This window comes from Arthrobacter sp. 9AX, from assembly GCF_902506095.1.
Taxonomy (GTDB): Bacteria; Actinomycetota; Actinomycetes; order Actinomycetales; family Micrococcaceae; genus Arthrobacter.
Genome location: NZ_LR733293.1, coordinates 3,656,264 through 3,770,673, shown reverse-complemented (window position 1 = coordinate 3,770,673; position 114,410 = coordinate 3,656,264). Strand labels below are relative to the sequence as shown.

The 114,410-nt window shown below is 66.2% G+C and carries 101 protein-coding genes and 1 pseudogene; 69 read left to right on the top strand and 33 right to left on the bottom strand.

The features are described from left to right. Positions 1-146 precede the first annotated feature (146 nt). Complete coding sequence (locus BACI348_RS17460) at positions 147-1,331, top strand: MarP family serine protease (RefSeq protein WP_159828414.1); 1,185 nt, start codon at positions 147-149, stop codon at positions 1,329-1,331. Positions 1,332-1,338: 7 nt separating this feature from the next. Here the strand turns inward: BACI348_RS17460 and aroQ are convergent, their stop codons facing one another. The 5 genes from aroQ to BACI348_RS17435 all read right to left on the bottom strand — a co-directional run bounded on the left by aroQ (position 1,339) and on the right by BACI348_RS17435 (position 7,532). Beyond that, complete coding sequence (gene aroQ, locus BACI348_RS17455) at positions 1,339-1,797, bottom strand: type II 3-dehydroquinate dehydratase (RefSeq protein ID WP_159828411.1); 459 nt, start codon at positions 1,795-1,797, stop codon at positions 1,339-1,341. Between the two features lie 144 nt (positions 1,798-1,941). Further along, entirely contained in the window at positions 1,942-4,122 is a 2,181-nt protein-coding gene (locus tag BACI348_RS17450; protein ID WP_159828408.1) for an alpha-galactosidase, read from the bottom strand. A gap of 149 nt (positions 4,123-4,271) precedes the next feature. After that, complete coding sequence (locus tag BACI348_RS17445; RefSeq protein WP_159828405.1) at positions 4,272-5,612, bottom strand: ABC transporter substrate-binding protein; 1,341 nt, start codon at positions 5,610-5,612, stop codon at positions 4,272-4,274. Positions 5,613-5,654: 42 nt separating this feature from the next. Further along, a complete protein-coding gene (locus BACI348_RS17440) occupies positions 5,655-6,581 on the bottom strand; it encodes a carbohydrate ABC transporter permease (RefSeq protein WP_159828402.1) in 927 nt (308 codons plus the stop codon). A 9-nt stretch (positions 6,582-6,590) separates the two neighbouring features. Further along, positions 6,591-7,532 (bottom strand): carbohydrate ABC transporter permease, encoded by a 942-nt coding sequence (locus BACI348_RS17435; protein WP_159828399.1) that lies wholly within the window; start codon positions 7,530-7,532, stop codon positions 6,591-6,593. Positions 7,533-7,742: 210 nt separating this feature from the next. Here BACI348_RS17435 and BACI348_RS17430 point away from each other — a divergent pair, with 210 nt between their 5' ends. Further along, a complete protein-coding gene (locus BACI348_RS17430; RefSeq protein ID WP_159828396.1) occupies positions 7,743-8,945 on the top strand; it encodes a Gfo/Idh/MocA family protein in 1,203 nt (400 codons plus the stop codon). 5 nt (positions 8,946-8,950) lie between these two features. Then, positions 8,951-9,979 (top strand): LacI family DNA-binding transcriptional regulator, encoded by a 1,029-nt coding sequence (locus BACI348_RS17425; protein ID WP_442858510.1) that lies wholly within the window; start codon positions 8,951-8,953, stop codon positions 9,977-9,979. 41 nt (positions 9,980-10,020) lie between these two features. On the opposite strand, the gene BACI348_RS17420 is transcribed toward BACI348_RS17425, so the two are convergent. The 5 genes from BACI348_RS17420 to acs all read right to left on the bottom strand — a co-directional run bounded on the left by BACI348_RS17420 (position 10,021) and on the right by acs (position 16,423). Next, positions 10,021-10,809, bottom strand: coding sequence for a DeoR/GlpR family DNA-binding transcription regulator (locus BACI348_RS17420; RefSeq protein ID WP_159828390.1), 789 nt, complete (start codon positions 10,807-10,809; stop codon positions 10,021-10,023). A gap of 59 nt (positions 10,810-10,868) precedes the next feature. Then, positions 10,869-11,783: a carbohydrate ABC transporter permease gene (locus BACI348_RS17415; protein WP_159828387.1), complete on the bottom strand. Its 915-nt coding sequence runs from the start codon at positions 11,781-11,783 to the stop codon at positions 10,869-10,871. After that, complete coding sequence (locus BACI348_RS17410) at positions 11,780-12,751, bottom strand: carbohydrate ABC transporter permease (protein WP_159828384.1); 972 nt, start codon at positions 12,749-12,751, stop codon at positions 11,780-11,782. Before BACI348_RS17410 ends, BACI348_RS17415 begins: the two co-directional genes overlap by 4 nt. 132 nt (positions 12,752-12,883) lie before the next feature. Further along, complete coding sequence (locus BACI348_RS17405; RefSeq protein WP_236557615.1) at positions 12,884-14,194, bottom strand: ABC transporter substrate-binding protein; 1,311 nt, start codon at positions 14,192-14,194, stop codon at positions 12,884-12,886. A 210-nt stretch (positions 14,195-14,404) separates the two neighbouring features. Continuing rightward, a complete protein-coding gene (acs, locus tag BACI348_RS17400) occupies positions 14,405-16,423 on the bottom strand; it encodes an acetate--CoA ligase (protein WP_159830278.1) in 2,019 nt (672 codons plus the stop codon). A gap of 407 nt (positions 16,424-16,830) precedes the next feature. Here acs and BACI348_RS17395 point away from each other — a divergent pair, with 407 nt between their 5' ends. From BACI348_RS17395 to BACI348_RS17385, 3 genes are all read left to right on the top strand, one after another. Further along, positions 16,831-18,255 (top strand): hypothetical protein, encoded by a 1,425-nt coding sequence (locus BACI348_RS17395; protein WP_159828378.1) that lies wholly within the window; start codon positions 16,831-16,833, stop codon positions 18,253-18,255. Positions 18,256-18,351: 96 nt separating this feature from the next. Then, positions 18,352-19,146 carry an endonuclease III gene (nth, locus tag BACI348_RS17390; protein WP_159830276.1) on the top strand — a complete coding sequence of 265 codons (795 nt, stop codon included), beginning with the start codon at positions 18,352-18,354 and terminating at the stop codon, positions 19,144-19,146. Then, positions 19,143-19,820 carry an NUDIX hydrolase gene (locus BACI348_RS17385; RefSeq protein WP_201298445.1) on the top strand — a complete coding sequence of 226 codons (678 nt, stop codon included), beginning with the start codon at positions 19,143-19,145 and terminating at the stop codon, positions 19,818-19,820. Before nth ends, BACI348_RS17385 begins: the two co-directional genes overlap by 4 nt. A gap of 3 nt (positions 19,821-19,823) precedes the next feature. Here BACI348_RS17385 and BACI348_RS17380 read toward each other — a convergent pair whose 3' ends face one another. Beyond that, entirely contained in the window at positions 19,824-20,015 is a 192-nt protein-coding gene (locus BACI348_RS17380; protein ID WP_159828375.1) for a YegP family protein, read from the bottom strand. 171 nt (positions 20,016-20,186) lie between these two features. Beyond that, the gene (locus BACI348_RS17375; RefSeq protein WP_159828372.1) at positions 20,187-21,863 is read right to left on the bottom strand and encodes a bifunctional 3'-5' exonuclease/DNA polymerase; all 1,677 of its coding nucleotides are present in this window, start codon (positions 21,861-21,863) and stop codon (positions 20,187-20,189) included. A 134-nt stretch (positions 21,864-21,997) separates the two neighbouring features. On the opposite strand from BACI348_RS17375, the gene ssd reads away from it, so the two are divergent. Genes ssd through BACI348_RS17355 form a run of 4 tightly spaced genes read left to right on the top strand, consistent with a single transcriptional unit; the run spans position 21,998 to position 25,975 of the window. Beyond that, positions 21,998-23,197, top strand: coding sequence for a septum site-determining protein Ssd (gene ssd, locus BACI348_RS17370; protein ID WP_159828369.1), 1,200 nt, complete (start codon positions 21,998-22,000; stop codon positions 23,195-23,197). Further along, positions 23,194-24,513, top strand: a complete 1,320-nt coding sequence (locus tag BACI348_RS17365; RefSeq protein ID WP_236557614.1) for a TadA family conjugal transfer-associated ATPase — start codon at positions 23,194-23,196, stop codon at positions 24,511-24,513. The genes ssd and BACI348_RS17365 overlap by 4 nt, the downstream gene beginning before the upstream one ends. Beyond that, positions 24,510-25,346, top strand: a complete 837-nt coding sequence (locus BACI348_RS17360) for a type II secretion system F family protein (protein ID WP_159828367.1) — start codon at positions 24,510-24,512, stop codon at positions 25,344-25,346. Before BACI348_RS17365 ends, BACI348_RS17360 begins: the two co-directional genes overlap by 4 nt. Further along, positions 25,343-25,975 carry a type II secretion system F family protein gene (locus BACI348_RS17355; protein WP_159828364.1) on the top strand — a complete coding sequence of 211 codons (633 nt, stop codon included), beginning with the start codon at positions 25,343-25,345 and terminating at the stop codon, positions 25,973-25,975. The genes BACI348_RS17360 and BACI348_RS17355 overlap by 4 nt, the downstream gene beginning before the upstream one ends. A 410-nt stretch (positions 25,976-26,385) precedes the next feature. On the opposite strand, the gene BACI348_RS17350 is transcribed toward BACI348_RS17355, so the two are convergent. Then, entirely contained in the window at positions 26,386-27,015 is a 630-nt protein-coding gene (locus BACI348_RS17350) for a hypothetical protein (protein ID WP_159828362.1), read from the bottom strand. A 318-nt stretch (positions 27,016-27,333) separates the two neighbouring features. Between BACI348_RS17350 and BACI348_RS17345 the strand changes: the two genes are divergently transcribed. From BACI348_RS17345 to BACI348_RS17295, 12 genes and pseudogenes are all read left to right on the top strand, one after another. After that, the gene (locus tag BACI348_RS17345; protein ID WP_159828359.1) at positions 27,334-28,464 is read left to right on the top strand and encodes a phage major capsid protein; all 1,131 of its coding nucleotides are present in this window, start codon (positions 27,334-27,336) and stop codon (positions 28,462-28,464) included. An 884-nt stretch (positions 28,465-29,348) separates the two neighbouring features. Then, entirely contained in the window at positions 29,349-29,483 is a 135-nt protein-coding gene (locus BACI348_RS20925) for a hypothetical protein (protein WP_268892363.1), read from the top strand. An 816-nt stretch (positions 29,484-30,299) separates the two neighbouring features. Continuing rightward, positions 30,300-30,515, top strand: a complete 216-nt coding sequence (locus BACI348_RS17340) for a hypothetical protein (RefSeq protein WP_159828357.1) — start codon at positions 30,300-30,302, stop codon at positions 30,513-30,515. Beyond that, a complete protein-coding gene (locus BACI348_RS17335; protein WP_159828355.1) occupies positions 30,508-32,385 on the top strand; it encodes a bifunctional DNA primase/polymerase in 1,878 nt (625 codons plus the stop codon). Before BACI348_RS17340 ends, BACI348_RS17335 begins: the two co-directional genes overlap by 8 nt. A gap of 325 nt (positions 32,386-32,710) precedes the next feature. After that, positions 32,711-32,971 carry a hypothetical protein gene (locus BACI348_RS17330; RefSeq protein WP_159828352.1) on the top strand — a complete coding sequence of 87 codons (261 nt, stop codon included), beginning with the start codon at positions 32,711-32,713 and terminating at the stop codon, positions 32,969-32,971. Next, positions 32,968-33,246, top strand: coding sequence for a hypothetical protein (locus BACI348_RS17325; RefSeq protein WP_159828349.1), 279 nt, complete (start codon positions 32,968-32,970; stop codon positions 33,244-33,246). The genes BACI348_RS17330 and BACI348_RS17325 overlap by 4 nt, the downstream gene beginning before the upstream one ends. A 117-nt stretch (positions 33,247-33,363) precedes the next feature. Continuing rightward, the gene (locus tag BACI348_RS17320; RefSeq protein ID WP_159828346.1) at positions 33,364-33,513 is read left to right on the top strand and encodes a hypothetical protein; all 150 of its coding nucleotides are present in this window, start codon (positions 33,364-33,366) and stop codon (positions 33,511-33,513) included. Between the two features lie 29 nt (positions 33,514-33,542). Beyond that, on the top strand, positions 33,543-33,950 hold the full coding sequence (locus tag BACI348_RS17315) for a hypothetical protein (protein ID WP_159828343.1): 408 nt from the start codon (positions 33,543-33,545) through the stop codon (positions 33,948-33,950). A 54-nt stretch (positions 33,951-34,004) separates the two neighbouring features. Next, positions 34,005-35,558, top strand: coding sequence for a recombinase family protein (locus BACI348_RS17310; protein WP_159828340.1), 1,554 nt, complete (start codon positions 34,005-34,007; stop codon positions 35,556-35,558). A gap of 16 nt (positions 35,559-35,574) precedes the next feature. Beyond that, positions 35,575-35,685 (top strand): annotated as a pseudogene (locus BACI348_RS17305) (DUF4244 domain-containing protein); the annotation flags it as partial. Positions 35,686-35,753: 68 nt separating this feature from the next. Further along, positions 35,754-36,167 (top strand): TadE family type IV pilus minor pilin, encoded by a 414-nt coding sequence (locus BACI348_RS17300; RefSeq protein WP_236557613.1) that lies wholly within the window; start codon positions 35,754-35,756, stop codon positions 36,165-36,167. Further along, positions 36,164-36,529 (top strand): Rv3654c family TadE-like protein, encoded by a 366-nt coding sequence (locus BACI348_RS17295; protein WP_159828334.1) that lies wholly within the window; start codon positions 36,164-36,166, stop codon positions 36,527-36,529. The genes BACI348_RS17300 and BACI348_RS17295 overlap by 4 nt, the downstream gene beginning before the upstream one ends. 19 nt (positions 36,530-36,548) lie before the next feature. Here BACI348_RS17295 and BACI348_RS17290 read toward each other — a convergent pair whose 3' ends face one another. Together BACI348_RS17290 and BACI348_RS17285 are read right to left on the bottom strand one after the other, a co-directional pair. Continuing rightward, positions 36,549-38,924: a DEAD/DEAH box helicase gene (locus BACI348_RS17290; protein ID WP_159828331.1), complete on the bottom strand. Its 2,376-nt coding sequence runs from the start codon at positions 38,922-38,924 to the stop codon at positions 36,549-36,551. Between the two features lie 111 nt (positions 38,925-39,035). Beyond that, positions 39,036-39,728: a GNAT family N-acetyltransferase gene (locus tag BACI348_RS17285; RefSeq protein ID WP_159828328.1), complete on the bottom strand. Its 693-nt coding sequence runs from the start codon at positions 39,726-39,728 to the stop codon at positions 39,036-39,038. 151 nt (positions 39,729-39,879) lie between these two features. Between BACI348_RS17285 and trhO the strand changes: the two genes are divergently transcribed. Next, positions 39,880-40,785, top strand: a complete 906-nt coding sequence (gene trhO / locus BACI348_RS17280) for an oxygen-dependent tRNA uridine(34) hydroxylase TrhO (protein WP_159828325.1) — start codon at positions 39,880-39,882, stop codon at positions 40,783-40,785. 23 nt (positions 40,786-40,808) lie between these two features. Here trhO and BACI348_RS17275 read toward each other — a convergent pair whose 3' ends face one another. Continuing rightward, positions 40,809-41,378: a DUF6023 family protein gene (locus tag BACI348_RS17275; RefSeq protein ID WP_159828322.1), complete on the bottom strand. Its 570-nt coding sequence runs from the start codon at positions 41,376-41,378 to the stop codon at positions 40,809-40,811. 38 nt (positions 41,379-41,416) lie between these two features. After that, the gene (locus tag BACI348_RS17270) at positions 41,417-41,893 is read right to left on the bottom strand and encodes a DUF6023 family protein (protein ID WP_159828319.1); all 477 of its coding nucleotides are present in this window, start codon (positions 41,891-41,893) and stop codon (positions 41,417-41,419) included. Positions 41,894-41,967: 74 nt separating this feature from the next. Here BACI348_RS17270 and BACI348_RS17265 point away from each other — a divergent pair, with 74 nt between their 5' ends. From BACI348_RS17265 to proC, 5 genes are all read left to right on the top strand, one after another. Beyond that, positions 41,968-43,602: a DUF7059 domain-containing protein gene (locus tag BACI348_RS17265; RefSeq protein WP_159828316.1), complete on the top strand. Its 1,635-nt coding sequence runs from the start codon at positions 41,968-41,970 to the stop codon at positions 43,600-43,602. A gap of 136 nt (positions 43,603-43,738) precedes the next feature. Continuing rightward, the gene (gene topA, locus BACI348_RS17260; RefSeq protein ID WP_159828313.1) at positions 43,739-46,465 is read left to right on the top strand and encodes a type I DNA topoisomerase; all 2,727 of its coding nucleotides are present in this window, start codon (positions 43,739-43,741) and stop codon (positions 46,463-46,465) included. Positions 46,466-46,504: 39 nt separating this feature from the next. After that, on the top strand, positions 46,505-46,924 hold the full coding sequence (locus tag BACI348_RS17255; protein WP_159828310.1) for an SseB family protein: 420 nt from the start codon (positions 46,505-46,507) through the stop codon (positions 46,922-46,924). 7 nt (positions 46,925-46,931) lie between these two features. Beyond that, on the top strand, positions 46,932-47,918 hold the full coding sequence (locus tag BACI348_RS17250; RefSeq protein ID WP_159828307.1) for a Ppx/GppA phosphatase family protein: 987 nt from the start codon (positions 46,932-46,934) through the stop codon (positions 47,916-47,918). A gap of 247 nt (positions 47,919-48,165) precedes the next feature. Beyond that, positions 48,166-48,999, top strand: coding sequence for a pyrroline-5-carboxylate reductase (proC, locus tag BACI348_RS17245; protein ID WP_159828304.1), 834 nt, complete (start codon positions 48,166-48,168; stop codon positions 48,997-48,999). A gap of 7 nt (positions 49,000-49,006) precedes the next feature. Here the strand turns inward: proC and BACI348_RS17240 are convergent, their stop codons facing one another. Both BACI348_RS17240 and BACI348_RS17235 read right to left on the bottom strand, forming a co-directional pair. Beyond that, positions 49,007-49,645 (bottom strand): potassium channel family protein, encoded by a 639-nt coding sequence (locus BACI348_RS17240; RefSeq protein ID WP_201298444.1) that lies wholly within the window; start codon positions 49,643-49,645, stop codon positions 49,007-49,009. Positions 49,646-49,685: 40 nt separating this feature from the next. Continuing rightward, positions 49,686-51,119 carry a TrkH family potassium uptake protein gene (locus BACI348_RS17235; protein WP_159828298.1) on the bottom strand — a complete coding sequence of 478 codons (1,434 nt, stop codon included), beginning with the start codon at positions 51,117-51,119 and terminating at the stop codon, positions 49,686-49,688. A gap of 104 nt (positions 51,120-51,223) precedes the next feature. Here BACI348_RS17235 and BACI348_RS17230 point away from each other — a divergent pair, with 104 nt between their 5' ends. Both BACI348_RS17230 and BACI348_RS17225 read left to right on the top strand, forming a co-directional pair. Then, positions 51,224-52,435, top strand: a complete 1,212-nt coding sequence (locus tag BACI348_RS17230) for an acetoin utilization protein AcuC (protein ID WP_159828295.1) — start codon at positions 51,224-51,226, stop codon at positions 52,433-52,435. A gap of 78 nt (positions 52,436-52,513) precedes the next feature. Beyond that, the gene (locus tag BACI348_RS17225) at positions 52,514-53,131 is read left to right on the top strand and encodes an ArsR/SmtB family transcription factor (protein ID WP_159828292.1); all 618 of its coding nucleotides are present in this window, start codon (positions 52,514-52,516) and stop codon (positions 53,129-53,131) included. Between the two features lie 75 nt (positions 53,132-53,206). Here BACI348_RS17225 and BACI348_RS17220 read toward each other — a convergent pair whose 3' ends face one another. Further along, positions 53,207-54,547 carry an alpha-hydroxy acid oxidase gene (locus BACI348_RS17220; RefSeq protein WP_328699982.1) on the bottom strand — a complete coding sequence of 447 codons (1,341 nt, stop codon included), beginning with the start codon at positions 54,545-54,547 and terminating at the stop codon, positions 53,207-53,209. Between the two features lie 104 nt (positions 54,548-54,651). Here BACI348_RS17220 and BACI348_RS17215 point away from each other — a divergent pair, with 104 nt between their 5' ends. Continuing rightward, positions 54,652-55,347, top strand: a complete 696-nt coding sequence (locus tag BACI348_RS17215; protein WP_159828289.1) for a FadR/GntR family transcriptional regulator — start codon at positions 54,652-54,654, stop codon at positions 55,345-55,347. 94 nt (positions 55,348-55,441) lie between these two features. Here the strand turns inward: BACI348_RS17215 and BACI348_RS17210 are convergent, their stop codons facing one another. Beyond that, the gene (locus BACI348_RS17210; protein WP_159828286.1) at positions 55,442-56,476 is read right to left on the bottom strand and encodes a LacI family DNA-binding transcriptional regulator; all 1,035 of its coding nucleotides are present in this window, start codon (positions 56,474-56,476) and stop codon (positions 55,442-55,444) included. Positions 56,477-56,853: 377 nt separating this feature from the next. Here BACI348_RS17210 and BACI348_RS17205 point away from each other — a divergent pair, with 377 nt between their 5' ends. From BACI348_RS17205 to BACI348_RS17185, 5 genes are all read left to right on the top strand, one after another. After that, positions 56,854-58,299 carry a Gfo/Idh/MocA family protein gene (locus BACI348_RS17205; protein ID WP_159828283.1) on the top strand — a complete coding sequence of 482 codons (1,446 nt, stop codon included), beginning with the start codon at positions 56,854-56,856 and terminating at the stop codon, positions 58,297-58,299. A 27-nt stretch (positions 58,300-58,326) separates the two neighbouring features. Continuing rightward, positions 58,327-59,292, top strand: a complete 966-nt coding sequence (locus tag BACI348_RS17200) for an NAD-dependent epimerase/dehydratase family protein (RefSeq protein ID WP_159828280.1) — start codon at positions 58,327-58,329, stop codon at positions 59,290-59,292. Next, positions 59,289-60,194: a 5-dehydro-4-deoxyglucarate dehydratase gene (locus BACI348_RS17195; RefSeq protein WP_159828277.1), complete on the top strand. Its 906-nt coding sequence runs from the start codon at positions 59,289-59,291 to the stop codon at positions 60,192-60,194. The genes BACI348_RS17200 and BACI348_RS17195 overlap by 4 nt, the downstream gene beginning before the upstream one ends. Further along, complete coding sequence (locus BACI348_RS17190) at positions 60,194-61,297, top strand: mandelate racemase/muconate lactonizing enzyme family protein (RefSeq protein WP_159828274.1); 1,104 nt, start codon at positions 60,194-60,196, stop codon at positions 61,295-61,297. Before BACI348_RS17195 ends, BACI348_RS17190 begins: the two co-directional genes overlap by 1 nt. Positions 61,298-61,402: 105 nt before the next feature. After that, on the top strand, positions 61,403-62,854 hold the full coding sequence (locus BACI348_RS17185) for an aldehyde dehydrogenase (NADP(+)) (RefSeq protein ID WP_159828272.1): 1,452 nt from the start codon (positions 61,403-61,405) through the stop codon (positions 62,852-62,854). A 123-nt stretch (positions 62,855-62,977) separates the two neighbouring features. Here the strand turns inward: BACI348_RS17185 and BACI348_RS17180 are convergent, their stop codons facing one another. From BACI348_RS17180 to BACI348_RS17170, 3 genes are read right to left on the bottom strand one after another with little or no spacing between them, the layout of a single operon-like run. Next, positions 62,978-64,126, bottom strand: coding sequence for a M24 family metallopeptidase (locus tag BACI348_RS17180; RefSeq protein ID WP_159828269.1), 1,149 nt, complete (start codon positions 64,124-64,126; stop codon positions 62,978-62,980). Continuing rightward, positions 64,123-66,279 (bottom strand): DUF6807 family protein, encoded by a 2,157-nt coding sequence (locus BACI348_RS17175; protein WP_159828266.1) that lies wholly within the window; start codon positions 66,277-66,279, stop codon positions 64,123-64,125. Before BACI348_RS17175 ends, BACI348_RS17180 begins: the two co-directional genes overlap by 4 nt. Further along, positions 66,276-67,523: an acetylxylan esterase gene (locus BACI348_RS17170; RefSeq protein WP_159830267.1), complete on the bottom strand. Its 1,248-nt coding sequence runs from the start codon at positions 67,521-67,523 to the stop codon at positions 66,276-66,278. The genes BACI348_RS17175 and BACI348_RS17170 overlap by 4 nt, the downstream gene beginning before the upstream one ends. A gap of 495 nt (positions 67,524-68,018) precedes the next feature. Here BACI348_RS17170 and BACI348_RS17165 point away from each other — a divergent pair, with 495 nt between their 5' ends. From BACI348_RS17165 to BACI348_RS17155, 3 genes are all read left to right on the top strand, one after another. Next, the gene (locus BACI348_RS17165) at positions 68,019-68,963 is read left to right on the top strand and encodes a carbohydrate ABC transporter permease (RefSeq protein WP_159828263.1); all 945 of its coding nucleotides are present in this window, start codon (positions 68,019-68,021) and stop codon (positions 68,961-68,963) included. Then, a complete protein-coding gene (locus BACI348_RS17160) occupies positions 68,953-69,897 on the top strand; it encodes a carbohydrate ABC transporter permease (RefSeq protein ID WP_159828261.1) in 945 nt (314 codons plus the stop codon). Before BACI348_RS17165 ends, BACI348_RS17160 begins: the two co-directional genes overlap by 11 nt. Before the next feature lie 230 nt (positions 69,898-70,127). Beyond that, complete coding sequence (locus BACI348_RS17155) at positions 70,128-71,495, top strand: ABC transporter substrate-binding protein (RefSeq protein ID WP_159828258.1); 1,368 nt, start codon at positions 70,128-70,130, stop codon at positions 71,493-71,495. 216 nt (positions 71,496-71,711) lie between these two features. On the opposite strand, the gene BACI348_RS17150 is transcribed toward BACI348_RS17155, so the two are convergent. Next, positions 71,712-73,727, bottom strand: a complete 2,016-nt coding sequence (locus BACI348_RS17150; RefSeq protein ID WP_159828255.1) for a beta-galactosidase — start codon at positions 73,725-73,727, stop codon at positions 71,712-71,714. Between the two features lie 177 nt (positions 73,728-73,904). On the opposite strand from BACI348_RS17150, the gene BACI348_RS17145 reads away from it, so the two are divergent. The 6 genes from BACI348_RS17145 (at position 73,905) to BACI348_RS17120 (ending at position 80,170) form a co-directional block, all read left to right on the top strand. Continuing rightward, a complete protein-coding gene (locus BACI348_RS17145; protein ID WP_159828252.1) occupies positions 73,905-75,194 on the top strand; it encodes an ABC transporter substrate-binding protein in 1,290 nt (429 codons plus the stop codon). Positions 75,195-75,240: 46 nt separating this feature from the next. Then, a complete protein-coding gene (locus tag BACI348_RS17140) occupies positions 75,241-76,194 on the top strand; it encodes a carbohydrate ABC transporter permease (protein ID WP_159828249.1) in 954 nt (317 codons plus the stop codon). Then, positions 76,191-77,108, top strand: a complete 918-nt coding sequence (locus tag BACI348_RS17135; protein WP_159828246.1) for a carbohydrate ABC transporter permease — start codon at positions 76,191-76,193, stop codon at positions 77,106-77,108. The genes BACI348_RS17140 and BACI348_RS17135 overlap by 4 nt, the downstream gene beginning before the upstream one ends. A gap of 19 nt (positions 77,109-77,127) precedes the next feature. Next, positions 77,128-77,793, top strand: a complete 666-nt coding sequence (locus tag BACI348_RS17130; RefSeq protein ID WP_159828243.1) for a Poxvirus protein I5 — start codon at positions 77,128-77,130, stop codon at positions 77,791-77,793. 92 nt (positions 77,794-77,885) lie between these two features. Next, on the top strand, positions 77,886-79,157 hold the full coding sequence (locus BACI348_RS17125; protein WP_159828240.1) for an MFS transporter: 1,272 nt from the start codon (positions 77,886-77,888) through the stop codon (positions 79,155-79,157). An 80-nt stretch (positions 79,158-79,237) separates the two neighbouring features. Continuing rightward, a complete protein-coding gene (locus tag BACI348_RS17120) occupies positions 79,238-80,170 on the top strand; it encodes an ABC transporter substrate-binding protein (protein WP_159828237.1) in 933 nt (310 codons plus the stop codon). 87 nt (positions 80,171-80,257) lie between these two features. On the opposite strand, the gene BACI348_RS17115 is transcribed toward BACI348_RS17120, so the two are convergent. Further along, entirely contained in the window at positions 80,258-83,623 is a 3,366-nt protein-coding gene (locus BACI348_RS17115) for a family 78 glycoside hydrolase catalytic domain (RefSeq protein ID WP_159828234.1), read from the bottom strand. Then, entirely contained in the window at positions 83,624-84,853 is a 1,230-nt protein-coding gene (locus BACI348_RS17110) for a Gfo/Idh/MocA family protein (protein WP_159828231.1), read from the bottom strand. Between the two features lie 238 nt (positions 84,854-85,091). Here BACI348_RS17110 and BACI348_RS17105 point away from each other — a divergent pair, with 238 nt between their 5' ends. The 6 genes from BACI348_RS17105 (at position 85,092) to BACI348_RS17080 (ending at position 90,703) form a co-directional block, all read left to right on the top strand. After that, positions 85,092-85,772: a YesL family protein gene (locus tag BACI348_RS17105; RefSeq protein ID WP_159828228.1), complete on the top strand. Its 681-nt coding sequence runs from the start codon at positions 85,092-85,094 to the stop codon at positions 85,770-85,772. Between the two features lie 112 nt (positions 85,773-85,884). Beyond that, the gene (locus BACI348_RS17100; RefSeq protein ID WP_159828225.1) at positions 85,885-87,414 is read left to right on the top strand and encodes an extracellular solute-binding protein; all 1,530 of its coding nucleotides are present in this window, start codon (positions 85,885-85,887) and stop codon (positions 87,412-87,414) included. Next, the gene (locus tag BACI348_RS17095) at positions 87,415-88,389 is read left to right on the top strand and encodes an ABC transporter permease (RefSeq protein WP_159828222.1); all 975 of its coding nucleotides are present in this window, start codon (positions 87,415-87,417) and stop codon (positions 88,387-88,389) included. A 2-nt stretch (positions 88,390-88,391) separates the two neighbouring features. Further along, positions 88,392-89,264, top strand: a complete 873-nt coding sequence (locus BACI348_RS17090) for a carbohydrate ABC transporter permease (RefSeq protein ID WP_159828219.1) — start codon at positions 88,392-88,394, stop codon at positions 89,262-89,264. A gap of 20 nt (positions 89,265-89,284) precedes the next feature. Beyond that, on the top strand, positions 89,285-90,031 hold the full coding sequence (locus tag BACI348_RS17085) for a rhamnogalacturonan acetylesterase (RefSeq protein ID WP_159828216.1): 747 nt from the start codon (positions 89,285-89,287) through the stop codon (positions 90,029-90,031). Then, positions 90,032-90,703, top strand: a complete 672-nt coding sequence (locus BACI348_RS17080) for a DUF1961 family protein (RefSeq protein ID WP_159828213.1) — start codon at positions 90,032-90,034, stop codon at positions 90,701-90,703. An 8-nt stretch (positions 90,704-90,711) separates the two neighbouring features. Here BACI348_RS17080 and BACI348_RS17075 read toward each other — a convergent pair whose 3' ends face one another. Further along, positions 90,712-91,356: a nucleoside/nucleotide kinase family protein gene (locus BACI348_RS17075; RefSeq protein ID WP_159828210.1), complete on the bottom strand. Its 645-nt coding sequence runs from the start codon at positions 91,354-91,356 to the stop codon at positions 90,712-90,714. Between the two features lie 146 nt (positions 91,357-91,502). Between BACI348_RS17075 and BACI348_RS17070 the strand changes: the two genes are divergently transcribed. Next, positions 91,503-91,877 carry a DUF7793 family protein gene (locus tag BACI348_RS17070; RefSeq protein WP_159828207.1) on the top strand — a complete coding sequence of 125 codons (375 nt, stop codon included), beginning with the start codon at positions 91,503-91,505 and terminating at the stop codon, positions 91,875-91,877. Between the two features lie 12 nt (positions 91,878-91,889). Here the strand turns inward: BACI348_RS17070 and BACI348_RS17065 are convergent, their stop codons facing one another. Further along, positions 91,890-92,912 carry a LacI family DNA-binding transcriptional regulator gene (locus BACI348_RS17065; protein ID WP_159828204.1) on the bottom strand — a complete coding sequence of 341 codons (1,023 nt, stop codon included), beginning with the start codon at positions 92,910-92,912 and terminating at the stop codon, positions 91,890-91,892. A 150-nt stretch (positions 92,913-93,062) separates the two neighbouring features. Here BACI348_RS17065 and BACI348_RS17060 point away from each other — a divergent pair, with 150 nt between their 5' ends. The 9 genes from BACI348_RS17060 (at position 93,063) to BACI348_RS17020 (ending at position 102,840) form a co-directional block, all read left to right on the top strand. After that, positions 93,063-93,410, top strand: a complete 348-nt coding sequence (locus BACI348_RS17060; RefSeq protein ID WP_159828201.1) for an L-rhamnose mutarotase — start codon at positions 93,063-93,065, stop codon at positions 93,408-93,410. 95 nt (positions 93,411-93,505) lie between these two features. Further along, the gene (rhaI, locus tag BACI348_RS17055) at positions 93,506-94,684 is read left to right on the top strand and encodes an L-rhamnose isomerase (protein ID WP_159828198.1); all 1,179 of its coding nucleotides are present in this window, start codon (positions 93,506-93,508) and stop codon (positions 94,682-94,684) included. A gap of 6 nt (positions 94,685-94,690) precedes the next feature. Further along, on the top strand, positions 94,691-96,727 hold the full coding sequence (locus BACI348_RS17050; RefSeq protein ID WP_159828195.1) for a bifunctional aldolase/short-chain dehydrogenase: 2,037 nt from the start codon (positions 94,691-94,693) through the stop codon (positions 96,725-96,727). Then, complete coding sequence (locus BACI348_RS17045; RefSeq protein ID WP_159828193.1) at positions 96,724-98,292, top strand: rhamnulokinase; 1,569 nt, start codon at positions 96,724-96,726, stop codon at positions 98,290-98,292. The genes BACI348_RS17050 and BACI348_RS17045 overlap by 4 nt, the downstream gene beginning before the upstream one ends. Before the next feature lie 135 nt (positions 98,293-98,427). After that, positions 98,428-99,447, top strand: coding sequence for an acetylxylan esterase (locus BACI348_RS17040; RefSeq protein WP_159828191.1), 1,020 nt, complete (start codon positions 98,428-98,430; stop codon positions 99,445-99,447). Between the two features lie 54 nt (positions 99,448-99,501). Beyond that, complete coding sequence (locus BACI348_RS17035; RefSeq protein WP_159828189.1) at positions 99,502-100,830, top strand: glycoside-pentoside-hexuronide (GPH):cation symporter; 1,329 nt, start codon at positions 99,502-99,504, stop codon at positions 100,828-100,830. 214 nt (positions 100,831-101,044) lie between these two features. Continuing rightward, positions 101,045-102,178, top strand: coding sequence for a 3-deoxy-7-phosphoheptulonate synthase (locus tag BACI348_RS17030; RefSeq protein ID WP_159828187.1), 1,134 nt, complete (start codon positions 101,045-101,047; stop codon positions 102,176-102,178). A gap of 159 nt (positions 102,179-102,337) precedes the next feature. Then, on the top strand, positions 102,338-102,550 hold the full coding sequence (locus BACI348_RS17025; RefSeq protein ID WP_159828184.1) for a helix-turn-helix domain-containing protein: 213 nt from the start codon (positions 102,338-102,340) through the stop codon (positions 102,548-102,550). Between the two features lie 191 nt (positions 102,551-102,741). After that, complete coding sequence (locus tag BACI348_RS17020) at positions 102,742-102,840, top strand: 30S ribosomal protein bS22 (RefSeq protein ID WP_003792170.1); 99 nt, start codon at positions 102,742-102,744, stop codon at positions 102,838-102,840. Between the two features lie 122 nt (positions 102,841-102,962). Here the strand turns inward: BACI348_RS17020 and BACI348_RS17015 are convergent, their stop codons facing one another. Then, entirely contained in the window at positions 102,963-103,781 is an 819-nt protein-coding gene (locus BACI348_RS17015; RefSeq protein ID WP_159828182.1) for an HAD family hydrolase, read from the bottom strand. Between the two features lie 77 nt (positions 103,782-103,858). On the opposite strand from BACI348_RS17015, the gene BACI348_RS17010 reads away from it, so the two are divergent. After that, positions 103,859-104,113 (top strand): glutaredoxin family protein, encoded by a 255-nt coding sequence (locus BACI348_RS17010; RefSeq protein WP_159828180.1) that lies wholly within the window; start codon positions 103,859-103,861, stop codon positions 104,111-104,113. Between the two features lie 105 nt (positions 104,114-104,218). Beyond that, complete coding sequence (locus tag BACI348_RS17005) at positions 104,219-104,923, top strand: redox-sensing transcriptional repressor Rex (protein ID WP_159828177.1); 705 nt, start codon at positions 104,219-104,221, stop codon at positions 104,921-104,923. 50 nt (positions 104,924-104,973) lie between these two features. Here BACI348_RS17005 and BACI348_RS17000 read toward each other — a convergent pair whose 3' ends face one another. The 3 genes from BACI348_RS17000 to BACI348_RS16990 all read right to left on the bottom strand — a co-directional run bounded on the left by BACI348_RS17000 (position 104,974) and on the right by BACI348_RS16990 (position 107,169). Further along, entirely contained in the window at positions 104,974-105,747 is a 774-nt protein-coding gene (locus BACI348_RS17000) for a heme-copper oxidase family protein (RefSeq protein WP_159828174.1), read from the bottom strand. A gap of 184 nt (positions 105,748-105,931) precedes the next feature. Beyond that, entirely contained in the window at positions 105,932-106,417 is a 486-nt protein-coding gene (locus tag BACI348_RS16995) for a hypothetical protein (RefSeq protein ID WP_159828171.1), read from the bottom strand. Positions 106,418-106,620: 203 nt separating this feature from the next. Then, a complete protein-coding gene (locus BACI348_RS16990) occupies positions 106,621-107,169 on the bottom strand; it encodes a YceI family protein (RefSeq protein WP_159828168.1) in 549 nt (182 codons plus the stop codon). Positions 107,170-107,367: 198 nt separating this feature from the next. On the opposite strand from BACI348_RS16990, the gene BACI348_RS16985 reads away from it, so the two are divergent. From BACI348_RS16985 to BACI348_RS16960, 6 genes are all read left to right on the top strand, one after another. Next, positions 107,368-108,048 carry a histidine phosphatase family protein gene (locus tag BACI348_RS16985; protein WP_159828165.1) on the top strand — a complete coding sequence of 227 codons (681 nt, stop codon included), beginning with the start codon at positions 107,368-107,370 and terminating at the stop codon, positions 108,046-108,048. 2 nt (positions 108,049-108,050) lie between these two features. Beyond that, entirely contained in the window at positions 108,051-108,677 is a 627-nt protein-coding gene (locus BACI348_RS16980; protein ID WP_159828162.1) for a TlpA family protein disulfide reductase, read from the top strand. 2 nt (positions 108,678-108,679) lie between these two features. Further along, positions 108,680-109,435 carry a cytochrome c biogenesis CcdA family protein gene (locus BACI348_RS16975; RefSeq protein WP_159828159.1) on the top strand — a complete coding sequence of 252 codons (756 nt, stop codon included), beginning with the start codon at positions 108,680-108,682 and terminating at the stop codon, positions 109,433-109,435. Continuing rightward, positions 109,435-111,219: a cytochrome c biogenesis protein ResB gene (resB, locus tag BACI348_RS16970; protein WP_159828156.1), complete on the top strand. Its 1,785-nt coding sequence runs from the start codon at positions 109,435-109,437 to the stop codon at positions 111,217-111,219. Before BACI348_RS16975 ends, resB begins: the two co-directional genes overlap by 1 nt. Beyond that, positions 111,219-112,304: a c-type cytochrome biogenesis protein CcsB gene (gene ccsB, locus BACI348_RS16965; protein WP_159828153.1), complete on the top strand. Its 1,086-nt coding sequence runs from the start codon at positions 111,219-111,221 to the stop codon at positions 112,302-112,304. The genes resB and ccsB overlap by 1 nt, the downstream gene beginning before the upstream one ends. A gap of 156 nt (positions 112,305-112,460) precedes the next feature. Next, positions 112,461-114,410 (top strand): Hsp70 family protein (locus BACI348_RS16960; protein ID WP_236557612.1); only part of this gene is annotated, 1,950 nt, incomplete at its 3' end.

The following is a 114,410-nucleotide window of genomic DNA, read 5'->3' as shown; positions in this document are numbered from 1 at the left end:
GCCATTGTTTCAGAATTTTCAAGGTTCTGTGACGAACTTGGCAGCCAAAACGCCCAAACGGCGGGGAGCAGGGGCGGCAGGGACCCTCAGAAGATTGTCAGCCTGCGCCACTAGAATGAGCCTACAACTGCTTATAAGGAGCCTTAGTGGTCGGCTTGACTGTCCTGGACTTCGTCCTGATCCTGGCGCTGCTGTCCTACCTGGTCTACGGCCTGCGCAACGGCTTCCTCGTCACGGTGGGCGGCATCGCCGGGTTCGCCGCCGGCGCCATCGCCGCCTTCTTCGCGGTCCCTTTGGTGAGCGGCTTCGTCACCGACTCCGGCTGGCGGCTGACCGCCATCGTGGCCGCCGCCGTCGCCCTGGTGGTCCTGGGCCATGGCGCGGGAACCATGATCGGCCGGCAAATCCGCGGCGCCATGCGGATCCGGCCCCTGCGGGCCGTGGACCGACTGGTGGGCGGGGCGGTGAACCTGGTGGTCTCCGCCCTCGTGATGTCCATGCTGGCCTTCAGCATCGGCTCCTTGGGCGTCCCGTTTGTTTCCCAGCAACTGGCCGAGTCCAAGGTCATCCGCTTCATCGACGGCATGACTCCGGACCCCGTGAAGGCCACCCTGGCCCAGCTGCGTTCGGAGGTGATCGGGAACGGCATCCCCACCCTGATCGAAGGCCTGGACCAGGGCCAGGCAGTGGCGGTGCCAAACGCCAGCACCAACACCCCGGCGCTCAACCGGGCGGCCGAATCGGTCCTGAAAATCGCCGGCACGGCATACCAGTGCGGCCAGAACCAGACCGGTACCGGCTTCGTTGTTTCGGAGGACCGCGTCGTAACGAATGCGCATGTTGTGGCGGGCGTGTCGGAGCCGGTGGTGGAGATGCCCGACGGCGGCGCGATGCCAGGCCGCGTGGTGTACTTCGACACCAAGCATGACCTCGCCGTCCTGGCGGTGGATGACCTCCCGGTCCAGCCGCTGCCGCTCAGCCCGGACCTGCCCAACGGCAGCCCGGCTGCGTTTGCCGGCTACCCGCACGGCGGCCCCTTCCAGTCCCGGCCCGCCACCATCCAGGACATCACCACCGTGCTGGTGCCGGATATCTACGGCAAGAACCCATCACCGGAGGAGATCTACCGGCTGGCAGGAAACGTCCAGCCCGGCAATTCCGGCGGCCCGCTGTTGACCACGGACGGCCAGGTGGCCGGCGTGATCTTCGCCAAGGCCACCTCCGACGCCGAGATGGGCTTCGCCCTCACCATGGACGACCTCAACCCGGTGGCCTCACAGGCCCCGTCACTGGGCGCACCGGTTTCCTCCGGCCAATGCATCCAGAAATGAGCGCGCCTTAGAGGACTTCCGCCAGGTAGTCGATGGCCAGCTTGTAGCCGAACACCCCTGCCCCCACGATCACAGCCGAGCACACCGGCGACAGGAACGAATGGTGCCGGAATTCCTCACGCTGGTGCACATTGGTGATGTGGACTTCGACGGCGGGCAGCTGCACGGCCGCGAGGGCATCACGGAGCGCCACAGATGTGTGCGTGAAGGCACCGGCGTTCAGGACAATGCCGACGGCGGACTCCCGGGCGCCGTGGATGGCGTCGAGCAGCACGCCCTCGTGGTTCGACTGGACACACTCCGCCGCAAAGCCATGTGCCTGCGCGGTGCGGGCGGCAAGGTCCTCCACATCGGACAGGGTGGAGGTGCCGTACTTTTCCGGTTCACGGGTGCCCAGCAGGTTCAGGTTGGGTCCGTTGATTACCAGGATGGTGCCGCGGCTCGCTGCGGTGGTGGCTTCAGTCATGGTTGCAAATCTAGCGCCTGCCATGGCAAGCCGCGCATTTCTTACGGCACCTGCCGTTCCCCCTTACAAACAGCAACGCGGGGTCACTTTGGGCCCCATCCGGGGTCCCGGATGGGCGTAAAGTAACCCCGCGTTGCTTCGTGCCTAGAGAGCCGTGAACCGCAGGAGCAGCGCGTGCTCAGGGTTCAGGATGGGCATGGGCAGGCCAACCTCTGCAAAGAAACGGCCATTCGCCACAGCTCCGTCAGCAAGCCAGGCCGGCGGCTGGACCTGCGTGAAACTTTGGCCGTAGTCTGCGTCGCCCGGGGCCGGGAAGATGGCTTCCACCCGGTAGTCGCGGTCCTGCTCAAGGCCCGGGATGGCTATCCTGCCCGGCTGCTCGGCGAAGGCGGTGCGCGTGCTGACCAATGCGAACAGGGCCGCGGTCGTCCCAGCCTCAGGTGCAGACGCAGCTACGGTGCCGTGCAGCATCAGTGATTCGTCCGCAAGGTCTGCGCGGACCATCCGTCCGCTGTGGATCAGGTCCCGGTGCTCCTTGTACAGGCCGATGAACCGTTTGAGTTCCTCACGCTCGGCACCGGTGGCCTGCCGGACGTCCCACTCCATGCCGAAGTGCCCGAACAGCGCGGTGATGGCGCGGAAGGACAGATCGTGTGTACGGGCCGTGGTGTGCGAGGTGGTGGGCCCGATGTGCCCACCCACCAGCTCCGGCGGAACCACCAGCCCGGTCCAGCGCTGGATATTCTGCCGCTCCAGGGCGTCGTTGCAGTCCGAGGCCCAGATCCGGTCCGTCCGCTCCAGAATCCCCAGGTCCACGCGGCCGCCGCCCGAGGAGCAGCTTTCGATTTCGACGCCGGGATGCGCCTTCTTGAGCTCGTCGAACAGGCGGTACGCGGCGAGGGTCTGTTCGTGGACAGAGGGTCGCCCGGCGTGGCCGTGCTCCAGCAGGTCCCGGTTCTGGTCCCACTTCAGGTAGCTGATGTTGTTCCCCCGCAGCAGGGCGTCGATGCGGTCGAAAATGTACTGCCAGGCGTCGGGGTTGACCAGGTCGATGACGTGCTGGTTCCGCCATTCCAGCGGCAGGCGCCCGCCGTCCTTGTGGGACAGGGCAGCCGGGCCCACGATCCACTCCGGGTGCGCGCGGGCTATATCGGAGTTGAGGTTGACCATTTCCGGTTCCACCCACAGACCGAATTCCATGCCACGGGAGGTGACGGCGTCGACCAGGGGCGTCAGCCCCTGCGGCCACAGGGTTTCGTCCACATACCAGTCACCGAGCCCGGCGTGGTCGTCGCGGCGTCCGCGGAACCAGCCGTCGTCGAGCACAAAGCGTTCCACGCCGAGCTCCGCTGCGGAGTCCGCGAGTTCGATCAGGGTGGGGAGGTTGTGGTCGAAGTAGACGGCTTCCCAGGTGTTCAGCACCACGGGGCGGGGTTTCCCGCCGCCGGCGGCGGTAAGCACGTGATGCGGGCGGGCCCGGAACCAGCTGTAGAACGCTTCGCTGATGCCGTCCAGTCCGCGGTCCGAGTACGCGGCGAACAGCGCAGGGGTGGTGTAGCTGCCCTGCGGTTCGAGGACGACCTCGGCCGGTCCCAGGAGTTCGGAGCCGCCGATCATGGTGCGGCCGTCGCCGATAGTGTCGGTGAACTGTTCGTGGTTGCCGCTCCACGCCAGGTGGGTGGCCCAGACCTTGCCGTGCCGGTTGCCGAAACCGGGGGTGCCGGCGGCGAGCAGCAGGGAGGAGTCGTGCCCGGTGCGGCCGTGCCGGCCGGTCCGCACCCAGGTGCCCTGCTGGATGGCGCGGCGCTGCGGGTGGTTTTCCCGGCACCAGCGGCCGGTCAGGTCAAGGAGTTCGACGGCGTCCGGCGCCACCGGGAGGATGGTCGCCAGTTCGTCCAGCTGGTAAGGGGTGGTGCCGTCATTGGTGAGCGTGTGCCGTAGTTCCAGCAGGCCGCCGTCGTGCAGTGAAAGGGTGGACTCGACGCTGAGGCCCGCCTCCGCGTCAGCCTGGGTGATCACTGCGGTGGTGCCCTCGACGCGTGCTGCCACGGTGCGCAGGCGCGGGGAGAAGTCGAGTCCGGAGACGCCGTCGGCAATGCGGTGCCCGCGCAGGCCCGGGCGGCCGCGCCAGCTGGAGGAGGCCTGGGGCAGGAGGCCGGCGGGAACGGTGGCGTCGATGGCGGAGTGGGGGACAGGCTCGCCCAGGATGGCGAGGTCCGGAAGGGTGCTGCCAAGGTCCGCACCCCAATGGATGATCTCGGCCTCCCCGTGGCTGGTGCTGATCACCAGGCTGGTGCCGGCGGAACGGAGGTGGAGGGGGTCCATAGGATCTCTTTCAGTGTTCAAGGGGCGCGTCTTAAGTTACGCACGGGAGGGAAGGCAAGGGAAGGGGTGGCTGGATGCCGCCGCGCGAGAACGAAACGGCGGCATCCAGCCACGGTGGCTGCGACCACATACGCAGCCACGAATGGGGCCTACTTGAAGAGGGCGTTGACCTGTTCGTTGGCCTGGGTGAGGGAACTTGCGGGCGCCTTGCCGGAGACCACGGCGTCCATGGCAGGTTCCATGATGCCCTTGACCTTCGCGGTGTTGTCTGTGATGGGGTACAGGAAGGTGGTCTTGTTCTTGACGTGCTCGGTGAAGGCGCTGACGTCCACGCCCTTCGCGGCGAATGCTTCGGCAGCCTTGTCCGAGGATGCCTTGAGCGCCGGGAAGACCACTGCCTTGGAGGCTACAACGTCCTGGCAGTCAGCCGAGGCGAGGTATTCCACCCACTTGATGGAGGCGTCCTTCTTTTTGGTGCCGGCCCAGACGGAGTCCGCCAGTCCGTTGAACATTGAGGCGCGCTCACCCTCGGGACCGACGGGAGTGGGGGCGATGCCCACTTCGATGCCCTTGTAACCGGTGTACTGCCCGATCATCCACGAGCCGTGGGCGTTGATGGCAGACTTGCCTGCCGCGAAGGTGTCAGCCATGGCTGCGCCTACGGTGGTTTCGAGCTTGGGCATGTAACCCTTCTCGGCGAGGCCTGCGAACCAGGTCATGCTTTCCTGGAACTTGGGGTCGTCGTAGTTGTAGTGGGTGCCCCAAGGGTTCTTGTCCGTGTGGGACCAGCCGGTGGTGTTGGTGAGGTAGCTCCACTCGGTCTGGCCCGAGGAGTCGCCGCCGCCGTTGAGCCCCAGGCCGTAGACCTGGACGTTGTTCTTGTCGAAGCCGGGCTCGTCGCCGCGCTTGCCGCTCTTGTCCACGGTGAGGTGCGCGATGACCTTTTCGTAGCTGCCGCCGTCTTCGGGGTTCCAGGTGAGGTTCTTCATCTGGTCCTCGGTGACGCCGGCGCCGGCCAGCATGGCCTTGTTGTAGAAGAGGCCGATGGTGTCCCAGTCCTTGGGCAGGCCGTAGCGCTTGCCGTCCTGGCCCACCCAGAGATCGGCGAGGCCCTCGTTGTAGCCGCTGAGGTCGATGTTGTCCTTCTTGACGGCGTCGTCGATGGCCAGCAGCTGCTTGTTTTCGGCCAGTTCGCCGTAGCGTCCCAGGTGGTTGGTGAACACGTCCGGAGCGGTACCGCCCACGAACCCGTTGGTGAGGGTGGACCAGTAGTCGTCCCAGCCGCGCTGGGTGATCTTGACCTTGATGTCCGGGTTGGCCTTGGTGAAGTCGTCAGCGCACTGTTGGTAGGCGGGGAGCTGGTTGGCGTCCCAGAGCCAGTAGCTGATCTCGCCCTTGGCGGATTCTGCGGAGGAGGAGGATCCGCTGCAGGCGGACAGGGACAGTGCCACAGCGGCAGCAACGGCGACGGCGCCGAGGGTTTTCTTCATGGTTCTACTTTCCGTTTCGGGTGGGAAGGGATGGCGGGGTGGTTACTTGATGCCGGAGAAGCCGATGGAGTTGACGATCTTCTTGCCGAAGGCGGCGAAGAGGATCAGCACCGGCAGGGCCGAGATGAGGGTCGCGGCCATCAGGCCGGACCAGTCCGGGGCGCCCTGCGGGGACTGGGACTTGAAGACGCCCAGGCCCACCTGTAGCACGCGGACGTCGTCCTGGGAGCCCACCAGCAGGGGCCAGAAGTATTCGTTCCACTGGCCGATGAAGGTGAGCAGGGCCAGCGTGGCGATGGGGGCTGCGGCGTTGGGCAGGATGATCTGGAAGAAGATCCGCAGGTGCTTGGCGCCGTCGAGCATCGCTGCCTCTTCCACCTCGCGGGACATGTTCAGGAAGAACTGCCGCAGGAAGAAGATGGCGAAGGGGGTCATAAAGAGGTAAGGCAGGACCATGCCGAGCATCGTGTTGAGCAGGTCCAGGTTCTTGATGAGCAGGAAGTTGGGCAGTGCGGTGAAGATCGGTGGGACCAGCATGGTGCCGAGGAAAAGGCTGAAGACGGCGTTCCGGCCCTTCCAGCGCAGCCGGGCGAACGCGTAGGCGGCCATGGCGCTGAAGAAGACGGCGCCCGCGGTGGTGACGGAGGAGAAGATGAGCGAGTTCCGCAGGTAGAGCCAGAAGTCGATCTGTGCCCCGGACCCTCCTTCTGCCACGGCCTCCGCCGCTGACTGGAGCCCGAAGACCCGTTTGAAGGCGCCGAAGCTGAACTCCGCCGGCAGCAGGCTGGTGGCGTTGGTGGCCAGCGCGTTGTTGGTGGACAGTGCTGTGCGGAGTACCCAGAGGAAGGGCAGGACCGAGACGGCGATAGCGAGGACCAGGAGTGCCCAGGCGCCGGCGCGGCGTGGGTTGAACGGACGACGGCGGCTGGCCGGCTTGGTGAGCGGGGCGCGGCTTGCGGTGGTGGTCATGGGAATTCCTTAGTCCAGGTCCGACTCGTTGCCCTTGAGGAACTTCATTTGGATGAAGGCCACCAGGGCGAGGATGAGGAAGAGAATGACGGCGATGGCGGATCCGTAGCCGAAGTCCGACTCGGTGAAGGCGCGCTGGTAGATGTAGTACTGGATGACGCGGGTGGCGTTGACAGGTCCGCCTCCGGAGGTAACGGCGACGGTGTCGAAGACCTGGAAGGAGCCGATCACCGTCACCACCAGGACCAGTACCAGGACGGGACGCAGCAGGGGAATGGTGATCTTCCGGAAGGTTTGGAAAGCTGAGGCGCCGTCCAGTTTCGCCACCTCGTACACGTGGCCGGGGATGGCCTGGAGGCCGGCGAAGATCAGCAGCGCCGTGTAGCCCATGTGCCGCCAGGTGTTGATCAGGGCCTGGGTGGGGATGGCCCACGCTTCACTGCCGAAGAACGCCACGCGGGGAAGGCCTGCCCATTCGATGAACTGGTTCACCACGCCGATCTGGTAGTCGAGCATCCAGAACCACAGCAGCGCGGCGATGACGTTGGACATCAGGTACGGCAGCAGCAGGGTGCCGCGGATGATGGTGGATTTGGCCACATTGTGCATCAGGAGGGCCAGTCCCAGGGCCAGTGCGGTCTGGAGGACGATGTTGAGGAAAACGTACTGTCCGGTGACCGCCAGCGAGTTCCAGAAGAGCGGGTCCTTGGCGATGGCGGCGTAGTTCTCCACGCCGATCCATTCCGGGTCTCCCAGGATGTTGTATTCGGTGAAGCTCAGGTACACGCCGCGGATGGTGGGAACCACGTAGAAGACGATGAACCCGATCATGGCCGGGGCGATGAAAAGCAGTGCGATCTTCAGGTCGCCGAGCTGGCGGAGGCCGCCGTTCCGCTGGGGTTTGTCTGCGGCAGGCGAAACAGATCTTGAGTGTTTGGCAAGGGTGGTCATCTTCGACCCTTTCCTGACTGTGACGGTGGTAACAACTTGAAGAGCAATCTACACGAGTAGATTAGGGGTGGCAAGAGTTACTTTTCATCTTTTATTTGCCCGAATAATTCCCGTTTCCCGGTAGTTGACTCGAGTAGAAGCCGGTGCAACACTGGGCTGACTGACGGAGAGCGCTTACCCTTTCGCTCCCGCAACGCAGGAAGGCAGACAATGACGTTTTCGATCGGCGTACTCGGCGCAGGCCAGTTCGGCGGACAGTTCGCACACCTCTTCAACCTCCACCCGGGCGTCAGCAACGTCTATGTGGTGGACGAGCGGCCCGAGCGCGCCGCCGAAGCCGTGGAGCGGTACCACCTCGCCGGATCCAAGGAGAGCTTTGAGGAACTGCTCGCGTCCGATATCGACGCGGTGGCGATCTTTACCCAGCGCTGGACCCACGGCCCGCTGGTGGAGAAGGCGCTCCGGGCGGGCAAGCATGTGTACTCGGCGGTCCCCATGGCCATTTCGGAAGAGGAGATCGCGCGGATCATCGACGCCGTGCGCGAAACCCGGCTGGTGTACATGATGGGGGAGACCAGCTACTACAACCCCGCTACGGTGTACGCCCGGGGGCAGCAGGCTGCCGGCCGGTTCGGCCGGATCTTCTACTCCGAGGGCGACTACGTCCACGACATGGACCTGGGCTTCTATGACGCCTACCAGTACAGCGGCGGTGAGCGCTGGAAGGAGACCGCCAGCTACCCGCCGATGCTCTACCCCACGCACGCCATCGGGGGAGTGCTGGGTGCCGTCCCGGCGCATGCCGTGAGCGTCAGCTGCGTAGGGGTGCGGGACGACCGCAACGACGGCGTGTTCGACAAGGACGTCAGTATGTTCGGCAACGACTTTTCCAACGCCACGGCACTCTTTGAACTGAACGACGGCGGCGTGATGCGCACCAACGAGATGCGCCGCGTGGGCTATCCGTCCCACATCCGCGAGTCCCGGTTCCGGTTCTTCGGCACCGAGGCAAGCTTCGAGCAGCTCGCAAAGGTCACCGTCTGGCAGGACAAGGTCAACGTCCACGACATTTCGGAGCAGCTCGAAACGCGGCCCAGCATGTCCCTGGAGGACCCCTCCCTGGCCAACGTCGCCCCCGAGCTCCGCGACGCGTTTGTCTCCGGGCTTTCTCCCGTCCATGACGTGGAACGGCTGCCGGAGGAGTTCCGCGGTGCGCCCAACGGCCATGAGGGCAGCCACCATTTCCTGGTGGACGACTTCGTCACTGCGGTCAACGCGGGCACCCTGCCCCCGGTGAACGCCTGGGTAGCGGCACGTTTCACCCTGCCCGGAATCGTGGCCCACCAGTCGGCCCAGCAGAATGGCGCGCGGCTGCCCATCCGCGACTTTGGCGACGCCCCGGGCAACTGGTAGCTAGCATGTACTCCATGACCACTTCGGCTGTGCCGGCGCCGCGCGGGCCGGTGACGCGCAAGGATGTTGCCCGCTTCGCGGGCGTCAGCACCGCCGTCGTGAGTTATGTGGTCAACGGCGGGCCGAAGAAGGTGGCCCCCGCCACCGAAGCGAAAGTCCAGGATGCGATCCGCAGGCTGGGCTACCGGCCCAACGCTGCAGCGCGGGCCCTGAAATTGGGATCCAGCGAAACCATCGGGCTGGTCATCCCGGACAACAGCAACCCCTTCTTCTCACTCCTGGCCCACGCCGTGGAAGACGCCGCCGCGGAACTGGGCTACGCCCTGGTGCTGACCAACTCGGACGGAAACCTGGCCAAGGAACTCCGGAACGTCCGCAACCTTGCGGCGCGCCAAGTGGACGGGGTAATCCTTTCCAGCGTGCTGATGGAGCCTGGCCTGGCAGACCTCGAATCGGCGGAAATCCCCGTTGTCCTTCTGAACCACAGTGCCGATGCCCCCGGCTACAACAGCGTGGGCGTGGACCTGGTGGCCGGAGCGAAAGCGGCCGTTGAGCACCTGATCGGCCACGGACACACCAACATCGCCCTGGCCATGGGTACCAACACCGGAAACTTCTACGACGGCCGTGAAGAGGGGTGGCTGCAGGCCCTGGCCGACGCCGGCCTGCCCGAGGGCCCCATTGTCCGCACCCCCTTCACCCGCGAAGGCGGCTATGCCGCAGGCAAACGCCTCCTGGCCGCCGCCAACCGTCCGACGGCGATCTTTTCCACCTCGGACCTGCAGGCGGTGGGGATCCTCCGGGCCCTCCACGAGGCGGGACTGTCGATTCCCCGGGACATCGCCCTGGCGTCCTTCGACGGTTCGGCTGAGGCGGAGTACAGCTGGCCGCCGCTCACTACGGTGAAGCAACCGGCAAAGGCCATGGCCGAGGCCGCCGTCAGTGCCCTGATCGGCGCCCACCGTGGCAAGGAATCCGAACACCTGATCTTCCCGGCCGAGTTGCAGGTCCGGCAGTCCTGCGGCTGCCCCTGACAAGGGTTGCAGTGGCCTGGCCGGCCTTGATCGCCCAGCCCCTAGGCGGCAGCGAGCCGCAGCCTCCCCACCTTCTCCTGCAGTACACGTTGCGCCTCGGCGCCCAGCCCGGGGTCGCTGATCACCTCGTCCACTTCCTCCAGCGACGCGATGGAACTGATGCCCAGCACCCCCCACTTGGTGTGGTCCGCGAGCACCACGGTTTTCCGTGCTGCCGCCACAAAGGCCCGGTTCGTTTCGGCTTCCAGGAGGTTGGGGGTGGTGAAGCCGGCCACGGCGTCCATGCCGTGGACACCCAGGAACAGCAGGTCCAGGTGCAGCTGCTTCAACGCGCTGGTGGCGATGGGGCCCACCAAGGCGTCCGACGGCGTGCGCTGGCCGCCGATCAGGATCACCGTGGAGCTGTAGCGGGCAGCGCCAGTTGACGCCGCGTGGTGGAACAGGTCGGCGATCCGGACCGAGTTGGTCACCACCGTGATCTGCGGACCGTTCACCAGTTCTTGGGCGAGGGCCCACGTGGTGGTCCCTGCACTCAAACCAACGGCCATTCCTTCCTGGACCAGCGCGGCCGCTTCAACGGCGATGGCCCGCTTCTCCGAGGTCAGCTGGGTGGATTTCAGCTCGAAGCCGGGCTCGTGGGTGCTGGCGTCGCCGGGAAGCTTGGCGCCGCCGTGGATCCGCTCCAGCTTCCCGACTTCCTCCAGGAGCTCGATATCCCGGCGGACAGTCATCAGCGAAACGCCCAGTTGCTGGGCGAGGTCCGAGACGCGGACAACCCGTTCGCGCTGGACGACGTCCACGATTGCCTGGTGGCGTGCTGCGGGGAGCATGGAGTTCCTTTCGTGCTGCTGAGGCCGGAGGGTTATGTTCCGTTGTGTTCCATGATGGTCTACCCCTTGCTGGAACCGAGAGTCAGGCCCGCAACAAACTGCCGTTGCAGGAGCAGGTAGATCACCAGCGTGGGGATGACGGTGATGACGGCGCCCGCCGCCAGCAGGTTGTAGTTGCTCAGGAACTCCCCCTGGAGGTTGTTGATGGCCGTGGTGATGGGAAGCCGGTTGCCGCTTTGGATAAAGATCAGGGGCCAGAAGTAGTCGTTGTAGATGAAGATGACCTGGAGGGTGCCGAGCGCTGCGAACGCGGGCCGGCACAGCGGCATGATGATTTCCCGGTACTGCCGCCAGATGCCGGCCCCGTCCACCAGCGCGGCTTCGGTGAGGTCCGCGGAGAGTGCCTTCATGTAGTTGGACAGCACAAAGGTGCAGAAACCCATCTGGAACGCCGTGTTGACAGCGATCACCACAATGTAGGTATTCAGCATGTTTCCGGAGTCGCTGAACGAGTACGGCACCTGGAAGTGCTTCGCCATCTCGAACAGCGGGGCGGCCAGGACCTGCGGCGGAAGCAGGTTGCCGGCGGTGAACATGATCAGCAGCGTGATGTTGAATCTCCAGCTCACCCGGCTCACGGCGAAAGCCATCAGGGAGGCGAGGAACAGGGTCAGCAGGACGGCCGGGACGGTGATGATGACCGAGTTCCAGAAGTACGTGGCAAACCCGCCCTGGGTCCAGGCCTGGGCAAAATTGTCGAAATTGAAGCTGCCCGCAAAGCTGAAATAGCCATACTGGTTCGTCGATGCCACGGGACGGAGCGCGGTGTACAGCGACCAGCCCAGCGGAATCAGCCACATCACTGCCATAACAGCCAGGAAGATGTGGGTCCCGTAGTGGCGTTTGGTTTTGCTGCCGGAGCGCAGTGCAGCTGCAGCGGAGGTGCGGCCGGCGCGGGCTGTGGCGGTGCTCATGCTCTGTTCTCCTTGCCGAAGGTGCGGCTGAGGTAGAAGACGATCGGGACCAGGGAGATGACCAGCAGCACCACTGCCAGCGCCGAGCCGACGCCTATCACCTGCCCTTCGCCCACGAGGTTCTGGATCACCAGGGCGCTGAGCATTTCCAGGCCGTTGGTGCCGCGGTTAATGACGTAGACCACGTCAAAGGCGCGCAGCGATTCGATGATGGTGATCACCACGATGACGATGTTGATGGGACGCATGGCCGGGAACACCACCCGGAAGAAGGTCTGCACGGAGTTGGCGCCGTCGATGGCCGCGGCCTCCTTCAGGCTGGGGTCCACGCCCTTCAGCCCGGCAAGGTACAGGAGCATGACGTACCCGGCATGCCGCCAGGTCGCGGCGATCATCGCAGCCCAGATGTTCACGGAGGAATCCCCGAACCAGTCCACCGCCCGCGGTGTCCCGGCGGTGCCGAGGAGGAAGTTCAGGAGCCCGTTGTCGCGCTGGTAGAAGAGCTGCCAGATGATGCCGATGAGGGCGAGGGAGAGCATTACCGGTGCGAAGAAGATGCTCTGGTAGATCTTGCTGCCGCGGATGTTCTGGTCCAGCAGCACGGCGAGCAGCAGGCCCAGCGGCGTGGCAATCAGTGCCAGGAACAGCAGCCACAGCAGGTTGTGCTGCACCGCCGGCCAGAAGGGCGGGTAGTCCTGGGTGATGTATTGGTAGTTGTCCGTGCCGGCAGGGCGGATGTCGGCCAGGTCCAGCCCGTTCCACCTGCTGAAGCTGAGCCCCACGGACATCAGCGTGGGCAGCCAGACCAGGCACAGTTCGATCAGGGTGGGGATTCCCACCATCAGCGACAGGACCACTTTGTCCCGTCCGGTCAGGCGGCGGACCCGCCCGCCTTTGCTCCGGCGGATCCGGCCGCCGCCCGGTTCCCGCGCTTCCGGCGGGATCAGTTCTTGTGCGGTGCTGCTCATGGAAGTCTTCCCTTTGTTGGTGCGGACGCTGGAAGGGGACGACGACGGCGGGAGCCTGTGCCGCCGTCCTCGTTCCCTTCCCTGCGGGTCGCCGTTGAAACGGCGCGGAAGGGCTGGAAGTGCTGCCTGGACCTACTGCGCGGCGTACAGCGTCTTGGCCTGCGCCTCAAGGTTTTTGACGTCCATCTTGCCGTCCTTGATGAAGCTTTGCAGGGCCGGGATCATCACGTTGTTGGCCATCGCGGGCAGGGCGTCACGGTCGAAGAACTGGCTGATGAACTTCGCGTCGGCGATGGTCTCGGCGCACTTCTTGTTGAGCGGGCTGAACTTGGAAGTGTCCGTTCCCTTGGCGGTGGCGATGTTGGACGGGTCGACGGCGGAGTAGGTGTCCTGGGCCTCGGGGGTGCCGAGGTACGCCATGAAGTCGCGGGCCGTTTTGTTCTCGCCGCCCTTCTTGGACAGCAGGAGGCCGTCGATGGGGGCTTCGACGGCGTCGCGGCCTTCCACGGCAATCTCAGGAAATGCGAAGAAATCGATGTCCGCCAGGACTGCCGGGTCGGTGAACTGCTGGGTGACGAAGGAACCGAGCAGGTACATGCCGGTCTTTTTGGCTTCGAGCGCCTTGGCGGCGTCCTGCCAGGTCTGGCCAAGTGCTGCCGGATCCTGGAAGGGGAGGAGCGCCGACCAGGTGTCAAAGACCGCGCTGACCTTTTGCTGGTCCCAGGATTCCTTATGCGCGCACAGGTCCACGTGGAACTGGTAGCCGTTGAGCCTCATGTTGATGTAGTCGAAGGTTCCCATGGCCGGCCAGCCGTCCTTGTCGGCGAAGCCGATCGGAATGATGCCGTCCGCCTGCATTTTCGCGGCGAGGGTTTTGAGGGCGTCGAAGGTTTCCGGCACCTCGTACCCCTTTTCGGCCCAGAGGCTCTTCCGGTAGAAGAAGCCCCACGGGTAGTTGTAGTTGGGGACGAAGTACATCTTGCCGTCCGGGCCCGTGGAGGCTTTCTTGAGGGCATCGGAGTAGTTGCCGCCGATGGTTTCCCAGACGTCGTCGATGGGCGCCAGGAGTCCCTTGCCTGCGTAGTACTGCATGCGGTAGCCGGCGAACCAGGTGAAGGTATCGTCCGGGGAGCCCTGCAGGTAGGAGTTGATCTTGTTCTGGAAGTCATTGTGGGGGACCACGTTGGTGGTGACTTTTTTGCCGGTCTTGGCTGTGAAGGCGTCGGTGACAGCCTGGTAGGCCCGCTTGGGGACGTCGTCGGAAGAGCCGGAACCAAAGGTCAGGCCAGGGGAGTCCGATCCGGTGGCGGTAGGGCCGCTTCCGCCAGTACAAGCTGCGAGGAACGGGCTGCCGGCCAGGCCTGCCGCGCCTACGCCGACGGTTTTAAGGATGGTCCGCCTGCTCGGGAAGGCAGTCGCCGACGCATCAAACTGTGAAGCCATGTTCTCTCCCTTGAAAAATAGCCGCATGTGAGACACCTCACATTGAGTCTGACTATAACCGTGCAAAACAGAACATGGAAGAACGGGAAATAACATTTTGAACGGCCGATTCTTTTGAATCGTCACAAACGGGGAGTGGCCCCGCTTTTCCCGTGAAATCGGGGGAAAGCGGGGCCACTCGGCAGCGTAGGAGCTGATAATCAGCCACTGTTACTTTCTGAGCGACTGCGCAATCTGCTGCATGATCGTGGGGTCCGACAGCGTGGTGGCGTCGCCGGGGTCGCGGCCTTCGGCGACGTCCTTGAGGAGGCGGCGCATGATCTTGCCGGAGCGGGTCTTGGGCAGTTCCGGAACCACGAGGATGTTCTTCGGCTTGGCGATGGGGCCGATTTCCTTGCCCACGTGGGTGCGGAGTTCCTGGACGGTGTCGTCGCCGTTGTTGGCGGCGTCACCACGGAGGATGACGAACGCGACGACGGCCTGGCCGGTGGTCTCGTCCGCGGCGCCCACCACGGCTGCTTCGGCCACGGCCGGGTGGGACACCAGGGCGGATTCGATCTCGGTGGTGGAGAGCCGGTGCCCGGAGACGTTCATGACATCGTCCACCCGGCCCAGGAGCCAGATGTCGCCGTCTTCGTCCTTTTTGGCGCCGTCGCCGGCGAAATACATCGCGTCGAACCGGGACCAGTAGGTGTCCTTGAAGCGTTCGGGGTCGCCCCAGATGCCGCGGAGCATCGCCGGCCACGGTTCGCGGATGACCAGGAAGCCGCCGTGCCCGTCGGGGACGGATTCGCCGAGTTCGTCCACCACGTCCACGGCGATGCCGGGCAGCGGGACCTGGGCGGAGCCGGGCTTGGTTGCGGTGACGCCGGGAAGAGGGGCGATCATCTGTGCCCCGGTTTCCGTCTGCCACCAGGTGTCCACGATGGGGGCCTTGTCCCCGCCGATCACCTTGCGGTACCACATCCACGCTTCCGGGTTGATGGGCTCGCCTACGGAGCCCAGCACCCGGATGGAGGACAGATCGTACTTGTCCGGGATCTCCCGGCCCCACTTCATGAACGTCCGGATCGCGGTGGGGGCGGTGTACAGGATGGAGACCTTGTACTTCTCCACAATCTCCCACCAGCGGCCCTGGTGCGGGGAATCCGGGGTGCCTTCGTACAGGACCTGGGTGGCGCCGTTGATGAGCGGGGCATAGGTGACGTAGGAGTGACCGGTGACCCAGCCGACGTCGGCCGTGCACCAGTACACGTCCGTTTCCGGGTGCAGGTCGAACACTGCCTTGTGCGTGTAGGCGGTCTGGGTGAGGTACCCGCCGGTGGTGTGCAGGATGCCCTTAGGCCGTCCGGTGGTGCCGGAGGTGTACAGGATGAACAAAGGGTGCTCGGAATCATGTCCCACGGCGGTGTGCTCGGCGGAGGCGGCCTCCACGGTATCGGCCCACCAGTGGTCCCGGCCCTCGCTCCAGTCCACGTCCTGGCCGTTGCGCTTGACCACCACCACGTTCTGCACGGTGTGGCCATCGTTGGCCAGCGCCTCGTCCACAGCGCTCTTCAGGGCACTGGGCTTGCCGCGGCGGTACGTGCCGTCAGCGGTGACCACCAGTTTGGCCTCGGCGTCCTCGATCCTGGACCGCAGGGCATCCGCGGAGAAGCCGCCGAACACCACCGAATGCACCGCGCCGATCCGGGCGCAGGCCAGGAGCGTGATCACAGCTTCCGGAATCATGGGCAGGTACACCGCCACGCGGTCGCCCTTAGCGACGCCGAGGGATTCGAACGCGTTGGCGGCCTTCTTCACCTCTTCGGTGAGCTGGGCATAAGTGTAGGTCCGGGTATCGCCCGGTTCGCCCTCGAAATAGATGGCCACCCGGTCGCCGCGCCCGGCCTCCACATGCCGGTCCAGGGCGTTGTACGCGGCATTGACTTCCCCACCCACGAACCACTTGGCGAAGGGCGGGTTGGACCAGTCCAGCGGCTGGTCAAAGTCCTTGCTCCAGGTCAGCAGTTCGCGGGCCTGCTTTGCCCAGAACGCCGGCCGGTCAGCCGCGGCCTCGTCATATTCGCCTGCCTTGATCACTGCGTCAGCGGCGAACTCCGGAGTAGGCGGAAACGTCCGGGTCTCGTGCAGCAGGTTTTCGAAGGCATCGCCCTGCTGGCCGGCCTGTGCGCCCTGTCCGGAGCCGGCGGGAGCGGTGGCCGTGGAGCTTGAAGTGTCCTGGGACATGTGAACCTCATCATTCATCGATCTTTGCTGCGCGGGCATCCGCCGCCGGCCGGGCTCCGCCGCCTGCACGACGCCGGGCACCGGCTGATCACGGACTTTCCGCAAAGAGCTGTTCCGGAATCAAGACTAATGCTTGCCCGGCGGCGCATGTGTGCGCTGTCACAGACGGGCCCGCGAGCGGCATTTATTAAGCGGTGAATGGTGGAACCTGCGGTAACAGCCAGCCCTCCGGGGCCGCGTCCAGCTAGTGATCAGTCAGGCTGTTGACTAGGCTGAGATGGAATTGTGACTTCACTTCGGCCCCTCCCTTCCCGGGTGCGCAAGCGCCCGGGAAGGGAGGGAACCGCTGTACGACGGCACGGTTTCGGGGCCACCAGCCCCGGTGCCGCCACGCTAAGGAGAACAGAATGAACCAGCAGAGCTTCGGCCAGAAAACAGGCCCTGACACCGTTGCGGGTTCCGGCAGCACCACCGCGCCGGCCGACGGGGCAGGCCAGCCGGCACCGTCCGGAGGCAAGGGCGCCAATGCCCACCAGGCAGTGCTCGGTCCGTTCACCATCCGGGACCTGGCAGTCTTTGCTGCCACCCTCATTTTGTTCGTTGCGTCCCTGCTGCCCATCTTCGGTGGCCGGTACAACCTCTGGAACCTGAACAATCTCTTTTTCCTGGGCCTGGGCATCATCCTGCCCCTGATTGTGAGTGCTTTGTTCGCCGCACGCCGGCTGGCGCCCGGCACCAAAATCCGGATCGGGTCGCTCTCGATCGACCAGTTCGCTTCCGTGGCGGCTTCCTTCGCCGTGGCGTTCTTTTTCCTTTCCATTGCCGGCGCGTATGTTCCCAGCCTGCTGGTTGGCCTGATCGGGTCCCTGGTTCTGTTCGCCGCCACGGTCCTGGGACGCTTCCTCCCGTACGTCTCGCCCGACTTCCAGGGACGCGCGGAAGCCCCGGCGCACGTGGTGGCGCGGGAAGCTGCCGTTCCCTTCCAGAAGCCGCGCGCTCCCAAGAAGCCCAAGGCCGAATCTGCTTCCAAGCCCCTCTTCTCCAAGGGCGGCCTGTTCAGCGGCGCCGGTGCCGGCTCTTCCGCAGTCCAGACCGGTGCCACGCACGCGCCCGCCACCAACAATGAGCCGGCAACCAACCATGCGCCGGCCACAGCCGCAGTTGCCACGGCTGCCGGTGCTCCCGCCGCTGCGGCGGCCGGGGCGCCTGCCGCGGCTCCGGCGCCTGTCTCCACCGGCCCCGCACCCGTTTCCACGGCGCCCGAAGCCTCCGATTTCGGCGCCAAAGCTGACTCGGGGCCTGCAACCCAGGCGTCCGACGTCGTCCGTCCTGCTGCCGCCCCCGCCGCGGAAGAGACGCAACTGGCAGATATCCCGTCCTCGGGCGCTGCGGCTGCCGGTGCGGGCGTTGCTTCAGGCGCCGCCTCAGGAGCGGGCGCTTCCGCAGTTGCGGCCCCGTCTGCCGGGCAGGGAACTGCAGGCAACCACGATGGCGGCACTCCCGCCGCTGCTGCATCCGCTGCGCAGGGCTCGTGGCAGCCGCCGGCCGCAACGGCCGTCCACCCGCAGGTCCGCGCCGACGTTCCCATCGGGGCGACCGTGGACCCGGCCAGCCGCCCGGAGGAGGACGAGCAGCCCATCCACGAGGCCTTCTGGTTCGCCGTGGCCCAGCACCGCACCGCTTTCGACCCCCGCACCGGCGCCCCGGCGTTCGTGATCGAGCCCGGCGGCTGGGTGTTGGCGCTCGAGGACCGCGGGCACGAGTTCCTGGTCCAGCACACCGATGGTCGCCTGGGCGTGCTGCGCGACCTCAGCAATATCGAGCGCGGCTAGGAAATGGCCTCTCCCCGGGCCGCCAAAGCTCCACTGGCCGGCAGCACCGCACCGGCGGCTGGGGCCGGCGGTGTGCCGCCCGCCCAGGCCGCGGGAATGCCGGTGGTCTCGTCGGAGTCCCTGCTCGGGCTGAAGAGGCGGGCACGCCGGATCAACAGGGCCCTGGCCGAGAAATACCCCTACGCGCACGCGGAACTCGATTTCCGCAACCCGTTCGAACTGCTGGTGGCCACCGTCCTGTCGGCACAGACCACCGACGTCACAGTCAACCAGGTCACTCCGCTGCTGTTCGCGCGCTACCCCGACCCGCGGGCGATGGCGGAAGCGGATCCCGCCGCAATCGAAGAGATCATCAAAGCCACCGGTTTCTTCCGCGCCAAAACGCGAAGCCTGGTGGCGTTGTGCACCCGCCTGGTAGACGAGTACAACGGCGTTGTCCCCGGCAGGCTGGAGGACCTGGTCACGCTCCCCGGGGTGGGCCGGAAGACCGCCAACGTGGTGCTGGGCAACGCCTTCGGGGTCCCGGGAATCACGGTGGACACCCACTTTGGCCGCCTGGCCCGCCGGTTCGGCTGGACGCAGTCCGAGGACCCGGTCCAGATCGAATACGACGTCGCCGAGCTCTTCGAGAAACGGGACTGGACCATGCTCTCCCACCGGGTGGTGTTCCACGGGCGGCGGGTGTGCCATTCCCGCAGGCCCGCCTGCGGTGCGTGCCCGGTGGCCAACTGGTGCCCCAGCTACGGGCTGGGCGAAACAGACTCGGCCAAGGCGGCCAAGCTGCTGAAGTATGAACTCGCTCCGGGCAATGAAGCCCTGCTGGCCCAATTGCAGGCCGAGACCCACCGGGCAGCCGAAATCAGGATGGAATCCCAAAAGAGGATCCAGTGAGCGCCCGCGAAGACCTGATCAACCTGGCGCGGAAGGCAGAGTCGGGATCGGCATCCGCCCCGGACCCCCTCTGGGCGGCCCTGACCGTCGATGCCCGCCGGGCGCGCAGGGCTGCGGTCCTGATGCTGTTCGGTGCGCTTGATAACGTCCCGGCCGCGTCGGACAAACCTCTGGCCCCGGCGGACCTGGACGTGCTCCTGCTGGAACGCGCGCACACCCTGGACTCGCACCCGGGGCAGGTGGCGTTTCCCGGCGGCTCCATTGACGCCAGGGAAACGCCGGTACAGGCGGCACTGCGGGAGGCCGTGGAAGAAACGGGACTCGACGTGGACGGCGTCGAAGTCCTGGGCAGGCTGCAGGAGCTGGGCCTGGCCCACAGCAACTTCCTGGTCACCCCTGTCCTCGGGTGGTGGCGTTCGCCGTCACCGGTCCGTGTGGTGGACTATGCCGAGTCCGCGCAGGTGTTCCGGGTTCCTGTCCGTGACCTGCTGGATCCGGACAACCGGGTCATGGCCACGGCCCACCGGGCCGGGCGGACTTTCGATAGTCCGGCCTTCACCGTCAACGGCGTGGTGGTCTGGGGGTTTACCGGCATTGTCCTCAACGGACTCTTTGAACAGCTTGGCTGGGCCGTCCCGTGGGATCGGAGCCGGGTCCACCCGATAGGTGTCTAGGTGTTACGCCTGCTGCTGGCGCAAATCCACCACAATGCCGGTGGCTGCATTTTCACGCATGGCCTTGATGCCCTCCAGCAGCGTACTGAGGGACTTGAAGTTTGGTGAGACGGCCACGATGTTGCCTTCTGCGTCCGTGAGCCGAAGCCGGTACGACTCGTCCCCTACCCGATGAATTTCAAACCTGCCCGCCATGTGCCGGATCTCCCCTTGGTATGCGTCGTTGCACCAAAATGGACTGCTTCTTCAGTCGCCTTCAAGACTGTAACCCGCGTCACGCTGCCGCGGCGAGCTACTGCCGGGTAGGTTACTTTTCTCGACAAACGTCGCGTAAGAGGGCTCGAAGGCGTGCCGAGGGATGCGCTTTCACTTGGCGTTGTTGTAGGAATCCACCACGGCAACGCTCACCGGAAACTCCACCGGGATGCGCCCGAACAACAGTTCCTTGGCGGCGCCCGCGGCGTCCTCTATCGCGGTGATACAAGCATCCACCTGGTGGACAGGTGCGTGGACCATCACCTCGTCGTGGAGGAAGAACACGAGCTCCGCCCTGGCGGTACCTTCCGTGCGCAAGGTGCGCAGCCGCCGTCGTAATTCCGCCAGCCAGCACGCCGCCCAGTCCGCGGCCGAGCCCTGGACCACGAAGTTCCGCGTGAAACGCCCCCTGGAACGGGCGATCGATTCGGCGCGCCGCTGCTCCTCGGCCGACGCCGGACGCTGGCTTTGGAACCACCGCTCCGAGGGGGGAGGGCTGCTGCGGCCCAGCCGGGTGGTGACGGCCGCGCCGGCCTCGCCGGCGCGGGCAGCCTGCTCCACGAAACCCACTGCCCGCGGATAAGTCCTGGTCAGCTGCGGCATGAGGCGGCCGGCCTCGCCCGAGGTGGCGCCGTACATGGCGCCCAGCAGTGCCACTTTCGCCTTGGCGCGGTCGCCGCCGAACCCCTTCGCGGCGATGCCCGCGTAGAGGTCCTGGTCCCGGGCGGCCTCGGCCATGACTGAATCCTGCGCCAGTGCCACCAGGACGCGCGGTTCAAGCTGCGAAGCGTCGGCCACGATCAGCTTGTAGCCGGGATCGGCATGGACGGCGCCGCGGATCTGGCGGGGAATCTGCAGGGCACCTCCGCCGCGCGACGCCCAGCGGCCCGAGACCACCCCGCCCACCACGTATTCCGGCCGGAACCGGCCGCCCGCCACCCACGCGTCCAGCCAGGCCCAGCCGTTCGCCGTGTGCAGCCGTGAGAGCTTCTTGTAGGCAAGCAGCGGCCCGATGGCGGGGTGGTTCGACTCCTTCAGCTCCCACTGGCGGGTGCTCTTCACCTCGATGCCGTTCCGGTGCAGCGCGCGGATGAGTTCCTGTGGGGAATCCGGATTGAGCGCGGGCGCCTTCAGGAGCCCCCGCAGTTCGACGTTGAGTGCCTCAAGTTTGGCCGGGCGGTGGCCCAGAGGCGGGCGCGGACCCAGGTAGTCGGCCAGGATTTCCGCGTGCAGGTCCTCCCGCCAGGGGACGCCGGCATGCTGCATTTCCGCCGCGATCATGGCGCCGGCGGATTCTGCGGCCAGCAGGAGCTGGAGCCGGTTGCGGCGGTTCTCCTCCGGGCTTACGGCGGCCAGGGCCTCCTGCTGGGCCGCGTACTCGATGCGGAGGTCCTCAAGGGTAAAGCTTGGTCTGGAACCGGTTGCCAGATCATCGAACAGGGCGTCCTGCTCCGGGTCATCCAGGGTGACCTTCTCCGCGTTCCTGGCGTAGTCAGTGTGGGCGGTGAACTGGGAGAGGGCGAGGATATTCCCGCAGAGGCCCAGGTCATAACAGCGCTCGAGTTCCACTCCGCGCGCCAGCAGGGTGGGGTACCAGTCCTGGGTGCGGTGCCAGATCCAGCGTGGAGGTTGCCCTGCGCGTGGCCTGCGTTCCAATCCGAGGACGATGTCGGCCAGTTCACCCTCGGCGATGAGCCTTGGTTCCGGATTGTCCGGGTGGGGGTGCCCGGCCTTGGTGAGTTCCTGCAGGACCGCGCCGGAGGGATGGGCGGCGAGCAGCAGGTACATGTTCCAATTCTGCCTTGTCTCCCGCGGGTGCTTGCCGCCGGGACTCTTCCTGCACAGGGCCCGTGGAGGCCGCTTTGTGCACATACGGCACTGGCCTCCTTATCCCTCCGGGCAGGGGAGCGGACAGTGGGTCCATGAGCAGGCATCAGTTGACCCCCTCCCACCCTGATCCGGGCCTTGCCGGGCTCGCATCCCGGCACCCTGATGTCGGGCTCCTGCCGGGGCCGCCGGGTTTGCATGCGGGCTTGGGCGGGCCACCCGACGCCTGGTTGCCGGACAGCGCGGAAGAGGTGCTGCTGGTGAGCTCATCTTCCGTTTTGCGCGGGGAGGTGGAGCGCATCGTGGCGGCGGCCGGTGCGCGTCTTCGTGTTGTTGGCGACGCGTTGGAAGGCGCCCGGCACTGGGATGGCGCAGCAGCGGTCCTGGTGGGAAGCGACATCCGCGAGTTGCCGCCCCGGCGGCGGGCACCGGCGGTCCTGGTCGGCCTGGATGGTGAAGGCGACAGCCTCTGGCACCTCGCTGCGGCGCTCGGGGCCGAGCGGGTGGCGGTGCTTCCCGATGCCGCGGCGTGGCTCGCGGACCACCTCAGCCGCTCCCGTGCGCCCGGCCCCGGCGGGATCATCCTCGGCGTAACGGGCGGATGCGGCGGGGCGGGAGCCACCACGGCTGCGGTCTGGATAGCTCAGGCGGCTGCGCGGATGGGGGCACGGGTGCTGCTCATTGACGGTGACCCGTGGGGCGGCGGAATCGAACTCGCCTTGGCCGCCGAGGAAAGCCCCGGCCTGCGCTGGCCCGATCTCTCCGAAGCGCGGGGCAGCATCGATTCAAGCCAACTGTCGGATTCACTGCCCGTCTCGGGAGGATTCTCGTTCCTCTCGTGGCCCGCAAGCCGGGAACAGCCCGTGCCGGTGGCCGCACCCACCACCACCGGGGTGCTTGACGCCGCACGCAGGGGATATGAGCTGGTGGTGCTGGACATCGGCAGGGGAGCCGGACCGCTCCAATCCTACGCCTGGGACTGCGACCGGATCATGATGGTGGTTCCAGCCCAGCTGAAGGCGGCCGTGGCAGCGGTGCGGCTGCTTCACGAGTTCCCGCCCGTTGAGGCCGGGCTCCTTGTCCGGGGACGGCCGGGGGCTGCGCTGGACGGCACACTTATTTCCGAGGCCGTCGGTCTTCCCGTGCAGGCCCGCGTCCCTGAGCTCCGCGGCGTGGCTGCGGCCATGGAGTCAGGCCGCCTCCTGGAACTCGGGAAGCGGCGCAACGTGCGGCATTTTGCTGCGGCCGTGCTCGATTCTCTCGGTGACGAATTGTCCGCCGGGGAGCTCGGATGACGCAGCAAAGCCCGCGCGGCTCCGGCACCGCCGACGGGCTGCGGCGGCATGCCCGGCTGATGGAAGGCCAGTCCGGTGGAAGCCCACTTCGTGACAGCCAGTCCGGTGGAAGCAAGCGCAGGGACCCGCGCCGCGACCCCCGCCAGAGGGAACGCCAGCCCGTTGACGCCGGGCTGCTGGAATCGGTCCGCGAGTCCATGATGGCCGAAGCCGGCGCTGTGACGCCGTCCCGGGTGGCGGCCGCGGTGCAGGCCACCGGCAAGCTGCTGGGCACGGCCGGTTCGCTCGCGGCGGTGGAACGCATCAGCGCCGAGCTGAACGGACTCGGACCCCTCCAGGCACTCACCCGTGATCCGGGAGTCACGGACATCTTCGTGAACGCTCCGGACTCGGTGTGGGTGGACCGCGGCCGGGGCATCGAGCGCGTCCCGGTGGCGTTCGGTGATGAAGCCCAGTTGCGGGCGCTGGCCTGCAGGCTTGTTGCTGCGGGCGGGCGGCGCCTGGATGACGGATCTCCCTGCGTGGATGTGCGGCTGGCCGGCGGCTACCGCGTCCACGCGGTGCTGCCGCCGGTGTCCACGGCAGGAACACTGCTCAGCGTCAGGATCCGGCGGGAGCGGGTATTCAGCATGGAAGAGCTGCAGGTGGCCGGCATGTTCAGCCCCCACATGAGGGACGTTCTGGAACGGGTGCTGACACTACGGCTGAGCTTCCTGATCAGTGGTGCCACCGGTTCCGGCAAGACCACGCTGTTGTCCGCTCTGCTGGGACTCTGTGCGCCGGAGGAGAGGCTGGTCCTCATAGAGGATGCTTCCGAGCTCAACCCGGTCCACCCGCACGTGGTTTCCCTCGAATCCCGGCACGGGAATCTTGAAGGCGGCGGTGAAGTGGGCCTGGGCGAGCTCGTCCGGCAGGCCCTGCGCATGCGGCCCGACCGGCTGGTGGTGGGAGAGTGCCGCGGCGCCGAGGTCCGGGAATTGCTGACGGCGATGAACACCGGGCACAGCGGTGGAGGCGGCACCATCCACGCCAACACCGCCACCGCGGTTCCGGCCCGGCTCACGGCACTTGGCGCCCTCGCCGGACTGAGCCCGGACGGCGTCCGGCTCCAGGCCGCCAGCGCCCTGGACGTGGTGGTCCACGTTGAAAGGACCATCCGCGGCAGGGAAGTGACCTGCCTCGGCCTGATCGAAGACGGTCCCCACGGGCTTCGCGTCCTGCCTGCCCTCGAATCCCGGGACGGCGTGGCTGCTCCCGGGCCCGCATGGCCTGCCCTCGCCGGGCGGCTGGGACTGGAACCGGGTCCGGGCCTGTGACGGTTGTCCTGGTGGCAGCCCTGGCGCTGGCTGTGCTGTTGGTCCTTCGCCCGCCCCGGAGTGCGGCAGCAAGGTTTCGCCGTGCCACTGCCGGCGGTGCTTCGTCAGCTCCTGGCAGTCCGTGGGCCCGCCTGGTGCTGCGGGTCAGGCCGGGAGCCGGTAAGGCGGCACGTTCGGGTTCGGCAGGTCCGGGTGCGGCAAGTCAAGGTTCGGCGGTGCCGATGACCCTGGTGGTGCAGCAGTTGGCCGCGCTGCTGAAAGGAGGGCGGACGCCGGGCCGGCTGTGGGACGAGCTGTGGTTCGTATACGGCGGGGGCAGCCAGACCCCCTCTGACGGCCCAACTGCGGGGCAGCAGGCTACCGGGCTGACCAAGGGATCAGGGGCCATGCTGGCTGCCGCCCGCGCCGCCGCGGGGACCGGGGCTCCCGTGTCGGAGGCCATCAGGCGCTCAGTGCCTGCGGCTTTTCCGCGCACGGACCGGGAATGCCGGATCTGGTCCCAGCTGGCCGCGTGCTTTGACATCGCGGAAGCAAGTGGCTGCCCCCTGGCCGACGTACTGACAAGGTTCGCGGCGCAGCTGGAAGTGGAGGACGATGCCGATGCCGCACGGCAGACGGCGCTCGCAGGGCCCAAGGCGACCGTCAGGCTGCTGACCTGGCTTCCACTGATGGGACTGGGACTTGGCATGGCTCTCGGCGTTGATCCGCTGGCCATTCTGCTGGGCACGCCACTGGGACTGGCGGCGCTCGTCGCCGGCATTGCCCTCACCGTGGCCGGCCGGGTGTGGTCCGCGCGGTTGGTGGCGGCAGCAGCAGGTGCGGGCCGGCCATGACCGAACCCTTGCTGCAGGCGCTCCCGCTCATAACCATTCTGGCCACGGCAGCATGCCTTATCTGCACAGGGAAGGACCGCGCCCGCAAACGGCTGATCGCCCTGTCCGCTGTTCACGGTGCTGATGCTCTGGGCCGCGCAGGATCCCATCAACGATCCGCAGGCCGGAAGACCAGGACGCGTGATGGCCCTGATGGCCTGCAGGACACCGCCATGATGCTTGAACTCGTTGCCGCCATGCTGGACGCCGGGTCCGGCATTGGTCGTTCCCTTGACCTGGTCTCGGCGTCCGCGTCCGTCCAGTACCGCGAGTCGCTCCGGCCAGTGGTTTCGGCGCTGGCGATAGGGGCCGACTGGGAGACCGCCTGGCGCAGCTCAGCCGTCCGGCTGCCGGCGATTCTGGAGTTGCGGGATGCCTTGGGGTTCGCCGCTCTTACCGGAGCGCCCTCTTCGGCGATTCTCTACGCCCAGGCAGCCAGGCTTCGCAGGGAAAGGTTCCGCGCAGCGGAAAAGCGGGCAGCGTCCCTCGGCGTCAAGCTGGTGGTCCCGCTTGGCCTGTGTTCGCTTCCGGCGTTCATCTGCCTGGGCGTGGTGCCCGTCCTGCTGGCGTTGGTCCCGTCCGGCGCCTAAATCTGATCTTTCCCTCCACAACAGAGAACCACTGCAACTTGTCCACTTACGCGGCAGCCGGCCTTACTGCGCGCGGTCCGGCCGGGAAGAGTCAAAACCAGCCGGCAATCCTGCCGGCCCACAGAAAGGAACCACCGCATGTCCATCAACCAGGACCGCCACTACGCCGCCGGAACCGCAGCGCTCGCAGCAGCCCGGCAAAGCACCAAACAGCACACCGCTCCGGCCCAACCCGCCCGCGCACCCCGGGCCGGGAACACCCTGCTGCCGCCGAATGTGGTGGAGCTCTACCCTGGAGCAACAGCGCGGCGGCGTACCGGCATGCGGAGCCTGCTGGGATCTGAAGCCGGAATGGCAACGGCGGAGTACGCCATCGCCACGCTGGTGGCTGTCCTACTGGGTCTTGGTTTTCAGGGAGTGAGACCCTTGAAGATGATGGACTCGGCGAGCAGAGCACCAAGCCCCGCCGCTGCCACACCAATCGCGAAAACGGCTGCATTGAGCCAGAGTTTGTTCTTCTCCCCGAAAGATCGAATCCCATCTCGAATGGTTATGTCAGCCAGCTCGATCTTGGGTTCAAGAGTGGGTTCGCCGTCGCAGACGTAGGACGCTCGGATGCCGAAGCCCTTTGGCAGCAGTGACGGGGGGAGCTGGATTACGGACCCTTCGCCGTTGTACTGCAGCTGTGCACTGACGGTACTGGTACTTGGGGTCTGCTCGATTTCGGCGAGGATCGGAACATTGAGTTCGAACAGGATTGGCTTGTCCCCGTCGAAGCTGGACGAGGTGATGTCGGCTCGTCCGCTGGACGCGAGCTGCAAAGTGACCAGGTACGGGTTGGTTACCGGGGAGCCGTCGTAAGCTAGGGTCAGCCTGTCCGAACCCCGCACCGCGCCGCTTACGAGCGGAGTCGCCCGTAAGTCGTAGGAAAATTCACGGCGAGGACTTTGCTTGCGGAAAACGTAAATAGTGGCAGCTATTGCTCCCAGCCCAAGGACGACAGTTGCGATGATGCCCAAAAGGGCGAGTTGGTCAGCCACCTCTACAGGAAACCACAACTGCAACCGTGCCTGGTTGTGTGACACCCAAAATGCGTGTTCCCCTGGAAACGAAAGCCAGGGCACCCCAGCCCGGTCAGGCCAGCCCGCAAGGGTCCGTCTCCGGTCGAAGGTCCCGCCAGCGCTTTCACGGCAGTCGAACTGCAGCCAGCCAAGGAACCGACGCACCAGCCGACCGAGGACCCGCAAGGGCAAGGTCCGCGAGGAGCGAAGCTTCAAGGCCCGCTAGTCCTTTCGAGCCGTAGAAACGGACGCCTCCAGGCGTCCACACCTCTACCGCTCTCGAAAGGAGCACCCAAAATGCACTTCAAGACAAACACCGAACGCAGCCTGGCGCTGGCCGCAGCCCAGGAGCTGGTCGGGTCTGCAATCAAGGCCGGACGTAACCTCACGGACGCCGAGAACGCAGACGTTGAGGCCACGCTCAAGGCAGCGGAGGACTTCGCCCGGGGCACCAAGGGCCGTGCGCTCCTGGACGCCATTGGCAAGTCGGCCCCCGTCGACGGCGAACCGCTCGACGGCGGCACCGAGTACCTGGACTTCAACTCCAAGGCCTTTGGCCGGAAGATTGCCCAGTCGATAAAGCCTGCCGGGTCCAAGGCGCTCATCACCACGGGTTCGCAGATTGTGGACACCCCGCTTGTGGTGGCCAACCCGCTGACCCTGGCCAAGCCGCTGCAAAGCTTCCTGCAGGCACTCCCGGTCGTGCGCCGCGCTGCGGTCTACTCAATCCTCCGGCAGGTCAGCCGCACTCCCAACGCCAGCGTGGTGGCCCCGGGCGCAACCAAGCCCGTCTCGGCAATGACCCTGCAGAGCTTCGAGAAGCGCCTCAAGATCGTGGCCACCCTCTCCGAGCCGGTGAACCGCTACGACCTGGAGGACTTCACCAACCTGGACCTGTTCGTCCAGTCCGAGCTGCAGTACGCCATTCAGCTCGAAATTGAGGACCAGGTCCTGAACGGGGACGGCACCGGGGAGAACTTCACCGGCCTGAACAACACCTCCGGCATCCAGCTCTACACGGCACCCGCTGGCCAGGTCGACGACCTGGTCTCCATCCGGAAGGCGCTGTCGATCTTCGACAACAGCGGCGAGACCGCGAACGTCGTCATCCTCAACCCGACCGACTGGGAAGGAATCGTCACCAAGCGCAACAGCTCCGGTGCGTTCGACCTCGGGACGGCGGTCAACGAGGAGACCAGGCGGGTTTGGGGTAAGCCGGTAGCCCTGTCCGGACTGGTACCCAGTAACACCGCCTGGGTACTGGGTGAGGGTTCCGCCAACGTCAGCACGGACGGGCGCACGCACGTCGACTGGGACGCCTCCTCCGGGTTCGCCAAGAACACGCTGCAGGCCCGCGTCGAAACCCGCGCCGAGGTGGACGTGGTCCGCCCGTCCGCAATCGTGAAAGCCACGTTCGTCGACGCCTAAACCAAAGACTGGGCGGGCCGTAACAGGCCCGCCTTGGGAGTCAACCGGGGTTTCGTCACTTGACCCGGAAGGCCGCGAGAGTCCCTCCAATTCCTGGCTCGATGACCGACCTGCTCCACCCCAGGGGACCCCTGGTACCAGCCCAACCGGTACCGGGGGTCCACCTGCAGGAGGGGGGCGTTCACGCCTTGGCCGCTGCCAGCCCTGAGACAGGGCTACCGTGTTAGTGTCCTCCCCCTCCCCGGCTCAGGAGGGGAGGGGTCGTGCGAGCGCATTTGTGCGTGCGCGAGGCGAGGACGTCGCGCAAGAGGTCTTCATAAGGCGTTGGGCCAAAAGACCCGTTTTCAGAGGCAATCTGGTGGCGATTAACGCACTCTGTGGTCCACAAGTAAACACAGATTCTGACACTGCACAGCCTGTGGATAACCGAAGGGAGTTCCGCGTGTTTCCGGGGATTTTGGTGGGCTGAAGCTGTGGACGACGCGGGGTTGAACAGCACCCGTGTAATACAGCACTCGACGGCGGAATTTGTAAGCGCTTACACTGGACGTAGGAAGTCGGGTTACTGTCTTCCTGGCGATACAAATCGACCTCGCCGTGGTCGCTCTGAACTGGCATTCAGAGCGGGCGAGGTCGTGCCTTAGTCCCAACCGTCGAAACCCGCACGCTAAATACCGGCTCCGAAAGGAAACTTAAGGAATGTTCTAACACCTCAAACATACGGGCCGGAGTAGGGCTTGTGCAAGCGCAAGTTGTTCCCATTTGGCTATATTCGTAGCCATATGGCTACTCCGGTCAACCGTTTGGCTACTTAGGTTACCCATTTGGACACGGCACTGTAAGCAGGTTTCGGCAACTCACCTATCCCAAGGAGTTACCGAAGTATGGCAGCAGTACAGCCCGAACCGTCAAAACCGAACCGCCCCCACCGCCTCCAGCAGGTATGCCTGGTCCTTACGACAAGCGCCACGTTGGTTACGACGGTCCTGGGTCTCCTCAAATACCTTTCGACGCTTTAGCCGGAGGGTCGACGCCTCCCTCAACTTAGTTGGGGGAGGTGTCCTCGTCTCAGTAGTTGTGGCAGGGCTAAACCTCGTGTTCCGATTTTCGGGACGGGGTCTTTTGGCCTTGCCCGCTTTTCCGCCCCGTCACCTCCAGTTGCATTGGGCTGCAACTTCCGAAGACCCCCGGTGGTAACTCCACCGGGGGTCTTCGCTTGTCCGGGGCCTGTCGTCGCCCCGTCTTGGTACTACGGAGGACCTCGCGTGGCTTCCGGGGCCACGAGTACCGCCCGGGCCGTCCCGGTTCAAGGGAAGCCCGCTCTCGGGTTCTCCTGTACGTACGGGCGACCCCTGGTTGTGTGGCTGGCAAACCCGGTGCTGGAATGGGAGTGGCGGCTTGGTAACCCGCCAACCTGGAGTTTTGCTCCGGGTTCTCCTGCACGGTCGGGTTCGAGGCCCTCGTCGGTTCGGCGGGGGCCTCAGCTGTACTCGCCACGCGACCTGGAGCCGCACTAGTTGCGCGACTACTAAAAGCCGTGTTGTGATGGTTTCACGACAGGGCGATCCCCTCACTACGGTGGGCAGGAGCCAAGGCGGTACAGGCCAAACTGGAAATGGCTGTCGGGTCGGGGAAGCTCCGGTGGGGTTACAGCCTGTGTAATCACCCCCGTTGAGCACCTTTCAACTGCCCGGGGGACCCGCACAGGGTTACCGCCAGGAGAGCCTGTTTTGGTTACCACCCAGACGCGTCTCGACGACGCCAAATTTCAACACCTACTTGACCTGCTCTTTGGAGCAGGAGCCACCTCCGATGACACCGGGGAGGTGAAGTAAATGCCGTACAACGACGCAGCGGCCAGGGCCAAGATGCGGGCAACCATGCTGGCCAAGGTGGCCGACCCGAACGACCCTTGGCGGGAGCGCAACGCCGCATCCCGCCGTGGCAAGCCCTCCCGGGGTGGCCACGTCACAGCCCACACGAAGCGCGGAGTCTCCAAGCCGGAGACATGCGTCTTCTGCCGTGAAGAGCAGGAGGTCGACCGTGGTTAAGGCGAACCTGGGGGGCGACAGCGCCAAGGAAAGGGTCAAACAAGCCGCGCTAGCTGCAGCGCAAGCAGGCTACCCGGTGTTCCCGGTCCGGCTGTGGCGCGACGAAGAGGGCAGGCTCCAGAAGACCCCGCTCGTGAAGTGGACCCAGGAGTCCACCACCGACCAGGAGCACCTGCTCAGGATCTGGCCCTTCAAGTCCAACGCCTACGGCATCGACACAGGCAAGGCTGGGCTGGCGCTGGTGGACCTGGACACCCACAGCGGGCAGGACGGACCCGGAGAGTGGGCCAAGCTTCTGCCGGACGCACCGAAGACCTTAGTCGTCAACACTGCCTCGGGTGGCCAGCACGTCTACTTCCGCGACCCGTCCGGCGAAATCCGGAACAGCGCCAGCGTCCTGGCCGACGGAGTCGACGTCAGGGGCAACGGCGGCTTCGTGGTCGGTCCCGGCTCCGAGTTCGAAGGGCTGACCTACCGGACGAGCGACGGGGGACGGCTCCCGCGAGTCGACGAACTGCCGGAGGCCCCGGAGGCCCTGCGGGCACTCCTCAGGTCCAGGGCGGTGGCACCGAAGCCCGAGAAGCCCAGCTCCGGTCAGCCACTCGGGGAGGCAGGCCAGGGCGTGGCGCTGGTCCGCGAACTGCTGGCGGTGGTTAACGCTGACGGCGGCACCCGCAACGACCAGCTCAACAAGTCCGCGTTCGCCCTCGGCCAGATCCTGGCGGGTGGCGGGCTGGCGGAGTCGGTTGTCCGGGGAGCGCTGGAAGAGGCAGGCCGACAGGCCGGACTGAATGAGTTCGAAATCCCTAAGTCAATTGACTCGGGCATGCTCGCCGGGGCCGACAGCCCGCGCAACGTGGAGCGGACCCCGGAGGACCTGTTTATCGGCCTGGACCTTCACGAGTGGTTCAGTACGGACCACCCGGCACCGCCTCGGTTCGGACTCGGGAACTTGATCTACGAAGGGTCGGTCCACATCATTGCCGGTGAACCTGCCTCGGGTAAGTCGGTGCTCTGCTACCAGTGGGCCATTGACGCGATGCGGGCAGGCAAGAGGGCAGTCCTGCTGGACGAGGAAGCCGGACCCCGGGACGCGCTCGGCAAGCTGGTGGCCCTGGGGGCCAGCACCGAGCTGCTGAAGGACCGTTTGACCTACCTCGCACCCAGCGGACGGAACCTGGACAAGCTGGCCACCCAGTTTCACGCGCTGGTCTCCTCGGGCGAGGTCGGCGTGGTCGTAGTGGACAGCCTGGGTGCAGCGCTCGCGATCGCGGGCAGGCCGGAGAACGACAACGGCGAGGTCGGCGGCTTCCTGACCTCGGTGGTCCTGCCGCTGGCTGAGAAGTACGGCGTCACGGTCCTGCTGATTGACCACAAGACCAAGGGCGACACCGGACGCTACAGCCGGGGAGCGTCAATCAAGCTTCAGCTCACGGCGGTGCAGCTCGCGGTGGTGGCCACCCAACCCTTCAGCAAGGAGAAGGACGGCGTGATGACCATCGAGTGCAACAAGAACCGCTTCGGTGACTACGCCGAGGGCGACCGCTGGAAGGTGGACGTCTCAACCGGCAACGGCCAGATCCTCCTGGACGTGGAGGAGTTCACCCAGGCCGACGAGGCCGAGGCCTTCGTCAAGTCCGAGCTGGTGCAGGCAGTGGCTGGCCACTACCGCAGCGTCCACCCGCAGACGTTCGCGGTCCGCAAGCTCCACGAGGTCGAGGCAATCAAGCAGCACGGCTCGAAGCAGAAGATCGAGACGGTCGTGAAGTGGCTGGTGGCCCAGGGTGTGCTGACCAGGACCAGCCCCAGCAGCCCTCTCGAATGGGTACCGGACCAGACCGCCCTGGACCTGACGGGAGTCGCCTCGTGAGGGCCTCGGAACCGTCCCGGGACGCCTGCCTCTCTGAGTACCTCGTCCGGGACGGTTCCGGGCACCAATCGTCCCGGAGCTGCCGGGACGCCTCTGCCGCGTCCTTCCGGGCCGGAAGCCCCGCCGTCCCGACCGTCCCGGACCGTCCCGGGACGCTCTTCCCCGGATCGTCCCGACGTCCCGGACCCTTTAGGGGCCGGGACGGCAGGACGGGGGGCCTCTCGGGGCGGGTGCTCCCTGGTGGCTTCGGAGTCCGTGCTGGCCTCCGTGGCCTCGGGGGCGCACCCGCGACCCCAGACCTCCACTCACAAGTAAGGAACCTCAAATGAAGAACAAGAAGCTCGCCCGGATGCTCGCCGGAATTCACCAGAACTACAACACGGCGGTTGCCCAACAGGCCGCACTCGACGAGGCCCTCCTCACCTCGGCCAAAGAGTCCTTGGCGGTGGCCAGCGCCGTCAACGACTTCCTGCTGAACGCTGACGAACTCATTGAGTCGGGACCCTACTCGCCCGAGGGAGACTACGCCCAGGCTGCAGCTGACCTGCGGGAAGGTATTCGCACGGCAATGGAGGTCCTGGGATGACCAGCCAGGAGCAGGCAGCGTTCGTCTCCTGGCTGGTTGGGCAGCCACACGGCAGCGAAGCGGGGAAGCTGTCCGAGCTGCTCTTCTCGGACCTCGTGGCGGGCAGGGTGGCTTCCGTCCCGACGAGCCTCCGAGAGGTCAGGGAGTGGGCCACGGAGCGTCCGGACTCGCCACCCCGTCTGCAGCAGTGGCTGGCCCAGTCAGTGCAGGACTGGAAACACTGGGTCCGGGTCACCCCGACCTCAGCCCTGGAGCGGGCGGCGGCGAAGCACTAGGGCGAGGCCCTGGACGGTTGCCGTCCAGGGCCTTCGCTTATACCAGATACTTGTCCAAGAGTCAAGCTCAATGTTTTTATTGAATTTCAAGGCAGCAGCGCACACGAGGAGCCGGAAATGACCAAGACCCAGACCGCCGAATACTTCGCAGCGAAGGTCGCCGCAGCCAACTCCGACACCGCCCAGATGCGCTGGGTCATGAAGGCCGAAGCCGTCCTCTCCGCAGAGGAGCTGGCGAAGTTCTTCCAGCTCATCAAGAGCCTCTAACCCAACCCCACACCCAACAGGAGCCGAAAATGACCAAGACCCAGACCGCCAAGACCGAAGCCGTCACCGTCCAGTGCAACTGCGGCTGCGGGGAAGCCACCCAGAGCGCGAAGAGCTTCTACCGCCCCGGGCACGACGCCCGCCACGCCGGACTGGTGGCCCGCGACCTCGTCGCCTCCCGCCTGCAGGGCCACGAGCGCCAGTACAGCGAGGAAGACCTCGGCTCCGACGCTCTCCGGGCGAAGGCCCTCAAAATGGCTGACCGGCTCACCGCCAAGGCCCAGGCGCAGGCCGACCGTGCAGCAGCCAAGGGCAGCAAGTGGACCGAAGCCGAGCCGGTGAAGCGGGGCCGCTGGACCTACCCGACCCGGACCAACGGCAAGGTCACCCAGGTGAACGACAAGCGCGACGGCTCCGGTAACTGGGTCGCACTCTAACCAACCACAACCAGCCAGCCCCGGGGGACCGGGGTAAAGCTGTAGGAGAAGGCAATGAAGGCAGCATGGTACGGGCGGGTCAGCTCGGCAGGCCAGGTGGACCACGGGTCCAGCCTGACCACCCAACGGGAGCAGTGCGAGGGCGCCATCAAGGCCCGGGGCTGGCAGCTTGCTGGCAAGTTCGTGGACGAGGGCCTCAGCGGGGCCAAGAACGACCGCCCGCAGTGGCAGGCGCTCCTGGCCGCTTGCCGCTCCGGTGAGGTCCAAGCCGTGGTCGTGGCCAGTCTGGACCGAATGGCCCGCAACGCCTCCCACGCCATCCAGGTCACCGACGAGCTGGAGCAGCTCGGGGTGACCCTGGTAATCCTCCGTGAGCAGGTGGACCTCGGGACGCCCGCTGGCAGGATGATGCGGACGGTCCTTGCCGGTGTTGCCGAGATGGAGCGCGACCTGATCCGGGCGAGGTCCGTCACCGGGCAGCGGGCCAAGCTCGCCCGCTCCGGCTGGCCCGGAGGCCAGCCCAGCTACGGCTGGCGGCTGGACGGCAAGGGCAAAGTCGCCCGACCCGTCCCCGACACTGCCGAGCGCGACGCCCTGGCCTACATGGTGAAGTCCGCGCTCGCAGGCCGGACCACAGGCGAAATTGCACGCGAATTGAACCGCCAGGGCGTCCCCACCAGAACGGGGGCCGAGTGGTCCCACACCGTCGTCCGGCGAATGCTCCGCAACCCGGCCCTGGTCACCGGGGAACACCACTGGGGACACGTCGGCAAGACCGGGGACCGCTACTTCAAGACCCAGGCCGACGCACGCACCGGCAAGCCCAAGCACGGCGACCCGGTGGTTCTGGAGCTGCCCGAGCCACCCCTGGATCGGGAAACCTTCGACGCGCTGCAGCAGGCCCTGGACGCCGCTCCAAGGTCCGGCCAGCGGCAGGACAACCAGCAGCGGCAGTGGCTCAGCACCAGGGTCCACGGGACCTGCGGCAGGCACTACCTCGGCGTCCTGGTGCTGGAGCGCTCCGGTCTCCGCAGACCGATTTACCGGCCAGAGTGCAAACGCAGGCCGAAGGCAGGCCAGCCGGAGTGCGTCTGCCGACAGATCGACGTCGCCAAGCTGGACGCCGCAGTCTGGGACGAAGTGGTCGGGGTGCTGGGCGACCGGGAGCGGCTGCTGAAGCTCGCAGCCGAGTGGACCCGCAGCGGCACCACCAGCGAGGCCGACAACCAGGAAGCGGAGCGGCTGGGGGAGCAGGCCCGGAAGCTCACCCGGGCAATCCAGCGGGCCACCGACGAGGCGTTCATGGCGGACGAGCCGGAGGAGCTGCTGGCGAGGGTGGCCAAGTACCGCGCCCAGCTCGCGGACGTGCGGGCGAAGCTGGAAGCGCTGCAGAGCAGCGGACCCGAGGCCAGGGGCAACGTCCGACAACTCACCGAGCTTGCTGCTCTGGCCGACCGGGCAGCGGAGCGGCTGCAGGGCTTCGGGGACGCCGAGCGGCTAGAGCTGGCGGAACTGCTGGACCTGCGCGTGGAGGTGGCCGGACCCCTGGTGGGTGGCCTGCCCGAGTCCGTCACCGTCCGGGGCGTCCTGGACCCACGGGCGCAGTAGCGGACCCAGCAGGACGGCTCCCCTGGCGGCCGTAGGCTTCGCGGGGCTGCTGGTATTCATCCTCCGCAGCGAGGAAGTGCGCGGCTTCCTGCTGAACCTGATCCGCACGGCGCTGGCATTGCCATGACGGGTGTGCCGGCTGCAGTGCGCCTGCGGCGGGCGAGAGACCAGGGCGCTGTCACAGCAGAGTTTGCCGTGACGCTGCCTGCCGTTGTGCTCCTCCTGGCCATGCTGCTCTCCGGCGCCGCCGCCGGTGTCACCCAGTTGCGGCTGGAGGAAGGAGCCCGGGCAGGCGCCCGGGCCCTGGCCCGCGGCGACGATTCTGCCGCCGTGGAGAGGATCGTCCGCACCCTTTCGGGGGCATCGGCGTCCGCCGCCGTTGCAGCGGACGGAGAATGGCTGAGCGTCACCGTGACGGACCGCGTCGGGGGACCGCTGGGGGCATCAATCCCCTGGACGCTGACGGCCCGCGCCTCCACCCGCAGCGAGACGCCTGCGGAGGGCGCGGCCATTCCGGCAGCAGTTCCGGCCGAACTTCCGGATAGCGTACGGGCAGCATTTCGCGGTGCAGTTCCGCTGGCATGCCGGTCTGTGGCAGGCAACGCATGATCGGGCGGGGTCATGCCCGGGACGGCCCGGAGCGTGGCTCGGGCACAGTCCTGGCGGCCGGGCTGGCTTTGGTGGTGATGACGGCCATGGCGCTGCTGTTGCTCCTGGCGCAGTCTGCCGTGCTGGCCAGCAGGGCCGCAGCCGCCGCTGACCTTGCGGCACTCGCCGCTGCGGACGCCCTGCGCGGGGTCACCGATGGCGAGCCGTGCAATGTGGCAGCGGAAGTCGCGGCGCGTCATGCCGCCATGGTCGTCAGCTGCTCCGAGGGTACCGGGCAGACAGTGGAAGTCCGGACGGAACTGATCGAGCCGACCGCGCTCGGCGCGGCGCGCGGCCGTGCCCGCGCCGGACCTCCACCCTGAGCAGGAGGAAGAGCTGGCGTCAGCGCTGGGCTTCCACACTCTCGGCGGTCGCCTCGGTGGCATCCCTCAGCAGGACATCCAGCAAGGTGACCGCCGCGGGCTTGTCCAGGGGGTTGTTCTTGTTACCGCACTTGGGAGACTGCACGCAGGAAGGACAGCCGGATTCGCACTCGCAGGCTTTGATGGCATCGCGCGTCGCTGCCAGCCAGACCTTCGCCTTGTCGAAACCGCGCTCCGCGAAGCCTGCCCCGCCAGGGTGCCCGTCATACACAAAAATGGTGGGCACCCCGGTGTCGGCGTGCAGGGCAGTGGAAACGCCTCCGATGTCCCACCGGTCACTCGAAGCCACCAGCGGAAGCAGGCCGATTGCTGCGTGCTCGGCGGCGTGCAGGGCGCCGGGGAACTGGGCTTCGATCAGGCCGGCGGCGGTCAGGGACCGGTTGTCCACCACAAACCACACCGCCTTGGTGAACAGCTCCCGGGCACCCAGGTCGAGGGGTTCCTCGCCGAGGATCTCATTGGAGATCAGGGCCTTGCGCTGGAAAGACACCACCTGGGTGGTGACCTTGACGTCGCCGAAGTGCAGGGAAACGTCACCCCACCTGGCGGTGCGCTGGGTTTCCAGCACCTCGATCTGGGTGACGTCCCGGGCGGTGGTGTAGTAGTCGGGATTCGCGCGCCGGACCACCACACAGTGGTCGTCCTCGTTGAGGTCCTCCACCACGTAGCTGTCGCCCTGATGGATGTACACGGCGCCGGTGTGTGCCTGGTAGTGGGTCTGCGGTGAGTCCATCGTTCCGAGGAGGGAGCCGGTATCGGCATCAACAATACTGACGGGCCCGCCACCGTCGGCGCGCAGGTTCACCATCGCTGCCGCACTCTGGGAATGGGTCCAGAACCATCCGGCGGGGCGGCGCCGGAGATAGCCCTGCGCCACCAGGCGGTCCAGAAGCGGCTCGGCGGTGGTGCCGAACAGGTCCAGCTCGGCCGGTCCCAGCGGCAGTTCCGCGGCCGCAGCGCAGAGATGGGGGCCCAGCACATAGGGGTTGGCAGGGTCGAAAACGGTGGCTTCCACCGAGACGTCGAAGATGGCTTCCGGATGGTTCACCAGGAACGTGTCCAGCGGATCGTCACTGGCAACAAACGCAGCGATCGCGTCCTGCCCTGCCCTGCCGGCCCGTCCGATCTGCTGGAACAGCGAGGCCCTGGTCCCCGGCCAGCCGGCCACAAGGACAGCATCCAGCCCGGAAATGTCGATCCCCAACTCCAGGGCAGACGTACTCGAAACACCCAACAGCCGGCCCGAACGCAAGGCCTTCTCCACGGCCCGGCGTTCCTCGGGCAGGTACCCGGACCGGTAGGCAGCCACCCGCTGCGGCAGGCTGGGGTCCACCTCGTCCAGGAGGCGTTTGGTGATGGAGGAGATGGTCTCTGCTCCGCGCCGCGACTTGATGAAGGCAATGGTGCGGACGTGTGCTGACACCAGGTTGGCCAGCAGGTCCGAAGTCTCGGCCACGGCCGTGCGCCGCTCCTTGGCACCATTCTCGCCGCGGAGCTCGGTCAGCGCCGGTTCCCAGAACGCCACGGTGGTGGCACCGTGCGGTGAACCGTCTTCCGCGACTGCCTTGACCGGGGCGCCGATGAGCCGGGCGAAGGAGACGTCGGGGTCGGACGCTGTGGCCGAAGCGGCGATGAACACCGGCTCGGGGAAGGTGGAACCTGCACCGTAGTACGCGCAGATCCGCCGCAGCCGGCGCATCAGGTTGGCCACGTGCGAGCCGAAGACGCCGCGGTAGCTGTGCGCCTCGTCAATGATCACGTAGCGGAGGCGTCGAAAGAACGCCGCCCACCAGGCGTGGTTGGGAAGGATCCCGAAGTGCAGCATGTCCGGATTGGCCAGGATGAAATTGGCATGGTCCCGGATCCAGCGCCGGGACGCCGGGTCCGTGTCGCCGTCGTAGGTTTCTGCCCGCACGGTGGGCAGCTGCAACGCCCGGATGGCGTTCAGCTGGTCGGCGGCCAGGGCTTTGGTGGGGGACAAATAAAGGGTGACAGCGCCGTCGTCGTGAATCTTTCCGGGCTCGGCGAGAACCCGAAGCTCGGAGCGGTGGATCGCATCCAGCGCGGGCAACTGGTAGGCGAGCGACTTCCCCGACGCCGTGCCGGTGGCCACCACAACATGTTCGCCGCCGTGGGCAATGTCAGCGGCTTCAACCTGGTGCCGGTAGGGCTGCCGGACGCCGAGCGAACCATAGGCGGCAACCAGGTCCGGGTGGACCCACGACGGCCACGGTTCGTGCACCGCCTCCCGGGCGGGAATGGTGCGGACATGACGCAGCTGTTCCGGGTCCGGGCCGCGGCCCAGCAAGGGAATCAGGGAGTCATGGGGGTTCACCCCAATATTGTTTCACCCGCCGGGAGCCGGACAAGCCGGGTTCGCCGTCGGGAGAACCAATGAAAACGCTGGGAACAACGAAACCGCAGACCGGGATGTGCCGCCGGGCGCTCAGCTCAGGGAAAGGTCGGACCCGTCATGGGAGGCCGAAAGCATCAGCACGCGGGAAACGGTGGTCCAGCCAAGGTGTGAGTAGAGCTTCTGGCCATCACGGGACGCGAGCAGCAGCCCGCTCTGGACGTCATGCTCAAACGCCTGCGCCGCCAGTGCCCGCATGATGAAACTGCCCAGGCCGCGCCGCTGGAAAGCCGGTTCGGTGATGATCTTGTCGAACACCGCGGTATCGCCCACCACAAAAACCCGGCCGCTGGCAGCCAAGGTTTCACCGGAGCGGACCTCCGCGTAGTGCACACCGTCGTGCTCGGAGGTAGCGAGAGAAAGGTCGTCGTCCGAAAGCCAGGGATCCTCTGCATCCTGGGTTTCCATGTCCACGATCATCATAGCCTGCGAGTTGGACGTCACGTTCAGTCCGTGCTGCCGGGCAAGTTCCGAGTAGCGTGCCAGATCATTGGTCAGGATGGTGAGGACCCTGGCCGGAACTTCAGCCGTCTTCGCTGCGAGCACGGCGAACTCCGTATCCGTGGGATCGGAGGCGAAGAATTCCCACTCCCCGGACGTGTCGGACCGGAGAGCCGCGGGGAAGCGGCCTTCGGAGGATGTCCGGTAACCGCGACAACCTGCCCAGCCGGCCACCCACACGTCGAGAAGGCCAGTGATGTCGTTAACCATGGTTTCCGGGCTCATGCGATGAGAATATTGCACGCCGTTCACAAGCAACAGGGGTAGGCGGGCCAGAACCGAGGTGCTTATGCAATTGTGATGCGGCACCTCCGTGCGCCCGCGGGCGGCTGATGCGGGGCAGGCCGCAGGAATCCCAGCCGGTACCCTTAAATACGTGGCTTTGAACCGGATTGTCCTCTTTTACGGCTTTACCCCTATCACCGACCCCGACGCCGTGCGGCTCTGGCAGCGTGCCCTCTGCGAAAAGCTGGGCCTGACCGGCCGCATCCTGATTTCCAAGGACGGCATCAACGCCACGGTGGGTGGTGAGATCGGCGCGGTGAAGCAGTACGTCAAGACGACGCGCGAATACAAGGGATTCCACGGTATCGACGTTAAGTGGTCCGACGGCGGAGCGGAAGACTTCCCGCGGCTCAGCGTCAAGGTGCGCGATGAGATCGTCTCGTTCGGCGCGCCGGGCGAGCTCAGGGTGGACGCCAACGGCGTGGTGGGCGGCGGCACGCACCTCAAGCCCGAAGAGCTGCACGAACTTGTGGACGCGAAGAAACAAGGCGGCGAAGAGGTGGTCTTCTTCGACGGCCGGAACGCTTTCGAAGCACAGATCGGCCGCTTCAAGGACGCGATCGTTCCCGACGTCGCCACCACTCACGATTTCATCAAGGAACTCGAGTCCGGGAAGTACGACGCCCTCAAGGACAAACCGGTGGTCACCTACTGCACCGGCGGCATCCGCTGTGAGGTGCTCTCCAGCCTGATGGTCAACCGCGGTTTTAAAGAGGTGTACCAGCTGGACGGCGGGATCGTCCGTTACGGCGAAACCTTCAAGGACCAGGGACTCTGGGAAGGCTCGCTCTACGTGTTCGATAAGCGAATGCACCTCGAATTCAGCGAGGACGCCAAGACCATCGGGCAGTGCGTCCGCTGCGCAGCCCCCACCAGCAAATTCGAGAACTGCTCCAACCCGAGCTGCCGCACGCTCACCCTGTACTGCGCCGACTGTGCTTCCAGCCCGGAAACGCTGCGCTGCCCCGAAGGCTGTGCCGTTGAGGGCGCGGCCTAGGCCAGGCGAAACGGCAGCAGCCATCACAGCAGCCGGAGCCGGTAGGCGTAATTGGCGCCTGTCCTGGCCTCAACGGTGATGGTGAGCGCGGTTTCGGCCGAGAGGTAGATGACGTTTTCCCGGTTGATGCCGCACCGCAGGCCGAGGTCCACCAGCGTGAGCGCGTCGCTCCGTACGGTGAAATTCACGCGCCGCTGGCTTCGGCAGGTCAGTGCCAGGGCATAGGTGCCCGTGCCGACGACGGGGGTCGTCTCCGTCCGCACCTCGCCCGCTGCCAGCAGGCCCGCCGCGGCATGGACTACGGGGTCGCCGGTGTCGGGCAGCGTGCGGGCCACCCAGGCGCCAAGTTCAGCTTCGCTGACCGGCTCGCGCTGCAGCGGATCGCGGGTGAATGCGGGCGCCGGGGCCACTGTCTGCCCGGCATCGGCGGAATCGGCCCAGCGCCCGTCGTCGTACGTATATTCACAGCCGCCCAACGCCAGCCCTGCCGCGAGCACAAGGCCGAGGACGACGGCGGCCGCAGGGTTTCGTGTCAGCGGCGCCGGGGCTGTCCGCACCGGACTGGGCGCGGAGAATTTCCGCACACTGGGCATAGTCCGACTTTAAGCCCGCACGCCCCTGCGGGCCATAGCTATTCGGCCGGCGTCAGCTGATAGGCGTAGATGAGCGGGGCATCCACGCTGGAGGTGCTGATTTCCAGCTTCCCGGACCGCGGCAGCGTGATCCTGGTGATCTCCCTGCTGCCGTTGCAGGCGGCCCCGGCGTCCACCACATCCGCCCCGTCCAGCGATACCGCGAAGAACGCTTTTCCCCCGCCCTCGCAGGTTGCCGTCAGGGTGTAGCGGCCGGCGGCGACATTGGACGCCTCGCGGATGATCCGGTTCCGGTCCAGGATTTTCCCGGCGTCGTCCAGCACGCTCCCCGGAGCTGACGGCAGCGCCGTGGCCTGCCACCCGGGCACGTCAGCGTTCTCCACCGACACCGCCGGCGAGCACCCCGCCAAGGCAACGGCGGCCAGGCCTGCCAGTACCGCGGCTTTGCACGGGATGCGGTTGGGGCTGGCGGGCTGCTTCCGGGCGCGCGGAAGGACGGAAAGCGTTGCTGGCATGCCTCCACGCTACCCCGTCCGGCAGGCCGCGAAGTCCGCCGACCGGCCCGCATCAGCCGCACTAAACTTGAGCGGTGCCTAAATCCCCATACGAGTTCACCGCCGGCAACACCCCCGATGCGCCCCGCAGCGACCTTCCGGACCTCCTGCGCGCCCTCGCCGCGGACCTGCGTGCTGTGGAGTACACCCTTGACGGAGTGGCCCGTTTCCTGGGCGAATCGGCCTACACCGCCCTGAACCGGGACCAGACCATCCCCGCACTGCTGGTTGCCGGGCGCGCCGTGCGGCGGGACGACGGCGCGAAGGCGCTTGCCGCCGTCGTACGCCTGTGGCTCCTGGCCGTGCCCCAGCCGGAAGAAACGCTCGACGACGCCCTGCCGGGGATCCGCGCGGAAGGCCTCCTGGCGCTGGGGCTGGTGGAGCCCGTTCCCGGCACCGGGCTCCTGGCCGCCAAAGCCGACCTGAGGCCCTACGGCTGGGACGCCAATGAGGACGGCAGCGGCGGTGCCGAACTCTGGGTGGCCAGCGACCTCGCGGCCCACCAGCAGGAAGGGGTACTCCGGCACGACCACGTCCTGGGTATCGGCCAGGCCTCCACCACCCTGGTGCAGACCACGTTCCGCCGGCACACAGCGCGTGCACTGGACCTGGGCACAGGCTGCGGCATCCAGGCCTTCCACCTGCTGCACCACTGCGAACACGTCACGGCCACGGACATTTCCGAACGCGCGCTCGCTTTCACCCGGTTCAATATCCTGCTCAACGCGCCGGCCCTGGGCGTGGACCCGGACCGGCTGGAGGACAGGGTGAGCCTGCGCCTCGGCTCGCTGCTGGAACCGGTGGCCGGAGAGGACTTCGGGCTGGTGGTCTCCAATCCGCCCTTCGTCATCACGCCCCGCAGCGCGGGGGAGGATGCCTCCGAACAGTTCACGTACCGCGACGGCGGCCTGCCGGGCGACGGCATCGTTGCCGCCCTCGTGGCCGGGCTCCCGACTGTCCTGGCGCCGGGCGGGACGGCCCAGATGCTCGGCAACTGGGAGGTGGCGGACGGAGCTGCCTGGCAGGAGCGCCCGCAGTCCTGGGTAGGAGCCGGCGTGGATGCCTGGTTCATCCAGCGGGAGCTGGTCAGCCCGGAGCAGTACGCCGAAACCTGGCTGCGGGACGCCTCCGAAGGCCGGGACCGGGACCACTACCGGGACGCGTATGAGGCGTACCTTGCAGACTTCGAATCCAGGAACGTCGCGGGGATCGGCTTCGGCATGCTGCTGCTGCGCCGGCCCGTTCCGCCGGCGCAGGCCTTCAACCGGTTCGAGGAAATCACCTACCCCATCGAGCAGCCCATCGGCCCGCACCTGGGCGCGGCGCTGGAACGCCTGGACTGGCTCGCCGCCAACAGCATCGGGGACGCGCACCTGCTCGTGGCGGAGGACGTCACCGAAGAGCGCCACCAGCGTCCGGGCGCCGAGCACCCGGGCGTGATCCTGCTGCGACAGGGTGCCGGCCTGCGCCGGACCAACCTGCTCAGCACGGAGCTCGCCGGGTTTGTCTCGGCCTGCGACGGCGACCTCACTGCGGGCCAGATAGCCGGAGCGCTGGAGGCCCTGCTGGGCGGGGACGAGGGGTTCGACGGCGGCACGTTCCGGAGCGGTCTGCTCGCCGAAGTGGCCAACCTGGTCCGTGACGGCTTCCTGATTCCCGCCGCCGGATAGGGCACGGACGGGGGAGCCGAACGGTGCCCCGCCAACCACCCTCTTTTCCACATGGATGCGCACAATTGGGCAAAATATGGTGAACTAGGCCAGTATGGGCGCATCTGCCCGAGCAACCTTTTTCTGTAGGAGCACCGTGCCAAGCAAGGCCAAAACCGGCAAGAAACTCGTGATTGTGGAGTCTCCGGCCAAGAGCAAGACCATCGCCAAGTACCTTGGCGAGGGCTTCATCGTTGAGGCCTCCATCGGTCACATCCGCGACCTGCCGCAGCCGTCCGAACTCCCTGCAGAGCTGAAGAAAACCTCCGTGGGCAAGTTCGCCGTCGATATTGACCACGACTTCAAGCCGTACTACGTGGTGTCCCCGGACAAAAAGAAAAAGGTGACCGAGCTCAAAGCCGCGCTCAAGGACGCCGACGAACTTTATCTCGCAACCGATGGGGACCGCGAGGGCGAAGCCATCGCGTGGCACCTGCTCGAGGTGCTGAAGCCCAAGGTTCCGGTGTACCGGATGACGTTCGGCGAAATCACCAAGGAAGCCATCCAGCGCGCCATGGGCAACCTCCGCGACGTCGATTCGGCACTGGTGGACGCGCAGGAAACCCGCCGTGTCCTGGATCGCCTGTACGGCTACGAAATTTCCCCGGTGCTGTGGCGCAAGGTGGCACGCGGCCTGTCCGCCGGCCGCGTGCAGTCAGTGGTCACCCGTATGGTGGTGGACCGCGAGCGGGAGCGCATGGCGTTCAAAGCCGCGTCCTACTGGGACCTCACCGGCCAGTTCGGTGCCGACGCCGGCTCGTTCAAGGCCAAGCTCGCCGCCGTTGACGGCGCCAAGGTGGCCAGCGGCCGCGACTTCAACGACGACGGCGTGCTCACCTCAAAGAACGTGGCGCACCTCAACGAGGAGCTGGCAACGTCCCTGGCGGCAGGGCTGCAGAACGCCGAGTTCCGTGTCCGCTCCGTCGATACCAAGCCCTACACCCGCCGCCCGGCAGCGCCCTTCACCACCTCCACGCTGCAGCAGGAGGCGGGCCGCAAGCTGCGTTTCTCCTCAAAGAGCACCATGCAGGTGGCCCAGCGGCTGTACGAAAACGGCTACATCACCTATATGCGTACGGACTCCTCCGCGCTGAGCGACGAAGCCGTCACGGCTGCCCGCCGCCAGGCCTCCGAGCTGTACGGCCCCGAGTACATCCCGCAGTCCCCCCGTGTGTACACCGGCAAGGCCGCCAACGCACAGGAAGCGCACGAGGCCATCCGCCCCGCCGGCGACTCCTTCCGGACCCCCGCCCAGGTGGCCAAGCAGCTCTCCGGCGACGAATTCCGCCTCTACGAACTCATCTGGAAGCGCACCGTCGCCTCCCAGATGGGCGACGCCAAGGGTTCGACGGCGACCATCCGCCTGGGTGCTGCAGCTTCGGACGGGCGCGACGCCGAGTTCTCCGCTTCAGGCACAGTCATCACGTTCCCCGGCTTCCTGGCAGCCTACGAGGAAGGCAAGGACGAAACCCGCGGCGACGACGATTCCGACGAAGCCCGCCGTCTGCCGAACGTGGCCAAGGGCGATTCCCTCACCGCCGCCGACATCATCGCAATCGGCCACGAGACCTCGCCGCCGCCGCGCTACACCGAAGCGTCGCTGACGGCCGAGCTGGAGAAGAAGGGCATCGGGCGCCCGTCCACGTATGCCTCCACCATCTCCACCATCCAGGACCGCGGCTATGTGCGGAAACAGGGCTCGGCCCTGGTTCCGAGCTGGATCGCGTTCTCCGTGATCCGGCTCCTGGAACAGCACTTCAGCGACTACGTGGACTACGAGTTCACGGCGGACATGGAAGGCGACCTGGACAAGATCGCCAACGGCCAGGCCGTGGGCGCCTCCTGGCTCCGGCACTTCTACTTCGGCGAGGACTCCGACCCGGGCCTGCTGAGCATCGTCAACAACCTCGGCGAAATCGATGCCCGGGAAATCAACTCCATTCCCATCACGGACGAGATCACCCTCCGCGTGGGCAAATTCGGTCCGTACCTCGAAAGCTCCGCCGCCACCGTGGATGCCAAGACGGGCGAGATCGTCGAGTCACCCCGTGCCAACGTGCCCGAGGACCTGGCCCCCGATGAACTGACCGCCGCGAAAGCCATCGAACTGATGGAAACCGCCGCTCCCGAGGAACGCGTGCTGGGGACGGACCCGCACACCGGACACACCGTCGTTGCCAAGAACGGCCGCTACGGCGCGTACGTCACCGAGGTCATCCCCGAGATGACCGAGGAACAGATCGCCGCCCAGCCGGTGGAGTACTACAAGAACGGCAAGCCCAAGCCGCCTAAGAAGCCGGTCAAGGCCAAGCCGCGCACAGGTTCGCTGTTCGCGTCCATGACTGTTGAGTCCGTAACGCTGGATGAGGCACTGCAGCTGATGAGCCTGCCCCGTGCCTTGGGGGAGGACGCCGAAGGCAACCTCATCACGGTGCAGAACGGCCGGTTTGGCCCGTACCTGAAGAAGGGCACCGACTCCCGCTCGATCGGCTCGGAGGAGGAGATCTTCACCATCACACTGGAACAGGCGCTGGAGATCTACTCGCAGCCCAAGCAGCGCGGTGCCCGCGCGGCCGTGCCGCCGCTCGCGGAGTTCGGTCCGGACCCGGTGTCGGAGAAGAACATCGTGGTGAAGGAAGGCCGCTTCGGCCCCTACATCACCGATGGCATCACCAACATCACGGTTCCGCGTGCCACCTCCCTGGAGGAGTTGACGCGTGAGCAGGCCGTTGAGCTCCTGGCCGAGAAGCGCGCCAAGGGACCGGTCAAGCGCACCGCCACCCGTAAGGCCCCGGCCAAGAAGAGGGCAACGGCGAAGAAGTAGGGGTTTGCATGCGCCTGCTGATCGTGATCGGGTAGTCGTATGACTGAACAGCCTGGAATCGCCGACACTACTCCGCTCAACGACCTTGAGGAGAAGCTCGCCCAGGGAGGGCAGCCTGATGCCAGTCCTGTGGACGTCATCCTGTCCTTCCTGAACAGCGAGGTCTACATCGTCAGCCCGGACAACATCGAGGGCGTCGATTCGCAGGTGGAGCCGCTGGTCCTGGCCAACGCCGACGGGGACCCCGTCCTGGCCGTCTTCTCGCACCCCACCCGGGTGGACCAGCAGTACCTGGACGCGGCCCCGAACGTCCTCGGCACGCAGGGCGCAGCCATCATTGCCAACATCGGAGACGAACTGGGAATGGTCATCAACCCGGGTGCAGCCTACGGCTTTGAGATCAATCCCGAAGGCATCGCCAACATCAAACGCGACTTCAAGCGCGCCGACGGGGAATAATGGCAGCATGCGGCTAGGCGTCCTCGATATCGGGTCCAACACTGTCCACCTCCTCCTGGTGGATGCCCACCCCGGCGCGCGGCCAGTGCCGTTCGCTTCGCATAAGCGTCCGTTGTCCCTGGTCCAGTACCTGGAGCCGGACGGCAGCATCAGCGACGCCGGCCAGCACGAACTCACCGAATTCGTCCTGGAAGCCTGGGAATTCGCGGCCCGGCACAAGGCCGAGGACCTCCTGGCGTTCTGTACGTCCGCCATCCGGGAAGCCACGAACGGCCCCGAAGTCCTGGCCCGCGTCAAGCACGAAACCACTGTCACGCTGCAGGAACTGACGGGAAGCGAAGAAGCGTCCATGACCTTCTTCGCCGTCCGGCGCTGGCACGGCTGGGGCGCCGGACCCATCCTCAACCTGGACATCGGCGGCGGCTCCTTCGAAATGGCGTTCGGCCAGGACGAACTGCCCGAGGTCGCCACCTCCGTGCCGCTGGGCGCCAGCCGGCTCACCCGGGACTGGCTTGCCGAGGATCCGCCGTCGGCCAAGAGCGTCAAGGAGCTTCGACGCTACATCCGGGCCACCCTCAAGCCTGCTGTCCGGGAATTCGACGGGCTCGGCCGGGCCAACGTCGTCGCCGGAACGTCCAAGACCTTCCGCTCCCTCGCCCGGATTGCCGGCGCCGCCCCCAGCGCGGCTGGCCCTTACGTCAAGCGTGAGCTGCAGGGTTCCGATCTTGGGGTCTGGGCGCAGCGCATTTCCGCCATGAAAGCCGAAGACCGTCTTCACCTGCCCGGCGTTTCCGAAGCCCGCGCCCACCAGCTCCTGGCCGGTGCCCTTGTGGCTGAGGCGGCGCTGGAACTGTTCAAGTTCAAGAAGATCAGGATCTGTCCGTGGGCCCTGCGCGAGGGCCTGATCCTCCGCCGCCTCGACCAGCTGGTGTTCGCCGGCCCGCTGGAGCCGGCTCCGCACGTTGTGCCCCCAGCCGTCCAGGCTGCCGTCTGACCCTGGCGGAAGTAAAGGCCTGAGCCTTTAACGCGGAAGCACCGGCGGCCGCGACAGGAAAATGGGGGAAAACCTGCCACGTACGCCGGTGCCCTGGCGGGCATCCCCATGCCTGCCGCATCACTCGCACCCTCAATGAGGTACTAACCACACTAGGGGCGCTTGTTGTGAGATACCTGCGCCCAACATGTGAGCCAGCTGTGAAACCCGGTTCTGTGCGTGCGGGTCAAACTGCAATGATGGAGCCATGAGCAACCGAATCGCATTCCTTGGCTGTGGGTCCATGAACGAAGCCATCCTTGGCGGTCTGCTGGAAGCCGGGACGGACCCGGCTGATATTGTGGCAACCGTCCGGCGCGCAGAGCGTGCCGCGGAACTTGCCGAGCGGTACCACGGCATCACCGCGATCGCCGGTGAGGAGGAACCGGACAACAACAGGCAGGCCAGCAAGGGGTCCGCCGTCGTCATCCTGGGGGTTAAGCCGGTGGGCATCACGGAGCTGGCACGCGAGATCAGTCCGGTGCTGGCACCCGAAACCGTAGTGGTGAGTGTGGCCGCAGCCGTGTCGATCGCCCAGCTGGAGGCTGCCCTCCCCGCCGGCCAGCCGGTGATCCGCACCATGCCCAACACGCCCGCAAAGCTGGGGCGGGGCGTCGTATCTGTCTCCCCGGGCACCCACTGCACGCCGGAACAGCTGCAGAAGGTCAAGGACATCCTGCAGGGGGCCGGAACCGTTGTCGAGGTTCCGGAGGACCAGGTGGACGCCCTGTCGGCCATCAGCGGCTCAGGACCGGCCTACGCCTTCTACCTTGCCGAGGCGATGGCGGCCGCCGGGCAGGAGCTGGGCCTGGACGCCGAGCTGTCCCTGCTCCTGGCCAGAGAGACCGTGGCCGGCGCCGGCTTTATGCTCGCCGAGCCGGGCGCCGATCCTTCGGCCCTGCGCAAAGCCGTGACCAGCCCCAACGGCACCACCGAGCGGGCCATCGCAACCTTCGACGAGCGGGGCATCCCGTCCATCATCGCCGCCGGCGCACGGGCAGCGGCGGACCGGGCCGCGGAGATCACCAGGCAACTGGGCTGAGGAAACCTTAGGGGCGGGCGGCGAAGCGTTCCAGCAGGTCCACGTGCCCGGACACAATCAGCATGTCCCGGGCCGAGACCTTGGTTTCCGGCCGCGCGTAAGTGAAATCCTCGCCCGGGGATTTAACGCCCACAATCGTCACGCCGTACTTGGACCGGACCTTGGACTCGTCCAGGGTGAACCCCACCGTCTCGCGCGGCGGGTACATCTTCACAATGGCGAAGTCGTCGTCGAACTCGATGAAGTCCAGCATCCGCCCGGACACCAGGTGGGCGGCGCGGACTCCGGCGTCGGCCTCCGGGTAGATCACATGGTTGGCGCCGATGCGGGTGAGGATCTTGCCGTGCGAGGGCGTAATGGCCTTCACCCACAGGTGCTCAATGCCCAGGTCCACCAGGTTGACGGTGATCAGCACCGAGGACTCGATGGACGTTCCAACGCCCACGACGGCGGAGCTGAACTCCTGTGCCCCGAGCTGGCGGAGCGCGTCGATGTTGGTGGCATCGGCCTCCACCACGTGCGTCAGGAGGGGCGCGAACTTCTGCACCAGGCTGCGGTCTCGTTCGATGGCGAGCACTTCCCGGCCCTGTTTGACCAGTTGCTCCGCCGTTGACGAACCGAACCTGCCCAGTCCGATGACCAGCACAGGTGCATTGTGGGCGGGCCGCCGGGGGGCGTCTGGGGAACTAGCCAATGATGGGCCTCTCTTCGGGATAGTGGTACAGCTGGCTGCGCTGGCGCAGGGCCAGGCCGGCGGCAAGGGTGACGGTGCCGACGCGGCCGGCGAACATCAGGGCAGTGAGGACATACACGCCCGACGGCGGCAGCTCGGCACTGAGGTTGGTGCTGAGCCCCACGGTGGCGAAAGCGGAAATGGTTTCGAACAGCACGCGGTCAAGGGAAGCGCCGCTGATGTGCAGCAGGAGGAAGGCGGACACCGAAACCAGGGTGGCGCCGGCAACAATCACCGAGATGGCCACGCGCATGCTGCCCTGCGGGATGGTCCTGCCGTACACCTTGACGTCGGCGTCGCCGCGGGCTTCGGCAACGATCGCCAGGAACATCACGGCAATGGTGGTCACCTTGATGCCGCCGGCTGTGGAGGCAGACCCGCCGCCGGCGAACATCAGCGCGTCCGTCAGGAGCATGGTGGTGGATTCCATCTGGTTCTGGTCCACCAGGTTGAAGCCGCCGGAGCGGGTCATCACCGAGGCGAACAGGGAATGCGTGATCTTGTCACCCAAGTCCATGGAACCGATGGTCCGGACGTTGTCCCACTCCATCAGCCCCCAGAGGAACGTACCTGCCGCGAGCAGGATGAAGGACACCTGGATGGTGAGCTTGGTGTGAAGGTTCCACTTTTTCCAGTTCAGGCCGTTCTGCTGCAGCACCATCACGACCGGAAACCCGAGGCTGCCCAAAAAGACGCCAAGCATCAGGGGGACCAGGATCCACAGGTCGGTCTCGTAGGGGACGATGCCGTCCGAGTGCGGCGTGAAGCCGGCGTTGTTGAAGGACGAGATGGAGTAGAAGATACCGTGCCAGACAGACTGCAGGAAGGGTTCCCCGAGGGCCAGGAACCGGGGGATGAGTGCCAGGGCGAGGATGCCTTCGATGACCACGGAGGTGGTGATGACGATCCGCAGCAACGTACCCACTTCGCCGAGCCGGCCTGCGTTGTTCATGGATTCGGCGGCAATGATTTTGCCGCGGACGCCAAGGCGCTTGCTCACCATCAACGCGAGCAACGACGCCAGGGTAAGGGTGCCGAGGCCGCCGATGAAAATGCCGATCAGGATCACCAGCTGGCCGAAGAAGGACCAGTGGACCGCCGTCGACACCACGGTGAGGCCCGTGACGCACACGGCGGACACGGCGGTGAACATCGACTGGTGCAGGGGAGTGGCCGTGCCGGCGGCCGAAGAGATGGGCAGCGAGAGCAGGAAGGTGAACACCAGGCACACGGCGGCGAACGCGCTGAGCGCAAGCCGGGCGGGGGAGGTGTTGGCAATGTCGTCGATGAAGTCGCGCAGCCGGGTGAAGATCCAGAGGCCCTCCCGCTCCTGCGCGGCGGGATACCAGCTGGCCGGATTCCGGGGCCTCGACTGGCTTTGCGTCATGTGTGGCTTTTCCTCGGTTGAATCTGCTTCCCTCAGTAGTAAACCACTTATGCCCGCGTAATGGCCGGGCGGGAAGGGCCGCATGCTCCGGTAGCCTGTGATTGATGACATATCTGCCCGGCCTCAGCCAGCCCGCGCCGCCAACGGTGGTGGCGTGGGACCCTGACATGACCGCCTACAATTTCGGCCCGGGCCACCCCATGGCGCCTGAGCGAATGGACCTCACGGCCCGGTTGGCCGGCAGCCTGGGACTTTTCGACCTTGACCATGTCGCCGTGGAGGCTCCTTACGTCGCCACCGACGCCGAGCTCGAGTCCGTGCACTCGGCCGGGTTCGTGGCGGCGGTCCGCAGGGTCAGTGAAGATCCCCACGCCACCGACGAATCCCGCGGCCTGGGCACCGAGGACGATCCCGCGTTTGCCGGGATGCATGAGGCGGCAGCCCGGCTGGCCGGCGGCTCCCTGCTGTCCGCGGCCAAAATCCTGGACGGCTCGGCACTGCACGCGGTCAACTTCGGCGGCGGCATGCACCACGCCTCCCGCGACCGGGCCAGCGGCTTCTGCATCTACAACGACGCGGCCCTTGCCGTGCAGAAACTGCTCGACGGCGGGGTCGGCAAGGTTGCCTACCTCGACGTTGATGCCCACCACGGGGACGGGACGGAGAGCATCTTCTGGGACGACCCGCGGGTGCTCACCGTTTCCCTGCACGAAAGCGGCCTCACCCTGTTTCCCGGTACCGGTTTCGCCAACGAGATCGGGGGTCCCGCGGCTGAGGGGACGGCCGTCAACATCGCCCTGCCCTCGGGAACAGGCGACGCCGGCTGGCTCCGGGCGTTCCACGCGGTGGTGCCGCAGCTCGTGGCAGCATTCCAGCCCGAGGTGATCGTCAGCCAGCACGGCTGCGACTCACACCGGACGGATCCGCTCACGCACCTCAACCTCAGTGTGGACGGCCAGCGGGAGGCCGCCACCGCCGTCGGGAATCTTGCCGCCCGCTATTGCGGCAACCGCTGGATTGCCACCGGCGGCGGCGGATACAACGTGCTGCAGGTGGTTCCGCGCTCGTGGAGCCACCTGATTGCCATCGCTGCGGGCCGCCCCGTGCCGCTGCGGACCGCGGTCCCGGCTGATTGGCGCACCTACGTTGAGGAGAAGTTCGGTGCCGCGGCCCCGGAGCTGATGGGCGACGACGTGGAGCTCTGGTGGCGGTCCTGGGAAGTGGGATTCGATCCCAACGACGCCGTGGACCGCACCGTGATGGCCACCCGGAAGGCCGTCTTTCCGCTGCACGGACTCGACCCGTGGTTCGACTGAAACCGGCACTCTTCCCATAGGCGTCAGCCGCCGAAATAGTTGATGCCTTTCGGCGTATATGTCGCTAGGGTGGGAGGCATGGTGACAGACGACGTATTTGCCGTCATAGCGGAATCGACCCGGCGGGACATCCTGACGTCCCTGCGTTCCGGGGACAAGGCCGTGGGGGAGCTCGTGGAGGAACTGGCGGCCAGCCAGCCCACCATTTCCAAGCACCTGAAAGTTTTGCGGGAGGCGCAGCTGGTCAGCATGCGGGCGCAGGGCCAGAAGCGTTACTACGCGCTGAACCGCGAGCCGCTGGCGGGGATTGCCAGCTGGCTGGAGACGTTCGACGTCGGCCCGGCAGCTGCTGCGACCAGGTCACCGGCTGCAGGGGCCCCCGGGGCCCGAACCAGGGAAGAGCCGTCCGCTCCGTCAGCCGCGGCCGCAGCGGCGGAAGCGCCGCCGCGGGCAGGGTCGACGAAGGAACACACGGCGGCCGAAGCCGTGGCAGCGGACGCAGTGGCTGCCGGCGTCCTGGTGCGGGAGGGCGCGGATCTGAGTCCCGCCGTCGTCATCCCCGGCGGAACAGCCGCGCCGCTCAGCGACGACAGCGTGCCCCAGCAGATCGGCCGGACCGTGGGCCGGGCGGCCACCAAGGCAGCCGACCTCCTTGCGAACCTGCCCAACCTGCCCAAGTTCGGCCGCAAGAAATAATGCCCTCGTAACATTCCGGCGGTTGAGCCTGTCGAGACATGGATTTCGGCAGGCTCAACCACGGACCCGGGGCACCTACTTGTTGAGCAGGCGCACGTGGTCCGGGGTGAGCTCGGAGATCCTGCTTACGCCGAGCAGTGCCATAGTGCGCGCCATGTCCTTTTCGAGGATCTGCAGGGTGCGGTCCACTCCGGCGCGGCCGCCGGCCATCAGTCCGTACAGGTAGGCGCGGCCGATCAGCGTGAAGTCTGCGCCGAGTGCCAGGGCAGCCACGATGTCCGCGCCGCTCATGATGCCGGTATCGAGCATGATCGCGGCCTTGGTATTGTCCGCGGTGAACGCCTGCTTAACCTCGGGGAGCAGGTGGAACGGGATGGGAGCGCGGTCCAGCTGGCGGCCGCCGTGGTTGGAGAGGATCACGCCGTCCGCGCCGTGGTCCACCACGCGCCGGGCGTCCTCGACAGTCTGGATGCCCTTGACCACCAGCTTGCCTTTCCAGGTTTCGCGCAACCAGTCCAGGTCCTCAAAAGTGAGGGTGGGATCGAACATGGAGTTGATCAGGTCCGCCACGGTGCCGGTGTAGCGGGAGAGCGAGGCGAACGTGAGCGGCTCGTGGGTGAGGAAGTTGAACCACCAGGCGGGGCGGTAGGACGCGTCCAGCACGGTTTTGAGGGTCAGCGCCGGCGGGATGGTCATGCCGTTGCGGACGTCGCGGAGGCGGGCGCCGGCCACGGCCGTGTCCACAGTGACCATGAGGGTGTCGTTGCCTGCCTTGGCCGCGCGCTCAATCAGTTCCAGGGAGCGGTCGCGGTCCGTCCACAGGTACAGCTGGAACCAGTTGCGGCCGTGGGGCGCGGCGGCGGCCACGTCTTCGATGGAGGCGGTGCCCATGGTGGAGAGGGTGTAGGGGATGCCCGCAGCCTGGGCTGCCTGGGACCCTGCGTATTCGCCCTCGGACTGCATCATGCGGGTAAAGCCTGTGGGTGCGATGCCGACCGGGAGGCGGGAGGACTTGCCCAGGATTTCGGTGCTCAGGTCGATGGCGGAGACGTTCCGCAGGATGCCGGGCCGGAACTCGATGTCCAGGAAGGCCTGGCGGGCGCGGCGGAGCGTGATCTCCTCTTCCGCGGCGCCGTCCGTGTAGTCAAATGGTGCCTGCGGGGTGCGGCGCTTGGCGATGTCGCGCAGTTCCCAGATGGTGCTGGCCCGCTTGAGCCTGGCTTCCTTGCTGAACTCCGGCTTCTTGAACTGCATCAGCGGCGCGAGGTCCGAGTACTTGGGGATGCGGCGCTTCAAGGCTGCCGGGACGGGGGATGCGGTGGCCGGAGAACTCGCGGGGGCGGACACAGCCGGGATGTCCGTGGCGTCCGGCGCAGGCGTGGCTTCGGGGTTGTTGGGCTGGATGGTGTGTGTCATGGGGTCCTCCGTTGGTCCGGCGACAGGATCCTTTCGTACGGATCCCCTGTGGTCTAACCACACTCTAAGGTATGTGGTCCAACCACATCAACTAGTATTGCCCCATGAAGACCCACCAACTTGTCCTCGCCTGGATCGAGACCGAGCTCTCCGAGGGACGGCTGGCAGTGGGCGGCCGGATTCCCGCGGAACGTTCCCTTGCGGAGCAACTGAAAGTGTCGCGCACGTCCGTCCGCGAGGCCATCAGGATCCTGGAGGCTATGGGCGTGGTGCGGGCCGGGGTGGGTTCCGGCCCTGAAGCGGGCACTGTGGTCATTTCGGATCCGACGGCGGCACTGGGCTCGGCCCTGAGGCTGCACGTTGCCACGCAGCACCTACCTGTGGAGGACATCGTGGAGACCCGTGTGCTGCTGGAATCGTGGGCGGTGTCCCATGCCAAACCCGGTTCCCCGCAGCTGGCCGTCGCCACGCGGCTCCTGGGTGAGATGGATGCCGAAGCAGTAAGCGTGGATGAGTTCCTGGCCTTGGATGTCCGGTTCCACCTGGCCCTGGCCGATGCCGCCGGCAACGCCGTGGTCAGCGCCATGATGGGATCCCTGCGCGAATCCATCACCGGTTACGCGTCCCGGCTCACCGGCAACCTGCCGGACTGGGACGCCACCGCGGCGCGGCTGCGGGTGGAGCATCACGGCATCCTGGCCGCCGTGCAGGATCACGACGGCGACCGGGCGGCCAGACTGGTTGCCGACCATATCGAGGGCTACTACAAAGAGGCGGGGCTGGCTTCCGGAGGTACCTGACCGGGCCGGCGAAGCTGGAGTTTTTGTCCAGCTATGCAGGCTTAGATGCCCTTGAGGCCTGCATAGCTGGACAAAAACTACATGTGGGGAGGGGTCAGCCGTGCACCGTGGACCGCGCGGCCTTGGCCGGCCCGCTGCTGGCCCGGACCTGGAGGCGCGGCTGGTACCGGCTCCCCGGAGCGTCGTTGTCCTCCTTGCGGATCAGCGCGCGGAGCTGGTGCCAGGCCTGCTCGCCCAGTTCGGTGATGGGGACAGCGGCCGTGGTGAGGGCGGGGGTGGTGTACTTGGCGAACGGGATGTCGTCGAAGCCCGTGACGGAGATGTCGCCGGGTACGTCGAGCCCGCGCTCGTGCAGCCCGCTCATCAGGCCCATGGCCACGAGGTCGTTGAAGGCAAGAATGCCGGTGGCGCCGCTTTGGAGTACTGCGTCAACGGCTTCATGCCCCGTATCGAAGTCCGAACCGCCCTCAAGCATCCGGACGTCCACCTGCGGATGCGCTGCCTTGAACGCTTCCAGGCCCTTGAGCCGCATGCCGTTGGAAGCGCTGCGGGGCGGGCCGGCCAGGAAGGCCAGGCGCGTATGGCCCAGTTCCACCAGGTGTTCGGCGAGGTCCTGCACTCCCTGGCCGTAGTCCACCACCAGGCTGGGAATGTCCGCTGCCGCGGTGGTCCGGTTGATCAGAACCAGCGGGCGCAGCGACGGTGCGATTTCCTCGAGCTCGGCGTCGGTCATGCGGGGGGCACACAACACCAGGCCGTCGCAGCGCCTGCGGGCCTCGCCGGCAAGGATGGTTTCCTCACTGGACACCTCGAAGGAATCGGCGATCAGGACGCGATAGCCATCCTGGGCCGCGGCCCGGCTCAGGCCCCGCAGGATTGCCTGGAAGGTAGGGTTTGCCAGGTCCGGAACCACGATCCCGATGGTGTCGGTCTTGCCCAGGGCCAAGCTGCGGCCCACCGGGTTGGGCTGGTATTTCAGTTCCACGGCGGCCGCGCGGACGCGCGCGGCAATGTCCGGGTCCACGGTGAAATTGCCGTTCATGACCCGGGACACCGTGGCGTGGGAAACTCCTGCCTTGACCGCAACATCCGCGATGCCGATCCTGCCGGTTGCCGATCTCCTGACCATTGTGGTCCCTTCCTTGGCGCAGCGGGCCGTGTGCCCTGCGTGTGCTGCTGCCTGGTTGTACTGCTCCTGTGGCAGGTTCCTGCCGCCTTTGCCCGACGGCATGTTGCTTCACAGCATATAACGCAACGGGAAAGCGATTTCTAACGTTTTCCCAAGTTTTCCGAGAAGATTCCAGCCTCCAGTACGGCCGGGATGGCCCAATTCATAGAAAGCGCTTTCTCGCAGTGCTGATAATGGTTGACGGATGCCGGTTCCGGTTGGTACAAATCTATTAGTGATCCGAGAAAACGCTTTCTTGGGCAGGTGCTGCAGAGCGCCACAGATCAAACGTCAAAGGCCGCCGGCGCGGCCAGCAATAGCTTTCGAAAGGGACCCTCATGGTCAACACAGCCGAGTCGAGTACTGCTGCAGGGACGGCACCCGCCGTGGACACCGCCACAGCACCCGGTACTGCAGCCGGACACGGCGGCAAGGCCCGCATCGCCCTGATCGGCACCGGCGGACGCTCCGAGATGTACATCCGCGCCATCTTCGGCAAGCACGCCGATACCGCCGAACTCGTGGCGTTCTCGGACGTAAACCCCGGCCGTGTGGAGTTCTACCAGCAGCTCATCCAGGAACTGGGCGCGCCGGGACCTGTGGCTTCCTTTGATCCGGCTGACCTGACCTCCTTCATCCAGGCCAACAACATCGACCGCGTCATCGTCACCACGCCGGACTACACCCATGCCGACTACATCGTGGAGGGACTCCGCGCAGGGGCGGACGTCGTCGTCGAAAAGCCCCTCACCATCGACGCCGAGGGCTGCCGCCGCATTACCCGGGCCGTGCATGAGACCGGCCGCAACGTGGTGGTCACCTTCAACTACCGCTACTCGCCGCGCAACAGCGCGCTGAAGGAAATCATCCAGAGCGGCGTGATCGGCAAGGTCACGTCCATTGACTTCAGCTGGGTGCTGGACACGGTCCACGGCGCGGACTACTTCCGCCGCTGGCACCGGGAAAAGAAGAACTCCGGCGGCCTGCTGATCCACAAGGCTTCGCACCACTTCGACCTGGTCAATTGGTGGATCGATGACGTCCCGGAGCGCGTCTTCGCCTCCGGCGGACTCAAGTTCTATGGAGACAAGAACGCCGCCGAGCGCGGCCTTGGCCCCCGCCCCGAACGCGGCACCCCCGACGCCGACGCGCCGGCCGCCGCGGAGAAGGATCCGTTTACTTTGGACCTGCGGGAAGACGAACGCCTCAAGGCACTCTTCCTGGACAACGAGCACTACGACGGTTACCGCCGCGACCAGGACGTCTTCACCGGCGGCATCACCATCGAGGACAACCTCGCGCTGGTGGTGGAGTACCAGGGCGGCCCGCGCCTGAGCTACTCGTTGAACGCCCACAGCCCCTGGGAGGGCTACCGCGTAGCCGTCAACGGCACCGAAGGCCGCGCCGAGCTGGAGGTTGTGGAGCGGGCCGCGGTGGTCAGCAGCACCGACAAAAAGACCGTGGTGGACCCCAGCGCCACCCCCATCGAGGAAGAGGACGCCATCCGCCGCAACGGCGAACGCCTGGTGGTCCAGCGCCACTGGGAACCGGCATACGAGGTGCCGATCGTCAACGGCGAAGGCGGCCACGGCGGCGGTGATGAGCTTCTGCTCTCGGACCTCTTCAACGGCCCGGGTGAGGACCCGCTGGGCCGCCCTTCCGGCTACCTGGACGGGCTGCGGTCGGTTTCAGTCGGCATCGCCGGCAACCACTCGCTTGAAACCTCCCTGCCCGTACGCATCGAGGACCTGGACCTCGGCGTCGACCTCCGCCGCGGCAAGTGACCGCGGCGCCGGATTCGAAGGACTAACATGAGCAGGATTTTTGTCACCGGCGGTTCCGGCCGCCTGGGCCGCAGCGTTGTGGCCGGGCTCGCCGAAAAGGGCCACCACGTCATCTCCGTGGACCGGGACGCCGTTCCGGCGGACCAGCTTCCCGCCGGCGCTGTCCAGGAGACCGCTGACCTCCTGGCACCCGGCGAGGCACTGCGCCTCCTCCGCGACACCAGGCCCGACGCCGTCATCCACCTTGCGGCGATCGCGGTGCCGTTCAGCGCGCCCGAGGACGTCATCTTCGCCACGAACACCCGCCTCGCCTTCGCCGTGGTCAGCGCCGCGACGGAACTCGGGGTCCCGAAGATCGTGACGGCAAGCAGCCCTACCGTGCTGGGCTACGGCTCGCCCGCGGGCTGGCTGCCGCCGTCGTTCCCGCTGGACGAGCGGACCCCGCCAAAGCCCTGGAATGCCTACGCTCTGTCCAAGCTCATTGCGGAGCAGACCGTCCAGGCCTTCGCCGCAGCGCAGGGCGAAAAGATCCGCTACGCGGCCTTCCGCCCCTGCTATGTGATCTCCCCGGAGGAGTGGGACGGCGCGCCCACGCAGCAGGGGCACACCCTCGCTGAACGGCTGGCCGATCCCGCCCTGTCCGCGCCGGCCCTGTTCAACTACGTGGACGCCCGCGACGTGGCGGACTTCCTGGACCTGCTGCTGGCGAAGATGCCGTCCATCCCCAATGGGGAAACGTTCTTCGTCGGCGCGGCTGACGCCCTGGCCACCGCACCCCTGGCTGAACTGATGCCGAAATTCCTGCCTGGCAGCGAAGCCCTCAGCGCCGGCCTCACCGGCACCAGCCCGGCCTTCTCCATCGCCAAAGCCCAGGAACTCCTCGGCTGGCAGCCCGTTCGCAGCTGGCGCACGGAACTCAAGTCCCACACCAACCTCAACGACGAGAACTCCGCGCTGGTCACCGCCGGCAGCGGAGCCAAGGAGACACCATGAAATTCGACGGCGTACTGTTCTTCCCCGTCACCCCGTTCACAGCCGATGGTGCCGTGGACGTGGAACTGCTCAAGGAACACATCAGCTCGCGGCTGCCGTTCGGTCCGGGCGCGGTTTTCCCTGCCTGCGGCACCGGCGAATTCCACGCTCTCAGCATCGATGAGGTCCGCACCGTGGTGACCGCCGCCGTCGAAGTTGTTGCGGGAAAGGTGCCGGTGGTTGCCGGGGCCGGCGGACCCCTGGGCCACGCCATCGCCGCCGCCCGCGTTGCAGAGGAAGCCGGCGCCGATGCCCTCCTGGTGCTGCCGCCGTACCTGGTCACCGGCCCCACAGACGGGCTCGTGGCCTACATCGAGGCTGTGGCCAACGCCAGCAGCCTGCCGGTGATCGTCTACCACCGCGGCAACGCCAAGTTCACCGCCGCCTCCATGGTGCGGCTGGCCGCCAACCCCAGGGTCATCGGCTTCAAGGACGGCCTCGGCGACGTGGGCCTGGCCCAGGAAATCGTGTCCGCGGTCCGCGCCACCGGACGCGAAGACTTCGCCTTCTTCAACGGCCTCCTGACCGCCGAACTGACCCAGGGCGCCTACCGGGGCCTCGGCATTCCGCTGTACTCCTCCGCCGCCTTCGCGATGGCACCGGAAATCGCCAAGGCCTACTACGACGCCTACATCGCCGGTGATGAGGAGCGCCGCAATGCCCTGCTCGAAGGCTTCTACGCGCCCTTGGTCCGGCTGCGCGACCAGACTCCGGGCTTTGGCGTTTCGCTGATCAAGGCAGGCCTTCGCCTGGGCGGGCTCCCGGTCGGTTCCGTGCGGGCGCCGCTGGTTGATCCCACCGAGGAGCAGCTGCTCCAGCTGAAGGCCGTCCTCGCCAAGGGCTACGAGCTGGCCGGCCGCTGATGGGCGCCCCAGTCGCCGAAGCGGTCCGCACGGCGCCGCGCATCACGGGACTGTCCACCCGGCTCATCACAGTTCCCCTGCGCCGCAGCTGGGGCGTTGAGGCGCCGGAGAACCACGTGATCGTCACGGAGATCCGGACGGACGACGGCGGCGCGGGGCATGGTTTTTCCTGGACGCCCACCGTTGGCCCCCAGGCCGTTAAGGCACTGTTGGATTACGACGTCGCGCCTTTCCTCAAGGGATTGCCCGCCAACCCCGAAGTGGTCTGGGACGCGCTGTGGAAACGGCTGCACGAGGCCGGCGGCGGGGGACTGACCACCATTGCGATGTCCGGCGTGGACCTGGCCCTGTGGGACCGGCAGGCCTCCCGCGCGGGCACCTCTATCACCGGACTCCTGGGGCAGCGCCAGGAGTCCGCGGAAGTCTACGGCTCCGGCGTCAACCTGCACTACACCCTTGAAGAACTGGTGGCCCAGGCCGAACGCTGGGTGGCAGCCGGCCACCGGGCAGTGAAAATCAAGGTGGGCAAACCGGATGTCCGCGAGGACGCCGAACGCGTGGCCGCCGTCCGGTCCGTCCTGGGGCCGGACCGGAAACTGATGATCGATGCGAACCAGCGCTGGGACCTGCCCACCACCCTCCGCGCCCTCGACGTCCTGTCCGAATTCGGGCTGGAGTGGCTCGAGGAACCCATCCGGGCGGACGATCTCTGGGCCTACCGGAGGCTCCGCAAGCACTCACCGGTGCCGATCGCCCTCGGTGAAAACCTCCACACCATCTACCGTTTCCGGGATTTCATTGAGGCGGAAGCGGTGGACATCATCCAGCCCAACATCATCCGGGTGGGAGGCATCACCCCGTTCCGGCGCATTGTTGAACTTGCGCGGACCAACAGCATCAAGGTGATGCCGCACCTGCTCCCCGAGCTGTCCGGCCAGCTGGCGCTGACACTCGCGGAGCCCACCCTGGTGGAGGACGTGGAGGAGGCCTCTTTCGAACAGCTGGGCATCCTGGCCGGCCCGTCGCCGGTCCGGTTCAGCAACAGCCGGGTGACGCTGACTGACCAGCCGGGGCTCGGCTTCCGCTTCCGGGACGGACAGTAAGCACGCCGTACACCCGGGACACGCCGTCGTCCGGGGCTACGTTGAGAGCCGCGACACGGGACACGCTGTAACGACGAACGCACAACCACAGAACAGGTACCTGACGTGACAACTGCAACCCTTTCCTTGTCCGAGCTGACGGCCGCGGCCACGGAAGCTGCCAAAATCTCGGCGGCTGCCTCCGATGCCCAGCGCGCCTCCTGGCTCAACGCCGTGGCCGATGCCCTGGACGCCAACGCCGCCGAACTCGTGGAGATTGCGGACTCCGAGACCAGCCTTGGCACCGCCCGCCTCACGGGCGAAGTGGCGAGGACCACCGGGCAACTGCGCCTGTTCGCCCGGGTGATCACCGAAGGCTCGTACCTCGAAGCGGTGATCGATCATGCGAACCCGAATGCCACCCCACCCACGCCCGACCTGCGCCGCATCCTCCGGCCGATCGGACCCGTGGCGGTGTTTTCGGCGTCGAACTTCCCCTTCGCTTTCTCCGTGGCCGGCGGTGACACCGCCTCGGCGCTGGCCGTGGGCTGCTCCGTGATCGTCAAGGCCCACTCCGGCCACCTGCGCCTTTCGGAGCGGACCGCTGAGGTGGTGGCTGAGGCATTGCGCAATGCCGGTGCGCCGGAGGGCTTGTTCGCTCTGGTGAGCGGCCGCGAGGTGGGAACTGCCCTGGTCCAGGATCCGGCGGTCAAAGCGGTGGGTTTCACGGGCTCCATCCCCGGCGGCCGTGCCCTCTTTGACCTCGCCACGTCCCGCCCCGAGCCCATTCCGTTCTACGGCGAACTGGGCAGCCTGAACCCGGTGGTTGTCACCCAATCAGCGCTGGCGGAACGCCCAGCCAAGCTTGCCGAAGGCCTCGCGGCCTCTTTCACCCTCGGAGCCGGGCAGTTCTGCACCAAGCCGGGCCTGGTATTCATCCCGGCCGGAACGGATTTTGCTGCGCAGGTTGCGGAGGCCAGCAAGGGTAAGCCGGCGCTCGGAATGCTCACCAGCCGGATCGCCGAAGCGTACCCGGAAGGCCTGCGCAGCTTCGCGTCCGTTGACGGCGTGGACGTGGTCAGCGGCAGCGTGGACCAGGACGCGGTGTCCAACGGGGCAGCTCCGGTGGTTTTCTCCACCAGCGCCGCCAAGGTCCTGGAAAACCCTGCGGAACTGCTGGAGGAGTGCTTTGGCCCCACCACCATGCTGATCGAATACACGGACCGGTCTGAGTTGTCCGCGGTGTTGGCCAAGGTGCCGGGCAGCCTGACCGCCACGGTACACGCCGGGCCGGGGGAGGACATCGCGGCGCTTGTGGAGCAGTTGTCTGAGCTCGCCGGCCGGGTCCTCTTCGAGGGCTGGCCCACGGGCGTCGCGGTGAACTGGGCTCAGCAGCACGGCGGCCCCTACCCCGCCACTACCTCGCTCTTCACCTCCGTTGGTGCGACGGCGGTCCGCCGGTTCCAGCGTCCGGTCGCCTACCAGGACGCTCCGGAGTCCGTTCTGCACCCGGCGCTGCTGGAGAGCAACCCGCTGGGCATCCCGCGGCGGGTTGATGGGCAGCTGGTGCTTCCGTAGCGACGCCCGCTCAGTTGGTGTCGCCTTAATCGAGACACCCGCTCAGTTATCGCCGTGATGACGGCCATAACTGAGCGGGCGTTTTGCGTTTAGCGGCAGGATCTGAGCGGGCGTGCTGACGCCTTACAGCTGGAGGGTGGCCGGCCGCTGGATACCGTTGACCGTTGCCACGGGCCAGCGGGAATCAACAGTAAGGACCTGTAGTCCCGATGCCGTGAGCTGGACGGTGTCCTCGATCTTGACGCCTGGCCCGGACGGGTTCCAGGTGAACGCCTGGTTCAGGACCACGGTGTCCGTGGCGCTGGCGGTGACCCGGGGATCCCTGCCTGCGTAGCCGGCCGGGCCGCCCTGATGGTGCTGCTCCCACTGGTCTGAGCCGAAGCCGTGCCGGGCATACGCCTCCTTGATCTCGGCAAAGATCCGGTTCAGGCGGGCGCCGGGGACGGTGGCGTCGAAGATGTCCGCCTCGACTGCCGCGATGCGTGCCTCGGCGTCGCGCTCTTCCGGCGTGCCGGCGTCGAACCTCACCCAGCGGGTGATGTTGGCGACTAAACCGTCCCTGCGGGCGCAGACCACGGCCATGGCCCGGCGGCCCAGCGGCGAGTGTGTGGCCAGCGGGTGCCGGAACACGCTCCGGCTGCTGCCGTTGCACAGCAGGACCAGCGGCTCCGCGCCGGCCGCAACAACCCGCGCGGCCAGGGCGGACACCAGCTCAAACTCGGTGGTCTCCGGCCGGGCCGACGACAGGACATCCGTCATGATCACCGCGACCTCGGCACTGAGCTGTGCATAGCGTGCGCTCTCCGCGGGGAGGAGTTGCTGGCGGACGGCACGCAGTTCAACCGCCACGTCAACTTCCGAAAGCGGTGTGGCACTTCTTCCACTCGTGCCAGTTCGGCGTGAGCCATTTTCAGAGCTTCCGACGGCGGCGGCCGCCTCGTGCAGGTTGCCGTACCAGGGCACGGAATGCAGGGCGACGCCGGCGGGTAGTTCTTCGGCGGCGATGCGGCCGGCTTCGTTGTTGAAAGTGACCAGGTGGTCGCCCTCGCGGTCCACCAGGAGGGCGGCGATGGGATCGCCGGCCAGGCTGACGTGGACCCGGCTGCCGTCCAGGTACCAGGTCAGTGCCGTGTTGCTGGTCAGCAGCAGGGAGTCCCCGCCCTTCGCATCAAGGATGTCCAAAACCCGCCGGCGTTTGATGCTGCGGTCTTCCGCGGATGCCGGGGCAACCCTGCCCGCAAGCGTTGTGGTGTCAGCTGTTGTCGGGCTCATGAACGGTTCCCCTGCCGGTTGATCAATGTTTCGATGTCTGCTGTGCCCAGGATGCCGTCGGCCACAAAAACGGTGATGCTGCGGTGGACCGGGTGGCCCGGTTGGGCGATGACCGGGGTGTCCCATGCCAGGGACTGGCCCACCCCGGGGTAGCCGTTCACCCGGACGAACCAGGGATCCGTGGAATCCTCCGCCGCCACAAAAATCAGAGTGGCGCTGCCACCTGAAGTGCCGCCGTCGGACGTTCCCTCTTTGGACGTTACCGTCCCGGAAGTCCCCGTCCCGAATATTCCTGTCCCGAATGTTCCCGCCCCGAACGTCCCGGACCAGGCGACCCAGGGCGTCACGGAACCGTGCACCCCAGTCTCGCCGGAACCCGCCGGTGACCACACGGTGGCTCCTTCGCACTCGGGCAGCCGCCAGAAGAAACCGCCGTACCCGCCTTCATGCCGGCCGTTGGAGCCCGGGCTGCCCAGGCTGACCGGCTGGTCGCCGGCCGGGGAGAGTGCGAAGTCCAGGGACAGCTGCCAGGTGGAGGCGCTGACGCCGGACCAGGTCCAGGTGCGCTCCTCCGTCAGGACCGGGACGCCGTCGGGCCCGTTCCAGCTCAGGGATTCCTGCAGCCGGCCCTCCCGCGTGCCAGCCGCCGCGGTTTCTTCAACAGGGGTTCCGGTGCTGGTGATGCTGCCGTGGTCCGGGCGCCAGACGTACTGGCCGGCTGCGCGCGTGTAGGTGCGGCCGCCCCAGAAGTTGATGCCGTCCACATCCTGCAGGGCCACCCCGACGCCGAGGTGCCACACATGATCCAGCGGCTGGTGGTCGGAGACGATGGTGCCGTTGAGGGTCCTGACCGGGTGCAGGTAGGGCCGCGGGGAAGAGACTGCGCGGATCCGGCTGCCGTCCTGGTACCCGGCAACTTCTTTGCCGTCCAAGGTGAACGTGCGGACCGGCGGCAGCAGCCGGGCCCAAGGGACCTCAAGCTCGGCGAAGGTGGCCTGGCCTTTGGCGGCCCGTTCCAGCAATGGTCCGATTCCGTGCACTACCGGGTGGGCGTCGTCGCCCTCGCCCTCCCAAGTGATGTGCTCCGGGCTGATCTGCTGCGGTGCCGGGGCTGTGCGGATGGCTTCCAGGACTGTGGTGAAAGCGCCGGTATCGGCCAGGGAAGAAAGCAGCGGGGCGCCGCTGAACCGTGCCTCCAGCAAGTTCTCCAGCAGGTCGGTCCGGCCGAAGGTCTCGCGGCGCTCGCCGTCGGCCGTGTTGATGACCACCTCATCTTCGGTGTAGAACAGCGTGATCTCGCCCAGCGTGCCGTGGACCGTGACGGACGGATTCTGCTGCTCGGGCGCGCACAGCGTCAGTCCGCACAGCAGCGTGGTGCCGCCGGCGGTGCGCACGCGCAGAATGGAGGTGTCGTCACTCTCGGTATCGTGTGCCCGGTACAGGTCTGTTTCCACCGAGTCCACATCGGCAATGGTGTGCGCCCCTGCCATGTGAAGGGCGGTGGCCACCGCGTGCGCCAGCGCATTGGTTGCCACTCCGTCCACCACGTCGATGCCGTCCAGGCTGCGCTTCCCGGCCCAGCGTGACCGCTTGAAGTAGGCCTTGCTCCGCACCCACTGACCTTGGGCGCTGAGCCCGAGGACGTCACCAATGCCGCCGGATTCCACCAGGGTACGGATGGCAGGCAGGGCTTGGGAGCCGAGGCTTTGGAAGCCCACCTGGACCAGCCGCCCGGCGGCTTCGGCCCCTGCCAGTACTTCCTCGAACTGGGCGAGGGACGCTACCGGCGGCTTTTCCACATAGACGTCCTTGCCCGCTGACAAGGCGGCAAGGGCCAAGGGAGCATGGGTCTGGATGGGGGTGGCAAGAATGACGATGTCGACGCCCGGGTCTGCTGCCAGCAGCTGTGCCAGGTCAGCAAAAACGGCTACCGATGCCGCCAGCGCTCCCTCCGCCGGAGGGTTCGGATCCGCGACGGCCACAAGTTCGACGGCGCCTGCTTCCTCGAGGCGTGCGAGGTTGGCCAGGTGCCGCTCGCCGAAGCCGTGCACACCTACCAGGGCTATGCGCGGTACGGCTTGGAGGGCAGCATTCGGAGAAGTGCCTCCGGCCGGGCGGGTGCTGTTTTCCGCGGTGGCGGATTGTGGAGTCATGAGGATGGTCCTTGTGAACTGATGCGGGATGGCGAACGGGAGGTGGATTGGAAGCTGACCATTGGCGATGGACTAAGTGATGGGAGGTTAAGCGTGGCGGCGAGGAAGTTCAGGGCTTCCTCCTGCATACCGGACGTGAACACGTGGCCGCCTGGCCAGAAGCTCCCGGTGTAGGCGCCCGGTGCGTGAAGCGCCTTCAGGATGCGGTGTGCCTCCCGCATGCCGTCCTCGGGGAAGAGTTCGTCTGCCAGGGCGTACTGCACCAGCAGCTGGCCGGCGCCTGACCTTGCGGTGAGCTCGGGCCAGTCGCCCAGGCGCCACAGGCCCGGAGTCTGCAGCAGCCACGAGTGGGCGTCCAGGTACTCGGGAAGAAGAGACTGGAACGTGGTCATCATGCAGGTCACCACGTAGCTTCGGATCCGGGGACTCAGTGCGGCGAGGGTGAGGGAACGGCCACCTCCGCCTGAGAAGCCGATGCAGCCCAGCTGGTCCTGGTCAACGTTCGGCAGTCCCGCGAGGATCTCCAGGGCTGCGAGGTCGTCATGGGCCACCATGCCGGCGAGGCTGGTGCCCAGCAAGCCAGCGGTCTTGGCCACGGTTTCCTCGTGGAACCCGGCCGCGGCGTTGTACACCTCGGCTTCGGAAGGCACTACTCCGTCCTCCCGCCATTGTGCCTGCCTTGCCTCCAGTGCCGAGGCCGTCCGCCACGGCGGCACGCCAAGGCCGAAGCGGCGGCTGCCCCAGGCAAAGGTGTCGTGGGCCAGGACGGCGAAGCCGCGGCGGGCGATATCCGTAGCAAGGGCATGGCCGTCGTAGTGCCCGGCCCGCGCGTTTTCCGCCGAGGGGTGTGACTCCGGCAGGTCCACGAGCCTGTCTGCGCCACCGAACTTGTTGCCGCCGTGGCAGTGCAGCGCCAGGACGCCGGGAAGGGGACCAGGCGCGTCGGCCGGGCAAATCAGCCAGCCCGTGGTGCGGGGACCAAATCCCAACTGCCAGCTGAGCTGGGAGGTGGTGACGCCGTCATACGTCTCCTCCCACTGGACCGTCACGGCAGGTGACGGCAGCGCACCGGGGACGCCGAGGACGTCCGCCAGTTCCTGGGCCGAGGTGGCGGCGGCCTGGTAGCGCCGATGTTCCTGGACGTAGGCAGGCCAGTCCTCGTACCCGCCAATCGCGCTGGGCCGAGGCGGCCGCGTGGCCTGCTGTGGTCCACCATCCCGGCGGAGTTCTGATTCGGGGTTCACCTGATCATCATGGCTGACGTGGGCATCCGGGTTAAGTCCGCCGTTACTCTTCACTGGCCTGCCTCCTGTTCGCGTGCTGTGATGATGACGGCTGTGCCGACGGCGCCGAGCGGTCCTGGACCTCGTGAGACCAAACCGCATTGTTGTGCCCCTTAGTGTATGAATCCCGGTGATGTGACTCTGCGACAGAAAGCGTTTTCCCAAAAACTAACAAAGGGCTATACAAGAGTCAAGAAACCGTTTACTTTGGTACGGAGCCGCTTTTTCAACTGCACCACCGCACGTGGCGCACAGGACAGTGCCAAGCCGATGCCAGCTTCTCCAGGAAGCGCCGCCGGCGAGCTGCGCGTCTTTGTTCGGTGGAGGCGATTACCAAAACGTGGAGGCCACGATGACCAAAGGAGACCACATGGCCGCTAAGCACATACCCAAGGCACCGCGCCCGGCAGGAATGCCGGCTGCAGCGGGGCAGCTGTTCGGAACGGGGTTGCCGCAGTGAGCGCCATCAGCGAACTGAGCTCGTTCTCCCGGCGGAAGGGCAAAGCCACCGCCGAGGAGAAGAAAGCCAACGGCCGGGACAATAAGGCCGCCTACATCTTCCTGCTGCCGTGGCTTGTGGGCCTGGTGGCCATCACCATCGGCCCCATGCTGATGTCCCTCTACTTGTCCTTCACGGACTACAACCTGCTCCAGCCACCGGAATGGACCGGGCTGGAGAACTTTACCCGGATGCTCACCGATGCCCGGCTGCATAACTCGCTGCGGGTGACCTTCACTTACGTGTTCATCGGTGTCCCGCTCCAGCTTGCGGTGGCGCTCCTGATCGCACTGGTGCTGGATAAGGGCCTGCGCGGCCTGCCGTTCTACCGTTCGGTATTCTACCTGCCCTCCCTGCTGGGTGGCTCGGTGGCGGTGGCCATCCTGTGGAAGCAGATCTTCGGCACCACGGGCCTGGTCAACCAGGTCCTGGCGATGTTCGGGATCCAGGGTCCGGGATGGATCTCGGATCCCAGCACGGCGCTTGGTTCAATCATCCTGCTGCACGTCTGGACGTTTGGCGCCCCGATGATCATCTTCCTGGCCGGCTTGCGCCAGATCCCGAACATGTATTACGAGGCGGCCAAGGTTGACGGTGCCACCACGCTGCAGCAGTTCTGGAAGATCACCATGCCGATGCTGAGCCCGATCATCTTCTTCAACCTGGTGCTGCAGATCATCGGTTCGTTCCAGTCGTTCACCCAGGCGTTCATCGTCTCGGGCGGCAACGGCGGGCCCTCGGACTCCACCATGTTCTTCACCCTGTACCTGTATCAAAAGGGTTTCGGCCAGTTCGACATGGGTTACGCGTCAGCGATGGCCTGGGTCCTGCTGCTGATCATCGGCGTTTTCACCGCCATCAACTTCATCGCTTCTAAGTATTGGGTTTTCTATGACGACTAAGCTTGAGACGCTGCCCGCCCCGGACAAGAAGTCAGGCGCCGGCAAGCCTACGAACCACCGCAAGCCCAAAGTCCGGGAATCGCGCGGCACCCTGGCTTTCAGCCGCTCGCAAAGGACCAAGGCACTTATCAAGCACGCGATCCTGATCCTGACAGGCGCACTGATGATCTACCCGCTGCTGTGGATGGTGGTGTCCTCGCTGCGGCCCAACGAGCTGATCTTCCGCGAGCCGGGCCTATGGCTGAACAGCCTGGAGATGAGCAACTACACCTCCGGCTGGTCCGCCCTGACCCACCCCTTCGGGCACTACATGCTCAACTCCGCGATAGTGGTGATCGGGTCGATCCTGGGCAACCTGATCTCCTGCTCGATGGCCGCCTACGCTTTCGCCCGGCTCCAGTTCACCGGCAAGAAGCTGTTCTTCGGCATCATGCTGCTGACCATCATGCTGCCGTTCCACGTGGTGATCGTCCCGCAGTACATCCTGTTCTCGCAGATCGGCTGGGTGAACACCTTCTGGCCGCTGCTGGTACCCAAGCTGCTCGCCACCGACGCGTTCTTTGTGTTCCTGATGGTCCAGTTCATCCGCGGCATCCCCAAGGACCTGGACGAAGCTGCCCGCATTGACGGCGCAGGCCACCCGCGGATCTTCCTGCGGGTCATCCTGCCGCTGATGGTCCCGGCACTGGCAACCACCACCATCTTCACGTTCATCTGGACCTGGAACGACTTCTTCGGTGCCCTGATCTACCTCACGGACCCGGACATGTTCACCGTCCCCGTAGCACTGCGCGCCTTCGTGGACTCGCAGTCCGCCACGAGCTGGGGCTCACTGTTCGCAATGTCCATTGTCTCGCTCCTGCCTGTGTTCCTTGTGTTCCTCTTCGGCCAGCGCTTCCTCATCAAGGGCATCGCCACCACCGGCATCAAATAGGCCTTACGGCTTCTTCGTACCGCCCTCCAGCTGGTGGTATCCACTGCTTTGCCTGGAAACGGCCCGTCCGCCGACGGGCCGTTTCTGTTGTTCGAAAGAGTTTGGAAAACGTCTTGTATTACAAGTTTTCAACTTGTAGTATCTGATTCAGAAAACGGTTTCCCGTTTTTTGCACCGTCTTAGTTTTGATTCCCTCCCCAGCAACATGATCAAAGAAGATCGGAGTACCAGTGCCGCTTTTTTCCCGCTCAGCCTCTGCTGCAGCCAAGCAGCCGGCCGCAACATCCTCGACGGGTGCACGCCGCCCCTTGCGCAGGACTGGCGTTGCAGCCGCGGCTGCCGCGGTCGTTATGGCCCTGAGCCTCAGCGCCTGCGGCAGCGGATCCGGCCAGCAAAGCGCCGACGGCCCCGTTGAGCTGCGGTTCTCCTGGTGGGGCGGCGACAAGCGCGCCCAGCTGACCCAGGAAGCCATCAAGCAGTTCGAAGCCGAAAACCCCAACATTAAGATCAAGCCGGAGTTCGGCGACTGGAGCGGCTATTGGGACAAGCTGGCTACCCAGGTGGCCGCCAATGATGCACCGGATGTCATCCAGATGGACGAAAAGTACATCACCGAGTACTCCAGCCGTGGTGCCCTCCTCGACCTGTCCAAGTACGAGATCGACACCTCCAAGCTCGACGAAGCCGCGCTTAACGCAGGAAAGGGCCCTGACGGGCTTACGGGCATCGCTGCCGGCATCAACGCCGCCACCATCCTGGCCAACCCCAAGGTGTTCGAAGCTGCCGGCGTCCCGCTGCCGGACGATTCCAAGTGGACCTGGAAGGACTTCGAGCGGATCGCCGCTGACGTCACATCCAAGTCTCCGAAGGGCACCTACGGTGCGGCGGCTTACGGTACCGACGAGGCGTCGCTGGGCGTTTGGCTCCGCCAGAACGGCAAGTCCCTCTACACCTCCGACGGCAAGCTGGGCTTCGAACCGGGCGACATTGCCGAGTGGTGGGCTTTCCTGAAGGAGCTCAGCGAGAAGAAGGCAGTTCCGACCGCGTCCGAGGTGGTGGAGGCTGAGGCCGCGCCGCTGGACCAGAGCGGCCTCGCCACCGGCAAGAACGGCATGGCTTTCTGGTGGTCAAACCAGGCTCCTGCCTTGGAAAAGGCGTCAGGCTCCGACCTGAAGATCCTGCGGTTCCCCACCCAGACCGGCTCGGCCGATGACGCCGGGCTTTGGTACAAGGCATCACAGTTCTGGTCGGCTTCCTCACGGACCAAACACCCTGAGGAAACCGCCAAGTTCATCAACTTCCTGGCCAACAACGTCAAGGCCGGCGAGGTCCTGCTGGCAGACCGTGGTGTCTACCCCAACTCGGAAGTCCGGGCAGCCATCGAATCCAAGCTGACCCCGTCCGACGTCAAGGTGGTCAAGTTCATCGACCAGATCAAGGACGAACTCGGTGAAGCTCCGGCTCCGCCGCCCAAGGGCGCGGGCGCCATCCAGGAAATCATCAAGCGCTACACCTCCGAGGTCCTCTTCAATCGGCTCTCCACTGAGGAAGCCGGCAAGAAGGCGCATGACGAGATGAAGTCTGCGATCAGCAGCTGAATTTGCTCCAAAAAGCAGTTAGCTTCACACCGCCAATCACGGCCCAGGACAACTTGGGTGGACGCCTCCTGGCGCCCAAATCGTCCGACGGCGGTAACAGCTCCGTCCCGGTGGGACCCTTTGGTTCCTCCCGGGACGGAGCTGTTTAACCTCAATGCTCCGAGCTTCCGGCCGTGCCACGAAGAATTGAACGCACGGCCGGTCACCTCAAGTGCGTCAGCCCTCCGCGATCACCACAACCCCGCCGGCAGGAACCGTACCGTCAAACGCCTGGCCCGAAAGCAGCTCCGCACCCGAAGCCTGGACTGTCGCGGATGAACGGGTGTGGTTGATGGCGAACAGGAAGGTGCGTCCGTCGTCGGAGCGCCGCCGCGTCAACTCAACGCCGGGGTCGGCAGCAGCCGCGGCCGCAACGCCGGACTCCTCCAGCAACCGGTCCACAACAGACTCGATTCCGTCCCGGTCCGGGAACGTTGCCAGGTACCAGGCCGACCCGGCCCCAACAGGCCGCCGGGTCAAGGACGGAACGCCCTCCAGCGGGTATTCCGTAAAGGTCTGGACGGCATCGGCTCCGGCAAGGTGCACGTGCTCGCTCCAAACGGAGGACACAGCACCGTCGCTCAGCTTCAGCTGTGTGCCGGCCAGCAAGGGGTGGAATTCCTCCACGCGGACTCCCAGCAGTTCCCGGAACGCGCCCGGGTAACCGCCCAGGCGGACGTGGTCGTTCTTGTCCGCAATGCCGCTGAAGTAGCTGACCAGCACCGTGGCACCGGCCGCGGCAGCAGCGGCAATGTTGGCCGCCGCGTCGTCAGTGACGGAGTACAGGGTGCAGACCAGAACGAGGTCGTAGCCATCGAGGATAGCGGACGGATGCACCACGTCCACGGAAACGCCCCGCAGGAACAGCGCCCGGTGGAACGCCCGCAGCAGGTCCAGGTACTTCACATCGATGCTCGGTTTGGAATCGATTTCGCTCGCCCACCAGGCCTCGTAGTCAAACACGATCGCAACGCGGGACTCCACGCGGGAACCGCGCACAGGAGCCAGCCGCTTCAGCGCCGCGCCGAGGTCCACTACCTCGCGCCACACGCGGGTGTCGCGCCCGCCGTGCGGCACCATCGCCGAGTGGAACTTTTCGGACCCGGCGAAGCTTTGCCGCCACTGAAAAAACATCACCGCGTCGGCACCCCGGGCTACATGGGCCAGCGAGTTGCGCAGCATTTCGCCGGGCATCTTGGGCTGGTTGCGCGGCTGCCAGTTGACGGCCGACGTCGAATGTTCCATCAGGATCCAGGGGTCACCACCCGCAATGCCCCGGGTAAGGTCCGCGCTGAACGCGAGTTCGATCTGCCGCTCGGGGTCGGCGGCCACCAGGTAATGGTCGTTGGCGATGACGTCCAGGTCCTTGGCCCAGTCAAAGTAGTCCATTGACTTGGTGGCGCTCGAGGCCATCAGGTTGGTGGTGCATGGAACGCCGGGAGTCACCTCGCGCAGGACCGCAACGAGCTCCCGGTAGTAGTCCATCAGCGCCCAGGAGTTGAACCGCTGGAAGTCCAGCTGCTGGCCCGGATTCAGCGTGGACGGGGCGACCGCGGGCGGAAGGATCTCCTCGAACGAACCGTAGTGCTGGGACCAGAAAGCCGTGCCCCAGGCCGCGTTCAGCGCCTCGATGTTCCCGTACCGGCGCTCCAGCCAGGCACGGAAAGCGGCTGTGTCCTCCTCCCCGTAGAACTCAGAGACGTGGCAGCCCAGTTCATTGTCCACGTGCCAGAGCGCCAGGGCCGGGTGGTCCTTGTAACGCTCCGCCAGCACCCGGGTGATTCCGGTTGCGTAACGGCGGTAAACGGCCGACGACGGCGTGTAGTGCCGCCGTGAGCCCGGTCCCAGCACGGTCCCGTCAGCCGTGACCGGCAGGATCTCAGGATGTTTCCGTACCAACCAGGCCGGGGGGGCGGCCGTGGCTGTGGCGAGGGCGACCTTAACGCCGATTCCCGCGAGGTTGTCCATCACCTCGTCCAACCAGGCAAAGTGGTACGTGCCCTCAGCCGGTTCCAGCAGTGCCCAGGAGAAGATTCCCACGCTGAGGAAGCTCACGCCTGCCTCCTGCATCAGCTCCAGGTCCTCCAGGCGGACGCTGGCGGGCCACTGCTCCGGGTTGTAATCGCCGCCGTACGCGATGCCTTCGATGTTGTTCCAGACGCTGGCCGGGCTGGAGGTTTCCTGCAAAATCATGGGACTCCTTTGTCTGCTGGGAAGAGGGAAGCGGCGCGAAAATCAGATCTTTGGAAAACGCTTGCCCATTTCCGTGAATGCCGATATTGTATCGTTTCAGAAGCCGTGTAAGCCAGCTCACTACCCTCGTTGTAGTTTTGGGCGAAGGGATTGCACACATCGAGCAAGGAGGCTCCCATGATCAACAGAAGGCATTTCCTTACCACCGTAGCCGTCGGCACCGCATCTGCCGCGGCACTGGCGGCTTGTGGAGCTGGCTCCAGCTCTTCCGGGGAAACAGGTACCGCGGAGAAGCCCGTCACCATCAACTACACCTGGTGGGGCAACGATGACCGCGCCGAGCGCACCCGCAAGGCCATCGCCTTGTTCGAATCGAAGAACCCGGACATCAAGGTCAACGGCAACTTCACCGACTTCGCCGGCTACTGGCAGAAGCGTGCCACAGAGGCAGCCGGCGGCGGCCTGCCGGACGTGATGCAGTGGGACCTGTCCTACCTGCGCGATTACGGCCAGCGCAACCAGCTCCTGGACCTCGGCACCGTGAAGATCAACACCGATGCATTCGAGAAGTCTCTCCTGCCCTCCGGCCAGATCAAGGGCAAGACCTACGGCATCCCCACCAGCACCAATGCCTTCGCCGTCTACTACGATCCGGCCAAGCTGGCATCCCTGGGCATCGCCGAGCCGGATGGCTCTTGGACCTACAAGGAATTCAACGACTTCCTCACCGAGGTAGGCACCAAGAGCAACAGCGCACTCTTCGGCTCCACCGACTACACCGGCGTGTGGTGGATGTTCAACATCTGGCTGCGCCAGAACAACATCGAAGCGTTCACTGAAGACGGCAAGCTCGGCTTCACCAAGGACGATATGAAGAAGTGGTGGAACACCACCGCCGGCCTTCGCGGAACCCCCGCCATCGTCTCCGAAGAGCGGGTCACCCAGCTCGCCCCCAAGTCGCCGTTCGGCTCCAACGTCACGGCAACTGAAGTCACCTGGGACAACTTCATGGCCGGCTACCTCGGGGACAGCGGCGCCAAGGAACTCAAGCTTGTTCCGGTCCCGTCCGATGATCCGGACAACCTGGGCCTGTTCCTGAAGCCGTCCATGCTGATGGTGGCCAGCGCCAAGACCAAGTACAAGGACGCCGCAGCCCGCTTCATCGATTTCATGGTCAACGACCCCGAGGTAGGGCAGATCTTCAAGACCTCCCGCGGCGTCCCTGCTTCCAAGACCCAGCGTGACGGCACCACCTTCGAAGGCACGGACAAGCTCGTGGTGGACTACGAAAAGTCCATCGAGCAGTACCTCAAGGACGCTCCCGAGCCGCCCATCGTCGGCTTCGGCACCCTCGAAGCTTCCTTCAAGCGCGTCTCCTCCGATCTGAACTACGGCAAGCTGACCATCGACGGCGCAGCAGACGCATGGTTCAAGGAAGCCGAAGACCTCATCAAGCAGAACGCCTGATCAGGCACTGTCTGACCAAGACGTCCACAACTGACGGAATGAACTCGTGACTCAAAGCCCAACACTGAGCAGGCGTTCGGCGTCGTCCGCTCCCGCGCAGCTTCGCAAGTCGAAGCAGCGCGGGGTGGATGCCCGTGCCGGCTACACCTTCCTGCTGCCCTGGCTGCTGGGATTCATCGCCCTCACTGTCGGGCCCATGATTTCCTCGCTGTACCTTTCCTTCACCAACTACAACCTGTTCGATCCGCCCAAGTGGATCGGCCTGGACAACTACACCACCCTCTTCCAGGACGAACGGTTCCTGCAGTCAGTGGGCGTGACCGTGGGCTACGTGGTTTTCGGTACCCCGCTCAAGCTCGCCGCGGCACTGGCGGTGGCAATGCTGCTGAACAGCAAGCGCCGCGGGCAGGGCTTCTACCGCTCCGCCTTCTACGCGCCCTCCCTGATCGGTGCGTCCGTATCCATCGCGATCGTCTGGAAGGCCATGTTCGGCGATTCCGGTCCGGTGGACCAGGGGCTGTCCTTCTTCGGGATCAACCTGGGCGGCTGGGTGGGCAACCCGTCCATGACCATGCCGATGTTCATCCTCCTGACGGTGTGGCAGTTCGGCGCCCCGATGGTGATCTTCCTGGCCGGCCTGAAGCAGATCCCCAACGATCTCTACGAGGCGGCGTCCATGGACGGTGCCGGCCCGGTCCGGAAGTTCTTCAACATCACCTGGCCTATGCTCTCCCCGGTGATCTTCTTCAACCTGCTGATGGAAACCATCCACGCGTTCCAGATCTTCGCCTCGGCGTACATCATCTCCAACGGTGAAGGCGGTCCGGCCGGCTCCACCCTCTTCTACACCCTCTACCTGTACCTGCGGGGTTTCAGCGACTTCCGGATGGGCTATGCCTCGGCAATGGCCTGGCTGCTGGTGATCGTGGTGGGCATCATTACCCTCATCTTCTTCCGTACCTCCAAGTCCTGGGTCCACTACAGCGGTGATGCAAAATGACAACCATGGCAACCCCCACCCAGTCCACTCCGGACGCACAGGTGCCGCATTACAATCCCAAGTCCGAATCGGCCGCGGCCAAGCGGGCCAAGAGCACCATCTTCCACGTCGTGGCCCTCGCGCTCACTGCCGTGGTCCTGTACCCGGGCCTGTGGATGATCGCCTCATCCTTCAAGCCGAACGCCGAGATCGGCGGTGCGAACACCTCGCTGTGGTCCAACAACTTCAGCTTCGACAACTTCGTCACCGCCATGGAGGGCATCGGCGGCGTCTCCACCCTGCAGTTCTTCACCAACTCGCTGATCCTGGCCATAGGTGCCGTGGTGGGCACCATCCTCTCGGCGTCCGTGTCCGCGTATGCGTTCGCAAGGATCAAGTTCCCCGGCCGGAGCATTTTCTTCGGCATGATGATCGCAACGCTGCTCCTGCCGTTCCACGTGGTGATCATCCCGCAGTACATCGTGTTCCAGCAGCTCGGACTCGTGGACACCTACGTCCCGCTGCTGATCGGCAAGTTCCTCGCCGCCGACGCGTTCTTCGTGTTCCTGATGGTCCAGTTCATGCGCAACCTGCCCGGTGAGCTGGACGAGGCCGCACGGATAGACGGCGCCGGGCACGTCCGGATCTTCACCTCCATCATGCTGCCGCTGATGAAGCCGGCCCTGATCTCCACGTCGATCTTCTCCTTCATCTGGAGCTGGAACGACTTCCTGGGCCCGCTGCTCTACCTGAACACGCCGGACAAGTACCCGCTGCCGTTGGCCCTGCGACTCTTCGTTGACCAGACCCAGAGCTCGGACTATGGCGCCATGATTGCAATGTCCGTCCTGGCCCTGCTGCCGGTGCTGATCTTCTTCCTGGTCTTCCAGCGCTACATCGTCGAAGGCGTCTCCACCCAGGGCCTCAAGGGCTAACGGAAGAACACAACAGAAAATGAGCGTCATGGACAGCACCACACCCGCCCCCAACCACCACGAACCCGTCCCGGTGAACCGTTTTGCACTGTTCTCCGAGACCCTCCTGGCCGGGGTGCTGGTGCTGGTGCTGTCCCTTCCGCTGGTGACCATCCCCGCCGCGTATGCGGCGGGGATCGCCCATCTCGAACGCCACCTCTCCGGCCGGGACGATTCCGTCCGCAGCCTCTGGGGCACGTTCAGGGCTGCCCTGCCGGGCAGCTGGAAGCTGGGAATCACGACGGCGGCAGCCGCAGTCGTGATTGTCCTTAACCTTTTGCTCGCTTGGGTGGGGCAGCTTCCGGGCCGGGAAGTGGTGCTTCCCGCCACCCTGATCCTCGCCGCCGCGGGAGCAGTCCTGCTCCTGCGGACTACCGCCGCCTGGTCCGACTCCGCAGGCATGGGAGTCGTTGCCGACGCCGGCATGCCCGCTGTGGGCAGCGCCGACGCGCGCGGTGCCTGGCGCGCCGCAGTCGAAACCGGCCAGGCCCTGTCACTGCGCGACTGGACCGGATCCCTCCTGCTGGCTGCGGCATTATTCGGCGCCGTGGTGTTCGTCTGGATGCTCGCGGCCCTCTTCGTGGTGGTTCCCGGTACCCTGATCCTCGCCGCAGCAGCCGTCAAACTGCGCTCCACCCGCGCCTGACACGCCCCCTCTGAAGTACAGCTGCGCCGGAAAGACCGGCTTCGCCCCAAGAATCTCCCGGTTCTGTCCGTCACTATTGAGTTGAGTCCGACGTGTCTTCCGACCGCCAGCATTCCCAGCAGTCCCTCCGTCCGTCACAGAACCAGCCGCCGTGGTACCAGCCCCTGGCGCAGCGCAACTACCGGATTTTCCTGGTCCTGCTCTTCACCGGCAGCGTGGGAGTGTGGATGCAGCGCCTGGCCCAGGACTGGCTGGTGCTGCAGCTGACCGGCAGTCCCGCCGCCGTGGGCGTGGCCGTTGCCCTGCAGTTCCTGCCGATGCTGGTGGTGGGCCCGCTCAGCGGCTTACTGGTGGACCTCGTTCCCAAACGCCGCATCATGCTTGCCTGCCAGGGCATCATCGCCCTCCTCGCCATGGGCCTCGCCGCGTGGGCCGCGAGCGGGACCATCACGGTCTGGGCGGTCTACGCCAGCTGCATCGCGCTCGGTGTCACGTCCGCCATCAACCAGCCGGCCACCACCGTCTTTGTTAATGAAGTGGTGGGGGACACCGGGCTCCGGGCGGCCATCGGCCTCAACAACGCCATCGGCCAGCTGGGTGCCATGGCAGGACCGGCACTTGCCGGAGCAGTCATTGCCCAGGCCGGATCCGCCGCAGCATTCGCGGCCAACGCGCTGCTGTGCGTGCTGGTCCTGTGCATGATCGCCGCTATCCGCCCCGCCGAACTGCACCACAGCACCCCTGCGGTGCGGGGGAGGGGACAGCTCCTGGCCGGGTTCCGGTACGTCAAGGAACGTCCCTCGCTGCTGCTGATCATTGCCCTGGCCGGGCTGCTGGGCATGTTCGGAATGAACGGACCCGTGGTGCTGGCAGCCTTTGCCGAACGCGTCTGGCACAACGGAGTCAAAGGATTCGGCCTGTTCAATACGGTCAGCGCTGTTGGTGCCCTGGCCGGTGCACTGCTGGCGGCCCGCATCCGGAAACTGGGCCGGAAGGGGATCGTCCTCGCTGCCGGTCTCTTCGGTTTGTCACAGCTGGTCGCGGCCCTGATGCCCAACCTCATCCTCTTCACCGTGATGCTGGTGGTGGTGGGCCTTATGACCCTGCTGTTCCTGACCAGTGCCGCAACCGCCGTCCAACTCGAGGCAGGGCCCGAGATACGGGGCAGGGTGATGGCGTTGTACCTGCCGCTCCTGCTTGGGGGACACGCCATGGGCGGGTTGCTGGCCGGTTGGCTGACCGGGCAGTTCGGGGTGCGGATGGGGCTCGTCGCCACCGGCGCGGGAGGCGCATTGTCCGCCGCGGTCATCGGAATTCTGCTTTGGCTCAACTCCCGAAACACAAACAGCGGAAGCGCACGCTAACAATTTCTGTGAGCAAAAGTTTCTTTCTGTGAGTTCTTGACGCGTGTTATGGATCACGCCTAGCGCTTGAGCTCAAGGACGTGGATCAGTCCAAGTTCGAAAAGGCCGCGGCAGACGCCGGCACGGTGGAGGGTAAGCAGTATGCCGTGACCGCCAGCATAAACGCACAGGTGGTGTTGGCCAACCCCGCACTGGTCGCGGCCAGCGGTGTCAACATCCCGGACGATTCCACGTGGACATGGGAGGACTACAACAGGACTGCTGCAGCCATCACGGATACCAGCGCCGGCGGCGTGTACGGCTCCGGCGCGGTGACCGGGGATGCGGCCGCGAACCTCTGGTTGCGCCAGCACGGCAAGACCCTCTTCGCCGCAGACGGAAAGCTGGGCTTCGACGAGAACGACCTCAAGGGCTGGTACGGGTACCAGGCTGAGATGCGTGACTCCAAGGGCGTGCCGCCCGCCTCGGTCACCACGGAAGACGCCACCGCTTCCATTGACCAGCAGGGGCTGTCCACCAACCGGTATGCCATGGCCTGGTACTGGTCCAACCAGTTGGGGGCGCTCAGGAAGGCGTCCGGCCAGGAGCTTGAGATTCTCCGGCCGCCGAGCATCGACGGGGCCGCTGCCGACGCCCAGCAGTACTACAAGTCCTCCCAGTTCTGGTCCGCAAGCTCCCGGACCAAGCACCCTGCCGAGGCCCAGAAATTCGTCGACTTCCTGGTCAACAGCACCAGGGCCGGCGACACCGGGCTGGCGGACCGCGGCATCCCGGCCAACTCGGCAGTGCGTGCAGCCGTGACCAGCAAGCTGAGTCCTGCAGATGCGGCCACGGCCAAGTTCATCGATGACATCGCGGACGAACTTGGCGGCGCCGTTCCGGTGCCGCCCGCCGGTTCCAGCGCTGTGGTTGAGGTCCTGACCCGGTATGCCCTTGAGGTCCACTTCAGCCGCATGTCCCCGGCCGACGCGGCGAAGAAGGCCCTGGACGAGGCGAAAAGCGCTCTGCTCTAACCCCAAATCCCAGCCAGGTAGCGCTAGGTGTCGTTTTGGCGGCCCAAAACGACACCCACCGTTACTTGGTTGGGATGGGTGGCCGGATCAACCGCCGGGAGTGAAGCTCCAGGCACCGGAGTGGATGCGGAAGTCCACCTTTGCTGCGGTGCCGGCCGGGCCGCCGTCGGAATCCCCGCTGACTGAAGCGGCACTCACCGGAGCGGAACGCTCGACGGCGTCTCCCGCCGTCGGGCCCTGGATCCCGTAGCTGCCGGCCGGCAGCCGGACGACCGCCGTGACTCCGGCGGGCACAGTGCACTCCAGTTGCAGCTGCCCGCCGGTCCGGGTCCAGCTGATGTCCACGCTGCCGTTGCCCGCGGGAACGCTGCCGCGGGCATGCTCCAGCCGGCACAGCGGCGGTTCGACGACAAGTTCGCACCCACCGGCGGAGGCATACCTGACACCCAGCAGGTGGTCGAGGATCTCCTTGACCACCGAGGCTGACCAGGCGTGGGACTGGCTGTAATCCGTCCCGTCAACCAGGTCCCAGGCCTCCCAGGTGAAAGTGGCGCCTCGCTCCAGCAGCTGCGCCCACCCGGGCTGGTCCTTGTTCGTCAGGAGGTCCAGGACGGCATCGGTGAGGCCTTGCGCGAGCAGTGCACGGATCAGTCGGTGCACGGTCATTGGCCCTTGCAGTATCCCCATCGCAGCGATCCTGCGGGCATCAGCCGGGGCGTACTCCGGTGCGGTGATTCCCAAGGAGAGCGGGTAGGAGGTGGCGTGCTGGGACGCGTGGGTGCTGGGTGTCCCGTCGGTGTGAAGGCCGTCCACCATCAGGCCGTCCACGCGTAGGCGGGTACGGATGGCAGCGGCCAGCGCCCGGGCCCGGCGGGCATAGCGGGCGGCGGCATCCTCCTGCCCGGCGGCGGCCAGCAGGCGGGCAGTGGCCATCAAAGCGGAGTACGCCTGCGCGTTGACGGTGGTCTTGGCGGCGCAGTCCATGTCGTAACCGAAGCGGCCTGGCGCAGGCCAGTCCACGATGCCGTGAAGATAGGGGCCGGAGCCGCCGCCCAGGGTGGTGACCAGACCCGCCGTCGGCCCCTCTGACGGGATGTACCGCAGCGCGTAATCTGCCGTATCGCAGAGGTGTGGCAGCAGTTCAGTGACCAATGCCAGGTCGCCGGTCCGGTGGTAGTACTCCTCGGCCCATTCAGGGATCATGAGGGAGAAGTCCGGGATGTCGCGTTTGCCGTCCCCGTTCGGATAGACCGCGTTGTAGCGGCCCCGGTCTTCGCCGGCGGTCCAATAGCGGGCTGCCGACCAGCAGAATTCCCGGAGCGCCTGGGCGGTATAGGCGTGCTCACCGAACAGGGACATGGTGGCGTAGGAGATGTTGACGGCGTCGGCAAGGAACTGGCCCTTCTCCCGGGTGGGTGTGTCCACGAACTGCTCCTGCACGCCGTACAGGGCTGAGTCCCGCAGGAGCCGGAATACGGCATTGAGGGTGTCATCCGAGCTGGTGAAGCTTCCCTCACCCGGGTGCCGGCCATGCACCACCACGGCTCCCACCCGGGACAGGTCAACGGCCTCCACACCGGGCAGTTCCAGGTACCGGAAGCCCAGGTGTACCGAGGCGCGGTACTGCTGGGGCCCCGCCGTTTGCGTGTAGGGGAAGGACATGTCCGTGTTCTGGCTGGCCGTTGTGCCGGCGTCCACCCTGCCGTCGGCGCGCAGGACGTAACTGGCCCGGATCATCACGGTCCGGCCGGGAACGCCGTCCCGGAAGTCCACGGCGGGCCGGCCGGGAATGACCTGGCCGAAGTCCGCGACGAGAGTCCCGTCGTCGGCCGTGAGGAACGCCTGCGGGGCCACGAACTCCTCCGCCAGCTGCGTCCGGCGGGGATGCAGGGCAGGGAATTCCGGGGTGGGATGGGTGCCGTAGCTCAGCGCCGGGGGCAGTTGTCCGACGGCAGGAAGGACTGCCGCGGCCAGCCCGTCCAGGTGCTCCACCGGGTCGCCCTCGTCATTCCGGTAGCCCGACTGGCGGTAGGGTGCCTCGGCAGCGTGCCAGTGCGGGCCGGAGGCGAAGACCTCACGCCGGCCGTCCGTGTAGTGGACGCTGAGGCGGACCAGCAGGCCGGGGAGGCCCGCGGCCCGGCCCTGCCCGGGTCCGTACCAGTGGAGCAGGGCGGTGAGGGGCACGTCAGTGGGGGCCTGCGTTGCAGTGCCGGGCCCGGCGAGCCGTCCGGTGACGTCGGCGGCGTCGTAATACCCTTCGCCGGGGTAGCCAAAGGAGGTCGTGGCCAGGCACGGTGTTCCGTCGAGGGAGATTTGGGCGTGATGGTGCGCCGCCGCAAAGAGACGGGCCCTGGCCACTGTTCCCGCGAGGGTGATGGTGGTGCTGAAAAGTGTCCACTCGTCCGGCTGACGGTGGGCGGTGGTACCGGTCCAGTGCGCGCGGTAGGCATGGGCGAGGTCCGTCCCGGCGGTGAACTCATGGTCCAGCAGGAGCCCGCCGGGGTTGTCGCCGGAGGTGTCCGTGATCCGGAGGGAGGCGTATTCCGCCTGGCTCCGGGGTGCCTGGTGGAGGGCCAGCCGCCCCTGGGCGCCGGGCACCGCGCACTCGTTGAAAACCATCAACTGGTGGCCGTCCAGTACCACCGTGACCGCTTCGCCGTCGTCTGTAACGGTGAGGCAGGGCCACTCCTTCGCCGGGCTGGCCGGGGCACCTGGCGGAGTGCCGGTGAGGGCAGGGCCGGCGAGGACCCCAGGCGGGAGGACCGCGCTGGCCAATACCTCGGTGGCAGGAGCCGACGGAGCCGGGATCTCCCACACGGCGGCCCGGCGCAGCACCACGCTTCCGGCGCCGCTGAGTTCCAGCAGCAATCCCGTTCCGGGCCCCGTGGTCCGGAGCAGGATCCCGGCCATGCCCATCACTGGCCGGAGGCGGGCGTCCAGCCGGTAGTGCTGGATCGGGGCACAGGGGACGGGCAGGAACGGTGTGCCGGCCACCCGCAGTGCCCCGTCCAAAACCTCCAGGGGCGGGCGGCCGCCGGGCGCGCGGTGGATCCAGTCGGCGCCCCAGCCTGCGTCGCCGAGGCCGGTACTGAACTGCCGGGACTCTGACCATGCGCCCGGCATACCCGACCCGTCCCACACCCGGACCCGCCATGCATAGTCAGTGTCGTCGTCGAGCGCGGGCCCATCGAAGCCGGCGGACAAGCGGCCCGAAGCCACCTGCCCCGAGCTCCACACCGGCGTGCCGGCGCTGTCCTCCACCACCAGCTCGTAGCCGGTCTGCGTGGCCCGCGACGGATCGGCGTGTTCGGGTTGCCCGAGCTGCCAACTGAACGACGGACGTGGCCCGGCCGTCAGGCAGGGCGACAGCCCGTCCGTGAGCAGGTCCCTGGCATGAAGCTGGCCGGAAACGATGACGGCGGGCAGCTGCCCGGCAGTCGACGGGCGCTGCATTCAGGAAGCCGGCAGGTGGAAGGCGTGCGGCGCCGAGGTTGCCCAGGGAAGTCCCAGCCCGCTGAACGTGGCATGCTGCCCGCCCGCGAGTTCCAGGGCCTCCTCGATGCCGGTCACCACGGCATGCGCTGCATCGTCCTCGCCCTCCCACCGGACATACTCCGCGTCAATCGGGGCCGGCAGCGGCGCGGTGCGGATGGCTTCCAGGACGAGCATAAAGGCGCCACTGTCCTGGAGCGGGCTAAGGAGCGGGGTGCCGCCGTTTCGGTGGGCCAGCAGGTTCTCGGTGAGATCGTCCCGGCCGAAGACTTCCTCGGAACGGCCGGCAGCGGTCTCAACGGTGAGCCGGTCCTCGGTGTAGTGGAAGACAGCGGTGCCGGCGGAGCCCTGGAGCGTCACATAGGGTTCCACGGATTCCGTGGCGCACAGCGTCAGGGCGCACGTGATGGGCAGGCCTGAGCTGGTGCGGATCCGGATCACGGACGTGTCATCGGACTCGATCGGGTTGGCGCGGTACAGCTCGGTTTCGAGCGACGCGATGTCCGCGGTGGTGCGGGCCCCGGCGATTCGCAGTGCCGTTGCCACCGCGTGCGCCAGGGGATTGGTGGCTACGCCGTCCACCACGTCCACGCCGTCGATGGTCCGCTTTCCGGCCCACCGGGACCGCTTGTAGTAGGCCCGGTCACGGACCCATCGGCCGGTGGCGGAGATCCCCTGCAAGGTTCCGATGGTGCCGTCGGCAAGGAGCCTTTCGATGGCCGTCAGTGCGTGCGAGCCCAGGCTTTGGAACCCGATCTGCACGCTGCGGCCGGACGCAGCGGCAGCGTCGCGGAGCCGGTTGAAGTCCGCCAGGGAGGCGACGGGCGGCTTTTCCAGGTAGAGGTCGGTGGCCGTGGCCAGGGCCGCCAGGCCCAGCGGTGCGTGGGTCTGGATGGGGGTGGCAACGATGATGAGGTCCAGGCCGCTGGTCTCCGCGAGCAGTTCCGGCAGGCCCGGGTGGGCGTGCGTTGTGGCGGGGACGGACCCCGGCGCCGGGGGAGTGGGATCGGCCACGGCAACGAGGTCGACGACGCCGGCCGCCTGGAGTCGTTTCAGGTTCCGCAGGTGGTGGGTGCCGAAGCCGTGGACGCCTACCAGTGCCACCTTGGCGGCGGGCCTTTCGGCCGTCGCGGGCGCCGGGGCGTTCTGGATGGACTGAGTCCCGGCGACGGTGCCGGCTGGCGTTCCCATGGTGCTCCAATCGGCCCGGAGGGCGTTTTCTTGTGACAGCCAACCCACAGGGCAAGCGCTTTCCAAGTTCCAGTGTGAACTAAGGGCGTGCTTCATGTCCAGCAATGTAACGATTCAAAATTTCGCTTGACCTGCCCCCGTAAAGCGGTCTAGATTTTCGAGAAACCGATTACTAACGTGACGCGGACCACTGAAGTCCTCGTTTCTGCAACGATGGAGAACCGAAGGGAGCCGTGCCATGCCTACGTCTTCGTGGAACGCCCGCGCGTACTCGTTCTTTGACACGCTCCTGTGGATCGCCTGCCTGAACCTGCTGTGGCTCACCTTTACTGTCCTGGGTTTCGGTGTCCTCGGCGCGGGCCCTGCCACCGCGGCCGCGCACATCCTGGTGCGCAAAAGGGCAACGGGGGAGGCAGCCCGGCTCCTGCCGGCTTTTGCCCGTGCATACGTCCGGAACTTTGTCCGTGGCAACGCGCTTGCGTTGCCGGTCATGGGTGTGGCTGTAGCCCTGACCATGAACTGGAACCGCTTTTCAGCCGGAGGCGACCTTGCGTCCCAGCTGGGTGCCGCGGCCACGTTTGTGGGGGCGATCTTCCTGGCCGGCGCCGTCTGCTACCTGTTCCCGATGTATGCGCGGTACGAGCTGCCGCTGGCGCAGTACTTCCTGATGTCGTCCCGGTTCGCCGTCCGGCACCTGGCAGGCACGGTCATCCTGCTTTTTGTGTCCGCCGCCGTGGTCTACGCCAGCGGCGCAGTCCCCGGCTTGATCCCGTTTTTCAGTGTGGGCGCGTGGCTTTTCCTGACCGGCTGGCTGTGCGACCGCTTCTTTACGGCCAACGATGAATCCATGGCCGCCCATGCCGAACATCAGGCTCCTGCCCCCGGCCCGACGCATCACCAGGCGCTCCCGGCGCGGTGAATCCCGCGCCTCGGCGCCCGATCAACCATAACGAATACCGCCTTCCTGTTGCCTGGCTGAACACTGCCCGGTGACCGCAAAACCAACCCCGAAGAAGTGGAAAAGGAACAAAATGATCCGCAGAAAAATCTCCCTGGCCGCCGCCGTCGTCACCGCCACGGCACTTACCCTGACGGCCTGCAGCGGGGGTGAAACGCAGTCCGCTGACATTTCCACGGTGAACGTGATGGCGCCGTTCCTCGAAGCCCAGCCGCCGTCGGCCGACGGTGCCGTGCAGAAGAAGCTTCGGGAGCTGACCGGCAAGGACGTCAACATCACCTGGGCACCGAACGCCTCCTACGAGGACAAAACGAACATCACCCTCGCATCGTCCGAGATCCCGCACGTGATGGTCATCCAGGGCAAGACCCCCGGCTTCGTCAAGAACGCGGAAGCCGGCGCATTCTGGGACCTGACGGACAAGCTGGATGACTACCCGAACCTGAAAACCACCTTCCCGGACATCCAGCAAAACGCCAGCATCAACGGCAAGGTATACGGCGTCTATCGGGGCCGGGCCCCGATGCGTGCCGCCGTGATGTTCCGCCAGGACTGGCTGGACAAGCTGGGACTCCAGCCGCCCAAAACCACCGAGGACCTCTACAAGGTGGCCAAGGCATTCACCGAGCAGGACCCTGACGGCAACGGCCAGGACGACACCTGGGGCATCACCATTCCCAAGTGGGGTGCGCTGGGCACCAACAGCCCCTATGACCTGATCGAGGAGTGGTACGGCGCCGGCAACCGGTGGATCGAGAAAGACGGGAAGCTGATTCCCAGCTTCGAGACCGAGGAGTTCCTCGAAGCCAACCGGTTCGTCAAGAAGATGGTGGATGAGAAGCTCATCAACCCGGACTTCGCCACCTTCGACGGCACTAAATGGAACGAACCGTTTTTCAACGGCAAGGGCGGCATCATCGCGGACGTCGACTCCCGCGTCAGCGTCCTGATCAACCTTTTCAAGCAGGCGGACCCGAACAACTTCCAGAACAAGGTGGGCTTCGTGGGCAACCTCGAAGGCCCCGACGGCGAACTCCACGCCCACCCCACCGACGGCTACTCCGGCTTCCTGGCCATTCCCAAGTCCAGCGTCCGCACCGAAGCCGAACTGAAAACGGTGCTGGAGTTCCTGAACACCATGAACGGCAAGGACGTGGCCGTGCTGCTCAACAACGGCATCGAAGGCACCAACTTCGCCCTGGAGGACGGCAAGGCTGCCACCATCAAGCCCGAGACCGAAGAGGGGAAAGCGGTCACCACGGACGTGAAGAGCTACGCGCAGCTGGGCATGAACGTCACGGGCAACAGCTTCTACCCGGTCAAGCAGGCCACCGACTACGAACAGCAGGTCTTCGACAAGCGCACCGAGGTGATGGCCGAGGACCTCAAGAGCGCTGTCTACAACCCCGCGGCACCGTTCGTTTCCGCCACCTACGTCTCCAAGGGCGCGCAGCTGGACAACATCGTGGCCGACGCCCGGATCAAGTACCTCGCCGGCCAGGTCGACGAGCAGGGCCTGAAGGACGCCATCAAGCTGTGGAACACCAGCGGCGGCGACAAGGTCAAGGAAGAAATCAACAAGCTGTGGCAGGACAACAAGTAAATGGCAGCCCCTGTCATTGACACCCGGGCCGGGGAGCGGACGCAGCCTCCTGCGTCCGCTCCCCGGAAGCGGGGCAGGTTCTCCGTCCACTTCGCGCACTACAAGTGGCTGTACTTGCTGCTGTTGCCCGGCGTGCTGTACTTCGCCGTCTTCCGGTACGGGCCCATGTACGGGGTCAGCATCGCCTTCAAGGACTATGTGCCGTTCCTTGGGGTGAACGGCAGCAAGTGGGTGGGGTTCCAGCATTTCCAGGATTTCTTCGCGAACCCGGACTTCCCGCGGCTCCTGGGAAACACCCTGATCCTGGCGTTCCTGAACCTGGGCATCGCGTTTCCGCTGACCATAGTCCTGGCGCTGCTGCTCAACGAAGTGCGGCTGAGCATCCTCAAACGCACCGTCCAGACCCTGGTGTACATCCCGCACTTCCTGTCCTGGACCATCGTGGCCTCCCTGAGCTTCCTGCTGTTCGCCCTGGACTTCGGACCGCTGTTCCTCTTCCTGAACAACGTGCTGGGCACCAACATCGACTTCCTGTCCGATCCGAACTGGTTCCGGCCGCTGATTGTGCTGCAGGAAATCTGGAAGAATACCGGCTGGGGCACCATCATCTTCCTGGCCGCGCTGGCCACCGTGGACCAGGACCAGTACGAGGCCGCGATCATCGACGGCGCCGGCCGGTTCCGCCGGGTCTGGCACATCACCCTGCCTGGGATCCGGTCAACCATCATCGTGATGCTGATCCTGGCCATCGGTCAGATGCTGAACACGGGCTTTGAGCAGATCTACCTGATGACCAACGCGCTGAACAGGTCGGTGGCAGACGTGTTCGATACCTACGTCTATTTCGTGGGCATCACGCAGGGCGCCTACAGCTATTCCACCGCCGTGGGGCTCTTCAAATCCCTGGTGGGCATTGTGCTGATCTTCGGCACCAACGCCCTGGCCAAACGCTTCAACCAGAGCGGACTGTTCTAGCCATGAAAATCCACAACACCACCGGCGGGCGGATCTTTGACGCCGCCAACTACGTGTTCCTCTCCCTGATCGGCGTCATCACCCTGCTGCCGTTCATATACGTGATAGCGGGGTCCTTCGCCAACGAAGCGGAAATCACCCGGCGGGCGTTCTTCGTCTGGCCCGAGCAGTTCACCCTGGGCTCCTACGAGTACATCTTCTCCACCCCGGCCTTCATTCGGGCCTTGGTCACCACCATCCTGGTCACCGCCGTCGGGACCTTGGTCCAGCTCGCATTCACGGTGACCATGGCCTACCCGCTGGCCAAAAAGACGCTCCGCGGGCGCAAGGTCATCCTGTCCCTGGTGGTGTTTGCCATGGTGTTCTCCGGCGGCATGATCCCCACCTTCCTGCTGGTGAAGGACCTGGGCCTGCTGAACTCGTACTGGGCCCTGATCCTGCCCGCGGCGATCAACCCGTTCAGCCTGATCATCATCAAGAACTTCTTCCAGGAACTTCCGGCGGAGCTGGAGGAATCGGCCAAGATGGACGGCGCCACCGAGATCGGGATCCTGTGGCGGATCCTGCTCCCGCTGTCCAAACCCGTCCTGGCCACCTTCGCGCTGTTCTACGCCGTGGGCATCTGGAACGACTTCATGTCACCGCTGCTCTACCTCAGCGACAACTCCAAGTGGACCCTGCAGATGTACCTGCGCCAGGTCACCGCGGCATCAGACCTCCTGGGCACCGGCAATGTGGACCCCACCTACATCCCGCCGGAGCAGGGCATCAAGTTCGCCGTGATCGTGGTGGCCACCCTGCCCATCCTGGTCTTCTACCCGTTCCTGCAAAAGCACTTCGCCAAGGGCATGCTCATCGGCTCCGTCAAGGGCTGACCACACGAGAAAGCAACACCATGAAAATCCTCCTCGCCGGAGACTCCACTGTCGCCAACTGCCCCACCGCCGAATACCCCATGAGCGGCTGGGGAGCCCGGCTGCCCCCGCACACCTACACCTGGGCGGCCGTGCACAACTTCGCCAAGGGCGGGGCCAGCACGGAGTCGTTCCGGGACGAGGGACTGTGGGGCCGGCTGATCGGGGAGGCGGGCGACGGCGACCTGGTGCTGATCCAGTTCGGCCACAACGACCAGAAAAAGCCCCACCTCGCGGCACGGACGGGCTACGCCGCCAACCTGCGCACCATGGTGGCCGACGTCCGTGACCTGGGCGGGCTGCCTGTACTGTGCACCCCGGTGGAGCGGCGGCACTTCCTGGACCGGCCGTCGTCGGACGCTGTTTTGGAGGAAAGCCTGGAAGACTACCCGGAGGTGGTCCGCGAACTGGGTCTGGAGCTGGCAGTGCCGGTAATCGACCTGAGTTCCTGGACCAGCGGGCTCTACTTGCGGCTCGGCCCGGAGGGCTCGAAGGACCTTTTCTGCCACTTCGAACCGGGCGAACACGCACACTGGCCCGCCGGACTGACGGACAACACCCACTTCTCGCAGCACGGCGCCGCCTTGGTGGCGGAGCACGTCGCCGCACAGCTTGGGGCGCTGGGCTTCGGGCCCCGGCACCGCGGGGTCACATCAGGGCCAAGGAATGGTGAATTGTGGGCCCAAAGTGATGCCGCGTTGTCAGGTACGACGGCGGGGCGTGGCTAGGTGGCGGAGGTCCGGGCGGGGACCGAGGTGCTTTACCGCAATGCCCTCAGCGGTCCCGGGGACGTGGCGGACTGGGTGGTCGAAGGCCCGCTGAAAACGGGCCGCCACGGGGCGGCCCTTGAGCTGTCCGGTTCGCTGGATGACGGCGAGTTCGGGGACCACGCGCACTGGACGGTCTGGTGCCCTGTGGAGTTTCCCGATGGGATCCGGATCAGCTGGGAGTTCCTGCCGTTGGAGGAACCCGGGCTGGCCATGCTGTTCTTCGCAGCCAACGGCCATGGCGGACAGGACCTGTTCTCTCCGTCCCTCTCACTCCGGACAGGCCACTATCCGCAGTACCACTCGGGCGACATTGATGCCCTCCACGTCTCCTATTTCCGGCACAAGCACCAGTCCGAGCGGGCGTTCCGGACCTGCAACCTGCGCAAAAGTGCCGGATTTGAGCTGGTGGCCCAGGGCGCCGATCCGCTGCCTCCCGCTGAAGACGCCGTGGACTTCTACCGGCTGGAAGTGGTGAAGGACGGGCCGCGGGCGGCGTTCTCCATCAATGGACTGCCGCTCTTCGAATGGCAGGACCATTCCGGTAGCGTGCTCGGCGGCGGCTACTTGGGGTTCCGCCAGATGGCTCCGCTCCGTGCGGCCTACCGGAACCTCGCGGTGGAGAAGCTGTAGCTGCCGGATCAGGAATCAGCGGGATGGGGCGTGCTGCCAAGGCGGGCCCGCGGCGCAGCGGCTGCCGCAGCGTCCTCGATGATCTTCTTCAGCTGCAGTGCGCTGCGCTCGGTACTGCCGCCGGCATCGATCCTCGTGAAGCCCGGGTACCACGGCAACCCGCTGTACCCCTCCCGGAACTTCTCCAGGTCGGCGAGGTCCTCCTGGTCCTCGCCCCGCAGCATGATCCGTTCATGTGCCTGCTCCGGGGTGATATCGAAGTAGGCCACTGCCTGGGCCTTTGGGAGCAGCCGCAACAGCGCTGACAGTGCCCGGCAGCGCCGGATCCCGCGGGCTCTCCTCAGCGCCAGCTGGCAGTACAGGTGCCGGTCCATGATCACCACGCCGTCGAACCGGGCGGCCCGCAGATGGTTGAGCAGTACATTGAAGACCCGGACTGCGGATTCAAGGACATCCGCCAGCTGAACAGGCAACGGAAGCCCAAAGCGCTGCGACAACGCGGAGATGGTTTTCCGTCCGGAGTAGTTGCCGAGGACCAGTACGGGCGTGTCCGTCAGCAGTTCCACCGCTTCCCGGGCAGCCGTGGACTTGCCGGCACCGTCTATCCCGAGCAGGACAATCAGTGCCGGTACCGGTTTGCCGTGTTGTGTCATGGTTCCTTCATACCGTCCGGGCCTGTGGCTTCGGTTTGGGGAGTCTGGGAAAAAGCTGTGCGTGCGCTTGGAACGGCCGCGCCTGTGTTGGCTCCGGTGATGCATAGTAGTTGCAGGATGGGTCTGCACAGGGAGGGGAGCAGGGTATGGAGCCTGTAACGGTTGACGGCGGCAAAGGCACTGTGGAGTTGCGTTCCGACGGCGTGATCCACCTGATCTGGGAACCTAGAGTCCGGATCGAACAGCACGATGCGAAGGCGGCCATGGCAGCCGTCAACGACATAGCGGGGGATAGGACCTATCCCATGCTGGTGGACATGGCCACCACGGAGTCGGTCACCCGGGCCGCGCGGTCGGTGTTCTCCATCCCGTGCGCGGCAAACCGGATCGCACTCCTGGGTGCCAGCCCGGTGGACCGGATCCTGGCGAACTTCTTCCTGGGCGTCCACATTCCGCCCTGCCCCACCCGTTTCTTCACGTCCAGGGCCGAGTCGATGCAGTGGCTGCAGGAAGGCGAATAGAGGTTCGGATCACTACTTGGCGTCCGGCTCCCCGGTACTCTGCCGGACCACCAGTTCCGGGGTGAAGATGACGGCACGGTGCCGCGGGTGCCCGGACTCAACCTCCTCGGCCAGGAGTTCGATGGCCGTCCGCCCCAGGGCTTCGGTGGGCTGCCGGATGGAGGACAACGGCACCACCGCGGAGACGGCGAAGTCGATGTCGTCATAGCCGATCAAGGCAATATCCTCGGGGATCCTGAAGGTATGCGTCATGGTGAGGGACTGCATGATCCCCAGCGCCAGGAGATCGTTCGCGCAGAAGACCCCGTCCGGCAGGTCCGCCCGGTCCCGCTCCACCAGCGTGTTGCCCACGCTCCGTCCGGCCAGGACGGTCATGCCATCGGATTCGAGTACCTCCAGGGTGGCGTCCGGCTCCTCCTTGACCGCGCGCCGGGCACCCTCCAGGCGGTCCCATACCTGGCGGATAGTGGTGGAGCCGCCCACAAACGCGAGCCGGCGGCGGCCGGTGTCCAGCAGGTGCCGGGCAGCCAGATAACCGCCTGCGTCATCGTCAACTGATACCGAGCTGAACTTTTCCTCGTCAGCCAGCCGGTCCACCAGGACGGTGGGCACGCCGCGCTCGCGGAGGAGGTCCAGGCGCTCGGTCACGTCGCCCACTGGTGAGATGAGCAGGCCCTGGACGCGCTGCTCCTGGAAAAGATCGATGTAGTTGGCCTCGCGGCCGGCGTTGTGGCCGCTGTCGCCCAGCAGGACGGCGCTCCCCTGGAGTGCGGCGGCATCCTCGGCGGCCCGCACCACGGAGGTGAAGAAGGGGTTGCCGACGTCCAGCACGATCAGCCCGATGGTGCGGCTGTGGCCGGCACGCAGCTGGCGGGCGGCGTCGTTGCGGACAAAGCCCAGCTCGTCGATGGCGCGGAGCACCCGTTCCTTGGTCCGTTGCGAGACGCGGTCCGGGTAGTTCAGCACATTCGACACCGTGCCAACTGCCACGCTGGCATGGTTGGCTACGTCCTTGATGCTGGCTGTGCGGTTCATGATTCTCCGTACTGGTGGGCCGCCTGACTGTGCGTCCCGGGATTGCTAAGGAAGAGGTCCCCGGATGCTTGACACCTACTTACGTTCAAGAGTACTTTGAATCGTAACAATGAAACGATTCAAAGATTCGCGAGTTCAGGAGAGTCCCACATGAGGGTGTGTTTCCGTTCGTCGGTCCAGCCGGCGCTGATGGACGAATACCGCCGGCGGCACGCTGCCGTGTGGCCGGAGATGCTCCGCGCCCTCAAGGACGCCGGCTGGAACAACTACTCCCTGTTCCTGGACCAGGACGGACTCCTGATCGGCTACCTGGAGTGCGACGACTTCGACGCCGTCCGGGCCAGGATGGCTCTCGCCGACGTGAACGCCCGCTGGCAGGCGGAAATGGCCACGCTTTTCGAGAATACGGACCAGGCACCCGACGAGGGGTTCCAGGTCCTCGAAGAAGTGTTCAACCTGGACAGCCAGCTGGCGGCGGCGGAGTCTTCCGCCGGCTGACCCGGCACCAGCAGACCCGCGCGCTCCAGCAGCAGGGCCGCGCAGCACCACCACACCAAACCACAGCAATAAAAACACCGGAAAGAACCACCATCATGAATGACGTAGCAACGGCGCTGGGCAGGCTCGGGGAGCTTGCCATCGAGGTCCCTTCGTGGGCTTATGGAAATTCGGGTACGCGGTTTAAGGTGTTCGGCACTCCCGGCACTCCGCGTACTGTCCAGGAGAAGATCGCGGATGCGGCCAAGGTCCATGAGCTGACGGGCCTGGCGCCTACTGTTGCGCTGCATATCCCGTGGGACAAGGTGGATGACTACTCCGCTTTGAAGGAGTACGCGGCCGGCCTGGGCGTGGGCCTGGGCACCATCAACTCCAACACGTTCCAGGATGATGAATACAAGTTCGGTTCGCTGACGTCGTCCAACGAGTCCGTCCGCCGCCGTGCGGTTGACCACCACCTGGACTGCATCCAGATCATGCACGCCACCGGGTCACGGGACTTGAAGATCTGGCTGGCCGACGGCACCAACTACCCGGGCCAGGACGACATGCGTGGCCGCCAGGACCGGCTGGCGGAGTCGCTGCAGGAGATTTACGCGGCCCTCGGCGCCGAACAGCGCCTGGTGCTGGAGTACAAGTTCTTCGAGCCGGCTTTTTACCACACCGATGTTCCGGACTGGGGCACCTCCTATGCCCAGACCCTGGCGCTGGGTGAGAAGGCGTTCGTCTGCCTGGACACCGGCCACCACGCCCCGGGCACCAACATCGAGTTCATCGTGATGCAGCTGCTGCGCCTGGGCAAGCTGGGGTCCTTTGACTTCAACTCCCGCTTCTATGCCGACGACGACCTGATTGTGGGTGCGGCGGATCCGTACCAGCTGTTCCGCATCATGCATGAGGTGATCCGCGGCGGCGGCTTCGGCAAGGACGCTGTGGGGAATTCCGCTGTCGCTCTGATGCTGGACCAGTGCCACAACCTGGAGGAGAAGATCCCGGGCCAGATCCGCTCGGTGTTGAACGTGCAGGAAATGACCGCCCGCGCCCTGCTGGTGGACACCGCGGCACTGGCCGAGGCTCAGCGCGCCGGAGATGTCCTGGCGGCGAACGGCATCTTCAGCGATGCGTTCTACACCGACGTCCGCCCGGTCCTGGCAGAGTGGCGTCAATCCCGCGGTTTGCCCGCGGACCCGATGGCCGCGTTCAAGGCCAGCGGTTACCAGAAGAAGATCAACGAGGACCGCGTGGGCGGCCAGCAAGCCGGATGGGGCGCCTAAACAACCATGAGTAACACGACTGTTGAAGAACTGATTTCGCGTTCCAACCGCCTCGGCGCGGACAAGCGGAACACCAACTTCGCCGGCGGCAACACCTCGGCCAAGGGCACCGCGAAGGACCCCGTCACGGGCGAGGACGTCCAGTTGCTCTGGGTCAAGGGCTCCGGCGGAGACCTCGGGACCCTGAAAGCGGAAAACCTCGCGGTCCTGCGCCTGGACCGTTTGAACGCGCTGAAGAACGTCTACCCCGGTGTTGAGCGCGAGGACGAGATGGTGGCTGCGTTCGATTACTGCCTGCACGGCAAGGGTGGCGCCGCCCCCTCGATCGACACCGCCATGCACGGGCTGGTGGACGCAGCGCACGTGGACCACCTGCACCCGGACTCCGGCATCGCGATCGCCACCGCCGTGGACGGCGAAGCCCTGACCACCAAGATCTTCGGCAACAAGGTCCTCTGGGTTCCCTGGCGCCGTCCCGGGTTCCAGCTGGGCCTGGACATCGCCGCGATCAAGGAAGCGAACCCGCAGGCCATCGGCACCATCCTGGGCGGCCACGGCATCACCGCCTGGGGCGCCACAAGCGAAGAAGCGGAAGCCAACTCGCTGTGGATCATCGAACAGGCCGGGAAATACATCGAGGACAACGGCAAGGCCGAACCCTTCGGACCCAAGCTCCCCGGCTACGGTGCCCTGCCCGAAGCTGAGCGACGCGCCAAGGCCGCAGCCCTGGCACCCGTGATCCGCGGCCTGGCCTCCACGGACAAGCCGCAGCTGGGGCACTTCAGCGATGACGCCGTCGTCCTGGACTTCCTCGAAGCCGCTGAGCACCCGCGCCTGGGCGCGCTGGGCACTTCCTGCCCGGACCACTTCCTGCGCACCAAGGTCAAGCCGCTGATCCTGGACCTGCCCGCCGACGCCTCCATCGAGGACTCGATCTCGCGGCTCACAGAACTCCACACTGCCTACCGCGAGGACTATCAGGCCTACTACGACCGCCATGCCGACGCCGGGTCTCCTGCGCTGCGCGGCGCGGACCCGGCCATCGTCCTGGTCCCCGGCGTGGGCATGTTCTCGTATGGTGCGAACAAGCAGACCGCCCGGGTGGCCGGTGAGTTCTACATCAACGCCATCAACGTGATGCGCGGCGCCGAGGCGATCTCCACCTATGCCCCGATCGAGGAATCCGAGAAGTTCCGGATCGAATACTGGGCGCTGGAGGAAGCCAAGCTGGCCCGGCTGCCCAAGCCCAAGTCCCACGCCACCCGCATCGCCCTGGTGACCGGCGCCGCGTCGGGCATCGGCAAGGCCATCGCCACCCGCCTCGCCGCGGAAGGCGCCTGCGTGGTCATCGCCGACCTGAACCTCGAGAACGCCGAAAAGGTCGCCGAGGAGCTCGGCGGACCGGATGTTGCCATCGGCGTCCAGGCGGACGTCACGGACGAAGCGCAGGTTGCTGCCGCGATCGACGCCGCTGTTCTGGCGTTCGGCGGGGTGGACCTGGTGGTCAACAACGCCGGCCTGTCCATCTCCAAGCCGCTGCTGGAAACCACCGAAAAGGACTGGGACCTGCAACACAACGTGATGGCCAAGGGCTCCTTCCTGGTGGCCAAGGCAGCCGCGAGGGTGATGATCGCGCAGGGCCTGGGCGGGGACATCATCTACATCTCGTCCAAGAACTCCGTGTTCGCCGGCCCGAACAACATCGCGTATTCCGCCACCAAGGCAGACCAGGCCCACCAGGTGCGACTGCTCGCCGCCGAGCTGGGCGAGCACGGCATCCGCGTCAACGGCATCAACCCCGACGGCGTGGTCCGCGGCTCGGGCATCTTCGCCGGCGGCTGGGGCGCCAAGCGCGCCGCGGTATATGGCGTGGACGAGGAAAAACTGGGCGAGTACTACGCCCAGCGCACCCTGCTCAAGCGTGAAGTCCTGCCCGAACACGTGGCCAACGCCGCCGCCGTCCTCACCAGCAACGAACTGTCCCACACCACCGGCCTGCACATCCCCGTGGACGCCGGAGTGGCCGCAGCCTTCCTGCGATGAGCAAGGCACTCCACAGCGAATCCGCTCCGGCTGCGGCCGGGGCGGATTCCGCCGCCATAACCCCCGGCGTTCCTGCCGGCACTGCCTTCGCCGCCGTCGACATCGGCGCCTCCTCTGGCCGTGTCATCCTCGGCAGGGTCCGTCCCGCCGCAACCGCCGCCGGTGCCGGCACTGCCGGGGAGCCCGGCGTGGAGCTCGAAGTGGTCCACCGCTTCCCTAATGGTGTGGTGGAGATCGATGGCGGCCTCCGCTGGGACTTCGACGCACTCTTCGCCGAGGTGCTCAAGGGACTCGCTGCGGCGGCCACCGTTGCCGCGGTGCAGGGCGAACGGGTCGCCAGCATCGGCATCGACACCTGGGCCGTGGACTACGGCCTGGTCAACGCCGCCGGCGAGCTGACCGCCCAGCCGTTCAGTTACCGTGATGACCGCAGCCGGGCCGCCGTCGAACCCGTCCACCGGAAACTGGACGCCGCGCGCCTTTACGGGACCACCGGGCTGCAGTTCCTGCAGTTCAACACCATCTACCAGCTGGAGACCGAGCCGGACCTGGACGGCCTGCAGGCGCTGCTGATCCCGGACCTGATCGCGTTCCTGTTGACCGGGCAGCGCCGCACCGAGGCGACCAACGCCTCCACCACCGGCCTGTTCGATGCTGTGGCGGGGAAGTGGGCCACGGAGTTCTTCACCGCCCTGGGCCTGCGCAAGGACCTGTTCCCGCCGCTGGTCCAGCCGGGGGAAACCGTCGGCACCCTGCTGCCGGAGATCGCCGCGCAGGTGGGGCTGCCGCAGGACACGAAGGTGGTGGCCGTCGGCTCGCACGACACAGCGTCCGCCGTCGCCGCCGTTCCCGCTCAGGAACAGGACTTCGCCTACATTTCGTCCGGCACCTGGTCCCTGGTGGGCCTGGAACTGAAGCACCCCGTCCTCACCGAAGCCAGCCGTGAGGCAAACTTCACCAACGAACGCGGCGTGGACGGTACCATCCGCTACCTCCGGAACATGGGCGGGCTTTGGCTCCTCAGCGAGTGCCAGCGGACCTGGGCGCAGGAAGGATACCGGCCCGAGCTGACGGCCTTGCTGGACGCCGCCGCCGCGCTGCCACCGGGCGGCCCGGAGATCAACGCGGACGACCCCTACTTCATCGCCCCGGACAACATGCCCGACCGCGTCCGGGCCGCCGTCCGCCGCACCGGAGAAATGCTGCCCAACGATCCCGCGGTCATCACCCGCTGCATCATGGACAGCCTCGCGGCCGGCTACGCCCGGACCATCCGCGATGCGGAGCGGCTCGCGGACCACTCTGTCGATGTGGTGCACGTGGTGGGCGGCGGCTCCCAGAACGCACTGCTCTGCCAGCTCACGGCTGATGCCACCCGGCGGCCGGTGATCGCCGGGCCGGTCGAAGCAACGGCGCTGGGCAACGTCCTTATCCAGGCACGCGCAGCCGGTGCCCTGGCCGGCGGTTTGCCGGAGCTCCGCCGGATCATCGGAGCCGGGGCGAGCCTGCGCCGGTTCGAGCCCCTGGACCAGGCAGCCAACACCGTTCACGCCGTCAGAAACTGAATCAGTGAGAATCGCACTTTTTGCCGGCAGATGCAGGTCAGCAGCGGCTACTTCAAGGAGGCGGTCCCCGTGGTGACCGGCGCGCCACCACAAACTACTATCTACTGAAACCTGCAACCGACCGGACGGACAACGATGCCCCTCTTCGACCTCCCGCTTCACCAGCTCCGCGGCTACACCTCCGACGTGACGCAGCCGGCGGACTTCCGGGAATTCTGGGACGCCACCATCGACGAAGCGCAGGGTTATCTGCTGGCTGCCTCCTTCGAGCCGGTGGAGAACTACCTCTCGGTGATCGATACCTTCGATGTCACGTTCGCCGGATTTGGCGGCGCACCCATCAAGGGCTGGCTGCACCTTCCGGCCAACCGCGAGGCCGGTACCCCACTGCCCGTGGTGGTCCAGTACGTGGGGTATTCCGGCGGCCGGGGACTGGTCAACCAGGAGACCCGGTGGGCGCAGGCAGGTTACGCGCACTTTATTATGGACACACGCGGCCAGGGCTATGGCGGCACCCTGGGCGAGACGCCTGATCCCCATCCCTCCGCCGGGGACGTGGCGCATGCAGGCCTGATGACCAGGGGAGCAAGCAGCCGCGAGGACTACTACTACCGCCGCGTTTACGTGGATGCGTTCCGTGCTGTGGAAGCCGCGCAGTCCCACCCGGACGTGGATGCCTCGCGGGTGGTGCTGGCGGGCGTCAGTCAGGGCGGCGGCATCGCGGTGGCTGTGGCCGGGCTGGCGGCCCGCCGGCTCGACGGCGTCATCGCGGCGCTTCCGGACGTCCCCTTCCTGCAGGACTTCCCGCGCGCCATCGACATCACCCCGCGCGGCCCGTACCCGGAAATCGCGGCCTTCCTGGCCCGGCACCGGGACCGGTACGAGCCCATCCTTGAGGTCCTGCGCTATTTCGACGGCGTCAACCTGGCCCGCTGGGCATCCGCGCCTGCGCTGTACTCGGCGGCGCAGGCGGACGACATCTGCCCGGCCTCCACCGTGTTCGCCAGCTTCAACGCTTACGGCTCCGGCAGTGATGATGCATCGGGAACCGGCGCGGCCAAGGAGATCGAGGTCTACCGGTTCAACAACCACGAAGGCGGCCAGGAGCACCACTGGATCAGGCAGCTGCTGTTTCTCCGCAAGATTTTAGGGTAAGTTCCTTTCGGCGGAGTGAGAAAACGGTTTCTCATTCCGCTCGACAAGGAAGCAATGAAGAAACTCAGCAAGCTCAGCGTTTTCGGCTACGGCGCCGGCGACGCCGCCAACAGCATGATCATCAGTACGGGGAACATGTTCCTGCTCGTCTACTACACCGACGTTGCGGGGATCGGTGCAGCAGCGGCAGGAACCCTGCTGCTGGTGGCGCGGGTATTTAATGCCTTCACCGACATAGCCGCCGGCCGGATCGTGGACCGCGTGCACAGCAGGCGCTGGGGAAAGTTCCGGCCGTTCCTGATGTTCGGCTTCGTTCCGTTGTTGTTGAGTGTGGCGGTGTTCCATGTTCCGGAGGTGGACCCGGCACTCAAGCTGCTTTATGCCTACTGCACGTACGGCCTGGTCTGCGTCGCGTACAGCATGGTCAACGTGCCCTACGGCTGCCTCGTGGGAGCGATGACCCAGGATGCCAGGGACCGCGCCCGGCTTGGCGGGGCAAGGACCATCGGCGGGCTGTCGGTAGGCGCGACGCTGGGTTTCTTCATCGCACCGCTCCTCGCAGGCGGCCAGGACATGCAGCAGATTTTCACCTGGCTCACCCTGGTATTCGCCGTTCTTGGCTCCGGGCTGTATGCCCTGACCGGCACCGTCTGCATTGAAGAGGTCGCCGGCAGCGTCCCCAAGGTCACCTTCAGCCAAAGCATCGCAGCCTTGAAGGCCAATTCGCCGCTGGTGGTCCTGTGCCTCAGCTCAATATTTTTTGTTACGGGCACGTCCGCGACGGGTGCCGCCCAGTTCTACTACCTCCGTGACGTGCTGTCCCGGGTGGACCTGTTCCCGGTGATGGCCGGCGCCCAAGTGCTCATCACCCTTGCCCTGGCCGTGCTGCTGCCTCGGCCAGTGACGCGCTGGGGCAAGCGTGCCGTCTACAGCGTCGGCGGGTGCCTAGGGGTATTGGGTGGCGTGCTGGTCTTCGTGGCGCCTGCGGACGCGCCATTGCTCGGCCTTGCCGGCCTCGTGCTGGGGCTCCTGGCATCGGCCTCGGTCAGCATCCTCACCTGGGCGCTGATTGCGGACACCGTGGAATACGGCGAGTGGAAAACCGGCGTGCGGATCCAGGGCATCAACTACGCGCTCCTGGCCGCCACACGGAAGCTGGGCATGGGGTTCGGCGGCGGCCTGGTGGCGTTCTCGCTGGCCTGGGGCGGCTACGTTTCGGGCACAGCGGAGCAGTCCGATGCAGCCACCCTCGCCATCCGGGCCGCGGCCGGACTGCTGCCCGGGGCCTTGGTGCTGGCCGCCGTCGGAATCATGTACTGGTATCGCCTCACGGACCAGAAGCACGCGGAACTGGTGGCCAGCCTCTCCCGCGACGCGACGTAACACTTTTGCGGTGCGGCCGGTTGGCGGCTATGGTTCATGGCATGACAAACCGTTGGTATGCGTATTTTTCGTTGGCTCTGGAGGGGCCCGCGTCTAACTGACACGCATCCAACTTTCCTTCAGAGCCAACAGGGCAGAGATGATTCTCTGCCCTTCGCCGTTTCTCCGGCGGGTTCTGAACTGGGCCCGCTTCCCATCTGGAACAGGACCCATAATGAGCACCACAACAGCCCATCCACACACCGGCACTCCCCGCAGTGAAGCTGCGGCCAAGTCCACGTCCAACCTGCGCGTCAGCGAATTCACGGCGCTGCCCACCCCCCAGGACCTGATCGCGGAGCTGCCGCTGGCACCCGAGGCGGCAGACGTCGTCGAACGCGGACGCGACGAAGTCCGGGCCATCATGGACGGCGTGGACGACCGCCTGCTGGTGATTGTGGGGCCCTGCTCCATCCACGATCCCAAGGCCGGGCTCGAATACGCCCGCCGGCTGGTCAGCCAGGCCGAGAAGCACAAGGAAGACCTGCTGATCGTGATGCGGACCTACTTCGAAAAGCCCCGCACCACGGTGGGCTGGAAGGGCCTGATCAACGATCCCAGGCTGGACGGCAGCCACGACATGGTCACCGGCCTCCGCACGGCACGGCACTTCCTGCAGCAGGTCACCGCGCTGGGGCTGCCCACCGCCACCGAATTCCTCGAACCCATCAGCCCGCAGTACATGGCGGACCTGATCTCCTGGGGCGCCATCGGGGCCCGGACCACCGAGAGCCAGATCCACCGCCAGCTGGCCTCCGGCCTGTCCATGCCCATCGGCTTCAAGAACGGGACCGACGGCGACCTGCAGGTGGCGATCGATGCCTGCGGTGCCGCGGCGGCCGCCCAGGCGTTCCTTGGCATCGACGGCGACGGCCGGGCTGCCCTGGTGGCCACGGCCGGGAACCCGGACACCCATGTCATCCTCCGAGGCGGCCGCAAGGGGCCCAACTACTCTGCAGCCGACGTCGAAGCTGCCTCCGCCAAGCTCGCCGGCAAGCAGCTGAACCCGCGCCTCATTGTGGACGCCAGCCACGCCAACAGCGGCAAGAGCCACCACCGCCAGGCCGAAGTGGCGCTGGAAATCGGCGCCCAGCTCGAGGACGGCGGCGCGTCGGCACAGGCCATCGCCGGCGTGATGCTCGAAAGCTTCCTGGTGGGCGGCGCCCAGAACCTCGATGTTGCCGAGCACGCGGCCGGCCGGTCGGAGCTGGTGTACGGGCAGAGTGTGACCGACGCCTGCATGGAATGGGACGTCTCCGTGTCTGTGCTGGACCAGCTTGCGGCCTCCGCGCGCAAGCGCAGGAGGTAAATTCCCGGGGTGAAATGATCCCCCGGACACTTTCACATTGGCCACACGAACATCTAGAGTATCTAGAAGGTGGTTGGTGGATGGCTCAGCATCGGAACACCGCTTTGGCACGTACCTGGGGTGACTGTTGTCCATCCGTCAGCAAAGGAAAATAGGGAAATGTCGGCAGAACAGAACTTCTCCAACGCGAAGTTCCTTACCGTGGCTGAAGTAGCCCAGGTCATGCGCGTCTCCAAAATGACCGTTTACCGCCTTGTCCACGCGGGGGAGATGCCTGCGGTGCGGTTCGGCCGCTCCTACCGGGTTCCCGAAAACGCCGTGGACCAGTACCTCAAGGGTGCCGTGGTGGACGGACATACCGAAACCGCCTGACGCCCGGTACGTCGCAAACCCGTATTTCCGCCGGTCGGAGCCAATCCGGTCAGAAGCCGCCCCCGATAGGCGGTACCCTGTTAAGGAACGTTTTACGTCATTGTAAGAATCTGTCAGTTGTTCAGTTCGTAGCTCTGTCCACGAACCTTCTCCATCAGACAGGTACTGCATCTAGTTTGTAAGGAACTTTCGTGGGTTCAGTTATTAAGAAGCGTCGCAAGCGTATGGCCAAGAAGAAGCACCGCAAGCTGCTTCGCAAGACCCGTCACCAGCGCCGTAACAAGAAGTAGAGATACTTCGAACTGCGTGGAAATGCCCGCCGCCTTCCAAGGTTGCGGGCATTTCTGTTCCCTGGCCCAACCAGATCGCGCTATGTGTCGTTGTGGAGACTCACAACGACACTTGGCGCTACCTAGACGCGCGGGCCGCGGATTCGGGCGAAGCCCTTCCAGAGTCCGTAGACGGCGCCGCCGGCCGTTGCTGCCTTGAGGCCGAGGGTGGCTGCGCGGCGGCCGGCGCGGAAGTCGTAGACGGGCCAGTTGTGGTCGCGGGCGTGGCGGCGGAGGCGGGCATCCGGGTTGATGGCCACCGGATGGCCCACCAGGGTGAGCAAGGGAATGTCGTTGTAGGAATCGCTGTAGGCCCAGCAGCGTTTGAGGTCCAGGTCCTCGGCGTCGGCGATTTCCTGGACGGCCACGGCCTTGGCCGAGCCATGCAGGATGTCTCCCACGAGCCGCCCGGTGTACATGCCGTCGGACACTTCCCCCACCGTGCCCAGCGCCCCGGTGAGTCCCAGCCGGGTCGCGATCACAGTGGCCACCTCAATGGGGGTTGCGGTCACCAGCCACACACGCCGGCCCACGCGCAGGTGCTGCTGGGCCAGGGCCTTGGCGCCGGGCCAGATCCGCGAGGCGATCATCTCGTCGTAAACTTCTTCGCCCAGGGCCTTGACGTCCTCAACGGTGATCCCTGCCGCCAGCGTGAGCGCGGAGTCGCGGACGGCATGGACATCGTCCATGTTTTCGCCGCGGGCCACAAACTTGAATTGCTTCCAGGCGAAGCCTGCCGCCTGGGCGAGGGTGAAGGCGCCGCGCTGGTGCATCTTCCGGGCCACGTGGAAGAGGCTGGCACCGCGCATGAGGGTGTTGTCCACGTCGAAGAACGCCGCCTCGCCGGGCTGCGGCGCAGCAACCGGCTTGGTGACTACGGCGACGTACTTCTCCTCGGGCATGGACTCGAGTCTAGTCAATCCACTGGCTGGACGGCGTCGGCGTCGCCGGGCACAGTGAACGGGACTACGGTTAAGCCATGGCCACACCCCGCGTCGTCCTGATCACCAAAGCTGACTGCCACCTCTGTGAGGAAGCGCGCGACGCCGTAGGCCGGGTAACTGCCGCATTGGGCCTTGAGTGGACCGAAGAGTTGGTGGACAACCAGCCCGAACTGCGGGAGCGCTACGCGGAGGAGATCCCGGTGGTGCTGGTGGACGGTGTGCAGCGCGACTTCTGGAAGATCGACGAGACCCGGCTGGAACGCGTGCTTCAGCGGGCCATGGCCCAGTAGGGGGAGCGGTACCGGTGATGGCGCGTCCATTGTTGCTCCCTGCTTTGTTGGCTTCGGCTGGAGGGCTCTAGAGTGGAGTCACAACGCGATGCGAGGGAGGGGCTGGTGGCTTCGCTGGATTCAACCCCCCAGGCTGTCCCGGATCTTCCGGACGGTACGGGCACGCCGGCCAAACAGATTCCGCCCGCTGCGGTGGCCCGGTTGACGCTCTACCTGCGCGCCCTGAACACTCTGCTCGCCGAAGGCGTGGAGCGCGTCTCCTCCGAGTCCCTGGCCGAAGCCTCCGGCGTCAGCTCCGCCACGCTGCGCAAGGACCTGTCCCATGTGGGCTCCTACGGTACCCGCGGTGTGGGCTACGAAGTTCAGTACCTGAGCCGGCACATCGCCGCGGCACTGGGCCTCACGCATGACTGGAAAGTGGCCATCGTTGGCGCCGGTAACCTGGGCAAGGCCCTGGCACGGTACGGCGGCTTCGAATCCCGGGGCTTCGACGTCGTGGCCATTTTCGACGCCGACCAGATGGTGGTGGGCAACGAAGTGGGCTGGCTGCGGGTCAGCGACGTGGCGGACATGGAAGCCGTGCTGCGCCGGACCGGGGCAAACATGGTGGTGCTGGCGCTGCCGGCCACCGTGGCGCAGGACATCTGCGACCGTGTGGTGGCCGCCGGAGTGCACAGCATCCTGAGCTTCGCCCCCGTGATGCTCCAAGTGCCGGAGGGCGTCAACCTTCGCAAGGTGGACATGGCCACGGAACTGCAGATCCTGGCCTACCACGCACAACGGGCGCAGGCCCCGGGTCAGACTGCCTGATTGCTCCGGCAGTTCCGGGACCCACGCCCGCAGGTGTGGGAAGCCCTGGTTTACCGGCCGTAGGGGTTGCCCAGGCCGCCGCCATACGGGTTGGCGAACGGCTGCGGCTTGCGGAAGTACGGAGCGGCCGCCGGCAGGTACAGCAGGACGATGGCGGCAATCCCCAGGAGGGTGCCCACCGTTCCAAGGTTCGGGATGCCGAACAGGCTGAAGACGGACAGGGCGGCGAACACGGTGCCCAGGATGCGGGCCCAGTTCTTGCCCTTCCGGACGAAGAAGGCCACCAGCAGGTAAAGCCCTGCACCGATGATGGCGAACACCACCAGGGTGCCGGCGATGACACCCTTAATGTCCTCGTACGTGACACCGGCTCCGGTGCCCTCCACCTGCTGCTCAAAGGTCTGGCGGAACAGGGGGTCGTCCAGCTGGGTGAGGCCGGTGAGCATCGAGATCACAAAAATCGCAGCGGAGGCGATCAGCAGCCAGAACGAGATGTTGACCAGCTGCGGCACGCCGTTGCTGCCCGCGGCCTGCGGCTGCTCGGACGGGTACTGGGAGTAGGGGGACTGGCCGTAAGGCTGCTGCCCGAACTGCTGCTGTCCATAGGCCGGCGCCTGCGGCGGGTTCTGCCCATATTGGGGAGCGTTCTGGCCGTACTGCGGCGCACCGGACTGCCCGTACTGGGGAGCGTTCTGGCCGTACTGCGGCGCGCCGGACTGGCCGGACTGCTGGCCGTATTGCGGGGCGTTCTCACCGTAGCGCGGCTGCTGGCTGCCCTGCTCGGGGTCGTTGGGCACGGGAGGCGGGACTGGAGGATTACTCATGAGCTGTCCTTCTGCATGTCGGGATCCGGGTGGGCTGCCGGGCGTCGGTCCTGCGCCCTACCCCAGCATGGCTTAAGTCCACCGTACCCCCGGACCGGCAGCTTCGGGATCATTCGAAGGAGGTATTCCTGCCGCCGTTCCGCGGGGAGTTCCTGCCGGACCGGACTCTTGCGTGGGCGCCTGCTCAGCTGTTGCCCTCCGCGGTGCGGGGCCTGTTCCCCTTCCCGGTGCCGGCAGCCGCGAACCACGCCTGTGGCCGGGGCAGCCACAACAGGACTGTTGCCGCGAGGCTGATGAGGAAGGCAACCCAGTTACCGCCCTGGCCCACGCGCATGGCCAGGTTGGCCAGAGCCAGGAGCAGCGTGACGGCCGTCAGTAGAGTCAGGGCAAGCCGCGCCCACTGCCTTCCGTCCTTCATCCTCAGCGCAAAGACAATCTGGGCGGTGCCCACAGCGGCGGCCAGCAGCATGAGCAGCAGGACCCCCAGGGCCGGGCCGGGCGCGGCGGCGAAGAGGGTCAGCGAGGCGAGCATTCCCAGCAGCCCACCGAGCAGGCCGAGGATGCCGCCGAGGAACCAGATCCAGAAGGAGACCTTGATTTCAGCGGGCCGGCCGGTCAGCGAGAACAGAGAGGCCAGGCCGCCGGGCTGCGCGCTGGAGGAGTTGCTCATGGCGTTCACTGTAGTCCCGCCCCGGGTTTCCGCACCCCTGCCGCAGGTCCTTCGTGCGCAGTGAGGCCCTGGCCCGGCGCGCAGGGACTGCCCCGGCGCAGCGAACCCCGGGTTCCGTGCGCAGCGCGGGACAAGGAACGACTTAAAGACAGCACCCCGGCACTGGCCGAAGCCGGTGCCGGGGTGCGTCTGGAACTGACGAACTACGCTGCGGGGGCGATGAAGGCCAGTTCGAGGTTGATGGCAACCTTGTCGCTGACCAGGACGCCGCCGGTCTCGAGGACAGCGTTCCAGGTGAGGCCGAAGTCCTTGCGGCTGATGGTGGTCTCGGCGGTCACGCCGGCACGGGTGTTGCCGAACGGGTCAACGGCCACGCCGTTGAACTCGGTCTCAAGGGTAACCGGGCGGGTAACACCCTTGATGGTGAGGTCGCCGGTGAGTTCGTAGCTGTTGCCCTTGGCCACGAGGCCGTTGGAAACGAAGGAGATCTCGGGGAACTTCTCCACGTCAAAGAAGTCCTCGCCCTTGACGTGGCCGTCGCGGTTGGCATCGCCGGAATCGAAGCTGGCGGTGTTGATGGTGGCGGTGATCTTGGAATCGGCAACGTCCTCGCTGAGTTCCAGGGTTGCTTCGGCTTCCTTGAACTGGCCGCGGACCTTGCTGATGCCTGCGTGGCGGACGGTGAAGCCGATCTCGCTGTGCGAGTTGTCCAGGGTCCAGGTGCCGGTGGTGACGTCTGCGGGAAGTGCCATGATGTTCTCCTTGAAGGGTGGTGTCGTCTGCTGAGGTGTTGAAGCTTCATCTATTGAAGCATCAACTAACTGCTGCATCCAGTATAAACATGCATTTGCATCTTTTGTTCCCGCCTGCGGAACATTTCTTCAAAAACTTCAGTTCTACTGAATGTAGAAGATTTCGGATCGCACGCCATCTTTGAGAAACTGGTAAACATGCCCCAAGCCACTGTCCATCTGCTCCGCCACGGCGAGGTCCACAACCCTGACGGCGTTTTGTACGGAAGGCTGCCCGGATTCCACCTCTCGGGGCTGGGGCAGGAGATGGCGGCCGTGCTCGCCGAGCACTTCCGGCAGCGCGCCGAAAGCGGCGCCCGCATCACCTACCTGGCCGCCTCCCCACTGGACCGTGCGCAGGAAACTGCCCGTCCGACGTCGGACGCCCTGCACCTGCCAATCCACACGGACGGGCGGATCATCGAAGCGGAGAACTACTTCGAGGGCATGAAGGTGACCAAGGCCGAACTCCGCCGGCCCAAGCACTGGCCCAGGCTGGTTAATCCCCTGCGTCCCTCATGGGGCGAGCCGTACAAACAACAGGCGGCGCGGGTCATGGCTGCCGTGCAGGAGGCGCGCCTGCGCGCCATCGAGCTGGCCAACGGCGACTTCGGCACCGACGGGCCAGAAGCGATCATGGTGAGCCACCAGCTCCCCATCTGGGCCACCCGGCTCAGCGCCGAAGGCAGGCCCCTGTGGCACGATCCGCGCAAGCGCGAGTGCACCCTGACCTCCATCACGTCCCTGAGGTTCGACGACGACGGCACCCTGCTGCGCGTCACGTACAGCGAACCCGCGGCGTCCCTTCTTCCCGGTGCCGCCAGCACCCCTGGAGCCTAGTAGTGACACACCGTAAAGATCAGGCCGCCCCCACGGCCTCCCGCCGGAGCGTCCTCGCTGCCGGCGGCCTCGCCCTGACCGCCCTCACCCTCGGCCTTTCGGCCTGCGCCCAGCAGGATGCCCTCGCCGAGCAGGCAAGGGCGGGGGATAACAAGAACTATGTTGCCGGCGACGGCTCGGTCACCGAGTTCGCCGCGGCGGACCGCAAGTCGGCAGTCCAGGTCAACGGGACTCTGTTCAACGGCACCACCGTGACGCCGGCGGACCTGCAGGGCAAGGTGACGGTGCTGAACTTCTGGTTCGCCGCCTGTGCCCCGTGCCGGGTGGAAGCACCCATCCTCGAAGAGCTCCACCAGGAGTTCAAGCCCCAGGGCGTACAGTTCCTCGGTGTCAACCTGCGGGACGAGAAAGCCACCGCCGAAGCTTTCGACAAGTCCTTCAACCTGACCTACCCGAGCTTCGATGACAAGGATGGCGCCGTCCTCCTGGCGGTCTCCGGCCTGGTTCCCCCGGGAGCGGTCCCCACCACACTGGTGCTGGACAAGCAGGGACGCGTGGCCTCACGTGTGCTGGGCGAAATCCAAAAGGGCACCCTGAAGACCCTCATCGCTGCCGCCGTGGCCGAGTAACCGTGAACAGCCCCTTCGCCGAAGCCATCCTCAACGGCTCGCTCCTCCTTGCCATTCCGGTGGCGCTGCTGGCCGGACTGGTGTCCTTCCTTTCCCCGTGCGTGCTGCCGCTGGTGCCTGGCTACCTGGGCTACGTCACCGGGCTCAGCGGCGTGGACCTCGAAAAGCAGAAGCGCGGCCGGATGCTGGCCGGCATCGGCCTGTTCGTCCTGGGATTCTCCGTGATCTTCGTCCTCCTGGGCGGGGCGTTCGGCCAGCTGGGCAGCCTCATTACCGGTTCGCAGAACGCCTGGATCACACAGCTCCTGGGCATCCTGGTGATCATCATGGGCATCGTGTTTATGGGCGGCTTCGGCTGGCTGCAACGGGACGCCAAGATCCACGCCAAGCCCCCGGCCGGGCTCTGGGGCGCACCGCTGCTGGGCCTGACGTTCGGACTGGGCTGGGCGCCATGCATCGGCCCCACCTACTCGGCCGTGCAGCTCCTGAGCCTCTCCGGCGGCTCGTCCGCGGCGAAGGGCGCCTTCCTGGCCTTCGTCTACAGCCTGGGGCTGGGGATCCCGTTCCTGCTGATCGCCCTGGCGCTGCGCCGGGGGATGGGCGTGATGGCCTTCTTCCGCAGGCACCGCCTGGCCATCCAGCGCACCGGCGGCGGCATCCTGGTGCTCCTGGGCCTGCTGATGGCCAGCGGCGTCTGGGGCACCTGGGTCACCGGGTTGCAGTACTGGTTCCAAACCGATGTGAAGTTGCCGATCTGATGAGCGAGCGCGTGAACGTAAAGAAGAAATCTTCCGACCCTGCGGGCGGCGCCAAGGTGGCAGAGGCCAAAGCCGATACGGCGCTGCCGGCGCTGGGGCCCGTGGGTATGCTCCGCTGGGCCTGGACCCAGCTGACCAGCATGCGCACCGCGCTGTTCCTGCTGCTGCTCCTTGCCGTCGCGGCAGTTCCCGGCTCGCTGTTCCCGCAGCGCCCGGCCAACCCGTCTGTGGTAACCCAGTACATCAAGGACAACCCGGATTACGGCAAGCTGCTGGACACCCTCCAGCTGTACGACGTCTACTCCTCGGCCTGGTTCTCGGCCATCTACCTGCTGCTGTTCATCTCGCTGATCGGCTGTGTGGTGCCCCGCGCCATCGCCCACTACAAGGCCATGCGCTCCCAGCCGCCGCGCACCCCCAAGCGCCTGTCCCGCCTCCCCGAGTACGGCACCCTGATGATTCCGGCCGACGGCGGGCTCCCGGCATCGGTGGCCATCACCAGTGCCGCCGGGGTTCTCAGGAAGCGCGGCTACCGCGTGGAGGTCCGCGAGGCCGGCGGCGAACGTCCCTCCCTGGGTGCCGAGCGCGGTTTCATGAAGGAGGTGGGGAACCTGGTGTTCCACACCTCGCTGATCGGGGTGCTGGTGTCCGTGGCCATCGGCGGCCTGTTCGGGTACAGCGGCCAGCGCATCCTGGTGGAGGGCGATACGTTCGTGAACACCCTGGTGGGCTACGACCAGTTCACGCCCGGCACCAACTTCCAGTCCGGCCAGCTCCAGCCCTACTCCCTGCAGCTGGACAAGTTCGACATCACCTTCGACCGCGAATCCCAGGGCAAGTTCGGCCAGCCCATCGACTTCTCCGCAGCGGTGACCACCAAGGAAAACCCGGACGCCCCGGCCAAGAAGGAAATCCTGAAGGTCAACGATCCCGTCACCCTGGGCGGCACCAGCATCTACCTCACCGGCAACGGCTACGCACCCGTGGTGACCATCCGCGACGGCGAGGGCAACGTGGCCATGCAGGGCCCGGTGGTGGCCAAGCTGCAAGGGGACAACTACTACTCCTCTGTGGTCATCAAGGTCCCCGACGCCAAGCCGGACCAGCTGGGATTCCAGGGCTTCTTCCTGCCCACCGCTTTCGTCACCAACGAAGGGGTTTCCTTCAGCGGCGACCCCGAACTGTTCAATCCGCAGCTGTCACTGAACTCCTATTACGGCGACCTGGGCCTGGACGACGGCGCCCCGCAGAACGTCTTCGAAATCGACGTCAGGAACCTCACCCCGCTGAACGCCCGGAACCTCGACGCCGGCGGCATCACCCTGGCACCGGGAACCAGCTACACGCTCCCGGACGGCAAGGGCACCATCAGCTTTGACGGCGTGAAGCGCTACATCGGCGTGGACATCCACCACAATCCCGGCCAGCTCTACGCCCTGATCTTTGCGCTCCTGGCGGTGGCGGGCCTGATCCTGTCCCTGTACGTCAACCGGCGCCGCGTCTGGGTCCGCACCGGAACGCACGAGGACGGCCGGACCATGGTGGAATATGGGCTCCTGGCCCGCGGCGAGGACCACCGGCTCGCCGCAGAAGCCGCAGCCGTCCGGAAGCTGCTCTCGGAGGAATGGCAGCTCGCGGCAGATACAGGGGAAGGCCAGCATGGGTCCGGCCCCGGCGGATCACAGCAAACTCCCAGCAGCAGCCCCGATAATGGCACAGGCGCTGCCGTATCCTCAGCCCCACGCACCACTGCCGGCCCCTCCGGGCCCGAAAAGGACCAGTAATGCCGTTCGGAATCAACGAAACCATGGGCCAGTACAGCGAGCTCTTTATGCTCCTGGCGGCCGGCACGTACACGGTGGCCTTCATCGCCTTCGCGTGGGACCTGGCCAAGAGCAGCAAGGCCCTGCGCGCCATCGACCTCAAAGCGGCGCAGGCCGAAGAAGCCGCGCTGGTGCCGGTCGCCGCAGGTGCCGGTTCCCGCAGCGAGTCGCACCTTGCCGGGCCCGCGGGCCGGGCTGAACGGCCGTCGTCGTCCACTGCCCGGCCAGCCGGCGCAGGAGCCGGCGGAATCATCACTGCCGACGGCGACATGCGCTACGCAGCCGAACGCCGCGCTCCCGCCCGGGTAGCTGTGGCCCTGACCGTCCTGGGTGCCGTGATCCACGGCGCCGGCGTGCTGACGCGCGCCCTGGGTGCCGGACGCGTGCCGTGGGGCAACATGTACGAATTCCTCACCACCGGCGCCTTCGTGGCCATCGCCGTGTTCCTGCTGGTACTGATCCGGCGCGACCTGCGGTTCCTCGGAACGTTTGTGGTGGGCCTGGGCATCATCATGCTGGTGGCGGCCTCCGTAGCGTACTGGACCCCTGTGGGCCACCTGGTCCCCGCGCTGCAGAGCTACTGGCTGATCATCCACGTCTCCATCGCCGTGCTGTCCTCCGCGCTGTTCACCCTGACCTTCGCCATGTCCGCACTGCAGCTGGTCCAGTCCCACCGGCAGAAGACCGTGGCGGCCGGCGGCGCGGACAAACTGGGCTTCATGCGCCTGGTCCCTTCCGCGCTGAGCCTGGAAAACCTCTCCTACCGGATCAACGCGATCGCCTTCATCGGCTGGACCTTCACCCTGATGTTCGGTGCCATCTGGGCCGAAAAGGCGTGGGGCCGGTTCTGGGGCTGGGACACCAAGGAAGTCTGGACCTTTGTGATCTGGGTGGTTTACGCCGGCTACCTCCACGCCCGCGCAACCCGCGGCTGGACCGGAACACGGGCCGCCTGGCTTTCAATCGTCGGCTACCTGTGCGTGGTCTTCAACTTCACCATCGTGAACCAGTTCTTCAACGGACTCCACTCGTACTCAGGGCTCTGAACAGGGCTTCTTTCCAAACCCTGCGGGAACTGCGGGAAAATAACCAATCGGTGTAGCAATGGGGGTGTTCGCCGTGCGGCCGTGATGCTACCTTGGTGACGTTCGCCAGTGATGAAGCTTGCAGGCGAAATGCGAGTTTTCCCTGAGGGTTTCCCCATGAGCTACGTCCTCGCCATCGATGTCGGGACCAGTTTCACTGCTGCCGCCGTTGCCCGACTCAGCCAGGGAGCAACCACCACCCCCGAGTGCCTGCCGCTGGGACTCCGCGGCACCGCCGTGCCCTCTGTCCTGTACTACCCGGAAGAAGGACCCATCCTGGTGGGGGAGGCGGCGGAACGCCGCGGCCTCGATTTCCCCGGCCGGGTAGTGCGGGAATTTAAACGCCGCGTGGGTGACGCTGTTCCACTTTCCGTGGGGACGCTGTCCCTGCCGCCCGAGGACGTTTTTGCCACAATGGCCCGCTGGGTGGCAGACCGGGCCACGGAACGCGAGGGGGCACCGCCGTCGGAAGTCATCCTCACCCACCCGGCAGCGTGGGGCACCCACCGGACCTCCGTGATCCTTTCTGCGATGGCCGCCAAGGGCCTCGACAACGTGACGCTCGTGCCCGAGCCGGAAGCGGCGGCGCTGTACTACGCCTCCCAGGTTCGTGTGGAGGTGGGCAGCACCATCGCCGTGTATGACCTCGGCGGCGGGACCTTTGACACCGCTGTCCTGCGGAAAACAGGGAGCAACCGGTTCGAGCTTGTGGGGCGGCCCGAGGGCATCGAGAACCTCGGCGGGGCCGACTTCGATGCGGAGGTGTTCCGGTACGTCGCCGCGCACACCGGCGACGTCCTGTCCACGCTTGACCCCGCCGATGCCGGGGTCCGGAGCGCCCTGGGCAGGCTGCGCCGCGAATGCGTGGAAGCCAAGGAAGCGCTTTCCGCGGACAGCGAGGCAAACATTTCCGTGCTCCTTCCCGGCTTCCAGCAGCAGATCCGCCTGGTGCGTGCGGAGTTTGAGGCGCTGATCGAGGACTCCGTCCGGGATACCGTCGAGGCGCTGGAACAGTCGCTGGCCCAACTGGAGCTGGAACCGAAAGACCTTTCCGCGGTGCTGCTGATCGGCGGATCATCGCGCATCCCGCTCGTGGCACAGCTGATCTCGGAACAGCTCGACCGGCCCATCGCCGTGGACGCCGACCCCAAGTCGTCCATCTGCCTGGGCGCCGCCGTGTCGGCAATCCTGGCAAGCGCCGAGGCTGAGTCCCCGGCACCGGCTGCGGACGCGGCCTCGGAAGCCGCGGGCACCGCCGTCGTGCTGGCTTCAGGGGCCGGGCCGGCCCCCACGGGCGGGGGCCATGTTGCCGTCCGTCTTGCCAGCTGGTCACGAAAGAGTACGACGGCGGGCAGCGAGCTTGCGAGAGCGGCCGCCGCTGCCCATGGCCACGGCGCCCACGGACACGGCGGCGCCCATGCTCCAAAGCCGACGGTGCGTCTGACGGCCATTGCGGCCGCGGCAGCTCTGGTCACCGTCCTCACCGCCACGGCCGCCGAGGGCCCTGGCCTCGGTAACCTCACGTCCATCTTTGTTCCGCAGGCGGGCGCTGCCCCGGAAGCGGCTCCGGCTCCGGGCGGTGCGGGCGGAAACGGTCCCGGCGGTGCCGCAGCGGGCGCACCGGTTGCCGAAGCCGCGATGGCCGGCATCGAAGCCGGCGTCAATAAACCTGCCGCAGCTGCGGGCGGGCCGGGCCTGGACGTCGCCGCCTCACCCACCAGCCGCCCGTCATCGAGCGCGGCACCCGAGGCTGCCGGCGGTGCCGCTGCAGGCCCAGCCGCCGGTCCTGCAGCTGGTCCTGCCGCCGGCTCCGGGACCACGAATCCCGCCGGCCCACCGGCCGGCGCCGTTGATCCGGCGCCGGGCCAGCCAGTTCCTGTGGATCCGGCCACCGGCCAGCCGCTGCCGACCACGGATCCCACCACCCCGCTTCCAGATCCCGGCACGCCAGCACCTGTTCCCACGACGCCGGCCCCTGACCCCACCACACCCGCCCCGGCACCAACGACGGATTCCGCACCGGCGCCCACAACGGACGTGCCTCCGCCCCCCACAACGGACGTGCCT

What these genes read in the sequence shown, in the direction of transcription:
- BACI348_RS17440 (WP_159828402.1), bottom strand. Translation starts at nt 6,581, where the DNA reads ATGACCACCACCGCAAGCCGCGCCCCGCTCACCAAGCCGGCCAGCCGC.
- BACI348_RS17135 (WP_159828246.1), top strand. Translation starts at nt 76,191, where the DNA reads ATGACAACCATGGCAACCCCCACCCAGTCCACTCCGGACGCACAGGTG.
- BACI348_RS17195 (WP_159828277.1), top strand. Translation starts at nt 59,289, where the DNA reads ATGAAATTCGACGGCGTACTGTTCTTCCCCGTCACCCCGTTCACAGCC.
- BACI348_RS17330 (WP_159828352.1), top strand. Translation starts at nt 32,711, where the DNA reads ATGAAGAACAAGAAGCTCGCCCGGATGCTCGCCGGAATTCACCAGAAC.
- BACI348_RS17110 (WP_159828231.1), bottom strand. Translation starts at nt 84,853, where the DNA reads ATGGGAACGCCAGCCGGCACCGTCGCCGGGACTCAGTCCATCCAGAAC.
- BACI348_RS17035 (WP_159828189.1), top strand. Translation starts at nt 99,502, where the DNA reads ATGAAGAAACTCAGCAAGCTCAGCGTTTTCGGCTACGGCGCCGGCGAC.
- BACI348_RS17205 (WP_159828283.1), top strand. Translation starts at nt 56,854, where the DNA reads ATGGTCAACACAGCCGAGTCGAGTACTGCTGCAGGGACGGCACCCGCC.
- BACI348_RS17285 (WP_159828328.1), bottom strand. Translation starts at nt 39,728, where the DNA reads ATGAGCCCGGAAACCATGGTTAACGACATCACTGGCCTTCTCGACGTG.
- proC (WP_159828304.1), top strand. Translation starts at nt 48,166, where the DNA reads ATGAGCAACCGAATCGCATTCCTTGGCTGTGGGTCCATGAACGAAGCC.
- acs (WP_159830278.1), bottom strand. Translation starts at nt 16,423, where the DNA reads ATGTCCCAGGACACTTCAAGCTCCACGGCCACCGCTCCCGCCGGCTCC.
- BACI348_RS17000 (WP_159828174.1), bottom strand. Translation starts at nt 105,747, where the DNA reads ATGAGTAATCCTCCAGTCCCGCCTCCCGTGCCCAACGACCCCGAGCAG.
- BACI348_RS16995 (WP_159828171.1), bottom strand. Translation starts at nt 106,417, where the DNA reads ATGAGCAACTCCTCCAGCGCGCAGCCCGGCGGCCTGGCCTCTCTGTTC.
- BACI348_RS17220 (WP_328699982.1), bottom strand. Translation starts at nt 54,547, where the DNA reads ATGACACACACCATCCAGCCCAACAACCCCGAAGCCACGCCTGCGCCG.
- BACI348_RS17315 (WP_159828343.1), top strand. Translation starts at nt 33,543, where the DNA reads ATGACCAAGACCCAGACCGCCAAGACCGAAGCCGTCACCGTCCAGTGC.
- rhaI (WP_159828198.1), top strand. Translation starts at nt 93,506, where the DNA reads ATGAATGACGTAGCAACGGCGCTGGGCAGGCTCGGGGAGCTTGCCATC.
- BACI348_RS17180 (WP_159828269.1), bottom strand. Translation starts at nt 64,126, where the DNA reads ATGAGCCCGACAACAGCTGACACCACAACGCTTGCGGGCAGGGTTGCC.
- BACI348_RS17115 (WP_159828234.1), bottom strand. Translation starts at nt 83,623, where the DNA reads ATGCAGCGCCCGTCGACTGCCGGGCAGCTGCCCGCCGTCATCGTTTCC.
- ccsB (WP_159828153.1), top strand. Translation starts at nt 111,219, where the DNA reads ATGCCGTTCGGAATCAACGAAACCATGGGCCAGTACAGCGAGCTCTTT.
- BACI348_RS17075 (WP_159828210.1), bottom strand. Translation starts at nt 91,356, where the DNA reads ATGACACAACACGGCAAACCGGTACCGGCACTGATTGTCCTGCTCGGG.
- BACI348_RS17225 (WP_159828292.1), top strand. Translation starts at nt 52,514, where the DNA reads ATGGTGACAGACGACGTATTTGCCGTCATAGCGGAATCGACCCGGCGG.
- BACI348_RS17325 (WP_159828349.1), top strand. Translation starts at nt 32,968, where the DNA reads ATGACCAGCCAGGAGCAGGCAGCGTTCGTCTCCTGGCTGGTTGGGCAG.
- BACI348_RS17030 (WP_159828187.1), top strand. Translation starts at nt 101,045, where the DNA reads ATGAGCACCACAACAGCCCATCCACACACCGGCACTCCCCGCAGTGAA.
- BACI348_RS17190 (WP_159828274.1), top strand. Translation starts at nt 60,194, where the DNA reads ATGGGCGCCCCAGTCGCCGAAGCGGTCCGCACGGCGCCGCGCATCACG.
- aroQ (WP_159828411.1), bottom strand. Translation starts at nt 1,797, where the DNA reads ATGACTGAAGCCACCACCGCAGCGAGCCGCGGCACCATCCTGGTAATC.
- BACI348_RS17100 (WP_159828225.1), top strand. Translation starts at nt 85,885, where the DNA reads ATGATCCGCAGAAAAATCTCCCTGGCCGCCGCCGTCGTCACCGCCACG.
- BACI348_RS17355 (WP_159828364.1), top strand. Translation starts at nt 25,343, where the DNA reads ATGACCGAACCCTTGCTGCAGGCGCTCCCGCTCATAACCATTCTGGCC.
- BACI348_RS17095 (WP_159828222.1), top strand. Translation starts at nt 87,415, where the DNA reads ATGGCAGCCCCTGTCATTGACACCCGGGCCGGGGAGCGGACGCAGCCT.
- BACI348_RS16990 (WP_159828168.1), bottom strand. Translation starts at nt 107,169, where the DNA reads ATGGCACTTCCCGCAGACGTCACCACCGGCACCTGGACCCTGGACAAC.
- BACI348_RS17050 (WP_159828195.1), top strand. Translation starts at nt 94,691, where the DNA reads ATGAGTAACACGACTGTTGAAGAACTGATTTCGCGTTCCAACCGCCTC.
- BACI348_RS17175 (WP_159828266.1), bottom strand. Translation starts at nt 66,279, where the DNA reads ATGACTCCACAATCCGCCACCGCGGAAAACAGCACCCGCCCGGCCGGA.
- BACI348_RS17105 (WP_159828228.1), top strand. Translation starts at nt 85,092, where the DNA reads ATGCCTACGTCTTCGTGGAACGCCCGCGCGTACTCGTTCTTTGACACG.
- BACI348_RS17010 (WP_159828180.1), top strand. Translation starts at nt 103,859, where the DNA reads ATGGCCACACCCCGCGTCGTCCTGATCACCAAAGCTGACTGCCACCTC.
- BACI348_RS17060 (WP_159828201.1), top strand. Translation starts at nt 93,063, where the DNA reads ATGAGGGTGTGTTTCCGTTCGTCGGTCCAGCCGGCGCTGATGGACGAA.
- BACI348_RS17270 (WP_159828319.1), bottom strand. Translation starts at nt 41,893, where the DNA reads ATGCCAGCAACGCTTTCCGTCCTTCCGCGCGCCCGGAAGCAGCCCGCC.
- BACI348_RS17420 (WP_159828390.1), bottom strand. Translation starts at nt 10,809, where the DNA reads ATGCTCCCCGCAGCACGCCACCAGGCAATCGTGGACGTCGTCCAGCGC.
- resB (WP_159828156.1), top strand. Translation starts at nt 109,435, where the DNA reads ATGAGCGAGCGCGTGAACGTAAAGAAGAAATCTTCCGACCCTGCGGGC.
- BACI348_RS17410 (WP_159828384.1), bottom strand. Translation starts at nt 12,751, where the DNA reads ATGAGCAGCACCGCACAAGAACTGATCCCGCCGGAAGCGCGGGAACCG.
- BACI348_RS17015 (WP_159828182.1), bottom strand. Translation starts at nt 103,781, where the DNA reads ATGCCCGAGGAGAAGTACGTCGCCGTAGTCACCAAGCCGGTTGCTGCG.
- BACI348_RS17450 (WP_159828408.1), bottom strand. Translation starts at nt 4,122, where the DNA reads ATGGACCCCCTCCACCTCCGTTCCGCCGGCACCAGCCTGGTGATCAGC.
- BACI348_RS17200 (WP_159828280.1), top strand. Translation starts at nt 58,327, where the DNA reads ATGAGCAGGATTTTTGTCACCGGCGGTTCCGGCCGCCTGGGCCGCAGC.
- BACI348_RS17215 (WP_159828289.1), top strand. Translation starts at nt 54,652, where the DNA reads ATGAAGACCCACCAACTTGTCCTCGCCTGGATCGAGACCGAGCTCTCC.
- BACI348_RS17065 (WP_159828204.1), bottom strand. Translation starts at nt 92,912, where the DNA reads ATGAACCGCACAGCCAGCATCAAGGACGTAGCCAACCATGCCAGCGTG.
- BACI348_RS20925 (WP_268892363.1), top strand. Translation starts at nt 29,349, where the DNA reads ATGGCAGCAGTACAGCCCGAACCGTCAAAACCGAACCGCCCCCACCGC.
- BACI348_RS17160 (WP_159828261.1), top strand. Translation starts at nt 68,953, where the DNA reads ATGACGACTAAGCTTGAGACGCTGCCCGCCCCGGACAAGAAGTCAGGC.
- BACI348_RS17045 (WP_159828193.1), top strand. Translation starts at nt 96,724, where the DNA reads ATGAGCAAGGCACTCCACAGCGAATCCGCTCCGGCTGCGGCCGGGGCG.
- BACI348_RS17275 (WP_159828322.1), bottom strand. Translation starts at nt 41,378, where the DNA reads ATGCCCAGTGTGCGGAAATTCTCCGCGCCCAGTCCGGTGCGGACAGCC.
- BACI348_RS17345 (WP_159828359.1), top strand. Translation starts at nt 27,334, where the DNA reads ATGCACTTCAAGACAAACACCGAACGCAGCCTGGCGCTGGCCGCAGCC.
- BACI348_RS17255 (WP_159828310.1), top strand. Translation starts at nt 46,505, where the DNA reads ATGACTGAACAGCCTGGAATCGCCGACACTACTCCGCTCAACGACCTT.
- BACI348_RS17435 (WP_159828399.1), bottom strand. Translation starts at nt 7,532, where the DNA reads ATGACCACCCTTGCCAAACACTCAAGATCTGTTTCGCCTGCCGCAGAC.
- BACI348_RS17130 (WP_159828243.1), top strand. Translation starts at nt 77,128, where the DNA reads ATGAGCGTCATGGACAGCACCACACCCGCCCCCAACCACCACGAACCC.
- BACI348_RS17395 (WP_159828378.1), top strand. Translation starts at nt 16,831, where the DNA reads ATGAACCAGCAGAGCTTCGGCCAGAAAACAGGCCCTGACACCGTTGCG.
- BACI348_RS16985 (WP_159828165.1), top strand. Translation starts at nt 107,368, where the DNA reads ATGCCCCAAGCCACTGTCCATCTGCTCCGCCACGGCGAGGTCCACAAC.
- nth (WP_159830276.1), top strand. Translation starts at nt 18,352, where the DNA reads ATGCCGGTGGTCTCGTCGGAGTCCCTGCTCGGGCTGAAGAGGCGGGCA.
- BACI348_RS17070 (WP_159828207.1), top strand. Translation starts at nt 91,503, where the DNA reads ATGGAGCCTGTAACGGTTGACGGCGGCAAAGGCACTGTGGAGTTGCGT.
- BACI348_RS17425 (WP_442858510.1), top strand. Translation starts at nt 8,951, where the DNA reads ATGTACTCCATGACCACTTCGGCTGTGCCGGCGCCGCGCGGGCCGGTG.
- BACI348_RS17375 (WP_159828372.1), bottom strand. Translation starts at nt 21,863, where the DNA reads ATGTACCTGCTGCTCGCCGCCCATCCCTCCGGCGCGGTCCTGCAGGAA.
- BACI348_RS17295 (WP_159828334.1), top strand. Translation starts at nt 36,164, where the DNA reads ATGATCGGGCGGGGTCATGCCCGGGACGGCCCGGAGCGTGGCTCGGGC.
- BACI348_RS17150 (WP_159828255.1), bottom strand. Translation starts at nt 73,727, where the DNA reads ATGATTTTGCAGGAAACCTCCAGCCCGGCCAGCGTCTGGAACAACATC.
- BACI348_RS17025 (WP_159828184.1), top strand. Translation starts at nt 102,338, where the DNA reads ATGTCGGCAGAACAGAACTTCTCCAACGCGAAGTTCCTTACCGTGGCT.
- BACI348_RS17230 (WP_159828295.1), top strand. Translation starts at nt 51,224, where the DNA reads ATGACATATCTGCCCGGCCTCAGCCAGCCCGCGCCGCCAACGGTGGTG.
- BACI348_RS17145 (WP_159828252.1), top strand. Translation starts at nt 73,905, where the DNA reads ATGATCAACAGAAGGCATTTCCTTACCACCGTAGCCGTCGGCACCGCA.
- BACI348_RS17405 (WP_236557615.1), bottom strand. Translation starts at nt 14,194, where the DNA reads ATGGCTTCACAGTTTGATGCGTCGGCGACTGCCTTCCCGAGCAGGCGG.
- BACI348_RS17320 (WP_159828346.1), top strand. Translation starts at nt 33,364, where the DNA reads ATGACCAAGACCCAGACCGCCGAATACTTCGCAGCGAAGGTCGCCGCA.
- BACI348_RS17235 (WP_159828298.1), bottom strand. Translation starts at nt 51,119, where the DNA reads ATGACGCAAAGCCAGTCGAGGCCCCGGAATCCGGCCAGCTGGTATCCC.
- BACI348_RS17445 (WP_159828405.1), bottom strand. Translation starts at nt 5,612, where the DNA reads ATGAAGAAAACCCTCGGCGCCGTCGCCGTTGCTGCCGCTGTGGCACTG.
- BACI348_RS17310 (WP_159828340.1), top strand. Translation starts at nt 34,005, where the DNA reads ATGAAGGCAGCATGGTACGGGCGGGTCAGCTCGGCAGGCCAGGTGGAC.
- BACI348_RS17085 (WP_159828216.1), top strand. Translation starts at nt 89,285, where the DNA reads ATGAAAATCCTCCTCGCCGGAGACTCCACTGTCGCCAACTGCCCCACC.
- BACI348_RS17365 (WP_236557614.1), top strand. Translation starts at nt 23,194, where the DNA reads ATGACGCAGCAAAGCCCGCGCGGCTCCGGCACCGCCGACGGGCTGCGG.
- BACI348_RS17380 (WP_159828375.1), bottom strand. Translation starts at nt 20,015, where the DNA reads ATGGCGGGCAGGTTTGAAATTCATCGGGTAGGGGACGAGTCGTACCGG.
- BACI348_RS17340 (WP_159828357.1), top strand. Translation starts at nt 30,300, where the DNA reads ATGCCGTACAACGACGCAGCGGCCAGGGCCAAGATGCGGGCAACCATG.
- BACI348_RS17250 (WP_159828307.1), top strand. Translation starts at nt 46,932, where the DNA reads ATGCGGCTAGGCGTCCTCGATATCGGGTCCAACACTGTCCACCTCCTC.
- BACI348_RS17040 (WP_159828191.1), top strand. Translation starts at nt 98,428, where the DNA reads ATGCCCCTCTTCGACCTCCCGCTTCACCAGCTCCGCGGCTACACCTCC.
- BACI348_RS17430 (WP_159828396.1), top strand. Translation starts at nt 7,743, where the DNA reads ATGACGTTTTCGATCGGCGTACTCGGCGCAGGCCAGTTCGGCGGACAG.
- BACI348_RS17415 (WP_159828387.1), bottom strand. Translation starts at nt 11,783, where the DNA reads ATGAGCACCGCCACAGCCCGCGCCGGCCGCACCTCCGCTGCAGCTGCA.
- BACI348_RS17210 (WP_159828286.1), bottom strand. Translation starts at nt 56,476, where the DNA reads ATGGTCAGGAGATCGGCAACCGGCAGGATCGGCATCGCGGATGTTGCG.
- ssd (WP_159828369.1), top strand. Translation starts at nt 21,998, where the DNA reads ATGAGCAGGCATCAGTTGACCCCCTCCCACCCTGATCCGGGCCTTGCC.
- BACI348_RS17090 (WP_159828219.1), top strand. Translation starts at nt 88,392, where the DNA reads ATGAAAATCCACAACACCACCGGCGGGCGGATCTTTGACGCCGCCAAC.